This window comes from Thalassospira sp. CH_XMU1458 (genome assembly GCF_037027205.1).
Classification (GTDB): Bacteria; Pseudomonadota; Alphaproteobacteria; order Rhodospirillales; family Thalassospiraceae; genus Thalassospira; species Thalassospira tepidiphila.
Genome location: NZ_JAYMDW010000001.1, coordinates 630,755 through 744,466 on the forward strand (window position 1 = coordinate 630,755; position 113,712 = coordinate 744,466).

The following is a 113,712-nucleotide window of genomic DNA, read 5'->3' on the forward strand; positions in this document are numbered from 1 at the left end:
GGAGATGCTGGTATGGGCATACCAGAGTCTCAATGTTGATCTGATTTCCAATTAAAGTCAAATAAAAAAAGAAATTTATATCAGTTTAACTTGGTGTTTTCAGGACGCGTCCTTGAATTGCTATCGGTAATTATTTTCGTTTTAATAGATTAAATATCTGGATTGTTAGTTTATACTATATTATATATTTAAATGTCGGACACCAAAGGCTTGTGCGCCTAAGCTGGTTATTTGGTTGTTCGGCTCCGATCAGGAGAAAGTAGAGCAACAGTCCCGCCTGCATCCTTTTTCAAAAAGGGGGTCAGCCTTGTTGTGAATTTCTATTGTTAAGGAGCCCGACATGACTTCAAAGAACCATTTCAAATACAGAGACGATGACATTCTGCGTTTCTTCGATGCGGCTCGTCAGATCGGAATGTCTGTGTCTGAATTCTCTGAGCTAATTGATTCTGGATCAATTCCGACCACCGGACGCCATTGCTCAAAAACAAACCTCCCGATGTTTAGGATTGGGGATTTGAGGGTGTGGGAGAGCAAGCAGCGGAGCGCTGCAGACCGCATTTTTCGTAGGTCAGAGAGATATAGCGCTATCACATCTGAAACCGGCATGCAGCGCGATTGGGCGCTATCCGCATCAACCCTCCTTGCGGAGTGCTGAGCATGACTGATCATGATGAAAATTCAGGCGCCAAAATCTACACATTCACAGACGCATGGAAGAAGCAGAGCGAGCAGATCGCAGCTTATGATCTTAGCCGCCGCAGGGTGGTTGCCTGCAATGAGTCTTTGTTGCTGCCTTTTGAGATACCGGGTTTTCTCGGTGTTAGCCCGAACGAGGCGCGCCAAGTGGTAAAGGATGCGCACCCCTATTTGACGGTAGAGCATTTGTATTACTTCAAGGCTTGCCAAGTGTTGGAGCTGCACCGCAGGTGGATGGAGCAGAATGAAAGCACTATTGCGAGAAAAATTGTGCCCATCTTTGAAGGTGCGGAAGAGGAGCAGAGCCATGAGTGAGCGGATATTTGATGTAACCGTACCCTCGCGCACTGTCCCGGAATCTGTCGACGCTCAGGAGGTGGGGCGGAAGCTCAGCCATGCTTCTCTTTATGCGCTTCACCGAGCGCTAGCTCGAGTTGCGCAACAATCTCAACGAAAGAACCCAGAATGCAAATGACGCCAAATCCCAATTATCCAACTCACAGAGTGCTTGATGTAGCGGAAATCGAGCCCGAGTATGTTGGCGAGCGTGCCGCAGCTGGCTTTCTTGGTGTAACGGCCGAGTATCTTAGGCAGTTACGTGCTCGCAAAATGGGGCCCGTGTATTCAAAGCCCAATGCAGGAAGCAACGCAAAGGTGCTCTATGCACTTGCTGACCTTCGGGCATGGGTGGAGGCCGGTCGAGTTCCACCAAAGCAGACGTAACTCGGTTGCGCTTGCTGCGTACAAAAGCCCGCCAGATTTTGGCGGGCTTTATTTGTTTGGTGTGGGTATGAGTATTCAGGGTGTTAATGCGGGCCTTCGACGCGGATCAAAAGCGTTAAGGTCACGTTTGATCAGCCAAGCAGCAACATCGGGTATTACCTTGTGCGCCTCGTCGCTAGCAATCCCGAGTTTATTGGGGGGAAGCCTGTAGGAGATGAAGCGCCTGCTGGATTCATAGCGTTTGAAGGTGTCCGTGTCGTCCAGGATGGCGATATACGCGTGCTGAGGGTGTGGGGATCGCATGTCATTACACATTCGGCCTTTGGTCGGGTTGTAAAGCTTTGACTGGGCGCCTCGGCCTTCTATTAGGGTTAGCGTTGACGTCTTTCGCATGAACGCTCTTTGCTGCCGCGCATAGACGTTCTTTGTGGGGGCGGAACGCGTCGAAAGCAACTGTGTGGGCCTAGCAGGGGTGCTCTCGCCTCCGAAGGCTTGGAGCAGCGGCCCGAACAGAATCTTTCCTTCTTCATGGCTTGCGGCAAGTGCTAGTCCCCAGCTAGGGCGTTCGGACTTTTGTAGGACATTGGCCATCCAATCCAAAAACACTTCTCTGGTGGTTGGGCATTCGATGCGTGACTCTAGATAACCAAGCCAAGGAATGATGTTGAACTCTGTCACAGCATTTGAGCGCTGCTTTGCTTTGTTAATTCCGGGAGGTGTGCACCAAAGGTTGACGCATAGCCGTTTGTTCACTGTGACAAATCTAGCTTTGCCCGGCAGAAAAACGGCATCAGAAACGATCCGTCTATGAGCTGTATCGTTAAAGTAGCTATGTGCGTTGTCGGGCCAATTGATTTGGTCTCTCGCAAGAAGCTTCCCCGAAGACATCTCGAGAAACTTCTTTTCTGTTCCAATCCAAACAAGGTTGCTGAAATCTTGCGGCAGTAAGTGGTCTGCCGGGAACGGTTTGCACTCTTCAATGTTGTCATGGAGTGAAATTTCAAGCATGGCTTTGTTCTCCGTCTTCAGGCTGCCCGTGTGGTTGGGCGCAACGCTCTGTAAAGTAGCGTCGTGCGTCTATTACAGGGGTGTCCTCAGGTGAAGGGCACGGCCATTCAGCTTCATGGTTGACCGAGCCACTAGATGCCGGCCGATGTGTGGCTTGACGGTGCATGATAAAATGGAGCTTTGACTGGTTTGCCTTTAGGTGTCCTGTTGCCCGGGCTGCTTCGGCCTCGTTGTCAGGGATCTGTATTGGCTTTCCTGCTTGGTTCGGCTCAGTGCTCTCCAGATGTGTAGCGCGTGATGGCTGGAAGATTGCGCTCGGGCAATCTTCTTCTTGTGCAAGGTAAGCCGCTTTGAGGTCAGAGGCGCTGAGAGGTTCATAACTATCCTTGTTGCGCAGCAGCCAAACGCGCGACCGCCTCGCACCTCCTGCGTCTGTCATGTCAATGCGGGTTTCTAGCTTCTCAGCGCCGTTGTCCTTTAGGAACCGACCGGCGGCGTGCATTGAAGGGGCTTTTCGGCCGAACTTTTGAGCAAGGAAGTTCTCAACATCTTTTGAAAGCACAATGTCGTTGTTAAATGGGCGCTCTTCCTGCTCTATCGCGTCAGCGATTGCTCGCTCCCAGTCTTCCAGCCCAGCGTTCGTAATCTCGGCCTTTGCAGCGGTATCAGGAGCATTTCCAGTAGCGGAAAAGGCGCCCAGATTTCGATCCATCAGCCATGCGCCGATCTTGGCGATTGCGCCGGGCTGTTGGTACCAGGCGACCAGCTTTTCAAAGTAGTCTTGTGCGAAGGCTGATTTCGAAATTTCCGACCAGAGCGCAAAAAAGCGGCGATCATCTGGTTCGATAGGTAGACCATCTTGGCGATTGGACATTGCAATGAATGCCGCCCGGTTGTCCCTTGAGTTCTCGCCATCCTTTCCTTTGCGAACGATGCGGATATGGTCGCTGGTGATCAGTGTTTTAAGGGTATCTATTCTGTCCTTTGAAATGCTGTTGATTTCCTCAAGGAGGATCACTCGTGCTTTGTCAGCCCAGCCTGTGAAGTTGCTACACAGTTCGTTGTTGGAAACCCGCGTCACGTAGTCAAACTGCCCTTCGCCTTCTCCGTGAAGACGAAGGAAAGGCTCAAACAGCATGTCTTTTCCGATGCCCTGTTTGCCGCCGAGAAATACACCCCAGTTCGGGCGGGTGGCAGGGTGCTGAATGCACCATGCCAGCCAATTAAACAGAAGTTCACGTTCGCGGTTGTCCGGTACGATTTTTTCGCAGTGATCAAGCCAAGGCTTGATATCAGCGTTGGTGACAAGGCCTCTATTCTGTTCTGCTTCGACAGTGATTGGCAGTTTGTGCCACAGATTGATGTGGCGCTCACCGCCAACAATTGGAAAATGACCTTCACCGATACGGAAAGCATAGTCGGCAGCGCGCCTTGCGCCGGGTTCTAGGTGGTAGGCCTGAAGCGGGTTCTTTGGCGACCGTATACCTGCAATGTAGCCAAATCGACTGGCGAAGGCTTTATCCTGAAGTTCGCGTCTTTCAGAAACGCAGTAGAACCGGCAAGTTTCTTCAACAAAGATGTAGTCATCGAAGTGCTTGGGGATATTGCCAGAGGCATCCGGCGGGATGGAGGGTGTCCAAGTATCGTCATCATCATCATCGCCCGCAGCAGGAAGGGTTCCGATAGGGGTAAACCCTACCGCCGCGCCGTATCCGCCCCAGCCCTTAGCCGCAGCGGCCCGGTAAACATGTTCGGCGCCGACCTTGAACGGCGGGTGAACGCTGTCCCACTTAGCCCGTGCTACGGCGGCGTCATTCCCGGGGTACTCAAGGCACCATGCTTCATAGATATCATAGCCCTGCGGGTCATTACCGATAGCCGCTTTAACGGCAGCGGTCATGGTGATCCATTCGTCATAGGAAAGATCGTTGCCGAGAGCGTCCAGGGCTTCCTTGATCTTGTCTACGTCACCCTCAAGGTTTGACTGATTTGCAGTCAATGCTTTGGAGGTAGCACTATTCCGGGTTTCTGACATGAGTGTGCAGCTCATGTTTTCCAGCATTTGTTTTGCTGCTGAGATGAACTGATCAACCTTTTGGGTGTCAACAGGGTCGAGGCCTCCGGGGCCGATCTCCGCAAGTGTTTTATTGTTTTCCCACTGATAGGGATTTTGGCTCTTCGGGTGTGTTCCGTGAATTACATACTGCTGGCCCTGACCAAGCACCTCGATTGCGTGTTTGGTGCCGTTCGGCGCTTCAAAGTCGATGCGGCGTTTTCTGATAGGTGATGATGTTTTATCCAGCCGATAGGGAAGTAGTCGTTTGGGTGCGCGACCGACCCGCTCCGGTGCTTCTCCTAGGATTTGATGAGCTAGGGTTTTTATTGCGTCGGAGATTGTTGCGTCTCTGACATCGATATCGATCGCCGGAAAGCTTCGTGCTTGCAGGCCGATACCGCAATTTTGCTCTCGTTCTAGCTGCTTCCAATATTCGATATGGCTATCGTTCGCACAGATATCCTGCCATTTCGGAAAACCGGACCATTCCGAGCCGTTGGCTAGTCCGGGAACTTTGCCGCGATTAGCATCCGATACTTTTGATTTCTTCGACAAACTCGCGTCGACTGGAATGATGGGAAGTAGTTCAGTCTTGAATTCGTCGTACTTGGAAAGCCCAGCAAAATAGCCCTTGAAGTCTTCTGGCGCGTGTCCCATAATAAATTTCCAATTACTAGAATACTAAGGCCCGGATCGGCTCCCAACCGACCGGGCTTTTGTTTTCCCGGATTTATGGGCCTTAGTATGTGTTTGAGCGTATTCTGGTCTTTCCCCACGAATTGGGTGATTTCCCAATTCATTACCCAAGTTGCTATATGATATTATATTGAGAGAAATATACTGTAAATAGATACAGTATTGTGTTGTGTTAATACCAAGGGACTATTCGTCCCTTTTGTTTTATTCTTATCATGAATACTGTATTGGGGACGCGTCCTGTATTTGTGAGTATAGATATTCAGCCAATAATTGCGTGAAGTTTACATATTCATATTATGATTTCTGGGTGCCAAAGGTTGAGCATTTCGAGGGAATTTTTTTTTGCACTGTACCGGGTTTTTGCCTGTGAGAGCGCTCAGCTCGTGTGCGGGGGCCCGCAATTGGAGGCCGTCCCACTTGTCAGTTTTGGCGTCCCACTTTCCGGATTGCCGAATAAGTGGGACGGAATTGCAATCGTGGTAGTCCCACTTCATTTTGCCACATCCCACTTATGACCCACTTCTTAGAGTAAAGTGGGAAGCGCAATATTTGTTTATTTTTCAGATAGATAGTAAGTGAGTATCCCACTTTCCCACTTTGTATATAAAATAGGATAAAGAACTACGTTTTGGGTCAGTCACTTGCCTAAATACTGCCCAATAAGGCTCATGGGCTAATGAGCCCTATGTATTTTGGCTGGATTTTGACGGAAGTGGGAAAGTGGGAAAGCGGGGCTAGGGTAAGAATTAACCCCGGCAGAGACCATGCCCATGACGCCTAGCGGTCAGTGCTGCCGGGGTGAATGTGTTTAGCGCTTAAGGATGTCGATCAGATCATCTTTGTCTAGCAGCTCGCCTTGTCTCAAATCTTGCTTTTCTTTTGTGCGTTCGACCACCTGTCTATGGCGGTGGAGCGATGGACTGTGCGAATTGCAAGACCTGCCTGCAAATTCATCAAACCGTTTTAAGTCCTGTATCATTACAAGGGCAGCCGAGAAGTGCTCTGTTTCATTGTTCCCATCAAAGCCCTGGAATTCTGGTTCAGAGCCAATGGCATCACGAACGGTAGCTTTGTCTGCGTCATCGAGATGTTTATAGCTAGCTTCTATGTGCCTCCATGCAGACAGTATTGAGGCGGTTTCATAGACGTAGTCTGGTGTAGGGAAGTCCTCGTCCGACACCATGCCGGAAAGTTCCCAAGAAAACGCCCACTCTGCGTTGTTGAAAAGTGCCTTGTGCACAAAGTCCGCGTCTATTTCGCCAGATTTTACCGTCGCTTTATGGATATCGGCAAGGAGACCGAGCATTACCTTTTCTGCGCCGCTCATAGGCATGAGTAATTCCTCCAGTAAGAGAGCATTATTATCTTTCAACAATCTAAGGTAATCACAGTGTGACTGCTGGGTCGATGCCTAAATGCCAAAGTACTGATGTATGATGCGGTTGAGTTGTGGAGGCGCCGGCTTTTCAAAGGTACTTCCGAGCGCCCCCCCTGCTGTACGGGTGGCGCTGCAGCGCGGGCTTTCGCTATAGGTAGAGATTGTTATCCTTAACAAATTCAACTGGATGTGTCGCTGTTGCCGATCCAGCCTTCTCCACAGCAAGGCCTTAACTTCATCGACTTGACAGCTAGCTTAACAGCCGATTAGCAAACGTGTAGATGCATGTAGTGCAACAACTGAAAGTAAATGCTAATGTTCATTCAGTGTTCAACGCAGCTGCTAGGTGGCCGATGGCGAGAGAAATAATACATACAACAGGCAAGCTTAATGATTCTCAGATAGTTAAATTAATGAAAGCACTTGCTGATTCTTTTGAAGACTCAGAAGTTACGTATAATTACGGTGAATTAGAGTTGACGGAGGATCAGGCTAATAGCCATTTCTCGAGATCAAAAGGCTATATCATCAGTCAGTGCTACATGCATACGCCGGGGAATGAGTTTCGAGTATGGTTCAAGCGCGGTGTCTCTGCTCGAAATCAACAAGGGCAGTACGACCATAATCAGCGAGCTCCGTCTCCTTATTATGACGAAGTAATCGTGCTTCCGGGTATGAAGCAAGCTGCTCCGAGCCCTGAGCAGATCAAGGGCCTTGAAGGCCTAATCTCAGCCCACATAATCGAGCGTCAACCTAGGGGCGACGAAAAAGGTGCCGAAACGGCGGTCGATGTTCTTGAGGCCGAGCTGGCCCGTGTGGCGTCAATCCATACTCAAATGCTTGAGGATGCTGCAAAGCTTCGCCATCAGACCGAACAGGATCGCATCGCGCAACTCAAAGAAGTTTCGGACGCGGCGAAAAAGCTGCAAGACGAACACCAGGCTCATGTCGATGCGGAAACCGAAAGGTTGGAAAAGCTCGAGCAGAAGGTTGAAGAAGACCGAAAGTCTCTGGATGACCGGAAACACATGCATGCTCGAAGAGCGCTGAGGGAACACATCAATTCTGACCTACAGCATCGTATGCGCGATTCACTAATTCCGCCCGCCTTGAAGCTCGAAAGCAGTGCTATCATTTTACTATCGCTCATTGGGGTATTTTTCTCTTGTTACATCGCTGTCCAGAGCTTCGAAGGCTTCCAAGGGGTGTTGACCGCTGCAGCAGCCGAAAAGGCGGGGATCACCAGCGTTGGATACCTGATGGGGGCTGAGTTCATCCGGGGTGTTTTAGCGTCATTGGGTGCCGTTGGGTTGTTGCTTTACACAATTAGTTGGATGCGTCGAACATACCTCGATCAGGTTAAGCAAAGGCAGGAGCTACAAAAGTATCTCCTCGATACAAACCGTGCCAGCTGGGCCATTGAGACGATCCTAGAGGTTACCGAGGTTGAAGGGCGTCAGCTACCTGATCCATGGGTTGAAGGCGTTTGCCATGGCCTGTTTCAAACAAGTGAACAAGAAAATGCTGAGATCACTCCTATGGAGGCGTGGACAGCGTTGCTAAGTGGCTCAGCCAAAGTTCAGCACGGGCCAGATGGCACAATGCTTGAAATGTCAGGGAAAGACGCAAAGAAAATGGCGAAGAAGCAGGAAGCAAAATAGTTTTACAGGATGTGTCCTGTATAGAAGGAATTAAATCCTATATTTTCCTTGTTTGTTCTTTGTCGGGGTTGCAGGTTGTAGTATAATCGGCTCTGCTCGCGGATGGCGGCGACCGTTTGAGCTCACCTGTATATCTCGACAAGGAAATGCCATGAGTATCTTCAATAAGATCAAGGCGCGTTTCGGCGGTGACGTCGAACTTGCAGAACGTACTTACCGTAACGCGGGCCAAGACGCGCTAGCGGAGCTTGCTCGTAAGGGAGTGAACCCGAAAGCCGCTCAGGTGCCTACTCTTCCAGCGCAGGCATCACCCTCTTCGTCCGCGTCCGGTGAACTCAATGCTATCGGATCAGCTGCGGCTGATAAATCGGGCTGGGGTGTGGCGTTCAGCAAATCTGGTGGTTCTGATCAGAAAATGAGCCCCTATCAAAGCGGGGCTTCGCAGCGAAACACTGGTCGGTCCCGCTTTCCCGACGGTTCCTATCTTCCAGAGCGCCTTAAAAGCCTGAGCGCGAACTTTGAACAAGTGGAAACTGAGGCCGATGGTTTGGCCACCCGGTTTGAAGAAGCGCGAAAGGCTGTTTCCGAAGCCGAAAGACGGTTGGACCGATCCAGAGATGAATTTTATCGATCTGGTGTTAAGGAGAACGGCGCCTTGGCAAAGATCGAAGCCGAAATTGTCCACCTCAAAGCTAAACGCAATAGCATCGCTGCAGAGCGAAAAAACGTTCTGGCACGCCTAGCCCCAGCACGTGACCTTCATCAACGGGCGCTAGCCTTTGCCAAAGCCAACGGCATTGAAGTGGAGGGCTGAAAACAATGAACGCACTTACCAAAAACATCAGCGAACTTCACCACATTGTCCGCGAGGCCGAGCAGCAGCTTGCCTGTATGCGTGAGAGCCTTGGTGATCTGGTAGTAGAACGTGAGAAAGTCTCAGCATCTCCCATGCCGAAGGCTGACGCAGCGAAGATGATTCGTCAGCAAGTCGAGGGGCTCGCAGAAACCTTCGGCCAGAGCATCGTTGTCCGGACTCCTCAGGACCTTACTTCCGTTAAGCTAGATGTAGCCGAAAAAGGAACAGCAAACCCTTTAGGGCTGCAAGCTTGGCAAAACCCAGAGCAGCTTGTCGCTAACCTCATAGCTTCGTATGAGCGGACTGTCACCGGGCAGGTCCGTTATTCTGAAGCTGACAAAGCGACTGAACTTGCAAGAATTGACGATGCAATTTTCAAGCTTGAAGTCTCCGAAGAGCAGGCCGTTCGCGCATTGGAAATCGCGGGAAGGTCTGTGATACGTCGCCCCGATGTGGCCCCCGATGTGGTGCTTGCATCTGACGAAGCTCTTGGTCGCGCATTGGCCGAGAGTGAATGATCCTTGCCGGGGTGGGTGAGCCTGCCCCGTCTCAAGCTAAGGGGTGCAAACTTTGGTTGAACGTAGCGCGAATATTGTCATCTCAGCTGTAGATCGGTTGACCAAGCCTGTTACTAAGATGCAGGGTCGCCTGGACAAGCTGACCGCACCGGCCAAGCGGGCTAGCCGCGCAGTAGGCGAGCTTGGGCGGGTGTCAGGTGTGAACCGCCTAACGCGGCAAATGCGAAATCTCGGCGGGGCAGTAGGTAATGTAACCAGTAGGGTGTCCGGTCTTACTGCTGGGATCGCTGGATTGACCGGCGTAGGTATCATGGCTGGTACAGGTATGCTGGCGCGAGGAGTTATCGATACAGCCAGCGCCTTCGAGAAGTATCAGACCACTCTCACGACGATTACCGGATCGGCCGATAAAGCCAAGGCATCTATGGCTTGGATTACGGATTTTACGACCCGCACGCCTTACCAACTCGACCAAGTCACCGATAGTTTTGTGAAGCTCCGTGCTTACGGAATTGATCCTACTGACGGAACACTATCAGTGCTCGGTGATGCCTCTAGTGCGCTGGGAAAAGACCTGAACGCAGCTGTCGAGATGCTTGCGGATGCCCAGACTGGTGAGTTCGAACGCCTCAAAGAGTTCAACATCCGGGGGACGACTGACGGCGACATGGCGAACTTCAATTTCACCGACCGAAACGGCGTTCAACGGACCTTCTCTGCGATCAAGGGAAATGCCGCTGATACCCGCGCTGCAATTCTAAACGCCTTTAAGGCAATGGGTTTTGAGGGAGGTATGAAAAACCAGATGAAGACGTGGGGTGGTATGGTTTCCAACCTTGCTGACATCTGGACTAACTTCCAGAAGCGCATCGCCGATGCAGGTGTGTTTGATTTCGCCAAAAGCAAGCTTCAGTCGCTGCTTAATACCATTAACAAGATGGCCGCTGATGGTCGGCTGAGCGAATGGGCGCAGCGGATTTCTGACGGCATGATTGCTGTTTTCAGCAAGATTGAGAGCTTCTTCGATAATATTGATTGGCAGGGGGCGTGGGATGGACTGCAAAGCTTTGTCGCAGGGGTGCAGTCCTTCGTTCAGAAGATCGGAGGATGGGAAAATGCGCTGATTGGCTTTGTTGCTATCATGAATGCGGGGTTGATAGCTTCCATCATTCAGCTTGGCGTTCAGGTTGCCGCTTTGGTGCCGACGATAGCAGCAGTTTTCTCGTCTCTTGGTGCGATCATGGCGGCTAACCCCATTATAGCGGCTATCGCCGCCATCGGTGCCGCAGTTTATGTCCTTTACGATAATTGGGAGAATATAGTCTCCTACTTCACAGCAAAGTTCGATGCTATCAGATCGGCTTTCTCAGACGGTTTATTGTCAGGCATCGTGTCTGTACTCCAAGCGTTTAATCCCGTGGCAATCCTATCTGACGCGTTTTATGGACTCGTTGAGTGGGCGACCGGTGTAGACCTGCGCACTATAGGTGCGAGCTGGATTGATAGCTTGGGAGCAGGCATCAAAGATGCGTGGGCAAGTTTGACGTCTTGGATTTCAGAAGCGTTTACCGGCCTTGTTGATTGGTTGCCAGACTGGGCTCGTGAAAAGCTTGGTATCTCAGGCCCTGATGGAATGTTGGGTGCTCAGTCTACTGTGTCGCGCCCAGCCAGGATTGGTGCTTCCGCAGCAGTTGCCAGTTCAATGCTTGCTGCTCCGGCGATGGCTGCGATGCCGAGTGAAGCAACCCCGCTAAGTCCGACAGCGTCTTCCGATACCATGTCTAAGGCGTTCATGGGACGAGGTTCCGGGGCGAAGGTCGAAATCCACATGCCTGTCACTTTCAACGGTCCTGTTAGCAAAGAAGACGGGCAAGCTGTCGCCCGCGAAATAGAGCTCGCCGTAGAGCGTGCTCTTGAGCTCAGGCGTGACGCTGAAAAGGACGCGGCTGACGCTGCCCTTTACGATTAGGGCGAGTTCTCTCTACTGCCGCGTTGCGGGGAGCTCCCTTAGCTGCGGTTCATTGCAGGCAAAATAAAGGTGCCCGGATGGCAAAGCGTAATCGAATGACCCGAGCGCAACGTGAGGCAAACGCGCGAAAGGCAATCGTTGCAGCGGCGAGCGGCAACTACCCGACGGAAGAACGTTTGCAAAAGGGCTGCATCCAAATGGTTGAGGTGGAAGACCCTGTGGACGAAAACCGAACTACCTATTCGCGCCGAGAGCTCGATGCATGCCCGTTGGATGCCTATTTTCGGCGCGGTAAGATTTCAGAGCGCCAGCATCTCGCAGGAACTAAGCTTTATAGTTTGTGGCGTCGGGTTGTCTGCGGGCGCAAAATAACCATGAACTGGGCTGAACGTGTCCAGGGTGGCCCGTCGGCGGTGTTTGGTGGCGATGGTGCCGGCCAATTGTGGAGAATGCTGGTTGAGTCTGGGCTTGCGTCCCAAGTTAAAGCTGATCAGGTGGTGTTCAGTCTTTCGGGTGGGGAGCAATGCGAGCCTTTGCGCGGGCCTGTGGTGCTGAACCCTATTGGGCGAGTTGCAATCGAAGTGTGCGGCCAGCAAGAGTGGGCAGGTGGGACGCGGAATATATCCAAGCTGCAAGAGGCGCTCGACAGAGTTGCCGATGTGCTTGAGGGGGCTGGCAACAGGGGAGTTTATCGAGCCAGCGTTTATCGTGCGGCTGATGCTGTGCCTGTGTCGCGTTGGTAAGTTGCTAGCGTGATACTGATACGTGGTTCTGGAACGTGGTACCAAGCCATTTTGGCTTTCCCAAAAATTCCAATAATATCAATGTCTTACGATGGGATTTAGTCAGTGGCAGAGAGGAGGGGATTCGAACCCCTGAGGGGCTTACACCCCAACACGCTTTCCAGGCGTGCGCCTTAAACCACTCGGCCACCTCTCCACATGCGATCTTTGATATATCGCGAAAGCGGGCGGACATTAGCCGAGACGCCCGCGCTTGACAAGGCCCAATCAGCCTCTTTTTTCACTTTGCGCAAATCCCACTGATTTGCCTGTAAAATGGCCTGTGTTTCTGACATTTAATCGCCGCAAACCCTTGGTAAACGGGGCGTTGTCGGCATCTTTACTTCTTGTTGATGTCTGATCCGTAAGGTTTGGTGTCAGGTGTTTGCAACTCATGGGTAATGTTTTGTTATACAAATGCATCCCTTTACCCTTTATCTGCAAACCATTAGGCTTGTTGTTGTTTTTCTAATATACCGACCCTGACAGGTCGCTTGGAGCGGATAATGTGGTTTTTCCGGGCGTTGGGATGGTTACTGCTTTTTGCCAGCATTGCTGTGCTGGTCGATGATTCCATTACCGCGCTTCAAACAGGAAGTTTTCGTCTGGTCGCCGCCGGCGAGCTCTGGTATCGCCTTGATACCGGCAGCCTGAACCTGTTGCAATCCGTGATCCAGCGCTACATTTCCGTTTGGGCATGGGACACCATCTTTGTGCCGATCCTGCTGGCACCGGCCCTGGTCGTCTTGTTTGTGCCGTCCGCCATCCTTCTTCTGCTGACCCGCAAGCGCAAGCGTCAGCGCATTTTCTGATCTCCCGTTCGCCAGAGCTCTTCACTTAACTGTTGTCCGGTTTAGTCCTTTGTCGCCTTGTCTGCACGCGGTGCAGGCGGCACACTGCCAGCAATCAACATGGCAGCAGGCAGGAACCGGGATGAAGGCGTGGATTTGCAACGCATTTGGCGAAGTACCGCAATGGGTGGATGCTCCGGACCCGGTCGTCCAACCCGGTCAGGTCCTGATTGATGTTGCCGCCTGCGGAGTCAATTTCGCCGATACCCTGATCCTGCAGGGCAAATATCAAAAACGTCCCGAGGGCCCCTTTTCCCCCGGCTTTGAAGTCAGCGGCACGGTTCGCGCAGTTGGCAATGGTGTCAGTCATGTCAAACCCGGTGATGCCGTCATGGCCATGCCCGATTGGGGCGGTTACGCCGAACAGGTCGTGGCCGACGGTAGCCTTGTAATGCCGCTTCCGAATGGTGTCGATTTCAAAAGCGCGGCAGCCTTTCAGATCGCCTATGGCACAAGCTGGTTTGCGTTGAAGTATCGCGCCGATGTCAAGCCGGGCGAGGTCGTTCTGGTGCATGGGGCGGCTGGCGGGGTTGGCCTGACCGCGGTCGAATGTGCCAAGCTTTTGGGCGCAACCGTCATTGCCACGGCCGGTGGGGAGGATAAATGCCAGATCGCGCGCGACCATGGTGCGGATCATGTCATTGATTATAAATCGGAAAACATCCGCGACCGGGTGCGCGAAATCACCGCAAGCCTTGGGCAGCCAAAGGGCGTCGATGTTGTTTATGATCCAGTTGGCGGTGATGTCTTTGATCAAAGCCTGCGCTGCGTTGCGCCCGGTGCGCGCATGCTTTTGATCGGCTTTGCCAGCGGCACCGTGCCGCAAATCCCGGCCAATATCCTGCTGGTCAAGAATGTCACCGCAATCGGCTTTTATTTTGGCGCCTATCTCGAACAAAATCCCGATATTGCGCAAGCGGGCATGGCAGAGCTTTTGGAGCGCCTGAAATCCGGGGCGATCCGGCCGATGATCTCCGCGGTTTATCGTCTTGAAGATGCAATGGATGCCCTGACGGCCATTCGCGAACGCACGGCGACCGGCAAGCTTGTGATTGATTGCCGCCCAAACAGGTAAATAGGCGGATTTCAATACGCACATTGCTGGTATAGGATGAGCTCGTCCCAACCACTTCTCTGCCGGAAATCGCCGAATGCCCGACGACAAAAACAGGCCCGATCACGTCCAGTCTTCTGCAAAGACCCGTGATCAGTATGAAACCTATCCCTATCCGGCCCGCAATCCCGAGGATGAGGACAAGCGCCTGATCACCGGATCACCGGGCAACTGGGACGAGGTCGTGCATTTTGTCTTTGGCGGGCGCGATCCATCGGCGCAGACCAAAAGTGGCAAAATCAAAATCCTTGTCGCGGGTGGTGGCACCGGCGATGCGCTGGTGATGCTGGCCCAGCAGGCCCGTGACCGCAAGGCCAAGGCCGAGATCGTCTATATCGATCTGTCCGAAAGCTCGCGCGCCATTGCCGAGGCGCGTATCAAGCGCCGCAGTCTGGAAAAGAACGTCACCTTCGTCACCGGATCCTTTGTCGATCTGGCATCTGAGTACGGCCCGTTTGACTATATTGATTGTTGTGGGGTGCTTCATCACCTGCCTGATCCCGATGCCGGGCTCAAGGCACTTGCCGATGCACTGAAACCCAATGGCGGTATGGGCCTGATGGTCTATGGCGAGTTGGGCCGCCAAGGCGTCTATCACATGCAGGAAATGATGGAACGTCTCAATGCCGAGGCCGGCGGGGCCAAGCGCCTGAATTTCGGCAAGGCGCTGTTTAACTCACTGCCCGGGACCAACTGGCTCAAACGCAACCCGTTTGTCGGGGATCACATCCATGGCGGCGATGCCGGGTTCTATGACCTGTTGTTGCATCAACAGGACCGCGCCTATCGCGTCGACGAGGTGTTTGATTTTGTCGAGGCCGCCGGCCTTAGGCTGCAAAACTTTATCGAACCAATGCGCTATGATCCGACCACCTATTGTTCGCGCCATGATGTACTTGATAAGGCGATGCACGTGCCGTTTCGCGAACGCGCGGCCCTGGCCGAACTGATGGCGGGCAACATCACCAAGCATATCTTTTATGTCGTCAAGGCCAAGAACAAGGTCAAACCACCGGTCCCGTCGCCGGAGCTGATCCCGACTTTTACCCGGATCGAGGGGGCGACACTCGCCCGATCCGTCGCCAAGACCGGCAATATCAAGATCACCTTTACCGGCCTTTCAGTGACCCGCACCATGCCCTCGGCATCGCCTGCGATCCTGTCGCGGATTGATGGCAAACGATCGATCGGTGAAATCTACGAACTTTTTGATCCCAAGCCGGAAAAGTTCGAATTCAATGCCCAGTTTGCTGTGATGTATTCGGTACTCAATGCCGCAAACCTGATGTATCTGCGCCACCCCGAAAAGAAATAGCCCAAAGCAAAAAAAATGTCGGTCACAGGGGGTGTGACCGACATTTAAATACGCACTTTCCAGCGGGGGGAGCTGGAATTGCGCTCAGGGATCTTGGGTGCAACGCCTTATTTAAGGCTGATGCCTTTCCACGCGTCCATCAGGGCTTCAATCAGAACCTGAAGCGGGAAGGTAATTGCGCTGTGAAGCGGCGATACATTGTTCTGCATGACAGAATACTCAGTTGGTGCGCTGTTGCGCGGGTTAAGCTTTCCAGAACGGCTTGGCGGCTTCGCGTTTTGCGTCATAGACGGTCCAGCCGATATCGCGCAGCATGTGTGCGTCCATGTCGGCCAGCTTCTGGCGCAGGTCGTGGCGTTTAAGCCAAGTGCGCGCCAAGTCCAGAAGGCTGGTGGCAGTGTGGTTACGGCGGGTGGCGACAAATGCGCCTGCTTCTTTGGTGATAGCAACCATGATTCTAATCCTCTTTAAATCAGGCCTGCTCTCAGCGATTCAGCGGCCCGCGCATCCACGATGCGTTTGTACTAATCTCGTTAAACCCAGAGTTACCCGAAAAAATACTTGCGCTCAAACCACCTTTTGTCATCATTGCATGAGTTTTCATCATGCAAAGTCACTGTCATGAAACGCCGTCCATTGCCGCTAAATGCGCTCCGTGCCTTCGAAGTGGCCGGTCGTCTCGAAAGTTTCACCAAAGCGTCACATGAGCTTAACGTGACCCAAGGGGCGGTCAGTCGGCAGGTGCAGCATCTTGAAGAAGTTCTGGGTCGCCAGCTGTTTGAACGCCACCACAGAAGCCTGCGGTTGACGCGTGCCGGTCGCAATCTTCTTGAAGCGCTTACGCCAGCTTTTGATGCCATCGAAGACGCGGTGGCCAAGGTCGAAGACCGTGCTGATGACACCCACCTTTCTGTTTCGGCACCGCTGACATTTTCCATGCGCTGGATCGTGCCGCGGCTGGGGCGGTTTCAGATGGAATATCCCGATTTTCAGGTCCAGTTGGGCACCTATAACGATGATCTGGCATCGGTTGACTTCAACGAGGTCGATATCGCCATCCGCTTTGCCGATCATGGCAACGAACAGCTGGTGCATGAATTTCTGACCGGTGAGCGGCTATTGCCGGTCTGTCATCCCGATCTGGCCAAGCAACTCAAAACCCCCGAAGACCTGGCGGGTGTGACACTTCTGCACTGCTCCGCCCAACGCGAAGACTGGCGCATCTGGCTTGAAGGAACCGGTATCAAGGGGGTGGACGGCACCAAGGGGCCGGTTTTTGCCACCCTTGATATGGCGATGGAGGCCGCGGCAAGTGGCTTTGGTGTTGTGGTGTCCGATCCAGCCATGATCGGTGAATATGTTGTGACCAATCGCCTGACCGTGCCGTTTGATCTGCCGGTTGACAGTCCTTATGCCTATTCGCTGTGTTATCCGCGCGGGCGTCTGGAACGGCGCAAGGTCAAGGCGTTCCGTGACTGGTTGATGTCCGAGATCAAGCTTGAAACTGCGCGGCGAAAACTGACGCAAAAAGATGCGCGATAAACCAAACTCACGTGATGGTGCCTTGAAATTGAACGATTTAACGGTGACTATCAGGTGGTTCTAGTGTGGCATCATTCACAGACAACGCGGGCAGGGGGCATCGCGAAGTGACCGTCGATTGCGCCGCATGGATTAAGTCCACATAATAGAACAGTGATCAGCTTGCATCAGGGAAAGACGACAATCACATGATTTCGTATGCAGCCAGCATGACAATGCCGGGCAGGAAGCGGCGCGGGGGCGCCATGACATCCATCCTTTTTGCCAGTGCACTGACCCTGCTTTCGGTCGCACTGCCTTCACATAACGCAATTGCCCAAGGTGCTGACAAGCCGGTGATGAACCCGGCTCCGACGGTGGCTGTTGACGAGACCGATCTGGCACCGCTGACCACCCGCTCACACGGTATTTCGCTGTATGGCGATCTTAAATACGGTCCGGATTTCCACCATTTTGATTATGTGAACCCCGATGCGCCGAAGGGCGGCACGCTGGTGCAATCCTCCATCGTTGCCTTTGATACCCTTAATCCCTTTACGCTCAAGGGCAATCCGGCTGCGGGCCTTGGTTTGATCTATGACAGCCTGATGGTTTCCAGCGCGGACGAGCCATACGCCATGTATGGCCTTATTGCCCATTCGATCGAGGTGCCGGACGACCGATCCTATGCCATCTTCCATCTTGATCCGCGTGCGCGTTTCCAGGACGGCAGCGACATCACCGCCGAAGACGTGGTGTTTTCCTATGAGGTGCTGGTCGAAAAGGGAAGTCCCGTCTACCGCCAGTATTTTTCCCAGATCGAAGGGGCCGAGGTGATTGACGAACTGACCGTCAAATTCACCTTCAAGCCGGGCAACAATCGCGAAACACCGATGACTGTGGCGGGCATTTCGATCATGCCGAAAAAGTTCTGGGAAGGTAAGGACTTCGCCAAAACCACCTTTGAAATCCCGGTTGGCAGCGGGGCCTATAAGGTTGCCAGCATCGAAGCCGGCCGACGCATCACCTATGAACGGGTCAAGGATTACTGGGCCGCCGACCTTCCGGTCAATCGCGGGCAGAACAATTTCAATACCATCCGCTATGACACCTATCTTGATATGGAAGTGCAGCGTCAGGCATTTCTGGCTGGTGAATACATGATCCGGTCCGAGCATTCATCACGTGATTGGAACACGGCCTATAACACGCCTGCGGTCCAGCGTGGTGACATCCAGAAGGAATTCATGCCTGATCATTTGCCAACAGGCATGCAGGCCTATGTTCTGAACGCGCGCAATCCGCTGTTTGCCGACAAGCGCGTGCGCCGCGCGCTGCAATACGGGCTCGATTTCCAGTGGCTTAATCGTGCAATGTTCTATGGGGCCTATCACCGCACCGACAGTTTCTTTGCCAACTCCGAACTGGCGGCGACAGGTATTCCGACCGGTGCTGAACTGGCACTGCTTGAACCCTATCGCGATCAATTGCCCGAAAGGTTGTTCACCGAACCCTATAAGTTGCCAAACTTTGATGCCCCGAACGGCCGCCGTGAGGCCCTGCGTGAATCCATGACGCTTCTGAACGAAGCGGGTTGGGAAGTACGCGACAAGGTTCTGGTCAACAAGGAAACCGGGCAGCCCTTCCGGTTCGAGCTGATCATTCGCCAGCCGGGGCTTGAAAAGATCGCGCTGGTGGTCAAATCGCGCCTCAAACAGCTTGGCGTGGAGATGGATATTCGCCTGATTGATACCGGCCAGTGGGTCAATCGTATTCAGGCCTTTGATTTCGAAGTTACCACCCATTGGTGGACGCAATCCCTGACGCCGGGCAACGAACAGCGCGTGTTCTGGAGCTCCGAGGCCGCTGATCAACCCGGTTCTCGTAACTTTGCCGGCATCAAGGATCCGGTGGTCGATGCGATGATCGAAAATGTTGCATCTGCCGACAGCTGGGAAGAACTGGTGGCTGCGACCCGCGCACTGGATCGCGTGCTTCTGTGGGGGAATTACGTCATTCCGCAATGGTATCTGGGTGGGGACCGCATGGTCTGGTGGAACATCTTTGGTCGCCCGGACACGGTGCCGCTTAAGGGAATGTCGATAATGCGTTGGTGGATTGACCCGGAAAAGGCCACCAAACTGCAGATGGGGGGATTCTAGGCCATGCTGAACTATATCATTCGGCGTTTGCTTCTGATTCCGGTCACGCTGTTTGGCATCATGTTGTTGAACTTTGCGATCATTCAGTTTGCCCCCGGCGGCCCGGTTGAACAGGTGATTGCCCAGCTTCAGGGAACGGCTGTTTCTTCAACCGCCCGCATCACCAATCAGGGCGGCGATAGCGGCGGTGGAAGTACTGCTTCATCCTCGGCATCTGGTAACAACTTCTCATCGACATCCAACTATCGCGGGGCACAGGGGCTTGATCCCGAAGTCATCAGACAGCTCGAAGTACAGTTCGGTTTTGACAAGCCGGCCCATGAACGCTTCTGGATGATGATGAAGAACTATCTGACCTTCGATTTCGGCCAAAGCTATTTTCAGGACCGCGACGTGGTCGATCTTGTGATCGACAAGATGCCGGTTTCGATCTCACTGGGCATCTGGTCAACGCTGATCATTTACATCATCTCGATACCGCTTGGCATTACCAAGGCGGTGCGCGATGGCTCGAACTTCGATATCTGGTCATCAGCCGCGATCATTGTCGGCTTTGCCATTCCGGGCTTCCTGTTTGCCGTCATGCTGATCGTGGTGTTTGCCGGTGGGGCCTATCTTGACTGGTTCCCGTTACGCGGGCTGACATCGTCAAACTGGGAACAGTTGTCCCTATGGGGCAAGATCGTTGATTATTTCTGGCATCTGACCCTGCCGATCATAGCCCTGACGATTTCGGGGTTTGCCACGCTGACCATGCTGACCAAGAACTCGTTCCTTGATGAGATTAACAAGCAATATGTCGTGACTGCCCGTGCCAAGGGCCTGACTGAAAAGCGTGTGCTTTATGGTCACGTTTTCCGCAACGCCATGCTTTTGATCATTGCCGGGTTCCCCAGTGCGCTGGTTGGCATGCTGTTTACCGGCTCGGTCCTGATCGAGGTGATCTTCTCGCTTGATGGTCTGGGGCTGCTTGGTTTTAACGCGGTGATGACGCGTGACTATCCGGTGATGTTTGCGACCCTTTATTTCTTCACGCTGTTTGGCCTGATCATGAACCTGATCAGTGACCTTAGTTATCATCTGGTGGATCCACGGATCGACTTCGAAGGGCGGGGGAATTGATCATGTTCAATGCTGTTCTCTCACCGCTCAACCGTCGTCGCCTGTCAAACTTCAAATCCAACAAGCGCGGCTATTGGTCGCTTGTGATCTTTACCATCCTGTTTGTCATTTGCCTCGTGGCCGAACTGGTCGCCAATGACAAACCGATCTTCGTCAAATATGGCGATGACTGGTACGTGCCGATCATCTCCGACCATCCCGAAACGGCCTATGGCGGCGATTTCGATGTCGAGACCGATTTCTATGACCCCTATATTCAGGGCAAGATCGCCGAAAACGGCTTTGCCATCTGGCCTTTGATCCCGTTTTCCTATGACACCATCGATTTTGAAATGCGCGAACCGCAACCGGCCCCGCCCTCAATGCGCCATTTGCTGGGCACGGATGAGCTGGGCCGCGACGTTCTCGCACGCCTGATCTACGGTTTCCGGATTTCCATCCTGTTTGGTCTGGCACTGACCGCAGTCAGTTCCGTGATCGGCATTGCGGCTGGTGCGGTGCAGGGCTATTTCGGCGGCTGGGTCGATCTTGGCTTCCAGCGCGTGATTGAAATCTGGTCAGGCCTGCCGCAACTCTTCATCCTGATCATTCTGGCCAGCCTGTTTGCGCCGGGTTTCTGGACGCTTCTGTTCATTCTGGTGCTGTTTAGCTGGATGAGTTTGACGGGGCTTGTCCGTGCCGAGTTCCTGCGCGCACGTAATTTCGAATATGTCCGGGCTGCGCGCGCCCTTGGCATGACCGACACCCGGATCATGTATCGCCATGTTCTGCCCAATGCGATGGTCGCAACCATTACCTTCCTGCCGTTCGTGTTGAATGGCTCGATTGTCGCACTCACATCCCTCGACTTCCTGTCGCTTGGCATGCCGCCCGGCTCCCCGTCCTTGGGCGAGCTGCTGTCACAGGGCAAGAACAACCTTCAGGCGCCATGGCTTGGCTTTACCGCCTTCTTTGCCATCGCAACCATGCTCAGCCTTCTGATCTTTATCGGCGAAGCGGTGCGTGATGCCTTTGATCCGCGTAAAACGTTTTAAGGAGTAGGACAATGACAGCGCAATCCGCCCATCAGCCGCTCCTTGCCATTCGCGACCTCGCGGTCAAATTCGCCGACGTCACGGCGGTAAAGGATGTGTCCTTTACCCTTGATCGCGGTGAAACCATGGCGCTTGTCGGGGAAAGTGGTTCTGGCAAATCGGTCACGGCCCTGTCGATTTTGCAATTGCTGCCCTATCCGCGCGCCAGCCACCCGTCAGGATCGATCATCTTTGACGGGCAGGAAATGGTCGGGGCCAAGGAACGCACGCTCCGCAAGATCCGCGGTAATCGGATTTCCATGATCTTTCAGGAACCGATGACATCGCTGAACCCGCTGCACAATATCGAAAAGCAGGTGGGCGAGGTGTTGTTGCTCCACAAGGGCCTACGCGGTGCCAAGGCGCGTGCCCGCATCCTTGAATTGCTTGAACTTGTCGGTATTCCCGATCCGGCGTCACGGCTGAAAGCCCTGCCGCATGAACTTTCCGGCGGCCAGCGCCAGCGCGTGATGATCGCCATGGCGCTTGCCAACGAACCGGAACTGCTGATTGCCGACGAACCGACCACGGCCCTTGATGTCACCATTCAGGCGCAAATTCTTGAACTGCTCAAGGATCTGCAAAGCAAGCTTGGCATGGCGCTGCTCTTGATCACACACGATCTGCAGATCGTGCAGAAAATGGCGCAGACCGTTTGTGTCATGAAGGACGGCGAAATTGTCGAGGCCGGGCAGGCGCGCGCGCTGTTTGACGATCCCAAACACGATTACACCAAAAAGCTGCTGTCGGCCGTGCCCAGTGGCGAAGCCCCGGCATTGCCCGAAAACGCCACCGAGCTGCTTGAAACCAGCAATATCCATGTGCAGTTCCCGATTGGCCGCAAGGGTATCCTTGGGCGGCCCGATCATTATTTGCACGCGGTTGATCAGATTTCGCTGACCCTTAAGCAGGGTGAAACACTTGGCATCGTCGGCGAAAGCGGATCGGGTAAAACCACGCTCGCCATGGCGATCCTCAGGCTTCTGAAATCAACCGGTGACATCCGCTTTGCAGGCCAAGACATTCGCGATTTTTCCGGTGCTGATTTGCGCAAGCTCCGCCGCGATATGCAGGTGGTGTTTCAGGATCCGTTCGGCTCGCTCAGCCCGCGCATGTCCATCGCCCAGATCGTTGGCGAGGGCCTTGAGATCCACGCGCCCGAACTTTCCCAGGCCGAACGCGAAGCCCGCATTGCCGAGGCGCTTGACGAAGTCGACCTGCCGCAAAATGCCATGGATCGTTATCCGCATGAATTTTCCGGCGGGCAGCGTCAACGCATTTCGATTGCCCGTGCATTGGTCTTAAAACCCCGCTTTATCGTACTCGATGAGCCGACATCGGCTCTTGATATGTCGGTACAGGCCCAGATCGTCGAACTGCTGCGTGATTTGCAGGCGCGCCATAAGATGGCATACTTGTTCATCAGTCATGACCTGCGCGTTGTACGTGCATTGTCGCACCGCGTCATGGTCATGAAGAACGGTAAACTGGTCGAAAGCGGGGCGGCTGCCGATGTGTTTGATAACCCGCAACAGCCCTATACCAAGGCGCTGCTGGCCGCGGCCCTTGATCTCAAAGCAGCCGGTAAGGAATTTGTCAGAAACTAGGGGCAGCATTCCTGATCGAGATCGGGTACAACATATGAAAAGGCAATAATAACAGGACTATAAAGGCAGGTTTAAGGTTGAATATGTTGTCACGTGCGATCAAAAATCGAACCGGACATCGTCTTTGCGGCCATGTACTGATCATGGCTCTGTGCTTTGCTGTATTTTCAATGGCGATCCCCGCGGCCCGTGCTAGCACGGCCTCTGCGGATAAAGCCAATACCGAAGAACCCAAAGAACCTGCTGTTCCTGAAATACCCGATACGGTTGTTGTGCCTGATCCGGTGTCGCTGACGATTGTCTTGCGCAACAGCGGCACCATTCGTCAGATCGTGTTCAACATCTGGCTGGAAGCCACCAACAGGCAGGCTGTGGACGTCATTGAGCAACGCCTGCCCAAGGTCATCAACGCCTTTCTGGTCGATCTGCAACGCCTGATGTATCGCGATACCGAGCAACGCTTTGAAAACCGCGAACCGGGCAAGCGCGGCTTTAAATACACAGCCCCCGGCCTTTTGCCGCCGCCGCCCCCAAAGACCGAGGAAGAACTCGCCGCCGAGGCCGAAGCCGCCAAACTGGCCGAAGAAAATGGCGAGGAAATTGCCAAGGAACCACCCTTCAGCCCGTTCCAGCCGGTTTCAAACCGCTATTTCGCGGCCCTGCAAAACAAACTTCTGCGCACCGGTCAGGGCGTTCTCCCGCCTGATACCCTGCGTTCGGTTCAGATCCGCATGTTTTATGACTTCTGGCCGGGTGACGCCAAGCCGCGCAAATAACCAAAATCCTCCCGTGATGTGCGTATCGATGCTCATGCGTCGCAGCCTGCGCATGGGCCATTGTCAAACGGGCACTTGTCGATCCTTGCTGCTGTGATATCCGGTGGCCACCATCATCAGAGTTGCCACTAAAGTTGCCCCGCCATGTCGTTTGAAATTTGGCTCAGTTTCACCCTGCTTGTCTTTCTGGTCGTGATGTCGCCCGGACCTAGCATCCTGATCGGCATGTCGCATGCGCTGCGTTATGGTGCGCGCCCGACCTTGATGACGGCCTTGGGTGATGTCACCGCCAACATGATCCAGATGCTGATTGCAGCCCTTGGTTTGGGGGCTGTCCTGGCGACATCGGCAACCGCCTTTACCATCGTCAAATGGTGTGGCGTTGGTTTTCTGCTCGTCATCGGGCTGATGTCATTCCTTCGCAAGCCCAAGGAAATCAGTATCAGGACCGGTATCGAAACGAATAATCAGGTGGTGTTTGAGCCGGCAAACGGGCTGCGCCTGTTCCGCGAAGGCTTTCTGGTCGCGGCTGGAAATCCCAAGGCGATTGCCTTTTTCGGGGCCTTGTTTCCGCAATTTGTGGATCCAGCTCAACCGCTCGCACCGCAATTGCTGATCCTTGGCGTCACCTTCGTGATATTTGATTACAGTTTCGTAATGATTTACGCGATGGGGGCTGCAAAACTGATGCCGTGGCTGGTGCGCCGCGGCGGCAATAACGTCATCGCACGGCTGTCAGGTGGCGTTTTGATCGTTGCTGCGGGGCTTTTGGCGCTGATTGAGGTGCCCGAAACCATGGCGAACACGCATCCGCTCCCGGTACAGGCGATAAACCAGCCATCGGCACCATAACGTCGTTTTGCCCGGTCTTTTGTATTAGAATCTCTGATAAATCATTGATTTAATAATGGAAAATCGCACGCGTATAACGCGCAGATTGGAGCGAATACAAACCAACTGGTCTGTATATAGCAATTTTTTGCCATATCAGATTTGCTGCATTTAAAATGGGGAAGTTTTGCTGCCCTAATTGGCCGATTTTGCGAAACGTGGCCTTGGAAACGGGCTTTGGGCGTCAATTGTGGTCTGGGGTCAGACGCTTGTCGATTTGTTTTTGGTTGTTTTTGGGGTCGGATTATTCGCTCTCGAGACCGGCGCCGACGATGATGTCGCCAAATTCACGCAGGAAGACCGATCCCTTCACGGTACGCTGAACCAGAACCGAGCGGCGATCTTCTTCATCGACCTTGCGTTTGACCATGCCAAGCGAGCTCAGGCGATCAAGCGCACGGGTAATGGCCGGTTTGGAGATATTAAGCGCCTCGGAAAGGCCGCGCACCGTATGCGGCGCCGGGGTCAGGTAAACGCTCAGCAACAAGGCCATCTGTCGGGCCGACAGGTCGGGGGAGTCCCGACGCACACTCTCAACAATCGCGATACGCCAAAGGTCAAGCGCCTGAGACGGTTTGATCTCGATCGACATGTTCGTGCCCAACAATTTATTTGTTACGAATACGTAATCTCTACCTGACCCCCGCCATGATGTCAAAGGCCTAATTACCAAAAAATTGAATTTACGGTTAGTTTACTTACCGTAACGATCCTTGATCAGCTTGAAGGCGGCCCGGATGCCCTGTGCTTCGCCACCGATCGGGCGACCGGGACGGTCAGACGGGTTCCAGGCCATCAGATCGATATGCGCCCAGCTTTTGGCGCCTTCGGCAAAGCGATCGAGGAACAGGGCGGCAATGATCGCCCCGCCAAACGGGCTACCGGAAATGTTGTTCATGTCAGCCGCCTTGCTATCAAGCTGGCTGCGATAATCATCCCACAGCGGCAAACGCCACAGCGGATCGTTTTCGGCCAAGCCCGTTTCCATCAATCCGTTGGCGAGATCATCATCATTGGAAAACAGGGCCGGCAGGCCAAGACCAAGTGCCACACGTGCCGCACCCGTCAGGGTCGCGAAATCAAGCAGCATGTCCGGGTCTTCCGAGGCCGCCTCGGTCAGGGCATCGGAAAGAACGATGCGGCCCTCGGCATCGGTATTGCCGACCTCAACCGTGATACCCTTGCGGGTTTGCAAAATATCACTCGGGCGATAGGCACGACCCGACACCATGTTTTCGACCGCCGGGATCAGAACGCGCAACCGCACCGGAAGGTCGGCCGCCATGATCATGCGTGCCAGGCCAAGAACCTGTGCCGAACCGCCCATGTCCTTTTTCATCAAAAGCATGTTGCTCGATGGTTTAAGGTCATAGCCGCCGGTGTCAAAACACACACCCTTACCGACCAGCGTGATTTTCGGCGCACTTTCATCGCCCCACGTAAGATCGATCAGGCGCGGGTCGCGATCACTGCCATGGCCGACCGTGTGAATGGCCGGATAGTTGTGGGCCAAAAGATCCATGCCGACAATCGCACTGACATTGGCACCAAATTCGGCACCAAGCCCTCTGGCGGCTTCTTCAAGCTCGGCCGGGCCCATGTCATTGGCCGGCACATTGATCAGATCACGCGCAAGGCCGATGCCGCGTGCAATGTTTTCGGCCCGCTTGGCGGCGTCAATGTCATGCAGGGCGATTTTGGCGCGCTTGTCCTTTTTACCGTCATCCTTGCGATAGCGATCAAACCGATAGCCGCCCAGATAAAGTCCAAGGGCGGCCTTTTCATAAAGATCATCCTTGTCCGTCAGATCATCGGAAAGCGCATAGGTCCCGGCCGGAAGGGCATTTGGCAAACCGGCAAAATCCCAGATCGCCTTGGCATCATCAACGTAGCCCACCAGAACGCTGCCAACCGCGCCGTCCGCCCCGGGAAGCAAAAGCTGCGTGCCGCGCTTGCCCTCAAAGCTGTTAGCGGCAATCCACGCCTTGGTGGCGTCCGGCTGCTCGGCTAGCCAGCTTTCAAAACCGCTTTCGGCAATCGGGGTGATCGGGGTCGGATTGGCAGAAGGATCGTTGGCGATGATGTGGTCGTACAATTTAAGGCATCCCTGCTGGTGACGGGTGACGAGTGATTGGTAATACGTGACGGTCGACTGAAAGGGCAGCGGCCAAAGACCAACTGCCCAACCAAGACGCACCGGCAATATGTGTTCACAAGATATGTGACCCGATCTTACGGCTGCCATCCCCCGCGGTCAAAACTCATTCACATAATCGAACACTGCTTTTTGCTTAAGGCCACGCTTGAACGTCTGGCTTGAACACAGCACCCAAAGGCCAGATAGTATTCGCCGCTGTCATCAAATGTGCCCATCGCGCCAATCGCCAAAGGTCCCAGCATGCAAAACCTTCCTGTGCTTTATATCGGCAATAAAAACTATTCCTCCTGGTCGCTGCGCGCCTGGCTTGGCCTGCGCGTTGCCGGCGTGGCGTTCGAGGAAAAACTGGTCCCGCTCCGCTCCGAAGAATGGCATGCCAAGGCGCCGGTCTTTTCGCCCACGGCCAAGGTCCCGGCCTACTTTGATGGCACCAAAACCATCTGGGAGGCGCTCGGCATTCTCGAATACATCGCCGACAGCCAGCCTGACACCATGCTCTGGCCGCTTGATATCGATGTGCGGGCAATCGCGCGCGCCGTCTCGCTTGAAATGCATGGCGGGTTTGGGCCTTTGCGAAGCTCCATGCCGATGAATTGCCGCAAAAGCCTGCCCGGTCTGGGGCGCAATGAAGGCGTGGACAAGGACATCACCCGCATCACTGAAATCTTCAAGATGTGCCGCACCCAATATGGTCAGGGTGGCGATTTCCTGTTTGGGCATTTCTCGATTGCCGATGCCATGTATGCCCCGGTAGTAACGCGGTTCAAAACCTATGGCGTCAGCCTTGATCCGATCGGCAATGCCTATATGGAAACCATCCTTGCCCTGCCGGAAATGAAGGAATGGTACGCCGATGCCGCAACCGAGGAATGGGTGATTGACGACGCTGAGGTGAAATAACCCATGCCGGGTTTGACCGGAAAACTGCCTGAAATTGATCCGATGGGCGGGGACGCCGCCCTTGATCGGTTGCTGTCCGAGGTCCGGGCGTGCCGGATTTGTGCCGAACACTTGCCACTTGGGCCGCGCCCGGTGGTGCGCATGGCGAAATCGGCGCGCATCCTTGTGATCGGGCAGGCACCGGGCACACGCGTGCATGAAACCGGTCTGCCATGGAATGATGCATCCGGGGATCGCTTGCGCGATTGGCTGGGACTTTCGGTCGATGATTTTTATGATCCGGGCAAACTTGCCATCATGCCGATGGGCTTTTGTTATCCTGGCCGGTTTGATCGTGGTGGGGATCTGCCGCCCCGTCCGGAATGCGCGCCGACATGGCATGATGCCCTTATGCGCCATTTACCCGATATCGGCCTGACCCTTTTGATCGGACAATATGCACAAGAACGCTATCTTGGTCCGCGCCGGGCCAAAACCATGACCGAAACCGTGAATCGGTTTGCCGATTTCCTGCCCGACGGCATTCTGCCCATGCCCCATCCAAGCTGGCGCAACACCGCCTGGATGAAAAAGAATCCGTGGTTTGAAGCCGACCTGTTGCCGGTGCTGCAATCACGCGTGCAAGGCTTGCTGACATAGACCGATTTGGGTTGTGCTGGATTTTATGTTCCAATGCGCCCAGAAGACCGCGTCCATAAGACCAGTGGCCAACATAAGGAGGCACAAGATATGAGCAAACTTGAAAAATCCACCATCGAAAAGGCGCTGACCGATCTTTCGGGTTGGGCGCTTGCCGATGACGGGCTTTCGATCAAGCGCGTCTACAAGTTTGGCGATTTCAATGCCGCGTTTGGCTTCATGACGCGGGTGGCACTCATGGCTGAAAAGATGGATCACCATCCCGAATGGTTCAATGTCTATAACAAGGTCGAAATGACGCTGACCACCCACGACGCCGGGGGTGTGACGCAAAAGGACATTGATCTGGCAACCTTCTGCCAAACGGCTTCTGGTCAATAAGCAATAAGCACTGCCAAATGAATTGCGCCCTGCCGCTGGGGGACGGCAGGGCGCATTGGCTGCGGATAAAGAATCGAAATCGTGTGGGACTATTTCGGTTCCAGCCGGACCGCGCCATCAATGCGAATGGTCTCGCCATTGATCATTTCATTTTCACAGATATGCATCGCCAGACGGCCATATTCATACGGATCGCCAAGGCGTTTCGGGAATGGCGTATTGGCAGCCAGGCTTTCCTGAACCTCATCCGGCAGGCCCTTTAACATCGGCGTGCCAAACAGGCCCGGCGCGATTGACACCACCCGAATGCCATGGCGGGCCAACTCACGTGCAGCCGGCAGGGTAAGGGATGCCACCCCGCCCTTGGACGCGGCATAGGCCGCCTGTCCGATCTGGCCTTCAAAGGCCGCGATCGATGCGGTGTTGATAATCACCCCGCGTTCGCCGGCATCATTCGGGTCATTCTGGCTCATCGCATTGGCGGCAACCCGCATCATGTTAAATGTGCCAATCAGATTGACCGTGATCACCTTGGAAAACGCCGCAAGATCGGCTGGGCCATCGCGCCCGACAATCCGTTCGCCATGCACGATCCCGGCACAGTTCACAAGGATCGATGGCGTGCCGATATCCGCCTGCACCTTTGCAACCGCCTGCTCGACACTTTCGGCATTGGAAACATCAACGCCATAGCCAACACCACCCAATTTCTCGGCTGTTGACTTGGCACCATCTTCATTCAGATCAAATGCCGCAATCCGTGCCCCGGCACTCGCCAGTGTCTCGGCGGTTGCCGCACCAAGACCGGACGCAGCCCCGGTAACAATGGCAATCGAACCCTTGATTTGCATGACGTGAAGCCTCCCGACGTGCGCTATTTTGATTAATTTGGTATTTGTATACCAAATTATATCTTTAACGAGCAAGCGTCGATTTCAGGCTGTTGGATGCCCAAGCCCGGGCCATCAGATCGGGGCTAACGGCGCTGCGCGATCTCGCGATAAAGCGCTTCGGGACTGACACCGATTTCAAGGGCAATCACCCGCCAATTACCCTTTTCAGGCAGCACCCCGTCATGCCAGGCGATCCAGGCATCAAGCCGTTCAGCCACTGTCCGAAGCTGCAAAATCTCCGCCCGTTGGCGGGTTGCCTGCACCTCGCGCGCCAGATGGGCGGCAAGCGATAGTGCCATCTGATTGTTATCGGCAAGATGGGCTTCTACATCATGTTTGCGGATCATTTTGACCTGCGCATCCTGATGGCAGACAGCATCGCAATGGTAGTAATGCGAAAACAACGATGCCTCTGCCAAAACACTGTTTGGCCCCGCACGTTGCAAAACAATCTCGTCACCGTTTTCCAGAAACCGCGCCAGTCGCACTTCCCCGCTGAGAATAAGGAAAAGATGCTCGACCGGGTCGCCTTTGCGAAACAGGACCTTGGGCGGGCTGTAATCATACAACCTGCCATGAAAACGGTTGAGAAGATCAAAGATTGATACCGACATGATATCTATCATGTGGGAAATGGCAGGCCTGTTTCAAGCTTGGCGTCCATTCAAACCAAAAGGTGTTGCCATGTTTATTCTCCCCCGCCTGTCGCAAACAGCATTCCGGGTCGCATTTGCCGCGTTGATCCTGCTTGGACTGACCATCCCGTTAACCGCCCACGCACAGGGGAATGCCCATATGCATGGCACCGACAATGCTCAGCACGGGGGTAGCAGGACAGAGGATGAAAACACGCCATCCCCCTATGTCGGCCAACAACATCGCCCGATCAAAAGCCTGTCGGCCGACGATATGGCTGAATTGCAAAAGGGCGGTGGCTGGGGATTGGCCAAGGCCGCCGAACTGAATGGCGTGCCGGGGCCGGCCCATTTACTCGAACTGTCTGATCAGATCCCGTTATCCTCAGACCAGCATGCCGCCGTCACCGCCCTTTATGCCGACATGAAAGAAAACGCGATCATTGCCGGCAACAGATTGATCGAGGCAGAAATCGCCTTGGACGCGGCATTCAGGGCCGGGGGACTGAGCGCAGAAGAACTGGAAGGGCTGATAAACACCATCACCCAAAGTCTCGGCCGGTTGCGCTTTGTCCATCTTTCGACCCACCTCAAGACCCCGGAAATCCTGAGCCCCGATCAAATCGCGCGCTATAACAGTTTGCGGGGTTATGACGGGTGAAGGGTGACGCGCCGTCGACCCTTATCTGGCCTTGGCAAGCTTGCGCTCACGAAGTGCGACATAAAGTGCTGCCCCGATAATCATCACCCCGCCGGGCAATATCCAGATATCGGGCACTTCGCCAAACAGGATCAGCGCCAGCACCGCAATGATCGGCAAACGCAAATAGGAAAACCCGACAAAGAAACTGTAATCGGCCAGTTGCAGGGCTTTGACATTGCAAACCTGCATCACATTCATCATCAACGCGGCAACCGCCATAAGGCCAAGTGCAGACCAGCTTGGCGTCTGCCAGACGAATAATGCCGGGATCAGGGAGACCGGTGTGGTGATGATCATCAGATAAAACAAAAGCGATGTGGTGGACTCGGTTGCCACCAACCGCTTTGTGATCAACCCGGCACTAGCCATGCAGATCGCCGCCGCAATTGGCAAAATGCTGGCCGCTTGCATGGTATCAGTCCCGGGCTGAATGATCAGCGCCACACCGACAAACCCGATGACAATCGCAAGCCAGCGGTGAATGCGCACCTGTTCGCGCAAAATCACCGCGGCCAGAATGGTGCCAAACAGGGGCACCGTGAAATTAAGCGTCGTCGCCTCTGCCAGTGGCAAATACAACACCGCCATAAACCACAAACACATCTCTGCTGCCGACAACACCCCGCGCAAGCCAAACAAAGGCAGGCGCTTGGTGGCAAGGCTGCCAATCCCGCGCTTCATCACCATCGGCAAAATCAGGATCAGGCCAAAGGCAAAGCGTAAAAACACCGCCTGATAGGGATGCAGTTCCTCGGTGGCATAGCGGATCGTCAGGGTAAAACACGCCGCCAGAATGGCCGCAAACAGTGCAAAAAAGCTTGCCCGCATCACATCGGACTGGGTGTTGAACCATGTCCGCATGCCGTCACGACTTCCTGTTGGACGGCGGCGGGTCAAGATCGCTTGCCGTGGCCGAAAGCCCGCGCTTGATCCGGTTGGCTTCGCGGTTCAATTTCGCCTCGCGCCGCGCGATATAAAGTGCGGACCCGATAATCAGGGCGGCACCCGGCACCAGCCAGATTTCCGGAACCTCGCCAAACATCACCAGGGCGATACCGACAACAAAGGGCAGGCGCAGGTAATTAAACCCGATCACAAAGCTATAATCATAAACCCGAAAGGCGTTGGTATTACAAAGCTGGGTGATGTTGGCCATGAACGCGCCCGCCACCATCAGACCAAGCACCTCAAGGCTCGGTGTCTCCCAGACAAACAATGCCGGGATCAGGGTCAGGGGCGTGGTCAGCATCATCATGTAAAGGATGATGGCGGTCGGGTTTTCGGTCCGCGAAAGTGACTTGATCGTCAATCCTGCACTGGCCATGCAAATGGCGGCGGCAATCGGAAACAGGCTTGCCAGTTGCACGGTTTCACTGCCCGGCCGGATGATCACCAGCACCCCGCCAAAACCGACCAGCAAGGCCGCAATCCGGTATTTGCGAACTTTCTCACCCAAAAAAATCGCGGCAAGGATGGTGCCAAACAGCGGCACGGTGAAATTAAGCGCCGTTGCCTCGGCCAGCGGCATATAGGCAATCGCCGAAAACCAGAAACTCATCGCCCCCATCGACAGAACCGCACGCAGGCAGAACATCGGAAAACGCTTGGTCTTAAGCGGTGTTAATCCCGCCCGCAACGCAATCGGTGCGATGAACAAAAGCCCAAAGAAATTGCGCAAAAACACCGCCTGCAACGGATCGATATGCTCGGTCGCAAGGCGGACAAACACTGAAAAGATCGCCGCACTGATCGATGCCATCAGGCCAAAGGCGGTTGCCTGTAAATAGGGCGGAAGTCCGTTAAACCATTCACGCATCGGGCTTGTCCTTTGCGCTGGCATTCCGATCAGCGCGGGTCACCGGGATGGCTTGCGGATCGGCGGGTGCTGTGGTCGGCAGGCTGGCTTCCCTCTTGGCCCGTTTGGCCAGAACCGCCTCACGCCGCGCGATATAAAGTGCTGATCCAATGATCAAGGCTGCCCCGGCCCAGGTCCAGAAATCAACCACCTCGCCAAACATCACATAGGCCAAGGCCGCAACAAATGGCAGGCGCAGGAAATCAAAAATCATGACATAGGACTGGTCCGCCGTGCGATAGGCGCGCACCAGCAATTGCTGCCCCGCCGTTCCGGTCACGGCAATGATCAACAGGATGAACAATTGCCAGATGGTCGGCCCCTGCCAGTATATCAGCGCCGGGATCAGCGACAGCGGCGTCATGATCAGGCCCATCCAGGTCACGATGGCATTGGCACTTTCGGTCCGTGACAGCATCTTGACCGTGGTCATCGCACACGCCATGAAAACCGTCGCGCCAAGTGCCAGGATCGCACCGGTCTCAAAACTTTGGCCAAACGGACGGATCACGATCATCGCCCCGACAAAGCCGATTGCAATCGCGCTCCAGCGGCGCGCGCGTACCGTTTCGCGCACCACCACGGCGGCCAGCACCGTGGTCAGGATCGGCAGGGTAAAGTTGATCGCAATGACCTGTGCCGCGGGTGATAGCGAAAGGGCGGTAAAAATGCACGACATCGCCCCGAAACCAAGCACCCCGCGCAGAAAATGTAACTTGAACCGCTCGGTCTTTAATCCGCTCGCGCCATGGCGCACCATCCACGGCACCATTGGCAGCAATCCGAACAGGTTACGGAAAAACGATGCCTCGAACGGATGCAGGTCGGCTGTGACATAGCGGATAAAAACCGCCATTACCGCAAAACACATTGCAGCACTGATCATAAGAAGGGCGCCCATCAGGGCTGCATTGTCAGAGGCGGGGCGATGTAAAATCATTACAAGTAAAGGTTAGGGTCAAAACCCATGTCCATGATCGTCCCGGTCTCCCGGATTTGTGCGGATATGCGGAGCAAAATCGCCGGAAGATCAATATCTTTCAAGATTTTGCGACAAAATAGCCCGTGCAAATCCGGGTGATCCGAAGGACAACTGATATGGGAGAAAGCCTCTGCGTCAAACCCCTTGACCGGGGTTCACCCCGCTCTGCGGCATTTTCCTAGCTTTTTCTCTCATATCAGTTGCCGGGTCGGTCATGGACATGAGTTTTGACCCTACGCAGCTATCCGGAAAAAATCCAGTCTCGCGAACGGGGTATCGCATGGCAGCGGCGCATGGCAGACCCGGCAAATTTGGCGAACAGTTCGCGCACACCCGTTTTTCGTGTAAGATCAAGGCAATCAGCAAAATCCATTCAGGGGGAAGATAAATGGATGCAATTGATCGCAAACTGATCGACATCCTGCAGGAAGACGCATCACTGTCCTATTCGGTTTTGGGAACAAAGGTCGGGCTGTCTGTTTCTGCGGTGAATGATCGTGTGCGCAAGCTGCGCGAACAGGGGATTATTCAGGCCTATCGCATTTCGGTCGATCCGCACGCCATTGGCCGTGCCTTGACCGCAATGGTCTGGCTGCGTACCGATCCGGCCAAGGGCAACAAGAAACTGGTCAAATCCCTGATCAAGGCCGATGAAGTGCTGGAATGCCATCACATGACCGGGCGCTTTGATTTTCTCGTCAAACTGCGCCTGCGCGATACCGGCCATCTGGAATCGTTTATTTCCGACACGATCAAGGAAATGCCCGGCGTCGTCGAAGTTCTGCCGGAAATTGCCTTGTCGACGGCCAAGGAAACCCTATTTGTTCCGGCGCAGGCCGACCACGAATAGGGTGCCGTGCCTGACTTTACAGTTTCAGGATAATTTTGATCAGTCATCGGGGGGTGATGGCATTGCCGGTCATCATTTCCTAAGTATCACTATGTGATAGTACTGCGCGCGTAACCCGCCAAACCCATTCTGATGTCCCGACATAGGAGCCCCCGAAATGATTGAATCGATGAATCTGGTGATCCTGATTGCATCGATTCTGGTGGTGGTGGCTGTTTTCACCAGTCTGGTCAGCTTCCGGGTTGGCGCCCCGTTGCTTCTGGTGTTTCTGTTTGTCGGTCTGGCGGCGGGCGAGGATGGCATTGGCGGCATCATGTTCGACAATGCGCCGCTCGCCTATTTCATCGGCTCCATCGCGCTCGCCCTGATCCTGTTTGACAGTGGCTTTGAAACCCAGCTCCGAACGTTAAAAATCGCCGCCGGTCCATCGCTTGTTCTGGCCACTTTCGGGGTGTTGATCACCACCGGGGTGATTGGCGGGGTAACCTGGCTGGTGCTCGATGTGCCTTGGCTGGTCGCACTTCTATTTGGTGCGATTGTTAGTTCAACCGATGCGGCGGCGGTGTTTTTCCTGCTGCGTGTGGGCGGCATCAATCTGCGTGATCGTACGCGCAGCACGCTTGAAGTTGAATCGGGTTCGAACGATCCGATGGCGGTGTTTCTGACCATTTCGCTTGTCGAGCTGATCATTCTGGGTGGTGGCGAGAATATCGCGCTTGAACTCCTGCAACGCTTCATCCTTCAGATCGGCCTTGGCGCGATCTTCGGCCTTGCCGGCGGTTATGCGCTGGTCTGGATGATCAACCGGGTCAAACTTGAACCGGGACTGGTGCCGATCATTACCATGGCGCTTGCCCTCAGCCTGTTTGGCGCGACCAGTATTCTCGGCGGCAGTGGCTTTTTGGCGGTCTATGTCGCGGGTCTTTATGCCGGGAACAGCAACATGAAAATGAGCGTCGGCGTCCGGCGTTTTCAGCATGTCACCACCTGGCTTGCCCAGATCGCGATGTTTGTCACCTTGGGCCTGCTGGCCACCCCGTCCGAATTTGGCACGGTTGTCCTTCCGGGCGTCATTCTGGCGCTGGTTCTGGTGTTTGTCGCCCGTCCGGTGGCGGTCTGGCTGTGCCTGATGTTCTTTAACTTCTCGCGCAATGACACTGCCTTTATTTCATGGGTCGGCTTGCGCGGCGCGGTCTCCATCCTGCTGGCCATTGTGCCGATGGTCGAAGGCGTGCCCGAAGGGCAGCTGTTGTTTAACACCGCCTTCATCGTCGTGATCACGTCGCTTTTGTTGCAGGGCTGGACGATCCGGCGGATGGCGCATTGGCTGGGCATCATTGTGCCGGCCCGCCACGGTCCGGTGGACCGTATTGATCTTGAACTGCCCGGCAATGCCAATCAGGAAATCGTTGTCTATCGCGTCCACGAAGCCAGTGCGGTTGCCACCGGCCATCGTATTCCGCGCTGGGCACGGCCAAGCCTGATCCTGCGCGATGGCGCGTCATTGCGCCCGCATTCCGCCGGGCCGGTTCAGGGCGGTGATCAGGTCTATATCATTACCCCGCCCAAGCATGTCGACCTGCTCGATCAGCTCTTTGCCGGCCCGGCCGAGGGGGCCAATGACGTCGAACTGTTTGGCGATTTCAGCTTCCCGGCCGATACCCGAATTGCCGATATTGGTCGTCTGTATGGCTTTGCCGTCGACACTGATGACACCGAACTCACCGTGGCCGAAATCCTCGAACGTGATCTGCCCGGCGATCTCGAACTCGGTGATCGCATGCCCTATGGCACGGTGGAGCTGATCGTGCGCCGCACCGATGATGAGCACGACGTGCTCGAGGTCGGCTTGGCGGTCGAACAACAAAAAGCCAAACCCAAACGCCGTATTCCGATCTTCCAGTCGCGTAGCGAATTGCTGGCAATCTGGAAAGACTGGCAGAAACGCAAACGCGCCGAAAAGAACGCAGCGCTGAGCGATCAGACATCATCAACGGCCAAGCAGATCGAACATGGCACAGACGAGGCCGATGTGACTGAGGCACCCGACGTGCCGGACGCATCCGATGACAATATCGAAGATATGGCTGACGACACGGCTGGTGACACGCCCGAAGATGGTGCTGAAACCCCCGAACCAGAAGAAGACAGCGGCAAAAAGGCCGGCAAAGCAGGCCGGTCGAAAAAATCCTGATTGGCTATGCATTAGATTTCTGGTTTTTGGATTAGTTTGGCTAATGGCAGGATCAAAAAAGCTGGTTTGGCGCCGGTTCTGAACTGCCCTAAATTGTGGCTTCAATTCTTTTGGAGTCCTTGGGCCATGTTCGGTCTTTACGCAGCAGTTGTCTTGATCTGGGGATCGACCTGGATCGCCATTCAGTATCAGCTTTCGGTCGCCCCCGAAGTGGCCGTGGCTTATCGCTTTGCCTTGGCAACGCTGATTTTGATGGCCTGGTGTGGCCTACGCCGCTTGCCGATGCGCTTTACGCTCCGCGATCATTTCTTCATGGCGGTTCTGGGCGTCTGTCTGTTTTCGCTGAACTATGTCCTGATCTATGTCGCCAGTATCCATCTGACGTCCGGGCTTCTGGCGGTGGTGTTTTCAACCATCGTCATCATGAATATGATTAATGGCGTGATCTTTTTCCGCCGCCGTCCCGAAACCCGCACATTGATCGGGGCCGGGATCGGCCTTACCGGCATTGCCATGGTCTTTGCCAATGATCTGGCCGCCTTCGATCTGACCACAGGCGGCAGCATCGGGCTTCTGGTCTCCCTTGCGGGGGCTTACATCGCATCGCTTGGCAATATGGCGTCCGCACGCAACCATGCGCGCGGCGTGCCGGTCATGCAGGCCAATGCGTACGGCATGCTTTATGGCACGGTCTTGCTGTTTGGCTATATCGCCCTTGCCGGAATCCCGGTGACCTTTGATACCAGTGCCAGCTTCTTGGCCGCTTTGGTCTATCTCGCCCTGTTCGGATCGGTTCTGGGCTTTGGCTTCTATCTGACACTTTTGGGCAAGATCGGGCCGGATCGGGCGGCCTATAGTTCGGTGATGTTTCCGATTGTTGCGCTGTTGTTGTCGACCTGGTTTGAGGATTTCCACTGGTCTGGCAATATTATCTGGGGTGTCGCGCTGACATTGGTCGGCAACGTGGTTATTCTGACCAAACGGGTTCCCAAACCGGCGACCAAGGTTCTCGAAAAGGTCGCACCAGTACAACCAACTTGTGCAACAAACCCGACAGCGAAGCCCTGATCGCGATGCCTGAAGACGGAGTAACAAGATGAACGGTGCGGCCTATTTCGAACGCATGGCGCAATATAATCTCTGGGCCAATTCGCGTGCCTACGGGCTTTGCGCGAAATTGCCAGCGGCCGAACTCGATGCCCCGCGCACGGCCTTCTTCCCGTCGATCCTGCGCACGCTCAATCATATCCTGGTGGCTGATCGCATCTGGATGAGCCGCCTGCTTGGCAGTCCCGTGGCCATGCCGCTCAATACGGTGCTTTATGAAAACTTCGATGAACTCCACCACGCCCGCGTGGCCGAAGATCAGGCGATCATTGAGTTCACCAACGGCCTGACCGATGCCGAAGTAACCGCCGATCTTACCTATCACTCGGTCGCGGGCGATGCCTATACCATGCCGCGCGATCTGGTTTTGGCGCATATGTTCAATCATCAGACCCATCACCGTGGACAGCTGTCCAATATGTTGATTGAGGCCGGATTGGGCCCGCTTGAGATTGATCTGGTCTTTTTCGCCCGGGATCAGTTGGGATGATCGAACTTCTCGTTGCCTATACGCCGTTTCTGATCGCCGCCCTGTTGCTCAATATCTCTCCGGGGCCGGACATGGCCTATATTGTCGGGCAAACCGCGGTGCATGGCCGCAAGATCGGCCTGTTTTCGTCACTTGGCGTGATTTCCGGTGCCTTTGTCCATGTTTTGGCGGCAACCTTTGGTCTTTCGGCCATTCTTGCCACCTCGGCGCTGGCCTTTGCCATCGTTAAATGGATTGGCGTTGCCTATCTGGTGTGGCTGGGCATCGGTGCACTGCGCAGCAGCTTTGCCAAATCCGAAAGTGATGCGCAATCGGCTGAACCGGCTGCCCCGATTTCGACCAAACCGATGACCGCCTTTGGCGCCTGGCGTCAGGGGGTGATGATTGATGTGCTCAATCCCAAGGTGGCGATTTTCTTCATGGCCTTCCTGCCGCAATTCATTGATCCAAGCCGTGGCAATGGCGCGGTGCAGTTTCTCGTACTCGGCCTGATGGTGCTTCTGATCGCCTTTGTGGTTGAGGGCATGCTGGTTTTGGCGGTGGCCTCGGCTGCGGGCCGGATCAAGGGCAGCCGCAAGCTCGGCGCCTGGTTGAACCGCGCCCTTGGCGGCATGTTCATCGCCCTTGGCATCCGTCTTGCCATCTCCCAGCAATAGCTTGAAATAATCAGCCTTGCTTAGGATTTCCGCGCCAGATAGGTGACCAACGCACGCGATGCCGGGGCAGCGGTAATGCCATGGGCAACCACGCTGATGCAAACAATCATGGTACCAGCGGCAAACAGCGGTTTGAACGCGCCCGGATCAATCATGGTTGCCATGATCAGCATGTAAATCACCGATGCGATCCCGCGCGGCCCGAACCAGCCGATATAAAGCTTCTCGCCCAGGCTATAGGGGCTGCCGATCATGCAGATCCACACACAAATCGGGCGCAGGACAGCAAGGCTTGCAATCGAAAACACCAGCATCGTCCAGGTCCAGCTTTCATAAAGTGCCGGCACAACGATCAGGCCAAAGACAAAGAATGTCAGCATGGTCAGAAGCTCTGACTCGGCCTCGCCAAAGCTTTCAATCGCGTCCTTGACCTTGTCACTCGAAATATTCAGCGCAAGCCCGCCGGCAAAGGCCGCGACAAAACCATTGCCGCCCAATTCCTCGGCCAGAAGGAATATGAAAAGGGCGGCCAGAACGCCGAGCAACCTCTCAAACCGCGCAACGATGGTCCTGTTCTTGACCGCGTGATTGACCACCTGACCAATGACATAGCCACTGACCACCCCGATCACCGCCCCGATTGAAATCTCAAGCAGCGCCTCGGCGACCCAGCCCTGATGTCCGTTGCTCAGAAGATTGGCTTCCAGCAAAACCGCCGTGGTAAAGACCGGCAGGACCAAGCCGTCATTAAGCCCGCTTTCAATATTGATGCCCTGGCGCACCGGTTCGGGCACGCCCTTGTTTTCAAGGACGGGGCGGCCAAGGGCGGCATCGGTCGGGCTGACAATAAGGGCAAGGATCAGGGCCGGCACCAACCCGATAGAGGCATCAAGCCCGACAATAAACGCCCACGTCACCCCGATGGTCAGCGGCAACCCGATCAACAGCAGCCGGATCGCGATATTGCGCGCCGCACTTTCCTTGCGGTAATCAAGCACCGCCGCATCGAGAAACAGAATGATCGCAAGCGTCATCTCGGCAAAGCCAGTGGCAAAATGAATGCTGCCCGAAAGCGCATCCATCGGTGCGCTGTGCCAGATGCCCAGCGGCAAGGCGACCAGCATCCCGGTCAGGACCATCATCATCGGTGATGAAATATTGCGACGTTGCAGGCGGCGCGATTGCAGGCCGTAAACCAGCCCGGAGCCGAGAAAAAGAATGATCACCCATTCAAACATGGCGCTGCCCAACCTGTTGCCCTGATCCGGGGTAGTCTGCCCCAAAGGTCGCGGATCGCCAAATGTTTAAGGCATCACACGGCCTTACGCGATGGCCTTTTGCAAAACCGCCAACCCTTCGGCATGGGCGCGGCTGTCACCACTGGCAATCACCAGATCGCCACTGTTGATGGTAAGGGCATTGCCTTCCCAATCGGTAATGATCCCGCCCGCACCCTCGATCACCGGCACGGCAGCACAGAAATCATAGGGTTGCAGGTTGGATTCCACCAACACATCGCCAAGCCCCATGGCAATCAGGCCATACCCATATGAATCGATGCCGTAAATCGGCTGCTTGGCCGCGCCAAAGACCGCCTCATATCCGGCAATTGCCTTTGGCTCAACGAAAAGGTCCGGCCCGGTGGTGAAAATGGTGGCATCTTTCAGGTGCGCACATTCGCGTGCCTTGACCACATTACCATTCAATGTCGTTGGTTGCCCTTCGACCCCGATCCAGCGTTCATCCAAAATAGCCTGATCAATCACACCCAGCACCGGCTTGCCATTGCGACACAGCGCAATCAGGGTGTTGAAGCTGGGCTTGCCGGTGATAAACGACTTGGTGCCGTCAATCGGATCAAGGATCCAGACATATTGGGCATCAAGGTTTTCCGGCCCGTATTCCTCGCCCAGAATGCCATGGTCGGGCAGCTCCGCATTGATCAGATCGCGCATGGTGCGCTCGATCGCGCGGTCGGCATCGGTCACAAGGCTGGCATCACCCTTTTCATCGATAGAAAGCGGCTTGCGGTAATAGCTTTGCAGCACCGGGCGCGCCGCATCGGCAAGCTTGTGGGCCATATCGAGAAACGGGGCATTGTTGGTCATCGGATTTCCAGTATTCGGCAAGGTCAGTTTGGTGGCAGCGCGGTCAAACGGTAAATGCGATCAGGCCTTCGCGGCCTTGATCGTCGCCAGAACATCCTGATGGCAACGTGCATCGCCACTGGCAACCACATCACCGGAACTATCGATATGAAGCGGCTTGCCGGCCCAGTCGGTCATCACACCACCAGCCCCTTCGACGACTGGTACCAACGCACAAAAATCATACGCCTGAAGGCCGATCTCAACCACCGTATCGGCCAGACCGAGTGCTGTCAGGCCATAGGCATAGGCATCAACGCCATACATCGGCACCCGGCAGTTTTTCGAAACCGCCTGATAGGCCTTGGCGGCATCGCCCTTGAACAGTTCGGGCGCGGTGGTAAAGAACGTCGCACTCTTCAGGTCTTCGCATTCGCGCGCACTGATCTCAACGCCATTCATCGTGCTGGCCTGTCCCATGACGCCGACCCAGCGTTCATCGGTAATCGCCTGATCGATAATGCCCAGAACCGGGGTGCCCTTGTGGCAAAGTGCAATCAGGGTTGCAAAGCTCGGCTTGCCGGAAATGAACGATTTGGTGCCGTCAATCGGATCGAGCACCCAGACATATTCCGCATCGGTATTTTCCCGGCCATGCTCCTCGCCCAGAATGCCGTGATCGGGCAGTTCGGCATTCAGGATATCGCGCATGGTGCGTTCAACCTCGCGGTCGGCAATCGTCACCGGGCTGTCATCGGCCTTTACATCGACCGCGACCGGGGTGCGGTAATATTTGCGCACGACCGGGCGTGCGGCATCGGCCAGTTTGTGGGCGATTTCCAAAAACGGATCGAGATTTTCCATAAAGGCATTCCTGCAGGCGGTTGATGTCTGGCGGCGGGGTATGGTTATGGCCGGTACTATTTCCGCTTTGGGCCCAGAAGGCAAGGACGCCATATATAAAGTCCCAAACGACAAACCCCCAAACGCAAACAGGGGACAGTTTCCTGTCCCCTGCGAAATCGGTGCTGACCTGAAATATCCGGTCAGACGAAAGCTTTACTGCGCGGTGGCCGCGTCAACAGCCTCGCCGGCTTCCTCGGCAGCGCCTTCAACGGCGGCTGCGGCATCATCAACGGTTTCTTCAACCGCTTCGGCGGCTTCGTCAACGGCTTCTTCTGCGGCCTGGGCGGCTTCAACCGCTGCCGGATCGGGCAGGGCGACCGGGTTGTCAGACTTGGTGTTCAACCAGGCGATAACCGCGGCACGATCTTCGGCCTTTTTCAGACCGCCAAAGCTCATTTTGGTGCCATCGATGTAATCGCGCGGCTTGTACAGGAACTCGTTCAGCTCCTCAAAGCCCCAGGAACCACCATGGTTGGCCATCCCGTCAGAATAGGAGAAGTCATCCTTGTGCGCGAACGCGGCACCAACGATGCCATAAAGGTTCGGGCCGGTTTTGTTCGGGCCGCCTTTTTCGACGTCATGGCAGGATGCGCATTTTTTGAAGACTTTCTCGCCTTCACCCATGTCGGCCGAGGCCAGCATGGCAAGAATCGGTTCCGGGCCTGCCGGTTCTGCCGGTGCAGCAGCAGGGGCATTTGCGCCCGCCATCACATCTTCGGAGAACGGATATACCGGTGCTTCCAGTTCTTCAGGACTGACCAGTGCGCTGCCGACCTTGCCGACAACCACTACCAGAAGCACAGCACAAATAACGCCGGCGACGATCTTGTTGATTTCCATCGTGTTCATGACGGGACCCCGTTACAGCCTAATCACTCTCAGGTTTTATCTTTATGTTCTACCCATGCGTCCCCGGCAATCCTCGATCAAGAGAAACACACGTGTAACCGCAGGCAAAACTGGTCGGTGGGAAACTATACGTTTCAGCGATTTGCATCAACCTTTCTTAAACACCAAGGTGAACAAGCTTGCCTTAGAACTTTCGTCTAGTGTTCCGCAAAACGCGATTCCGTCTTTCGTCGCCGCACCAAAACCGGCTAATGTCGCGCCGATTAAGAACCTGTGTTCTGCCATTGCTTGTTCACACCACGCTTTGCGCAAGATCAAAGAACAGGTGATTTGTGCCCCATAACTTATGCCCGGCCGGAGTGAAGAAATGTCGACCCCGCGCAATCCTGTTGTTGTAATTCCCGCCCGCATGGCGTCCACGCGTTTGCCCAATAAACCGCTGGCCGATATCTGTGGCGAACCCATGATCGTTCAGGTCTGGCGTCGCGCGACGGAGGCCGGAATCGGTCCGGTTCTGGTCGCCTGCGCCGAACAGGAAATTGCCGATGCGGTCACTGCCGCCGGGGGTATTGCCGTTCTGACCGATCCCGACCTGCCCAGCGGATCGGACCGCGTCCATCAGGCGCTCCAGACATTCGACCCCGAAGGCAAGTTTGACGCGGTGGTCAATGTGCAGGGGGATCTGCCGACCATTGATGCCGCCGATATCCGCGCGGTGTTTGATCCGCTTACCGACCCGAATGTTGATATCGCGACTTTGGCCGCTGAAATCAAACGTGATGAAGAACGCACCAACCCCAATGTGGTCAAGGCGGTCGCGGCCTTTGGCACCGGGCGTGTCGCCCGCGCGCTTTATTTCACCCGGGCAACCGCACCTTATGGTGACGGGCCGCTTTATCATCACATCGGTCTTTATACCTATCGCCGTGCCGCCCTTGATCGGTTCGTCTCCCTGCCTCCGGCAGAACTCGAACAACGTGAAAAGCTTGAACAGCTGCGCGCGCTTGAAAACGGCATGGTGATCGCGGTTGCCCTTGTTGATGGCGTGCCTTTGGGTGTCGATACACAAGAAGACCTTGAACGCGCGCGCGAAGTGCTGGGTGCATAGTTGCGGAACCAGCCACCAAGTGCTTTAAGTTCATAATCAAAATACATGACCACTTCAGGAAACAGCCAGATGACTGCGCAACAAAGGATCGCTTTTCAGGGAATGCACGGTGCCTATTCAGATCAGGCAGCCCGTCGCGCCTTTCCGGGTGCAACGACAGTACCGTACAGGACCTTTGAAGGCGCCTTTAGCGCACTCGAGGATGGCGATGTCGATCTGGCCGTGATCCCGATTGATAACACACTGGCCGGGCGTGTCGCCGACGTGCACCACATCCTGCCTGAATCCGGTGTGCATATCATCGGTGAAACCTTCCTGCGCATTAACCATGCGCTGGTTGGCGTACCGGGCACGAAGATCGAAGACATCAAGGAAATCCACAGCCACGTTCACGCGCTTGGCCAATGCCGCAAACTGCGCAAGGAACTCGGTGTGAATGCCGTGGTCGGGCCGGATACCGCGGGCTGTGCCAAGGAAGTCGCTGATCGCGGCGATAAATCGATTGCCGCCATCGCACCGGTTTTGGCCGCCGAGATTTATGGTCTTGATGTGCTCCGGACCGAGGTCGAAGACGCCGAACACAACACCACGCGCTTCATCATTCTGGCGCGTGAACCGCTCGATATTCCCAATGACGGCACTCCGGTGGTGACAAGCTTTGTCTTCCGCGTGCGCAACGTCGCGGCAGCCCTTTATAAGGCACTCGGTGGTTTTGCCACCAACGGGATTAACATGACCAAGCTTGAAAGCTACATGGTCGAAGGCCACTTCACCGCGACCCAGTTCTTTGCCGAGGTCGAAGCCCACCCCGAACAGCTCGGCCTGCGTCATGCGCTTGAAGAACTGCAATTCTTCTCGCACGAAGTCCGCATTCTGGGTGTTTATCCGGCGCACTCCTTCCGCAAGGAAAACAACCTTCCGGCGGAATAAACGGAAAAAAGAATTCGCAAAACAAAAAGGGCCGGACAAATCAATGTCCGGCCCTTTTTTTGAAATCAGGTTCTTACGACCCGGCTTGGTTCTTCAGATCGGTCGAGAAACGATGAATGATCTGGCTCAGTTCAGCCGAGCGATCAGAAAGCTCGGCAGAGGCTGATTTCAGTTCATCGGCATCGTTGGTCGTGCCCTGGGCATTCTTCATGGTTTCGTCAACGCTCTGGGAAATCTGTTTCACGCCATCCGCACTGCGGTTGGCATTGCCCGAGATTTCCTGCGTTGCCGCACCCTGTTCTTCAATGGCCGCCGCAATTGCGGTTGATGCGCTTCGGACCTGTTCGATGGTTTCCGAAACCCGCGAAATGCCGGTCACCGCACGTTCGGTGCCGTCAACAATGTCATTGATCTGGGCGGCGATTTCATCCGTCGCCTTGGCCGTCTGGGTGGCAAGGTTTTTGACCTCGTTTGCCACAACCGCAAAGCCTTTGCCCGCTTCACCCGCACGCGCAGCCTCGATGGTGGCGTTCAGCGCCAGAAGGTTGGTCTGACCGGCAATATCGTTGATCAGGCCAATGATCTCTTTGATCTTCTCAACGGTCTCGGACAGGCCGGCAACGTCATTTGACGCGCTCTGGCTTTCATCGGTTGCCCGTTCCACAGTGTTCGACATCTGCGAAATCTGAACGTTGATTTCGGTGATCGAGGACGAAAGTTCCTCGGTCGCTGCGGCAACCGCATCGACGTTCTGGGAAACTTCACCGGCGGCGGATGCCACCTGCTGGCTCTGGCCCAGAATGCCATCCGCACTCTGTGACATGCTCACCGCAAGATCGGCACTGCGTTGAACCGAACGATCAACGGCCTTGGCGATACCACCGACTTCGCTTTCAAGCTTTTCGGCGATTGCGCGGATATTGCTGCGGCGTTCTTCTTCGGCTTTTTGTTTCTGAACCGCGGCATCGGCTTCAAGCTGCTGGGCCTGTGCCGACTTGTCACGCAGTGCCAGAACACCGGCTGCCATGTCGCCAATTTCAACGAACCGGGATTCGGTTTCGACCGGTGCCTTGTAATCGCCATCGGCAATCGTGCGAATGCTGCTGTTCAGGCCGACGATGCTGCGCGTGATCCGCGTGCCGACAAGCCAGGACAAAACACCGGCAATGATGATCGCGATGACGGAAATGATCGCAATGCGCTGCATGACAGAAATGAATTCTGCCTGAACATCGTCCATATAGACGCCAGCGCCAAGGGCCCAGTTCCATTCCTTGATCGGGCGCACATAGGCGGCCTTCTCGATCAGTTTGTCACCTTCACCCGGCTTCTTGGTTTCATACAGGATCACATCGCCGCCTGCTTTGGCTGCGGCAACAATCATGTTGCGCACCTTGCTGTCGGGATTGCACTTGCCAACATCTTCCGGGCTCAGCGGATCAAGCTGCATGCAGTAATTATAATCGGTGGCATAGATATAGTTCTGCCCGTCAAACCGGTATGCATTAAGCACATCCAGGGCCGCAGCCTTGGCTTCGTCTTCGGTCATCTCGCCGCTTTTGGCTTTGGCGATATAATTATTGACGATCGTGACCGCACCCTCGGTCAAATTCGAAATCTGTTCAAATTTCGCATTTCGAAGACTGGTTTGATAGTTCAGGGCGACTGTGGCGATAATTGCCAGCAGCACCAAAAGGCAGATGGCGGGAATGGAAAATATCCCCGTGACGACCCGAAATCGCATGATTATCCCCTTCCAAGCGATTGTAGTGATCGCACTATATGCACATGATTTGAGAACCAAATGATTAATATTGCGTGCGATATTTGTTACATGGTTATGACGGTCACAAACCCCAATAACCGGGGGAATGCGTTTTTGCATGGCTGATCGGCGCGGGGATTGATTGACTTATGGTCAAATGCCCTGTATCACCCGGCTCATTCCTTCGCTTGCAAAGACAGAATGAGCTGTCAGGAACTGTATGAAAAGGCGAGGGCGGGTTCGGCGTGATGACGTCGATGCCTCACATCATTTGCCTCTCATGCAGGGTCCGACGCAGTGGCTGCTCTTTGCCGCGCACCGGTCATGACTTCGTTTGGGCAGGCACCCACAGGCGTTAACATGGCGCCGACCGGATAAACGAAGGACTTTCCTTTATGACGAATTTTAATGGGCTCAACCTGATCGAGCCCCTGCTGCGCAATGTTGAAGCTGCCGGTTTCTCCGCGCCGACCGAAATTCAGGCCGCGACGATTCCTGCACTTCTCGAAGGCAAGGACCTTATGGGTATTTCCCATACGGGTGGCGGTAAAACCGCTGCATTCTGCCTGCCGTTGCTGCAGCGTCTTGCCGAAAACCCGCAGCGCCCGAAACCGGGTCAGCCGCGTGCGGTTATTCTGGCACCGACCCGCGAACTGGCGACCCAGATCGGCCAGTGCCTGCGTGATTTCAAAAAAGGCATCCGCCTGTTTTCCTCTGTTGTCTTTGGTGGTTCCCCGATGGGCCCGCAGATTCAGGAACTGCGCCGTGGCGTTGATATCCTGGTTGCGACCCCGGGTCGTCTGCTTGACCATATGTCGCGCAATACTGTGCGGTTCGACGATGTCGAAGTCTTCATCCTTGATGAAGCCGACCGTATGCTTGACATGGGCTTCTCCGAAGACGTTCTGACCGTTGCTGAACTGCTTCCGAATGCGCATCAGACCGTGATGTTCTCGGCAACCATGCCGCCGGAAGTCAAACACCTGACCGACCGTCTGCTTAAAGACCCGGTCAAGGTTGAAACCGCACCGCAGTCCAGCGTCACCGAGCGCGTAACCCAGGTTGGCATGTTCGTGAAACGTCACGACAAGACCAAGCTTCTGGTTCAGCTGCTGAAACGTGACGAATCCGAACGCGTTCTGGTGTTTACCAAAACCAAGGCAGATGCCGACGAACTGTCGTTCCAGCTGCGCGATGAAGGCATCGACAGCGATGCCATCCATGGCGACAAACAACAGCGCATCCGTCAGAAAATCCTGCGGAACTTCCGCAATGGCAGTTTCCCGGTCCTGATTGCGACCGATGTTGCTGCACGTGGTATCGACGTTCCGGGTATTACCCACGTTGTGAACTATGATCTGCCGCAAGATGCCGAAAGCTATGTCCACCGTATCGGTCGTACCGGTCGTGGCAGTGCCGAAGGTATTGCGATTTCATTCTGTGAGCCGCGCGACATTCGCCTGCTTCGCAACATCGAACGCCTGATCAAACAGGACGTTAATATCGACGAAGATCACGAATTCCATGCTGCCCCGCCGCCCCGTTCGTTCGGTGCCGGTGCGGGTGCTGGCGGTCGTGGTGGTCGCGGTGGCCGTGACGGTGGTCGTGGCTTTGGCGGCGGCGGTCGCGGTGGTTTCGGCGGTCGCGATGGTGGCCGGGGCCGTGGTGGCTTCGGCGGTGGTCGTGATGGCGGCCGCGATGGTGCTCGTGGAGACAATCGTGACGGTGGTCGCGGTCGTGGTTTCGGCGGCCCGCGTGACGGTGCCCGTGATGGTGCCCGCGATGGCGGTTTCCAGGGTGATCGCGCAGCACGCGGTTTCGGTGGTCGTGATGAGGCACGCGATGGTGGCCGTGATGGCGCACGTCGTGACTTCAATGATCGTCCGCGTCGTGATGGCGGTGATTTCCGCAATGACCGCAAGCCGCGCTTTGATAATGATGACCGTGCACCGCGCGGCGATCGTGAAGAGCGCAGTGGCGGCCGCGGTGGCAACTTCCGCCCCCGTGGTGAAGGCGGCAACCGTGACGAACGTCGCTTTGCGGACAAGCCTCGCGGTGATCGTGGTGGTAACTTCCGCGGTCGCGATGGTGCCCGTGATGGTGCCGGTGCGCGCGACGGTGCCCGTCGTGACTTCAACGACCGTCCGCGTCGTGCCGAAGGTGGTCGCAGCGAAGGTCGCGGCGGCAACCAGGGCATGAAACGCCGTTCGGCATAATTCTGCCCCGCTGTATTGCGGGTACTGTATGGGGGCTGCGCCGGGGAACGGCATAGACGTTTACGTCATGCCGGTGCGCAGCACTTCACAGGGACATTGTTAAAGGGGGACCGGCTGGAAACAGCTGGTCCCTCGCTATTTTGGCCTGTGTTTCGCGCACGGGTTTGGAGCATTAATCTGTTTAGACCTATCCTGAAGTGGGGAATTGGTCTAAATTTACTAAACCTAAGCGTAAGGTATCTGTCCTGTGTGCCTCAGGGCTCCGAAATGCAGGCAGAGGAAGAGTGGTAATGATGAGCATCAGAATTGCATTTCTGGCCGTGCTTTTGGCGACCGTTGTTGGCTCGGGATCTGTGCGTGCACAGTCGGGCAAAAGCGGATCTGTTTCCGATGCCGACGGGCAGCGCGATTGTTCGCGTCTGGTTGCGTCGGGCAATCCGGATTACCCGCCCTATCTCTGGGTGGCCAAGGATGGCCATACCCTGCAAGGTGCTGCTGCCGACTTCATCAAACGGGCCGGTGAACTGGCTGGTGTTGAAGTCGACGTCGTCTATTCGGGCAACTGGGGCCGGGTGCAGCAACATATGCGCGACGGAACGATCGATCTGATCGCCGGTGCCTTCCTGACCCTGCCGCGTCTCGAATATATGGATTACTTCTATCCGGCCTTTCAGGGGACGCGCACCGTGATCTGGACGCATGACAATCTTGATCTGCGCTACAGCCAGTGGTCCGATCTGGTCGGGATCGATGGCCTGACCGTGATCAATAACAGTTTCGGACAGGCGTTTGACACCTATGCCCGCCACAATCTGACCATCAGCGAAGTACCAAGCCTCGAACAAGGCTTGCAGATGCTCTCGCTTGGTCGGGCGGAATACCTGATCTACGAAGAATTCCCCGGCAAGGCCGTGGCCGCCCGCGAAAACATCACCAATATCCGCAGTTACGACACCCCGGTCAGCACCGAAAACCTCTATCTGACCATGTCGCACAAATCGGAATGCAACACCGGCGAACTGCGCGGCCGCCTGTCGCGTGCCGTCTTCGATCTCGTCTCCCGCAATGTGATGACCGAAATGCTCGAAGCCAGCATCCAGGAATGGGGCGACCAGACCAACTGAGCCCAGACCAACTAAGGTCAGACAAGCTAGAGCCAGACCAACTGGGCCAGACTAACTGAGGCCAGACAAGCTAGGTGTCAGGCCAACTGGGGCCAGACCAACCAGGGTCAAACCAACTCGGGTCAGGCAAACTGGGGTCAGACAAACTAGGGTCAGAACAGCCGGAGCTTGTCGCCGCGCCACACGCGGACTGCAATCCAAACCCATTGAATGTCCGCAGTTTGACGCCGATTTGGTCTCGATGCTGCCCGCCGCATCAAAAAACCGGTATAGCTATGCGGATTTAATTTGACGTTAACGTTAACGTCAACTAAAACAGAGTCGCGTCATATCCCGGTGTGCTTGATCCTCATCGCGCCGGTTTCATCACAGGATCGCGACATGGCCTCGTTTGAACCGCAAAATCCCGATTACGTCGCCGAAGTGCGCCGGCGTTTCGCCCAGCAGCCCTACAATCTGTCGATCGGGGCGGAGGTTTCAGATGTCAAACCGGGTCGGGTCGAGGTGATTGTGCCAACGCGGCCCGATTTGTTGCAGCATAACGGCTATTTCCATGGCGGTCTGATCGCGGGGCTTGCCGATATCGCCGGTGGTTTTGCCGGGTGGAGCCTGGTTGAAGCTGATCAGGGAATGCTGACCATCGAATACAAGCTAAACATCGTCGCACCCGGCATGGGCGATCAGTTGCGCGCGGTCGGCGAGGTGGTTTCACGCGGTCGGTCGATCATTGTCACCCGCATCGATGTCTTTGGTATGAGGAATACAGAAACGGTCCTCTGTGCGACATCGCTTCAGACGCTCAAGGTGATGAAGCTTCCGCCGGAATTACTCACCAGCGCCGCATAATCGGGCTGATTATTCACTTTTATCAAATAACCAAATTGCGCAGGGCAGGAACAGTAACATGGCATTTTTCGACTTCCCCGGACTGAAATTCGATCTTGGCGAAACTGCGGAGGCAATCCGTGAAACCGTCTCGTCTTTTGCCGAGGCCGAAATCGCCCCTCGCGCGGCCGAGATTGATGCCAGTAACCAGTTCCCCAATGATCTGTGGCGCAAATTCGGTGATCTTGGCCTGCTTGGCATGACCGTGTCCGAAGAAGACGGCGGCACCGGTCTTGGATACCTTGAGCACGTGATCGCCATGGAAGAAATCAGCCGTGCTTCGGCCTCGGTCGCGCTGTCCTATGGCGCGCATTCCAACCTGTGCGTCAACCAGATCAAGCGCAACGCTACGCCCGAGCAAAAGGCCAAATACCTGCCAAAACTGATCAGTGGCGAGCATATCGGGGCGCTGGCGATGAGCGAGCCGGGTGCAGGATCAGACGTTGTATCGATGAAGCTTAAGGCCGAGAAAAAGGGGGATCGTTACATCCTCAATGGCAACAAGATGTGGATCACCAACGGCCCGGATGCCCATACGCTGGTCGTCTATGCCAAAACCGATCCCGATGCCGGGCCCAAGGGCATTACCGCCTTTATCATTGAAAAGACGTTCAAGGGGTTCTCGACGGCCCAAAAGCTCGACAAACTGGGGATGCGCGGGTCGAACACCTGCGAACTCGTATTCCAGGATTGCGAAGTGCCCGAGGAAAACATTCTGGGCCAGCTGAATGGCGGTGTTCGCGTTTTGATGAGCGGCCTTGATTACGAACGCGCGGTTCTGGCCGCGGGTCCCACCGGGATCATGCGCGCCTGCATGGATGTGGTCGTGCCCTATATTCATGAACGCAAACAATTCGGTAAGGCGATTGGCGAGTTCCAGCTGATGCAGGGCAAGATCGCGGATATGTACACCACGATGAATGCCTGCCGTGCCTATGTTTACGAAGTCGCCAAGGCGTGCGATCGCGGGGAAACCTCGCGCAAGGATGCGGCGGGTGTGATCCTGTATGCTGCCGAAAAGGCAACCTGGATGGCGCTTGAAGCCATTCAGGCGCTTGGCGGAAATGGCTATATCAATGAATACCCAACCGGCCGGTTGCTGCGCGATGCCAAGCTGTATGAAATTGGTGCCGGCACCAGTGAAATCCGCCGCATGCTGATTGGCCGCGAACTGTTTGGCGAAACCGCCTGAATTCTGAGCTGAAACCCGAAACTTCGTCCCACGAACAAACGGACCCATATCATGAGCACTTCTGATCCGATCGTCATTGTTTCCTGCGCCCGCACCGCGATGGGCGGATTGCAGGGGGATTTCGCCAGCGTGACTGCCGCCGAGCTGGGCGGTGTTGCCATCAAGGCAGCGCTTGAACGTGGTGGTATGAGCGCCGATGATATTGATGAAGTCATCATGGGCAATGTCCTGCCCGCCGGTCAGGGGCAGGCACCGGCCCGTCAGGCTGCCTGGCATGCAGGCATCCCGCGTGCGGCGGGGGCGACCACGATCAACAAGATGTGCGGATCAGGCATGAAGGCCGTGATGTTTGCCCATGATACGCTGGTCGCCGGTGGCGCCAATGTCATGGTGGTGGGCGGCATGGAAAGCATGACCAATGCGCCGTTCCTGCTTCCGAAAATGCGGTCGGGCCACAAATACGGTCATGACATGGTCTATGACCACATGGCGCTTGATGGTCTGGAAGATGCCTATGACAAGGGACGTTCGATGGGCACCTTTGCCGAGGCGACCGCCGAGAAATACGGCTTCACCCGCAAAGAACAGGATGACTACGCTATCACATCCCTGACGCGGGCGCAAAACGCCGCCACGTCCGGCCATTTTGCCGATGAAATTACCCCGGTGACCTTTAACACCCGCAAGGGCGAAGTCACGATTGATGCCGACGAACAGCCGCCCAAGGCCAAACCAGAAAAAATCCCCACCCTGCGCCCGGCCTTTGCCAAGGATGGCACGGTCACTGCCGCCCATTCGGCATCGATTTCTGATGGCGCCGCGGCCCTTGTGATGATGCGCGCGTCGGAAGCCGAAAAGCGCGGGCTTAAGCCGCTTGCCAAGATCGTTGGTCAATCGACCCACGCCCAGGAACCCTGCTGGTTCACGACGGCCCCGATTGATGCGATCAAAAAGGTGCTGGGCAAAACCGGTTGGTCCAAGGACGATGTTGATCTTTGGGAAATCAACGAAGCCTTTGCCGTGGTGGCGATGGCCGCGATCCGTGATCTGGAACTTGATCACGGCAAGGTCAATGTCCATGGCGGGGCCTGTGCACTCGGCCATCCGATTGGTGCCACAGGTGCGCGGTTGCTGGTCACCCTGATCCATGCGCTTAAGACCCATGGCGGGCATAAGGGCGTGGCGTCGCTTTGCATTGGTGGCGGTGAGGCCACGGCGGTTGCCATCGAGCTGCTTTAAGTTTTTGGTAAATTATGTGAACGAAGTTACGCCCCTGTGATCTGAGGGTTCGGCTTTCTGATGACAGAAAACCGCGATCCTGTTATCGGAATTGCGGTTTTGGCGCAGGGGCGAGGCTGCTTGCGCGACACCAACACCGGGGTATCATAGTCAAGGGACAGCCATGCAAGATGTGTTGAGCCTGGCGGCGCAAAATCTTCTGTCGCCCATCGTTCTTTTCTTTGTTCTGGGGGTGGGGGCTGCCCTAGCGCGATCGGATCTGACGATCCCGGAAGCCGTCGCCAAAGGCATTTCGCTTTATCTTCTGTTTGCCATTGGCTTCAAGGGCGGGGTGGCGGTCTCAAATAACGGGATCGACCTGACACTTGGCATGACATTGATGGCCGGTGTGATCCTGTCATTCGTGTTGCCGTTCATTGCCTTTGCGCTGTTGCGCGCAATATCGCAACTGAGCCGCACCGACGCCGCCGCAGTCGCGGGGCATTATGGCTCGATCTCGATCGTGACATTTGTCGCGGCCACCTCGGTCCTGCAAAGTTCGGGTATCGCGGCAGAAGGCTATATGGTGGCGGTTGCCGCCGCGATGGAGGCACCGGCGATTTTTGCTGCCTTGTTGTTGGTTTCGACTGGCGGCAAGGGGCGGCTCGATGGGGCGCTGATCCGTGAAATCCTGCTCAATGGTTCTATCGTGCTTTTGGTCGGCAGTTTCTTTATCGGCTGGATCACCGGGGCCGAGGGCATGGCCAAGATCGAGGCCCTGATTGTGTCGCCCTTCCAGGGGGTTCTGTGCCTGTTCCTGCTTGATATGGGGCTGGTGGCGGGACGTGGCCTCAAACAGGGGCGGGCGGTGCTGCGCCCGGGGCCGCTGGTGTTTGGCATGCTGATGCCGGTGATCGGGTCCTGTCTTGGTCTGGCCTGTGCAATGGTGATCGGATTGTCGCTTGGCGGGGCGGTGTTGCTGATGGTGCTGGCGGCCTCGGCAAGTTATATCGCGGTGCCGGCCGCGATGCGTGTCGCACTGCCAGAGGCCAATCCGTCGGTCTATCTTACGCTGTCGCTTGGCGTGACCTTCCCCTTTAACCTGACGCTTGGTATTCCGCTTTATCTGGCGATGGCCAACGCCCTTCACGGAGGTTAACCCATGGAAAAACATGATGCCAAACGGGTCGCGATCATCATTGAAGCCGTTATGGAAGGCCGCCTGCGCAAGGCGCTTGAGGGGGCAGGGGTAACCGGGTTTTCGGTCTTGCCAGTTCTTGGCGGGTCGGGCCGTTCCGGAAGCTGGAGCCGCGATGACACCTTTACCCGTGGCGGGGGCATGGTGCAGGTGATCTGCATCATTCGCCCGTCAAAACTTGATGCGATGCTTGAAGCCGCCTTTGAGGTGGTTGATCGCCATATCGGTGTGGTGACAATCAGTGACTGTCAGGTGCTGCGCGCGGATCGTTTCTAGCCTGCCCGCAGGTGCGGTTCTTTGCTGTTGAGGAGGGTCGTAGTTCAGAGTGATTCCAAGGGTTTGAATGAGGGCTATCAACGCGCGCGGTTTGGTCCTATTTTGTCGGCAGACTTGTTGATTGAATAAGGAACTTCGCGAGATGCCAAAGCCAACCGTTGATCGGATGCTGGCCGGATTCAAAAGCTTCAAGGCGATGTATTACGATCAGCGCCCGGAACGCGTTCAGGATCTGGTCAATATGGGTCAGAGGCCGGAAGTTCTTCTGATTGCCTGTTCTGATTCGCGTGTTGATCCCGCCATTCTGACCAATGCCGAACCGGGCGAGATGTTTGTTATTCGCAACGTGGCGAACCTTGTGCCGCCCTATGAGCCGGATGAAAATTATCACGGCACGTCGGCGGCCATCGAGTTCGCGGTCAGGGATCTGAACGTCAAGGATATCGTCATTCTGGGACATTCGGCGTGCGGCGGCATTCAGGCCCTGGTCGAGCATGGCGAAACCGGCAAAGTGCCGGATCGTGATTTTATCGGCGAATGGGTCAGCATTGCGAAATGCTGCCTTGAACATGGCACGGATGCCGACAAGGTGTCGCGCCATTCGGTCCGAAATTCGTTGAAAAACCTGATGACGTTTCCGTTCATCAGCGAACGGGTCGAGGCCGGAAGCCTTGCGCTGCATGGCTGGTGGTACGGCATGAAAGAAGGGATCCTGTGGCGCTTTGACGCCGGGCAGGACAAATTTGTTCAGGGCGAAGAGTAAGCCCGGTCTGATGACAACGATCTTCTGATCGCAGGACCGGACATCGCCCATGAAACGTAACGTGGGAGGGTGGCCGTCATGCGGTTGGAAGAACATCAGATCATGGTGCGCGATACCGCGCGCGAGTTTGCCGAAAACGAACTCAAACCCAATGCCGCAAAATGGGACATCCACCATACCTTCCCGGCCGAGGCGATTGCAGGCCTGGGCGAGCTCGGCTTTTTGGGCATGCTGGTGCCCGATGAATATGGCGGGGCGGGCATGGATCATGTCGCCTATGCCCTCGCACTCGAAGAAATTGCCGCTGGTGACGGGGCGACCTCGACCATCATGTCGGTGCATAACTCTGTTGGTTGCATGCCGATCCTGAAATTCGGGACAGAGGCCCAAAAGCAGGAATTTCTGATCCCGATGGCGCGCGGCGAAAAGATCGGGGCGTTCTGCCTGACCGAACCGCAGGCGGGATCAGATGCCAGTGCGCTGCGCACCCGGGCGGTCCGCGATGGCGATCACTGGGTTCTGAATGGCGCCAAGCAATTCATCACATCAGGGTCCGAGGGCGATGTTGCCATCGTCTTTGCCGTGACCGACCCGGAAGCGAGTAAACGTGGCATTTCGGCCTTTATCGTGCCGACCGACACGCCGGGATATGTCGTATCCCGGGTTGAGGAAAAGCTTGGTCAGAATGCCTCGGACACCTGCCAGATCACGTTTGTTGAATGCCGGGTGCCAGCCGAGAACATGCTGGGCGAGGAAGGGCAGGGCTACAAAATCGCGCTTGCCAACCTTGAAGGCGGTCGCATCGGCATTGCCGCCCAATCGGTCGGCATGGCGCGCGCGGCGTTCGAGGCGGCCCGCGATTACGCCAACGAACGCGAAACCTTTGGCAGAAAGATCATTGAACATCAGGCGGTGGCGTTCCGGCTGGCCGATATGGCGACCAAGATCGATGCCGCCCGGTTGCTGGTGCATCGCGCCGCTGTCTTGCGCGATGATCACAAACCGTGTCTGACCGAGGCCTGCATGGCGAAAATGTACGCCTCTGAAATTGCCGAAGAAGTGTGTTCAAGCGCCATTCAGATCCATGGCGGATACGGCTACCTCAAGGACTTCCCGGTCGAGCGGATTTATCGCGATGTCCGGGTTTGCCAGATCTATGAGGGTACGTCTGATATCCAGCGGATGGTGATTGCCCGGGCGCTGGCGGATTAACCCTCTGCGTCCTCTGAAATGCGGTGGCGGGGCATCATGGCCTCGCCTTGCATCAGGTGTCGCGCGGTGCGAAACACCGTGACGGCGTTGACGGTGAAATCATCGATCATGCTGCCGCTGATATCGGCATCCAGGGCCAGCGTCCCGGACGGGTGGGCGATGGTAAGCGGTTTATTGGCATTCGTGTTGGGACCTGCCAGTTCATGGGCGACGGGGCCTGACAATTCCATGGTCGTGGCCAGACGCATGCCGCCGGTGATTGAGCTTGATATGTCATTGCCACCGCCATCTACCCCAGAAATTAAACGTTTGCACAAATCCATTGAAGTAGCATGCGGCATATAGGCTGATCTCCTTGCGCAGCTTCTCTGATACGTCAGAAATAACCCATCAAAATCCAGAGTAGTTTTTGGTCTGAAGCATGAATATCCATGGTGATTGACTTCGGAGAAATTGCGATGCTACATTTATCAACCAATAGTAGTTTTGTTTTGTGGGTAAATTATTTAAAATTTATCACGGAGTGTGGAATGACAGATATTATTGAGGATAATACGGCTTCTGGCGAGCTGCCCAAGGATTATAAAGAAGCATATGCTGAGCGTGACTTTTGGGGTAAATTGTCCAACCACGCTAAGTCTGCTGGTCAGGAAATCGTAGAGAAAGCTCTGCTTCTTTACTATGTTATGACTGATGAAAATACTTCGGTTAAGAATAAGATGATTGCGCTGGCTGCTTTGGGGTATTTCATCAGCCCAGTGGATGCTATTCCTGATATTATTGTCGGTGTAGGCTACGCAGATGATCTGGGGGTTTTAGTTGCGGCTCTGTCGGCTTTGTCGAGTTCTGTCACTACTGAAATCAGTGCAAAGGCCAAGGCTAAGGCGCAAGAGTGGTTTAATTAATTCTCCAGGTAAGGCCAAGACCTGTCTGTGATTTTGGTCTTGAGTTCCGTAACGACTTCTCAATCGAATCAGGTCAAGTCTCTAGGTCTTGAGTGCTGTAATGTTTTGCTGGTGATTGGGCGCACCTGTGCTCTACTGGTGTGAGGGCACGGAAAAGGCGGCCGTTGCCGCAAACAGTACTGAGCGGGATTTGGGGCACATGGGTGGCGGGCGCTTTGCGTTCTTCGGTGGGGCGGTTACTTCGCGGGTAGTAAGTCATGCTTCTCAAGCAATCTTCTGAACTGGTGATAGTTCAGGTGAAGTGCCTTTGCAGCCTCGGTCTGATTGTTGGCGTTTTGGCGCAGGGCCTGTTCAAGCAGTTTGATTTCGAAATTCGCGACCTGTGATTTGAAGTCGATATTTGTGTCTAGTTCAGGGGTGTCGACTTCTGGCGCAGGTGCCGGCGTGTCACGGTCGGTCTCGGACCAGATGTCCTCGAACGGATCGATGGTGATATTGGCCAGCGGGGTTTCGTCGTCCTCGGACAGGTAAATGCTGCGTTCAACCGCGTTGCGCAGTTCGCGGATGTTGCCGGGCCAAGGGTAGCGAAGCAATTGTTCGGCGGCATTGCGTGAGAAGCCCGGAAAGACGCTGCGGCCCAGACGTTTTGTCATCTCAAGCGCGAACTGTTCGGCGAGTAACAGGATATCATCAGACCTTTGGCGGAGCGGCGGTACGGCGATGACGTCAAAGGCGAGGCGGTCCAGCAGATCGGCGCGGAACCTGTTGGTTTTGGCCAGTTCGCGCAGATTTTCATTTGTCACACCAATGACGCGGGTGTCGACTTCAATGACTTCGGAGCCACCGACACGCTCGATCTCGCCATACTCCACAACACGCAGAAGCTTTTCCTGCACCACCGGGCTGGCGGTGGCGATTTCATCCAGGATGATGGTGCCACCGTGCGCGCGTTCGAACCGCCCGATATGGCGTTTGGTCGCCCCGGTAAACGCCCCGGCCTCGTGCCCGAAAAGTTCGGTATCAAGCAGGGTTTCAGACAGGGCGGCGCAGTTGACCTTGACCAGTGGACCGCCCCAGCGGCGCGAAAGATAGTGCAGGCGGGCGGCAATCAGTTCCTTGCCCGAACCGCGTTCGCCAATCACCAGACACGGGCGCTCAATCGGCGCCAGACGTGAAACATGCTCAAGGGCGGCCAGAAAAACGGGGTCTTCGCCCAATATCGGTTGCAAGCTATCCATTTCGCGAAAAACGTTATCGAAAAACGCCATTATTGTCGCGATAAAAGTTAAATAAAAAGTCTGATGATTAATTAAGTTATTGATTTTATGGGATTTCAAAACTGGCACGGCATTTGAAATACAGAGTGCAGAATTTGTAGCGTCCCCGATTAATTAAGGAGATCAGACAATGGGCGTGTTTTCGCGTTTGTCCGATATCGTAAATGCCAACATCAACTCGCTTCTGGATCGTGCCGAAGATCCGGAGAAAATGGTGCGGTTGATGATCCAGGAAATGGAAGACACCCTGGTTGAGGTGCGTTCCGCCGCCGTCAAAGCGATTGCCGACAAGAAGGAAGTCGAGCGCAAGCTTAAGAAACTTCATGACGGTCAGGTCGAATGGGACACCAAGGCAGAGTTTGCTGTTTCCAAGGGCCGCGATGATCTGGCCAAGGGCGCACTGATGGCGCGCCGTCGTCTGGCCGATCAGAGCCTTGTGCTGGAGCGTGAACTGGAAGTGATCGAGGAAACCCTTGGCAAGTATGACGAGGACCTCAATAAGCTTCAGAACAAGCTGAACGAAGCCAAGGCGAAACAGCGTACGGTTGAAATCCGCATGCAGACGGCTGAAAAGCGTGTCAAAATGAAAGAAAAGCTGCATTCCGGTCAGATCGACGAAGCGCTTCTGCGTTATGAGCAGATGGAACGCCGGATTGACGAACTTGAAGCGAGTGCGGACTCCTGGGACCTTGGTCGCGGACAGAGCCTTGAGGAACAGTTCGAAGACCTTGAGGCCGAGCTCGGGATCGAGGATGATCTTAAGGAACTGAAAGCACGCGTAAAAAGCGACGCGAAAAAAGACAAATAAGTAACGGGCTTGTGTGTTTCTGACGACAGGTCTGTTTGAAAGAACGAGATGTCGAATATGTGGGCGATTGCCGTACCTCTTATCGTTTTGATCGCCGTTGTTGGCCCGGTCTGGGTGGTGTTTCATTACATCACGGTGTGGAAACGCCTGAAGGCAGAACAACGCCCGCAAAGCCCGGAACAGACGGCCCGCGAAAAAGAGATGGTGGCGGGCCTGAAAAAACGGGCAGAGCGACTCGAAAGCCGTGTCGAAACACTTGAACGCCTGTTAGATGCCGAGGTTGCCGAATGGAGGAACAGGATATGACTGCTCAGCAAGCTACTGCCGGAGACGGTTTTGGGCGCAGTCACAAAAGACGCTCGCGCTGTGGATGTGGCTCACGGCACAACCCGGACGGATCCAGGCGTCATGGTGTGATCGGCCGTACCACGCGCGGCATTTCAGAAGCCTTTGGCATTCCGCGCAAAGGGGTGCTGATTGCCTTCATTCTGGTTCTGATCTTCAGCTTCCCGGTCGGCTTGATGCTGTTTGGTCTGGCATGGGCCTATGTCCATCATCCGCAGTGGTTTGATGCTTTGCGCGGTAAAGTGCGCGGTGCCGGCCAAAGCACATCGGCCGGACGTGCCGCCCGCCAGAACAACAGCACGGCGGATGCCGCAAACGAGCGCCCGACGGTTGGTGTTGATTATGAAGAAAGCTGGATGGAAGACCTGCGCGAGCAGTTTGACGATCTGGAACGGCGCACCGGTTCGATGGAAGGCTTTGTCGCATCTGGCGATTACCGTATGGCATCCGAATTCAAAAAGATGAAAGAGGATGACGAAGCCGGTAAAGCCGATGAAGGCAGCAAGTCGGACGATACCAAAACGGATGGGCCGAAGGCCTAAGCACGAGCAGAGCATTTTGACGAGATTGACGGCGGTTTTACCAGCTACCCCAAATCCCCCCTCGCGTTAGCACGGGTCTTGACCCGAAGAACCGTCGTCAAACAGTTAAACCGGACTTCTCAGGAGGTCCGGTTTTTCTTTTGTTTGCAGGTTCTTGCGGCAAAACCCCCAAATAGCGTTTATCACTATACCTAATTTAAAGGTTTTTCCGGCAAAGTCGGAAAAATTGCCCATATAGTGCGCTATAGGGCAGGCAGCTTTTGGGGAGCACCATATGACGACCATGATCGAGCATCCCGGCGAACAGGATTTTCTGCATCGTTTGATGCTTGATAACCCGTGGTGGGATGGTGTTACCGATGATCAGGTGCAGGGCCTGCCGCAGCGGGCGTTTTTCAAGCGGTTCTGGGCGGCGATTGAAAAGAATGATGGCCAAAAGGCGGTTGTTCTGACCGGCTCGCGCGGGGTGGGCAAGACCGTGATGATGCGTCAGGCCGTGGCAGAGCTTTTGAATGCCGAAACGCCGCGGCGCCATGTTTGCTATATCTCGCTTGAACATCCGCTGTTTCTTGAGGTCGACCTGCCGCGTTTGCCGAAGCTGCTGCGCTCCATGCGCGGTATTTCGGCCGATCATCCGCTTTGGCTGTTTATCGACGAGGTATCCTATCAGCGCGACTGGGAGGCCAGCCTGGTCAAACTGCTGGCGGCTGATCCAATGTTGCGCGTGGTGGCGGTCAGTGCATTGGCGCCAGCCGGGGATAATGCGGAATATATCCAGAGCCTGTTTTTACCGCCTTTCAGCTTTGCCGAATATCTTGAGCAAAAGGGCATCGCACCCAGTGATGTCTTGCCCGAAACGCCAAATGTCGGGCGCTATACGGCGGATGTGCCAGACGGCTTGGTGGCACTCAACGACCTGTTTGAAGACTATATCAATGAAGGCGGTTTTCATGCCGCCAATGGCGAGGCCGGGGCCATTCACCGATCACTTCATTCGGATTTGCCGGGCCTGCATGGCATTTCAAGCCCGTCGGATTTGCATCGGTTGTTTGCGCTTTTGGCCTACAACACCGGTTCGGAATTTTCGATCGAGGGGCTGGCGCGCGAGCTTGATATCGCCAAGAATACGCTGCGGCGGTATCTTGAATATCTTGAAAGTGCCTGGCTGGTGCGCCGTCTTGAACGTGTCGATCAGGATGCCAAACCGTTTCAGCGCGCGGTGGCGTTCAAGGTGCACCTTATTCATCCGGGCTTGCGCACTGGTTTGATTGGCGTTCGGGCGTCTGATAGTGCCACCATCACACGGTTGGCGGAAACCGCGATCCAGACCCAGTTCCTGACGTCAAGTGTCGGGATGGAAAGCCTGTATTACGCGCGTTGGGGGCAATATGAGGTGCCGTTTGTGTTCCTTGATCGTCGGTCGGGTACGCCGCTTTTTGCCTATCACTGCCTGTGGCGCGATGAGGCGATCCGCAAGCCAAAGGAAATCCGCGCCCTGGTCAATTTCCGGGGCAGTCATGCCCTGCCGCTCGGCGCGTTTGTCCTGACCAAGGCACAATGGCATGGCGGGAAGCTTGGCGGGGTGCCGATGCGCTTTGAGCCGGCCAGTGTGCTGGCCCTTCGCATCGGACTTGAATTTTCGCAGCTTTGATGTGTGGCGCGTGGGGAAGGAGGTCTCTGATGACTGGGCTTTTAAGGTTTTGCCTCTGCTTTTTTGCCGGGATGGTGTTGCCCGCAATTGCGTTTGCGCAGGCACAGGTTGCCTGCCCCGCCAATCCGCATTGGAGTAACACCACACCGCCGATCAATATCGAACATGTCTTTTGCGGCGAGGTCGATGGCAATCGGGCCAAGGGTTTCCATTCCCGCCCGGACGGTATCAATCCGGCAAGCGTTGCGGATGTAAAAATCACGCAAGAACCAAATGCCAGTGGCGTTTACGGCGCGACCATCACACTGGTGAACCCCGCTGGACCCAACCCATCGAAGTTTTCGACCATGTACCCGGACAGTTGCAGTCAGGCAGAGATCGAGAAATCCATTATCTATGCCTATGACCATCAGGTGGCGTGTCCGACCGGCGCGCCGCGTTGGGCATCTTGCGGGTTTAACCGACCCGAAGGCGGATCGGTGGCGGGGGCGGGATATTGCGTTGGCCCATCGGAGGACGTTCGGTTTTACATCGCCTTTGCCACACTCAGTCACGGGGCGAATGCAGGCAATATCAACACGGCCTTTCCGCTGTATTGATCAAGGGTGGCAAACGGCAGGTGATGAAAGACTTTTATAATGACAACCGGTGATTTCCCGCTGCCCGATTGGCCGGGCAAGGTTGACGATGATCCGGGGCATGAGCGGATCGCGGCTTGTCTTGTGATGGATATCGGGCGTGCTGCACAATGGGCGGGTGAGGTGCTTTTGCAGGTTGGCAAGGTGCGCCAAGGTCTTGAACCCTCTTGGGAAATGGCGATGAATGCCTACATCTTGAATGTCGGGTCGGACACGACCGAGATCGCGCCGGTTTATGATGAAGCGGGTGAAAGCCCGGTGACGGTCCGCACCGATGACCTTGAGGCGGCGCTGAGGGCATGGATATCAAAGCTCTCGGAAAGTCCGGATTAACCGGGCGGAAAGCAATTTGCCCGAAGCTGGGCGTGGTTGGACAGGATGAGTAAAGCGATTTGAACCCGGCATTCTGGCGTATTCCCGCATGTGCGATGGTGATATTGGCGGTGGCATTTGTCATGTCCGCGAGCCATCCCGCATTGGCGCAAAGCGGCGGTGGCAAGGACGCGCCGTCTGATCCGTTGGAAAAATTCCTGCATCAATATGTCGAACATGCCGGACTTCCCGGCGCCGTGGTGGCGATTGGGTATGGCGGGGGCAATGTGCGCTATGCCGCGACCGGTTATGCCAGTGTCCGACCCGAAACCGGCATGACGCGGGATCGGCAGTTTTATATCGGATCGCTGACCAAAATGATGACAGCGGTTGTGACCTTGCAACTGGCATCCGAAAAGCGGATTGATCTGGCCGATCCGATTGGCAAATACCTGCCTGAAGCCTTCCGTGATCGCATTGCCAACGCGGATCGTGCGACCATTCGTGATTTGCTGCGCAACAGTTCGGGTATTCCCGATTATCTGGATGGCGAGTTCTTTTTCGAGCTGGTGGGGCGTGACCCGCAGCATGGCTGGCGCAATGTCGAGCTGTTGCCGCTGATTGCCGATCGGGAAGCCTATTTTGCGCCGGGAACAAACTATGCGCCGTCCAACAGCAATTTCATCCTGCTTGGCGTGATGATCGAGGCGGTCGAGGGTGACCATATCGAGGCAGTGTTCAATCGCCGGATTTTCGAACCGGCCGAGATGATCAACACATCCTTTGGTCGGGTTCCCCGGCCCGCATCACTGGCGCGCGGCTTTGATGATGCCAATGGCGACGGGCAACTTGAAGACGTCACCGATTATGATGTGGGTGATCAGCTGGCCGATGGCGGGGTGATTTCAACGACCGAGGACTTGGTCAAATTTGCCCGTGCGCTTTTTGTCGAGGGAGTGCTTCTGGGCCCGAACGCGATTGAGCGGGCAACGACCGATACCGTTTTTGCCGGTGACGGGTCTTATGGCTATGGGCTTATGATCGGTTCAAGCGACTGGGGACCGGTCTGGGGGCATGACGGGATCTATTTTGGCTATTCCGCGGAGTTTTCCTGGTTCCCGGAACAGGACACGGTGGTGGTGTTTCTCGCCAATGGCCGGGCGCTCAATGAAGTGCCGTCCGTGACCAGCATGCTGATGACCGGTTTGTTCGGCAAGCCGGAATAGGGCCACCTCGCTGCGTTGCTAATGATTCCCTGCCTGCGGCGGGCTCACTATGCCGCACCGCAAAAAAGTGGCTTGCAGTGAAAAGCGAGTTTGGGTAATTTTCGTAAAAATAAATATCAAATATTGTACGAATATTATCAAACGGGAGATTCCTGATGGCTGCTGCCCCACGTCCGCGCCGTTCTGTTTTGTATATGCCGGGATCGAACGCCCGCGCCCTTGAGAAGGGCAAAAGCCTTCCGGCCGACGGGCTTATTCTGGATCTTGAGGATGCGGTGGCACCCGATGCCAAGGATACGGCGCGCGATCAGATTGTGAGTGCGCTTTCCGAGGGCGGCTATGGCAAACGCGAAATCCAGATCAGGACCAATGGCCTGAACACGCCGTGGGGGTATGCAGATATTGTTGCGGCCGCCAAAACATCGGCCGATGCCATCCTGCTGCCCAAGGTCGAAAGTGCCGATACGGTGCGACAGGTCGCCAATATCATGGAGGCCGAAGGCGCGCATGCGGGCATGACCATCTGGTGCATGATGGAAACGCCGCTTGCGATGCTCAATGCCAAGGAAATAGCCGGGGCGCATCCGCGTTTGGGCGGGTTTGTCATGGGGACGTCGGATCTTGCCAAGGATCTGAACTGTGCGCATACGCCGGATCGTCTGCCGATGGTGACCAGCCTTGGTCTTTGCCTGTTGGCGGCACGCGCCTATGGGCTTGCGATCCTTGATGGTGTGCATCTTGATCTGTCGGACGATGCCGGGTTTGCCGCATCCTGCAAGCAGGGGCGCGAGTTTGGCTTTGACGGCAAGACGCTTATTCATCCCAAAACCATTGCAGCGGCCAACGAAGCCTTTGCCCCGGCAGAGGCCGAGATCGAATGGGCGCGTAAAATCATAGCTGCGCACGAAGAAGCCAGTGCGGCGGGCAAGGGTGTGGTTGTGGTCGATGGCAAACTGATTGAAAATCTGCATGTGGTGTCGGCCAAGAAACTGGTCGCGATGGCCGATTTGATCGCGGAAATGGACGCCGCCTAAGCGCAGCATCAGCATCAGACAAAACGGGTCGCGCCGAATAATGAAAATGGCTGCATTCAAGACAGCCAAACTGGCGCGCACCGGTGTTTTACAGAAAATCCGGCCTTTCAGGGAGGCAATCGAATGTCAAAGACCAACCCGGGCAATTATTTTGAGGATTTCCAGATCGGACAGGAAATCCGCCATGCCACCCCGCGTACGATCACAAGCGGGGATGTGGCACTTTATACCGGGCTTTATGGCCCGCGCTTTGCCGTGCAGTCGTCTGACGAGTTTGCCCAAAGCATCGGCTATAAGGCCGCACCCGTCGATGACCTGTTGGCGTTTCACATGGTGTTCGGCAAAACGGTACCCGATGTGTCGCTCAATGCCGTGGCCAATCTTGGGTATGCCGGGGGGGTGTTTGGCGTTCCGGTCTATCCCGGCGATACGGTCAGTTCGGTTTCCACCGTCACCGGGATCAAGGAAAATTCCAACGGCAAGACCGGTGTGGTTTATGTCAATTCCGTCGGGCGCAATCAGCGCGGCGAGATGGTGCTTGATTACAATCGCTGGGTCATGGTGCGCAAACGCGATGAAAGTGCCCCGGCCCCGGAAACGGTCCTGCCGGAATTGCCCGGCGTCGTCGCGCCCGAGGCATTTCAGATCCCGGTCGGCCTTGATGTATCGGGCTACTCGACCGAGCTTTCCGGATCACCGCATCGTTGGGATGATTATTATGTCGGCGAGAAGATCGATCATGTCGATGGCATGACCCTGGAAGAAGCCGAACATCAGATCGCAACAAGGCTTTATCAAAACACCGCCAAGGTTCATTTCGATCAGGTCGCGGCCAATGGCGGGCGATTTGGCAAGCGGTTGATTTATGGCGGGCATATCATTTCGCTGTGCCGGGCCCTTTCATTCAACGGGCTTGGCAATGCGTTCCGGATTGCCGCGATCAATGCCGGGGCACACGCCAATCCGGCCTTTGCCGGGGATACGATTTTTGCCTGGTCGGAAGTTCTGGGCAAGTTCGAGATGCCCGGTCGTCGTGATCTTGGCGCGCTTCGCCTGCGTCTTGTCGCGGTCCGCGATCGTCAGGCCAGTGACTTCCCGCTGAAAGACGCGGATGGCAAATACCAGTCTGATGTGTTGCTTGATTTCGACTACACGGTGCTGATCGCGCGCTGACTCGTCATAAATCCTGGGGTGGCTTAACTTTTCGTTTGGCTGCGCCAGGGTAATTTCGCCGCGCGCCTGGGCCCGGTCTTGATCGGGTGCGGGCGCATTCATATGTGTTTGCAATAAATAAGACCCGATCCGCTGGCAGTTTCCTTGCGTAAGAAGGTCTAATTGTGCGATTGCTAAAAGCACGTTACGCCGTAAGTGAATGACCCGTGTCCTTCGCAGCACCCTTCCCGCAGGGTGTTTACGGTGTCTGAGAGGTCAACCTACGTAGTTTAACGGAGGCAGTTGAGGCGTTTTGTCACTGATTTCTTTGGTTTACAAAGGGGTTCAGATTGACTCAAACCCGCTGCATGGGTAAATAAACCCTGCTTTCCCGCCAGCTACTTTGAGAAGAGGCAATTCCGCTATGAGCAAAGCCAATCGGCCGCTGTCTCCGCACTTGCAGGTGTACCGGCTTCCGATGACGGCAAAGATGTCCATCTCCTTCCGCGTGATGGGTGTCGGCCTTGCCATTGGTTTCGTATTTTTGGCGTCCTGGCTGATTGGTGCCGGCGCTGGTCGTGAAGCCTTTAACGGCTATCACGGATTTTTCACCTCGTGGTTTGGTCTGCTGCTGCTGTTCGGTTGGACGGCGGCGTTTTATTACCACGCCTGCAACGGGATCCGTCACCTTGTCTGGGATACCGGTCGCGGCCTGACGAATGAGGGTGCTGCCAAAGGCAACCCGATCGTCCTTGGCGCGGCAGTCGTGCTGACCATTCTCACCTGGATCATCGGTCTGGCCTAAGGCCGGGCAAGAGGGGACAACTTGTCATGAAGATGCAATCCGATCTGGGCCGTGTCCGCGGTCTCGGTTCTGCCAAAAGTGGCTCTTCGCACTGGTGGACCCAGCGCGTTACGGCTGCTGCAAACCTTCCGCTCGGCATCTGGTTCATTGTTTCTATACTTGCCGGGCACACGGCGAATTACGATGCCGTTCACGCTTGGTTGAGCTCGTATTTCCATTCAACCATGATGATCTTGATGATCGTCAGCGTTGCCGTGCATTTCACGCACGGCCTGCAGGTTGTGATCGAAGATTATGTGCATAACCGTAAAGCAGAAGTGATCTCGCTGATGCTGATCAAGGCGGTCGCAGCGTTCTTGTCTGTGGCGGCCATCGTATCAGTCCTGCGTATCGTTTTTGCCGGAGCCTGAGCCAATGAGTGAATCTTATAAAATTATCGACCATAACTACGACGTCGTTGTTATGGGTGCGGGTGGCGCGGGTTTGCGCGCGACACTGGGTACGGTTGAAGCCGGCCTGAAAACCGCATGTATCACCAAGGTCTTCCCGACCCGTTCGCACACCGTTGCTGCCCAGGGCGGTATCGGTGCATCGCTTGGCAACATGTCCGAGGATCACTGGCAGTGGCATATGTATGACACCGTCAAGGGTTCGGACTGGCTCGGTGACCAGGACGCGATCGAATATATGTGCCGTAACGCCGTTCCGGCGGTTCATGAACTTGAACATTACGGCATGCCGTTCTCGCGGACCGAAGATGGCAAAATCTATCAGCGTCCGTTCGGTGGTCACACCCGTGACCACGGCAAGGCGCCGGTTGAACGTGCCTGTGCCGCAGCTGACCGTACCGGTCATGCCATGCTGCACACCCTCTATCAGCAGTGCCTGAAGCACAAAGCAGAATTCTTTGTCGAATATATCGCCCTTGATCTGATCATGGACGAAGACGGTTCGTGTAAAGGTCTGGTCGCCTGGGATCTCGATACCGGTGAGCTGCATCGCTTCAACGCCAAGATGGTCATTCTGGCATCTGGCGGTTATGGCCGTGCGTTCTTTAGCTGCACCTCGGCCCATACCTGTACCGGTGACGGTCATGGCATGGTGGCCCGTGCAGGTCTTGGTTTGCAGGATATGGAATTCGTTCAGTTCCACCCGACCGGCATTTACGGTTCAGGCTGCCTGATTACCGAAGGTGCCCGTGGTGAAGGTGGTTATCTGACCAACTCCGAAGGCGAGCGTTTCATGGAACGTTATGCGCCGACCGTTAAGGACCTTGCATCGCGTGACGTTGTTTCGCGCGGTATGGCACAGGAAATCCGTGATGGTCGTGGTGTTGGCGAACACGGCGAATACATCCACCTGCATCTTGAACATCTTGGTTCGGAAGTGCTGTGGGAACGTCTGCCGGGTATTACCGAAACCGCGAAAATCTTTGCCGGTGTTGATGCGACCAAGGAACCGATCCCGGTCCTGCCGACGGTCCATTACAACATGGGCGGTATTCCGACCAACTATAAGGGCGAGGTTCTGCGCCCGACCGCCAAAGACCCGAACGCGATTGTTCCGGGCCTGATGGCGGCTGGTGAAGCAGCCTGCGTTTCGGTCCACGGTGCAAACCGTCTGGGTACGAACTCGCTGCTTGATCTTGTTGTGTTTGGCCGTGCGTGCGGTATGCACGCCGCTGAAGTGGTCGATTCCAAGGCATCCTTCAAGGAGCTTAAAACCACCGATGGCGACGAGGCGATTGCACGCTTTGACCGTCTGCGTTGGGCAAAAGGTTCGCGTCCGACGGCTGATATCCGTTTGGAAATGCAGCGCGTCATGCAGGGTAACTGCGGCGTGTTCCGGACCTCGGAAATCCTTAAAGAAGGCAAGGACAAGCTTTCTGAAACCGCCAAGACGCTTCCCGACGTCGGTGTTTCGGATCGATCCCTTATCTGGAACTCGGACCTGGTCGAGACCCTCGAGCTTGAGAACCTGATGACCTGTGCCGCTGCAACCATGAATTCGGCAGAAGCGCGTCATGAATCGCGTGGTGCACATGCCCACGAAGATTTCCCGAAGCGTGATGACGAAGTCTGGATGAAGCACACGATTGCGACGGTTGACACCGAGAAGGGCTATGGCGTTGATCTGACCTATCGTCCGGTCAACAACTTCACGCTCACCGATGAAGTGTCGTATATCGAGCCGAAAGAGCGCGTCTATTAAGGCGCGGCAAGAGAGGATTTGAGAGATGGTAGAATTCAATCTTCCCGCCAATTCGGTCGTCAAAGAGGGCAAAACGTTCTCTGCGCCGGCTGACGCGAAGAATGTCCGTGCGTTCAAGATTTACCGTTTTGACCCGGACAGTGGCGATAACCCGCGTACCGACACCTATGACATCGACCTCGACAAATGCGGGCCGATGGTTTTGGACGCGCTGATCAAGATCAAGAACGAGATCGACGCGACCCTGACTTTCCGCCGTTCTTGCCGTGAAGGCATTTGCGGTTCGTGCGCGATGAACATCGATGGCCGTAACACGCTTGCGTGTCTCAAGCCGATCGAAGACATCAAGGGCGAAGTAAAGATCTATCCGCTGCCGCATATGCCGGTGGTCAAGGATCTGGTGCCGGATCTGTCCCAGCCTTATGCGCAGCTCGCATCCATCGAGCCGTGGCTTAAGGCCGACAGCCCGACCCCGCCGGATGGCGAACGTCTGCAGTCGCGTGAAGAGCGTGCCAAGCTTGATGGTCTGTGGGAATGCATTTTGTGCTTCTCCTGCTCGACCGCGTGCCCGTCTTATTGGTGGAACTCCGACCGTTACCTCGGCCCGGCTGTTCTGTTGCAGGCATATCGCTGGTTGGCTGACTCGCGTGACGAATATACCGGTGAACGTCTCGATGCGCTCGAAGATCCGTTCCGCCTGTATCGTTGCCACACGATCATGAACTGCACCAACACCTGCCCGAAAGGCCTGAACCCGGCCCTTGCGATCACCGAAATCAAAAAGATGATCGCGGAACGCCGCGCGTAAAGCCGCAGGCTTGTTGCCCTGATATTGGCGTTTAGCGCCAGCTTGTTAAAGCCGCCGAGGATCAATGATCCCGGCGGCTTTTTCTTTTGGTCGCATGATGTTAACCCCACAATTACCCAAATGCGCTATGATGGCGTCTGGCTTTCTGCACCAGTATGGGAATGACAACCTTGATTGACCGCCACCCGTTTCATTTCAGATCAACGCGTTTCGCAATGGTTGCCGGCATGATGCTTGGCCTTGCCGCCTGCGGGGAAACTGCCCCGAAGTGGGAAGCGCAGGATATGTTTGCTGCGCCCACCGAGCAAAAGGTTGATGACCGCTATCGGGCGATGATTGATTTCAAGGCCATGGCGCGCGATGCGGCGGGCAAGGAATATGCCGCTGGTCCGAACGCCACCGTGATTGGCGCGGTCGAGGAAGCGGTTGCCATGTGCCAACAGGCCAATGCACAAGGCTGCAAGGCGGTGCGGGTCGGGCTGACCTGGGTGGATGGACTTGATCAAAGTGCGATTGAAAGCGTGATCACATCTTACCGCGATACCATGACGGCCGAGGCCTATCAGGCGGCAGGGCAGGGCAATATGGGGGCGGCGAACTGGCTGGCCTATCATTATGCGGTGCGCGGCGAAAACCTGCAGGAGGCCGAACGCCTGTCAAAGCAGGCCTTGCAGGTGGCCCCGGATGATCCCGGTGCGCTTGATACCTATGGGTTGATCCTGTATCGCCAAGGGCGATATCAGGAAGCCGAAGAAGTGTTTATCCGTGCCAACAAGGCAATGCCAACGGCCGAGCATATCGCGCATTTCGCCGATAATGCGCTGGCGATGGGCAAGACTGAAATGGCACGCGCGGCCTATCAGCGCGCGTTGGAGGCGGGGGCTGGTCCGGTACTGTCCCAGACAATTCAGAAGCGCTTGTTGGCATTGGACCTGAATGGCGGGGCGGCGGCCCCGGCGCAGTAAGAAGTATCTGCAACAGGAAAAGAAAAAGGCCGGGAATTCCCGGCCTTTGTTATTTCGTCACTTTGCTGCGTTATGCCCAATCAAGCGTGATGACTTCGCCGTCTACCAGTGGCAGGTCGACTTCATTGAGGTTGTTGCCCGGACCTGTGCGATCCACGATCAAAAAGTCGCTGTCTTCTTCAAGCACGAGCAACGGGTGATGCCAGACGTTTTTGGCGTAGGTAACACCTTGGGTGCCATCAGAAAGAAACGCGCGCAGGTCTTCGGGTTTTGGCGTTTCAGTGCCCGACGCGACGACAATCAGGAACTTCTGACCTGCAAGCGGGATGAAGGCCTGCGATCCCAGCGGATGGCGTTCCATCATCTTGATTTCAATCGGCTTGGGACGCGGCGTGCCGCGAAAGATGCTGATGATCGGGGCGCCACCTTCGTCACCGACATCGACGCGCGAGATATCATGGAACCGGGTCGTGGTGCCCTGATTGATCTTGTAGGTGTCACGTGCGGTGGTAGTCGAAATCACCTCGCCAAATGGCGCAAAGGCATCCGGGGTCAGATATTCGATGGGAAGCTGCATGACCCTGCCCCGTTACTTGGTCGGTTTGCCAAGAATGCGCAAACGGCTGATGCCGCCATCGGGGATCGAGTTGACCCGAAGATGGGTGACCGGACCATTGACGGTAAGTGCGGATACATCGAATTCGTGGATGTGGTCCGCCTGCATTTTGCTTTCCGGCAGGATGGTCGACCAGAACATCGAACGTGCACGCAGTGACTTGTCCTTTTCACCGTCGACAAACGCGCCCTGAATCGAAACACGGTCGGGATAGTTGCCCTTGAAGTGGCAGGTATCGACGATGATTTTTTCGATCTCTCCGGGATTGCCGAGCTCAACAATCAGCCATTCATTGCCCGGTTCGCGACGGCGGCGGGTTTCCCAGCCATCGCCCATATTGGCCCCGCGACCCGGGGCCAGAATGGCATTGGGATTACCGTAATGGGCATCCGACCAGCCAACAACCACACCGCCATTGATCATCGCGGCGAGATCGACCTGTTCGCCCTTGGCGGCCATTTCCGTCCAGTCGCGGTTCGGGCGACCATAAACGCGCAGGCGCGCGACACCGCCATCGGGATAGATGTGCAGGCGCACATGGGTATAGATCGCCTCGGACGTGACATCGGCATAGTGATGCGCACTGGCGCCAAGGCCCAGTGGGGCAACGATTTCATGCCATTTGGTGTCTTCGGTCGGATCGCCACTTGGGCAATAGCAGCCTTCAAGCGATGCGGCCGGCGGGAAGTTGCCGGTGAAGTGGCTGGTATCGATATCGACACCGTAAATTCGGCCCGATGTCGCCAGACGGACGACACAGTAATCATGGCCTTCGACGCGTTTGCGGCGGCTTTCCCAGCCATCCATCCATTTGCCGTGATCGTCATAGCGGTCAGGGTAAAACACCGCGTCGGCGGTTTGCAGCATGCGCTGCTTGTCGGCGAAGAAATCGTCGGTCGCAAAGATTGCTTCTGCGCCCAGACGTTCGTCGGCCAGATTGACAAAGCGCCGTGCAAATTCCGGCGCGTCGGTGTTTTCCTGATGGCTCATGGTCTTTTTATCCTGAAATGGTCGTTTATTATCTGGCGGTCACAGGTGCTTGCTGCTCGTGGTGCTGTGGTTAACCCTACAGCGCTTCGAGCCGCAATTTGGCAATGCGGTGAACCTGTGCAATCGCCTCATTGAATTCGGTTTCCGGGTCGTTTTTCACGCGCCGCTCGAACGCTTCGAGGATATCGGTGCGATGGAAACCCTTGACCGCAAAGATGAACGGAAAGCCGAACTTCTGTTTATAGAGATCATTAAGTTCGGTAAAGCGGGCAAGTTCACCCGGTGTGCATTGATCAAGCCCGGCGCCCTTTTGTTCGCTTTGTGATGACTCGGTCAAATCAGCTAGCGCAAGCTTACCGGCCAGATCCGGGTGGGCGCGCAGAAGCGAGAGTTTATCATCATCAACCGCGCCATTGACGATGGCCGCCATGGCATCGGCAAGGGCCGCAGGGTTATCGAGGTTTTTCGTGATGCCGCGTTCATAAAGCTGATGGGCAACCCACGGTGAATGTTCGTAAACCCAGCCATAAAGCGACACGAACGCGCTTTCGGCGAGTGTGCTGGGCGGGCGGGTTTCAAACAGGGATTGGGTGGTTTCTGTCATTGGGACCTTGTGTTTCCTTATTCGCCGCCAAACGGGTGATGTTCGCGCCAGTGACGGGCGATATCAATCCGGCGGGCAAACCAGACATTGTCGTGGCTCTGGACATAATCGACAAAGCGCTTGAGGGCCGCGAACCGGCCCGGACGTCCGACCAGACGGCAATGCAGACCGATCGACATCATGCGCGGGGTTTCGGTCCCTTCTTCGTAAAGGGTGTCGAAGCTGTCCTTGAGATACTGGAAATATTGTTCACCGGAATTAAAGCCCTGCATGGCGGCAAAGCGCATGTCGTTGGCATCAAGGGTGTAGGGCACGATCAGGTGCGGGGTGTCGGTCTGGGTGCTCCAGAACGGGAGTTCGTCACTGTAATCATCGGCGTCATAGAGGAAGCCACCTTCCTCAGCCACCAGGCGCCGGGTATTGGGGCTGGTGCGGCCAGTATACCAACCCAGCGGACGTTCGCCGGTGACGTTCTTGATGATCTCGATCGCCTTGTGAAGATGTTCGCGTTCCTGATCTTCTGGCATGTATTGATAATCAATCCAGCGATAGCCGTGCGAGCAGATCTCGTGACCATCCTTCATGGCGACTTCGCCGACTTTGGGGTGGCGGGCCAGCGCCATGGCGACGGCAAAGATGGTGATCGGGATCTGGCGTTCGCGAAACAGGTTCAGAATACGCCAGACGCCAACGCGCGAGCCATATTCATAGATCGACTCCATGCTCATGTGGCGGACGCCTTCGCGCATGTCAGCACCGATGATTTCAGACAAGAAGGCTTCGGATGCGCGATCGCCATGCAGGATGCAGTTTTCACCGCCTTCTTCGTAATTCAGCACGAACTGAACAGCAACGCGCGCCTTGTTCGGCCAGTTGGCCTTGGGCGGGTTTTCACCATAACCAATCAAATCACGCGCATATGTCTGGTCGTTCATGCGAACCTTCTCCTGAATTCTGTGGGATTGATCCCGTACGCCCGGCTTTGTTGTCGGGCCTGTTTGGTGTAGCATTAACCATCGGCCGCAGCGCAGCAAGAAAGAAACCTGCGGATGCGAAGCCAACGACGTGCCGCACTATCAAGGCTGTTTTGATAATGTTCCTGGACGGGATCAGATCGGGGCCACGTTTTTCGCGGTCTTTCACAGCGTTTTGCCTGTGTTTCCGTTCATAATGCCTGAAACGGTTCTATTCGTTTTTCAAAGATTTGTTGATATAGTTTCACGTTATCGCCTCTTTCCCCCGGACGGGGTGTAATGCGACGATTTTAGATCGCTTAAAAATGGTTCGGCACAAAACTTCATAAACAGAATGCCGTTCCCGGGGAGAAGCGACCGCTCATAAAATTAAAGAACGAGAGAGGAGGCCCGGCATGGGACGACTGACCACCCATGTACTGGATACGGCAAAAGGCTGCCCGGCCGCCGGAATCCGCATTGAGCTGCATCGCTTTGGCAACGGCCATGATGACTTGGTTGCCGAAGCCGTGACCAATGCCGATGGCCGCACCGAAGGCCCGATGCTTGAGGGTGCCTCTTTCAAACCCGGCCAGTATCAGCTTGTTTTCCATGCCGGTGATTACTTTGATGCCAGCGGGACAGAGCTTCCCGATCCGAAATTCCTCGATCAGGTCGTGATCCGGTTTGGCATTTCTGATGGGCAGGCGCATTACCATGTGCCGCTGTTACTGTCGCCGTTCGGCTATTCCACCTATCGCGGTAGCTGAGGACAGACATGGCAAGTGCGACCGGATCCTTCCGTTCTGATATCCGTTTTTTGCTCGGCGACGAGGAACGCAGCCTGCGCGATATTGATCCGCAGATGACGGTTCTTGAATATCTGCGCCTTTCCGAGCGCAAATCAGGCACCAAGGAAGGCTGTGCCGAGGGCGATTGCGGGGCCTGCACGGTTGTGCTGGGCGAACCCGATGGCAAGGGTGGCATGGCGTATCGCACGGTGAATGCCTGTATCCAGTTTGTCCCGACCCTTGATGGCAAGCAGCTTTTAACTGTCGAGCATCTTAAATCGACGGACGGTACCCTGCATCCGGTTCAGCAGGCGATGGTCGATACCCACGGATCGCAATGCGGTTTCTGTACGCCGGGCTTTGTCATGAGCCTGTATCAGCTTTGGCTGGATGGTGGCGAAGATGACCGCGGTGCGATCAATGATGCGCTGGCCGGGAACCTTTGCCGTTGCACGGGCTATGGCCCGATTATCGAGGCTGCGCGAAAGGCCGGTGGTGTGGCAGCCAACGACAGTGCGGAGCAAAAACGCCGTGCGGATATTGCCGCCAAACTGACCGCGATGGTCGAAGGCGAAGGCACGCTTGCGCTTGAACATCCGGCAGGGCGTTATTTTGCGCCGCGCACGTCTGATGAATTAGCGGCCCTTTTGGTGGCGCACCCGGATGCCACGGTTCTGGCCGGGGGGACGGATGTTGGTCTTTGGGTGACCAAGATGCTCAAGCGTCTGGATCCGATCATTTACATTGGCGATGTCGCCGATATCCAATCGGTTTATGAAACCGAAGATGCGCTGATTATCGGGGCCGGTGTCACCTATAGCCGGGCGCATGAGGCGCTGGGGCGGGTGGCTGCCGATATTGGCGAGCTGGTCCGCCGGATTGGCTCAAGACAAATCCGCAATGCCGGGACCGTGGGCGGCAATATCGCCAACGGATCACCAATTGGCGATACGCCGCCGGCCTTGATTGCCCTGGGGGCGAAGATCGTTCTGCGCATGGGCGATGTGCGTCGTGAAGTGCCGCTCGAAGAATTCTTTATCAGCTATGGCAAGCAGGACCGGGTTGCGGGCGAATTTGTTGAAAGCGTGATTGTGTCCAAACCGCACAGCGGACTGGTGTTCAAGGCCTATAAAATCTCCAAACGATTTGATCAGGATATCACGGCCGTTCTCGGGGCCTTTGCCATCAAGGTTGATGATAACGGCAAGGTTTCCGAATTCCGTGCGGCCTTTGGCGGTATGGCAGGCACCCCGATGCGGGCGAAAAAATGCGAAGCGGCCCTGATCGGCAAGGATTGGAATGAAGCCAATCTCAATGCGGCGCAAATGGCACTGGCCAGCGAGTTTGAACCGATGACCGACATGCGGGCATCGAAGGAATATCGCATGCTGGTCGCACAGAACCTTTTGACCAAGCTGTTTATCGAAACCAATGCGCCGGATATTGCCACCCGCCTTGTCGGCAAGGAGGCGGCCCATGTCTGATCAGGGTTTGAAAGCCGATATGGACGAGGTTGTTGCACCGACCGCGGGACTGAGCGGTGGGGTGCGATCAAGTTCCAAACATGATAGCGGCCCGAAACATGTGGCGGGCGAGGCGGTCTATATTGATGACATCAATGAGCCGTTTGGAACGCTTCATCTGGCACCGGGCGCGTCAAACATTGCACATGGCAAGATTACCAAACTGGACCTGTCGAAGGTCCGCTCGGCCCCCGGCGTGGTTTGCGTTCTGACCGCCGATGATATTCCCGGCGTGAATGATGTTTCGCCTGCCCACACCCATGACGAGCCGGTTCTGCCCGATGGCATCGTGCAGTTTTATGGCCAGCCGGTCTTTTGTGTCGCCGCCGAAACGCGTGCGCAGGCCCGTGCCGCGGCCCAACTGGCCGAGATCGAATATGAAGAACTGCCAGCGGTTCTTGATGTGACCGAGGCACTGGAAAAGCAGCATTTTGTTGCGCCCCCGCATGTGATGAAGCAGGGCGATGCCAAATCGGCATTGGCCCGCGCCAAGCATCGCCAAACTGGTCGGATGGAGATTGGCGGGCAGGACCATTTTTACCTGGAAGGCCATATCAGCTTTGCCATTCCGGGCGAGGATGGCGATGTGTTGCTGCATTGCTCCACGCAGCATCCGTCCGAGGTGCAGCACAATATTGCCAATGTGCTGGGCCGTCCGGCCAATGCGGTGACGGTCGAGGTGCGCCGCATGGGTGGCGGGTTTGGCGGCAAGGAAACGCAGGCGATGCAATGGGCGGCGCTGGCGGCCATCGTTGCAACCAAAACCGGACGTCCGGCCAAGTTCCGTCTGGATCGTGATGATGACATGGTCATGACCGGCAAGCGTCATGATTTCATTGTCGATTATGATGTCGGCTTTGATGATGACGGGCGGATTTGCGGCCTTGATCTTCAATACGCGGCCAATTGCGGTTTTTCGGCCGATTTGTCAGCCGCAATTGCCGACCGGGCGATGTTCCATACCGACAATGCCTATTACCTTGGCGATGTTGAAATCCGGTCGTATCGCTGCAAAACCAATCTTGTGTCCAACACCGCGTTTCGTGGATTTGGCGGGCCTCAGGGGATGGTTGCGATTGAGCGCATCATTGATGAAATCGCGATGACCGTCGGGCGTGATCCATTGGATGTGCGCATTGCCAACTATTACGACACCAAGGATCGCAATACGACGCCATACCACATGGTGGTCGAAGACAATGTCCTTTCGGAATTGACCGACGATATCCTGAAAGCCAGCGACTATCGCAAGCGCCGCGAAGAGATTACGGCGTTCAATGCCGAAAGCCCGGTTTTGAAAAAGGGCCTTTCCCTGACGCCCGTGAAATTCGGGATTTCCTTTACCACGACCTTCCTGAACCAGGCGGGCGCGCTGATCCATGTCTATCAGGATGGGTCGGTGCATCTGAACCATGGTGGGACGGAAATGGGCCAGGGCCTGTTTATCAAGGTCGCCCAAGTTGTGGCCGAGGAATTCCAGATCGATCTCGATCAGATCAAGATCACGCCCACCAATACCGGCAAGGTTCCCAACACATCGGCAACCGCGGCCTCAAGCGGGGCAGACATGAACGGCATGGCCGCACGTGATGCGGCGATGACGATCAAGAACCGCCTGATTGCCTTTGCCGCCGAGAAATATGGTGTGGCGGAAAGTACTGTGCGCTTTGTGCCGGGCAAGGTCATTGTCGGTGACAAGGAAAAGCTCGCCTTTGCCGATCTGATCAAGCAGGCCTATCTGGCGCGTGTGTCGCTGTCGGCCACCGGCTATTACGCCACGCCGAAAATCCATTATGACCGCGAAAGCGCATCGGGCCGTCCATTTTATTACTTTGCCTATGGCATGGCGTGCTCCGAAGTTTTGATTGATACCCTGACTGGCGAATACAAGGTGACGCGGGTTGATATCATTCATGATGTTGGCCGGTCGTTGAACCCGGCGATTGACCTTGGCCAGATTGAAGGTGGCTTCATTCAGGGGATGGGCTGGCTGACATCCGAGGAACTTTGGTGGGATGATAAAGGCAGCCTGCGCACCCATGCGCCGTCGACCTATAAAATCCCGGCATGTTCGGATCGACCGGAAGATTTCCGTATGGAGCTGTGGTCGTCCGGACGAAACGTTGAAAAAACCATTCACCGATCCAAGGCGGTTGGCGAGCCGCCCTTGATGCTGGCGATTTCCGTGCATCGGGCGATTGCCGATGCGGTGGCCTCGGTCGCCAATCACAAGGTTGTCCCGGCCCTTGATACCCCGGCAACGCCCGAGGCGGTCTTGCATGCCGTGGCCGATTGCGCCAAGCACATGATCGAAAAGGTTCATTCAGCACAATCGATGGCGGGGGAATAGGACATGACCCTGTCGCGGCGCGATCATATCAGGCTGTTGTCTGAACCCGGTCTGGTGATGCTGGTCAGTGTTGCGGCCATTCGCGGATCAACCCCGCGGGAAGTTGGGGCCTTCATGCTGATAACGCCGGATTCGATTTCGGGCACGATTGGTGGTGGCAACCTTGAACATCAGGTCACACGCCGGGTGCGCGAAGGTTTTGACGCGGGTGCCGACGAGATGGCCGTTGCCGAGATCGCCCGGTTCCCGCTTGGTCCCGGTCTTGGGCAATGTTGTGGTGGATCGGTCGAGGTTGGTTTTCATCTGTTGCGCGGGGTCGCCAAAGAAACGCTGCGCACGGTTTTGCACGAAATCGAAACCGCACCGATCCGTGCCGATGGCCATTGGGTGACGGTTCCGACCGATTGCAGCGACATCGGGCGCGTAAGTGGCGCGCATGCCAAGATGCTCTCGGGCAGTTTTGGTGCGGCCCGCGGCGGGATTGTTACGTTAAACGGGGTGGAAACGCTTTGTTTGCGCCTTGATGACGCGCGCACGCCAATGTGGATTTTTGGTGCCGGGCATGTTGGCAAGGCGGTTGTGCAGGCCCTGGCGCCTTTGCCGTTTGATATTCACCTGATCGATTCGCGTGATGAGTTTCTGGCGGGTGTTGAAGGTGAAAATGTTCAGGTTTGTCAAAGTGATAAGCCTGAGTCTGAGGTCGCCGATATCCCGGCCGGGGCGCATGTTTTGATCTTAACGCACAACCATGCGCTTGATTTCGAGATCTGCCGGGCGGCTTTGGTGCGCGATGATCTTGGATTTGTTGGCATGATCGGCAGCCAAACCAAGCGCGCACGCTTTATCCGACGTCTTGCTGATCGGGGGTTGAGCCCGGTTGAAATCGGTCGTCTGACCACTCCGATTGGAATTCAAGGCATTACCGGCAAACAGCCGGTGGTGATTGCGGCATCGGTTGCCGCACAGGTGCTATCGGTGCGTGAAGCACAGATGACGCAAACGCAAATGCCGAAATCCGCATCAGACGGGTTGGGCGACGCTTAAGGCCTTCTTTGAGGGCAATATTAATGATAAAGGGCCGCGCAATGACGGCCTGTCAGGTGGTTCGGGCAACCGGACCAGAGGTTTCGTAGAGGAGAGTTTGGCTGTGTGTGACGCCAAGGGCCATATGCGCCATGCCGTGGATTTGTCGCGGCAAAAGATGGATGAGGGATGCGGTGGTCCGTTCGGGGCAATCATTGTTCGCAATGGCGAAGTGATTGCAGAAGGATGGAACAATGTAACATCCCAGAACGACCCGACCGCCCATGCCGAGGTCAGTGCCATTCGCGCGGCCTGTGCCAAGCTTGGCACGTTCAATCTGTCAGGCTGTGAAATCTATACCAGTTGCGAACCTTGCCCGATGTGCCTGTCTGCGATTTATTGGGCCCGTCTTGACAAGATCTATTACGCCAATGGCCGCGAAGATGCTGCTGCCATCGGATTTGATGATCAGTTTCTGTATGATGAGGTGGCAAAGCCGATCGAAGATCGTTCATTGCCAATTGTGCATGTCGATTTGCCCGAAGCGCGCGAAGTGTTTGCCGCCTGGGATGCCAAAGCCGACAAGATCGAATATTGAGACCGTTTGACTGCAATGCGTTATGCGGTAAAACCGCGTGCTGGATGCAAGACATATCGCTAAATGGGGGTGGCAACAGTGACGTCAACGACCGGTGAAGCCGGGGCAAATACCGTGAAGGGGGCTGGTGGGCCTGCGCAATTGGAAGTGCGCGGCGTGACCAAGGCCTTTCCGGGCTGTCTGGCCAATGACGATATCAGTTTCCGTATTGAGCCAGGTGAAATCCATGCGCTGTTGGGGGAAAACGGTGCTGGCAAAAGTACGCTTGTCAAAATCATCTATGGCGTGCTGCAGGCCGATGAGGGCGAGCTGATCTGGGAAGGCAAGCCGGTCACGATCGCGAGCCCGCATGATGCGCGCGAAATGGGGATCGGTCTGGTGTTCCAGCATTTCTCGCTGTTTGAAACCATGACGGTGCTTGAAAACATTGCGCTGGCGATGAATGACGTGCGCGATATGGACGCGCTGCGCAAGCAGGTGCTTGAGGTCGAAAAGACCTATGGTCTGCCGCTTGATCCGGATCGTCATGTTTACACGCTGTCGGTTGGGGAGCGTCAGCGCATCGAGATTGTGCGTTGCCTGTTGCAGAATCCCAAACTTCTGATCCTGGACGAGCCGACCTCGGTCCTGACGCCGCAAGAAGTCGAAAAGCTGTTTGAGACGTTGCGTCGTTTGGCCGATGAAGGCTGTGCGATCCTTTATATCAGCCACAAGCTGCATGAAGTGAAGGCCCTGTGCCAGAAGGCAACTGTGCTGCGCGGCGGCAAGGTTGTTGGCGGCTGTGACCCGCGCGAAGAAACCGCAAAATCGATGGCCGAAATGATGATCGGCCAGAAACTGACCGCGCCGGATCGGGGTAAATCCCGCGAATTTGGCGATGTGCGGCTTGCGGTTTCCAACCTGTCGCTTGAAAGTGATGAACAGTTCGGTACCGACCTTAAGGGGATTAATCTTGAGGTGCGCGGTGGTGAAATCATGGGCGTTGCCGGGGTTGCTGGCAACGGTCAGAACGAATTGTTCCGCGCCCTTGCCGGAGAAACCGAACAGCAAGCCGCCCCGGATAGCATCAAGATTGATGGCAAGTCGGTTGCGCATTTCGGCCCGCGCCGTCGTCGTCGTCTGGGCGCAACGTTCGTTCCCGAAGAACGCAACGGCCATGGGGCTGTGCCGGACATGAGCCTTTCGGAAAACGGGTTCTTGACCGCATTCCGGCGCATGGCGCTTTCGGCCCGTGGTCTAATCCGCGAAGTCCCGACCAAGTCATTTGCCGATAACATCATCAAGACTTTTGATGTGCGCACCACCGGTTCGGGGGCCGAGGCCGGATCGCTTTCGGGCGGCAACCTTCAGAAATTTATCGTCGGGCGCGAGATTTTGCAGGACCCGGGTGTTCTGGTGATTTCCCAGCCGACCTGGGGCGTTGATGCCGGGGCGGCCAGTGCCATTCATCAGGCATTGCTGGATCTGGCCGCCAAGGGCACGGCGGTTCTGGTGATTTCGCAGGATCTCGACGAGATTTATGCCATCTGTGACTCGGTGGTCGTGATGGCGGAGGGCAAAATGTCCAAGCCGCGTCCGATGGCCGATGTCAGCATCGAGGAAATTGGTCTGTTGATGGGGGGACTTCATGATCTTGAAGGCAACGCGACCCCGGCGAACAACACGCAAGTAGAGGGAGGTCGCGTTGGTCAGGCTTGAACCCCGTCGCCAGCATTCACAGGCGATGGTTTATCTGTCGCCGGTTCTGGCAATCCTTATGACGCTTGTCGTCGGCGGGATCATCTTTGCCTTTATGGGCAAGAACCCGTTTGACGCGCTTTATACGTTCTTCATTTTGCCGATCAATAACAGCTATGGCATTTCCGAGCTGTTCGTGAAGGCGACCCCGCTTGTCATCATTGCGGTCGGTCTTGCCATGGGGTTCCGGGCCAATGTCTGGAACATCGGGGCTGAAGGCCAGTTGACCATGGGGGCGATCTTTGGCGGGGGGCTGGCGCTTTATTTCCATGACAGCGACAGCGTGCTTTTGCTGCCGGCCATGTTTGTGCTGGGCGCGCTGGGCGGTGCGTTTTGGGGGGCGATCCCGGCATTGCTGCGCACGCGCTTTAACGCCAATGAAATCCTGACCAGTCTGATGCTGACCTATGTCGCGACGCTGTTTCTAAGCTTTCTGGTGCATGGTCCTTGGCGTAACCCGGAAGGGTTCAACTTCCCGGAATCACGTCCGTTCCCGGATGCCGGTTTGCTTCCGATCATCTTTGAAGGATCGCGTGTGCATCTTGGTACGGCCGTTGCCGTGTTTGTCGTAATCGCCGGTTGGTTGTTGCTGTCGAAATCGGTGATCGGGTTCCAGTTGCGCGTTGTCGGCAAGGCCCCGCAGGCCGCCCGCCATGTCGGGTTCCGTCAGAAACGCATGGTCTGGTTTACCCTTCTTCTGGGCGGTGCGCTGGCCGGTTTGGCCGGTTTGTTTGAGGTGTCCGGCCCCATCGGGCAGCTTCAGCCATCGATCTCGCCCGGTTATGGCTTTACCGCGATTATCGTGGCCTTCCTTGGGCGTTTGCATCCGGTTGGTATTTTGTTTGGTGGTTTGATTATGGCGCTGACCTATTTGGGTGGCGAACTGGCGCAGATTACACTCGGCCTGCCGAATGCTGTGACTGGGCTTTTCCAGGGGATCTTGTTGTTCTTCCTGCTGGCCAGTGATGTCTTGACCAAATACCGCATTCGTTTCGGCTCCATCGCGGCAAAAGGGAGAACCGCATAATGGAATGGATTGTTCCCTTTATCTTGACCGTGATCACCGCCTCGACCCCGCTTTTGCTGGCGGCATCGGGTGAGCTGATTACCGAGAAATCTGGTGTGCTTAACCTTGGTGTTGAAGGCATGATGCTGGTCGGCGCGATTGCCGGTTTTGCGGTGACGGCATCAAGCGGCTCGGCCTCTCTGGGTATTCTGGCCGCTGTTGTGGCGGGCACATTGATGTCGCTGATCTTTGCATTTTTGACCCTGACTCTGATGGCCAATCAGGTGGCGACGGGTCTTGCGCTGACGATCTTCGGGGTTGGTTTTTCAGCCCTTGTCGGATCGGGCTTTGTCGGCTTTGCGATTGATCCGCTGCCAGCCCTTTCGATCCCGGGCATCAGTGCCATTCCGATCATCGGTCCTATCCTGTTTGGGCAGGATTTCCTGGTTTATCTGTCAATCGCGGCTGTGATCGGGATTGCTTGGTTCCTGTCCAAATCGCGCGCGGGTCTCATTCTTAAGGCCGTTGGGGATTCCCATCATTCGGCGCATGCGATTGGCTATTCGGTGATCAAGATCCGCTATCTTGCCACCATGTTTGGCGGGGCGATGGCGGGCCTTGGTGGCGCGTATCTGTCGCTTTCATATACGCCGATGTGGGCAGAAAACATGACGGCCGGTCGTGGCTGGATCGCGCTGGCGCTGGTGGTGTTTGCCACGTGGCGTCCGGGGCGTCTGGTTGCCGGGGCCTATATGTTTGGCCTGATCTCGGTGATGCAGCTGCATGCGCAGGGGGCCGGCATTCATGTGCCCAGCCAGTTCATGTCGATGTTGCCGTATCTGGCGACCGTGATCGTGCTGGTGATTATTTCAAGCGACCGTGCGAAAATCAGACTGAACGCGCCGGCCTGTATCGGTCAGGCGTTCAGGGCCGCCCAATAGGGTTTCGGTGGCCTTAACAGCGGGACCGGAACACGTTAAATGATGTTTCGGCCCGACGACGGGAGGAAGACTGTACTTGCCAAACCTCACACAAGCCGGTCACGGCTTGGCCGGTTTGTCTGAGATTTGGTTTGTGCAGGAACGCGTCATTGATTGCGATCAGGAATTACGTATAAATCCTGATTGAGTGTCTAACAGGGAGACTGAAACTATGAATGCAAGCCTCGTGAAGCGCACACTTGCCGCCGTTGCGGCTGTTGGTGCCCTCGCAACCGGCATGGGTGCAGCCCAGGCCGAAGACGTTAAGGCCGGTTTTATCTATGTCGGCCCGATTGGTGACCATGGCTGGTCTTACCGTCATGACATTGGCCGTCAGGCCATTGAAGCTGAACTCGGCGATGCTGCTTCGACCAGCTATGTCGAAAGCGTGCCGGAAGGTGCAGATGCTGAACGCGTGATCCGTCAGATGGCCCAGACCGGCCACAACCTGATCTTCACCACCTCGTTCGGTTTCATGAACCCGACCGAAAAAGTTGCCAAGCAGTTCCCGAATGTCAAATTCGAACATGCAACCGGTTACAAGCGTGCTGACAACCTTTCGACCTATGCCGCACGTTTCTATGAAGGCCGTTATGTTGCTGGTGTGATCGCCGGTAAAATGACCAAGTCGAACATCGTTGGGTATGTCGGCTCCTTCCCGATCCCGGAAGTTGTCCGTGGTATCAACTCCTTCATGATGGGCGCATGGTCGGTTAACCCGGACGTGCAGGTCAAAATCGTTTGGGCCAACACCTGGTATGATCCGGGCAAGGAAGGCGATGCTGCCAAGGCCCTGATTGACCAGGGTGCAGACATCATGGTTCAGCACACCGACAGCCCGGCACCGCTTCAGGTTGCTGAAAACCGTGGCGTGCTTGGTTTTGGTCAGGCATCTGACATGATCAAGTTCGCACCGAAGGCACAGCTGACCGCGATCGTTGATAACTGGGACAGCTACTATGTTGCCCGCGCCAAGGCCGTTGCCGATGGTACCTGGGAATCCAAAGACACCTGGGGTGGCATTGATACCGGTATGGTCGAAATGGCACCGTACACCAACATGCCTGACGACGTGAAAGCCTTGGCAGAAGAAACCGCTGCCAAGATTGCTTCGGGTGAATTCCACCCGTTCACCGGCCCGATCTATGATCAGGCAGGCGAACTGCGCGTTGCAGAAGGCGAAGTTGCTGATGACGGCATGCTGCTTGGCATGGACTGGTACATCAAAGGCATCGATGCCGAACTGCCGAAATAAGTCGGATTTCCGATCCATCCGGATCGGTTAAATGACGAAGCCCCGTGCATTAGCTTGCGCGGGGCTTTTCTTATGACGGTTTGTCAGGATGGCTTCTTGGAATTGGGCCGACTTGGTTCATCTGACTTTTCATAGGCGATCATTTCGGTTTTTGGATGCCGTAGGGCATAGAGTGCTGCGCGCCAGCCATGCAGCTTGACCTTGTGTTCGCGGGTTTTACCGGCCCACTTGTCGCGGAAGCGTTCCATATCTTCACGGCGACTGAAATAGATCACCATATCGACAATCGGGGCATTCTGGTCGCCACGCGGGAGTTCGATATTCCGAATACCCATCGTCCAGTTCTTGCTCATGACATTGATGTCGAGCCAGTCCAGCACAGCTTGGGCGGAATGTTTCTCGTGAATAACGACACGATATGGAAAATTCCGAAGATCTTTCGACATCGGTGTGTCCCTGACGGTTCCCGTTTGCAGCGATGATACATGAAATCGTTACAAAGTTGCTTAATTCATGAAGGGGGTTGTGTCCGGTTTCGCGCATGTCGCGTGGATTACCGATAGTGGAAATCCGTGATTGGCGCAGAAAGAAAAATGGTAAGCGCAGGTTGAATATCTACTAATCGGATAATACTTTATCCAATAATAATTCCAGATTACTGTGTTAGGTATTGAGAATGAAACGTGTGGAAAAATAATATTTAGCTTCGCACGACCATTTTCACATGATAATCGAGTAATTCATCCTGCCCGCAGCCCGAAATTGCGGGCATGTTTGGAAATAAAAATAAAGTATCGGGGTCTTAAAGGTGAGTGAAAAGCCTTCAGGCATTCAGCCTTCTGGGCGGGAGCGTCATTTCAAACCGGACGAGTTGATCGTCAGCAAGACGGATCTCAAAGGGCATATTACCTACGCCAATGAGGTGTTTTTGCGCCTTTCTGATTATTCGGAAGGTGAGGTTTTGGGGAAGCCGCATGCGCTGATCCGACATCCGGATATGCCGCGCAGCGTTTTCAAGCTTATGTGGGACCGGATTTCATCCGGTCACGAGATTTTTGCCTATGTCGTGAATATGGCCAGCAACGGGGATCATTATTGGGTCTATGCCCATGTGACGCCGACCTTTGATGCCAGTCACAAGGTGATTGGATACCATTCCAACCGCCGGGTGCCCGATCCAAAGGTTCTGAGCGAAACGATCATTCCTCTCTATGCGGAACTCCGCAAGATCGAGGACAGTCTGCCCAATCGCAAGGATGGCATGAATGCCGCATCCGAGGCCTTGTCACAGAAGCTTTCTGATATGGGCATGTCGTACGACGAGTTTATTCAAAGTCTCTAGAGGATCGCAAAGCGGTTCCCGGAAACACAAGGTTTGAGGTTCTAATGTCGCTGTTTGGTAGTTCAAAATCAGGTATCAAAAAGGCACTGGACGTGGTCCTGGCCGCAGCCGATGGTGATTACGAAGCCCGTATTACCAATGTCGACAGTCATCCTGACATGCGCGAACTGTTTATTGCGATCAACCGGCTGATTGACCGCAATGATGCGTTCCTGCGCGAAAGTGCGGCATCCATGGGGGCGGTTTCCGAAAACCGTTATTACCGACGCATTGTCGAAACCGGGCTGGTCGGGGATTACCTTTCTTCGGCCCAGCGGATTAATGCGGCCAGCGCCTCGATTGAACAGAAACTTTCCGGCTTTGCTGAAATTCTTGGTGAATTCAAAAGCGGTTCCTTTGCCGCGGTTGATGACATTGCCAATGCCGCATCCGCCCTTTCCGAGGCATCCGGCGACGCCAATTCCATCGCCCATGAAACCAGTTCACGTTCAACCAACGTTGCCGCGGCAGCCCGCCAGACGGCGGCCAATGTCAGCGAACTTTCGGCCGCATCCGAGGAGCTGAACGAGGCAATCCGCAATGTGTCCGAACAGGCACGTGAATCGGTTGAGATCGCCAATCGTGCCAACGGCCTTGCCCAGGAAACCGATGGTCGTATCGGACAGCTGGAAGCGGCGGCTGGCGAGATCGTTGAAGTGGTCAGCTTTATCCGTGACATTGCGGCTCAGACCAACTTGCTTGCGCTGAATGCGACGATCGAGGCTGCGCGCGCCGGTGAAGCCGGCAAGGGCTTTGCCGTGGTTGCCAACGAGGTCAAGGGACTTGCCAACCAGACCAGCAAGGCAACTGAAAGCATCGAAGAAAAGGTTCAGGACATTCAGACGGCGATTGAGCAGTCGGTTGGCTCGATCCGCGAAATCGCAGGTGTGATCGATGATCTGGCGGCACGTTCGGACACGATTTCGGGCAATGTCGAAACCCAGGCGAACTTGTCGACCAACATCACGCGCAATGTCGAACAGGCATCAAGCGGCGCACAGGAAGTCACCGACAATATCACCGTGGTTTCCGATATGGCCGGGCGTACCGGGGAAGCTGCCGATACCACACGCGACATGGCCAGTCGTCTTGCCGATCAGTCGGAAAGCCTGCGCAATCAGTTGGGTGTCTTCCTCGATACCATCGAAAAGCTGCTTTATACCGCCAAGAAATAGCCGCTTTCTGCGTGCAACAGGATGCGTCGGGCATCATGATGGTACCCGGTCAGGATTTTCAGTCAGGAGAGCGGTGCCATGCGGGTTTTCTTCAATTCGCGCCACGATGCCCATGACGGGGCAGGCGAAATGCATCACGGACGCATGGTGCCATGTTTCGAGAATGCCCGGCGTATTCCGATCATTCGCGATGCCGTCGCGCACGCGATCAAGGCGCAGCTGGTTGATCCGACCGATCACGGCATCGGCCCGATCCGCGCGATCCATGAGCCGGACTATATTGATTTTCTCGAAAACGCCTGGAGCGAATGGACCAAGGCGGGGAAAAGCGGTGACGCCTTCCCCTATGTCTGGCCGACGGGCGGTTTTTCAGGCGGCAAGCCCGAACATATCAGCGCGCGTCTGGGTCAGTACGCCATTTCATCTGATACACCGATCACGCAAGGGACCTGGAAGGCGGCCTATTGGGGGGCGCAGACCGTCATATCGGCAGCCGAGGCAACCTGGAGCGAAGGCGAAGCATCCTTTGCTCTGACCCGTCCGCCGGGGCATCATGCCCATGCCAACCGCTATGGTGGGTATTGTTTCTTGAACAATGCCGCCATCGCCGCCCAGCACATGATTGCCAAGGGGGCGAAAAAGGTCGCCATCCTTGATATCGACTACCATCATGGCAATGGCGCGCAGGACATTTTCTATGAGCGTGGTGATGTTCTGACGATTTCGATCCATGCCGACCCAACCCATCAGTTCCCGTTCTTCATGGGCTATGCCAATGAAACCGGGCGCAATGACGGGCAGGGTGCGAACCTTAATATTCCGCTTCCAGCGGGCAGTGATTTCGCGGGCTGGGGGCAGGGCTTTGCCAAGGCAATGCAGAAACTTGTGACCTGGCAGGCCGATGCGCTGATCGTGCCCCTTGGTGTTGATGCCCACGAGGCCGAGCCGATCTGTGACTTTAAACTCCAGACCGATGATTTTAATCGCATCGGTCAGATGATCGGGCGAATGGGGCTTAAGACCATGTTTACCATGGAAGGCGGTTATGCCCATGATGTGATAGGTCAAAACGTCGCCGCGGTTCTGAGCGGATATCTGGCGCTTGCCAAAAACTAGGTCACCCCAAGTCGAATACAAAAACGCCCCGGCATCTGTTCGGGGCGTTTTTTTGTTTGGCGTTCTATTTGTTTAACGTTCCCAGGGCGGCGTACCGCCAAATTCCGCCACCAGAAAATCGACAAAGGCGCGGACGCGCGTCGGCAGATAACGGTTTTCCGGATAGAGCGTATAGACCGCATGCGACGGTGGCTGGTAATCGGGCAGGACGCGTTGAAGGCGTCCGTCGCGCAGATATTCGTCGACTTCCCAGTTCGATTTCAGCGAGATGCCATGCCCGTCAAGGCACCAGCGGGTCAGGACTTCGCTGTTATCGGAATCCATCGAACCGGCGATGGCCAGGGTTACTGGCGGTTCATCATTTGGCCCCTGCAGGGTCCATTGATATTGCTGTGATCCCGGGAAGCGCAGCAGCAGGCAATTGTGGTTCAAAAGGTCGGCGGGCACCTTGGGTGCGCCGTTCTTTTTAAGATAATCCGGGCTTGCGACCAGCATGCGTTTATTGGTGGCCAGCTTGCGGACAATCAGCGAGCTTTCCTTAAGCTCGGCAATGCGGATGGCAAGATCGACCTTGTCTTGCAACAGATCGAGCAACCGGTCAGACAGATGCAGGCGGATTTGCACATCCGGGTTCTGTTCAACGAATTTCGGAATGATCGGGGCAACGAATTTGTTGCCGAATGCCACCGGGCAGGTCAGCGTGACCGGGCCGCGGGTGGTATTTTTCTGATTGGCGATGGCGTTTTCGGCTTCCTGCATTTCCGAAAGAATGCGCAGGCAGTGACGGTAATAGACATCTCCCTCGGTCGTCAGATTGACCCGGCGCGTTGTGCGGTTCAGCAAACGCACCCCAAGCCGTTCTTCAAGGCGGGCAATCCGGTTTGACACCACAGCCGCCGAATGGCGCAATTCACGCCCGGCAGCAGAAAGGTTGCCAAGTTCGGCAACACGGACAAAAATCTGGATGTCCTCAAAGTCGGACATGGCGCGGGAAGCTCCTGATGTCTGAGGGCTGTTTCTTGATTTCTGGTGGGCGCTTTAAATCATTATATGTGCAGATTAGCGGCCACACTCTGCCATTTTAAAGATTATTTTGAAAGTCATTTCGATTATGCTCAACCCCTAAATAATAGAGGCGGTCGGGTGACTGTGATAGGACAGGAAACAGATCGACTGAATTAAACCCGGGCAAAATGCTGCCATCAGAGCCATTCATGCGTCCCGGGGCATCATCAAGGCAGGGCTGCCAGCGCGCCGGAAACCGCGCACAGGCGAGACGGAGGTTTCAAGCACCGTGGATATTCTGTTTCAGGACTGGATCAATCTGATCCTGCGCTGGGCGCATTTGATTACGGGCATCGCCTGGATCGGGTCTTCGTTCTATTTCGTCTGGCTTGACCTGAGTTTGCGCAAACGCCCGGACATGGATGAGGGTGTCTATGGCGAAGCCTGGATGGTTCATGGTGGCGGGTTCTATCATGTGAACAAATGGATGGTGGCACCCAGTTCCATGCCGCCGGAACTGCACTGGTTCAAATACGAGGCCTATTTCACCTGGATTACCGGCTTTGCGCTTTTGGTCACCATGTATTACTGGAGTGCCGAAAGCTATCTGATCGATCCCAGCGTTCTGGCGCTGACCAAGATGGATGCGATCCTGATTGGGCTTGGCAGCCTGTTTGCCGGGTGGGTGATCTATGACATCATCTGCAAAAGTGCGATTGGCAAACGCACCGATACGCTGGCGTTCGCGCTGTTTATCCTGATCATGGCGGCGAGTTATCTGTTTACCCATGTGTTCAGCGGGCGCGGTGCGTTTATCCATGTCGGTGCGATGATTGGTACGATCATGGCCGCCAATGTGTTTCGCATCATCATTCCGAACCAGAAAAAGGTCGTCGCCAGCCTGATGGCTGGGGAAAAGCCCGATCCGAAACTGGGACTGCAGGCCAAGCAGCGTTCAACGCACAACAACTACCTGACGCTTCCGGTGTTGCTGATGATGATCAGCAACCACTATTCGATGCTGTTTTCCCATGATCAGTCCTGGCTGATTGTCGGTCTGATTCTGATCATCGGCGGGTTAGTGCGCCATTTCTTTAACACACGAAATGCTGGCGGTACCGGCAAGGCAATTGCCTGGCAGCTTCCGTCGGCTGCGGTTGGGATGGCGATCCTTGCGATGTTTGCATCCTATGATCCGAATGCGGTCAAGCGTGCCGATGAAGACGTGATTACTGCCAACCATGCCTTGGCCATCGTTCAGACCCGTTGTTCGACCTGCCATTCGGCGAACCCGAGTGACGAGGGCTTTGACGAAGCCCCGGCAGGCGTGATGTTTGATGATCTGGCCCAGATCGAAGCCAATGCGCAGCGTGTTTTGGCACAGGCGGTTATTGGCCGGGCCATGCCGCTTGGCAATATGACGGAAATGACCGACGAGGAACGCGAGCAGCTTGGTCAGTGGATCCGCGCAGGCATGCCGGAATAAGCAGACAGGAACGAAATACAAAGGAAAGAGCGGTCGTATTGCACGACCGCTCTTTTGCGTTGACGGATTGTTTTAAGGTCGGCGGGGATGGGGGATCAAATCCAACCTAAATGTCAGCGCGATAGTTCATCGGTACCCAGTCATACATGGTGGCATCTTCGCGCACATGACCAAATCCCGGGAAGGCGACGTGGCAACCGGCAACCAGGTATTTTTCCTGTACCGCTTCGGCAAAGGCCGCTTCGCGTGATTTGATTGCCATGTCGGTGTCGCCGTCAAAGGCGATGGCAATATTCGGATCGTCAAACTGCACGACATCGCCATGGGTAATGTCGCCCCAGTAAACAAACTTCTCGCCCTTGCTTTCGATCCAAAGCGCGCTGTGGCCCGGCGTGTGTCCGGGGCGGAAAGTGGTGTTGACCATGCCTTCGATGGCCGGGGCATCGGGTGCATATTTCACAAGCTTGCCACTATCGATATAGGGGGTCAGGGCCGCAACCGCCTGATCAAAGAACGCCTTGGCGTCTTCGGGTGCGGTCGCCTTGTTTTCAGCACTGAGCCAGAACGCGGCGTCTGCGTCTGGAACATGCACGGTGGCATTGGCAAAGACCTTGTTGCCAGCCAGTGTCAGGCCACCGGTATGGTCGGGATGAATGTGGGTAATCACAACATCATCGACCTGATCAGGGTGGTAGCCCGAGGCAATCATATTGGCCGGAAGTTTGCCAAGTGCCGGTCCCATCAGATCGCTCGTACCCGCATCAAGCAATACAAGACGATCCCCGAAATTCAGCAAATAGGCATTGACCGAAAGATAGGTTGGGGTTCCCTGAAACGCATTGGCAAGGGCCAGGCGGGCCTGTTCGGGCGTGGTGTTCACGTAAAGATCGGCGATCGGGAACTGGGCCGCACCATCCGAAAGGGCGGTGACTTCGACATCGCCGACCATGACCCGGTAATAGCCCGGTGCCTGTGTGCCAACCAGCGGTGCCTTTGCCTTTGCGGCCAGTGGCACAAAGACGGTGCTGCCAATCGCGCCAACGGCACCGGCGGCAAGCGTGCTTTTGAGCAAATCACGACGTGATAGCATTTTTCTTTTCCCTCAAATCATGCCGGTGTGAACCGGCGGGTTGTAAGCTGATGGGGAAAGGCTATAGTGCGATCAGTCAGTAATCAAATCGATACCAGTCATGGATAATATTGATCATTTCAATTTACGGTCATTTGACCTCAACCTGATGATTGCGTTTGACGCCATGATGCAGGAAATGAGCGTGACCAAGGCGGCCGAGAAACTGCGCATCGGGCAGTCGGCAATGAGCCACAATCTCAATACCTTGCGGATGTTGCTGGCTGATGACCTGTTTGTGCGTGTGGGTCAGAAAATGCAGCCGACAGCAAAAGCCCGTGCGCTGGCCGGGCCGGTGCGCACCGCCCTTTCCCAGGCACAGAACGCCCTTCATGCGACGGATTCTTTTGATCCGCAAACCGCCCAGCGTGTTTTTCGGTTGGGCGTGACGGGTGAAATGGACATGATTTTGTTGCCGGTTCTGATGCAGCATTTGCAGCAGCAGGCACCGGGTATCAAGATTTTGAGCCGTACCATCACATCTGAAACCGTTGATGGAATGATCAATGGCGGCGAGATCGATCTGGCGATTGGCTGCAAAAGCCAACTCAACACAGGCCATTTCGGCGAGGTTCTGTTCAACTCGGAAGTCGCCTGTTGTTTTAATCCTGATATTCTCGATTTGCCGCTGCCGATGTCGCGTGCGCAATATCTGGCATCGCGGCATGCGGTTCTGTCCCAGACGGAGAATGTCGCCGGGTGTGTTGGTGTCGCGCTTCAGGGGATGGGGATTGAACTTGATGTTGTTCTGGCGGCACCTGATTTCATGCCACTTTTGGCAGCGGCCCGAAACAGTGCCGTGATTGCCACTGTGCCGTGTCGCATTGCCAACCAGTATGCGCCGTTATTCGGGTTGTCTTATTGCCCGATGCCGATTGATGTGGCGTTTCCGCCGGTGAGGATGAACTGGGCTGTGTGGACGGACAAGGATGTTGGTCTGATCTGGTTGCGTGATCAAATCCGCACAGCAATTAACGCGATCGCGCCGGACCGCGAATTGCAGGCGGCCGAGTGATTCCGGACAAATACAGCCAGAAATCAAAGCGCCCCGCCGGTCTCCCGACGGGGCGGGAAGCCGGCCGACACAAGGCAGATTGTGGTGCAATAAGCTCAGCGCAGGCGAAACTTCCGCGCTCCAGATAGGCTGTGAAAACCCTGACGTCAACATGATCAAAAATTAATCAAAATGTAATCAATGATTGAAAAATAATCATTCAAAACACGGCTTGCGCAAATATTTTCCCCGAAATAGCTGTAAAATAGTTTCTTATTGCGTGAGAATCCCTCGATTCGCGATTTTATTCGATATGGCCTCTGAGTCTGGCACGGTTTTAGCAAGTGCAACGGCGGTGCAATAAAAACTCAGTGGAGGCTATAAATGAATAAGAAGCTTCAGGCGCTCATTGGCGCCGGGGCCATGGCAGTGTCTGCAATGGCAATGTCAGCCGCACAAGCAGCAGAAACCATCAAAGTTGGTGTGCTGCACTCTCTTTCCGGGACGATGGCGATTTCCGAAACCACGCTGAAGGACACTGTCCTGATGCTGGTTGATGACCTGAACAAGAACGGTGGTCTGCTTGGCAAACAAGTCGAAGCCGTTGTTGTTGACCCGGCTTCTGACTGGCCGCTGTTTGCTGAAAAGGCACGCGAACTGATCGAACAGGAACAGGTTGCTGTCGTCTTCGGTTGCTGGACGTCGGTTTCGCGTAAATCGGTTCTGCCGGTCTTCGAAGAACTCAACAGCATGCTGTTCTATCCGGTTCAGTACGAAGGTGAGGAAAGCTCGCGCAACGTGTTTTACACCGGTGCAGCCCCGAACCAGCAGGCCATTCCGGCTGTTGATTACCTGATGAGCGAAGATGGCGGCTCTGCCGAGCGTATCGTTCTTCTGGGTACCGACTATGTTTATCCGCGTACCACCAACAAGATCCTGCGTTCTTACCTGAACGGCAAGGGTATCTCCGATGAAGACATCATGGAGAACTACACCCCGTTCGGTCATTCTGACTGGCAGTCGATCGTTGCTGACGTGAAAGCATTCGCATCCGCTGGCAAGAAAACTGCCGTGGTTTCGACCATTAACGGTGACGCGAACGTTCCGTTCTACAAAGAACTGGCAAACCAGGGCATCAAAGCTGAAGACATTCCGGTTGTTGCCTTCTCGGTTGGTGAAGAAGAACTGGCTGGTATCGATACAGCGCCGCTGGTTGGTCACCTTGCTGCCTGGAACTACTTCCAGTCGGTTGAGTCCGATGCCAACACGGCCTTCATCGAAAAGTGGCACGCCTTCATCGGTGATGAGTCGCGCGTAACCAACGACCCGATGGAAGCAACCTATATCGGCTTTAACATGTGGAAACAGGCTGTTGAGCAGGCTGGCACCACCGATGTTGATGCGGTTCGTCAGGCAATGTATGGCCAGGAAGTTGCAAACCTGACTGGCGGTACCGCTGTCATGAACACCAACCACCACCTGTCCAAGCCGGTTCTGATCGGCGAAGTTCAGGATGATGGCCAGTTTGACATCGTTTGGGAAACCGAAGGCACCGTCGTTGGCGATGCATGGTCGGACTTCCTGCCGGAAAGCGCAAAGCTGACCGCCGACTGGACCTATCCGTGGGTCTGCGGCAACTGTGAAAAACCGATGTACTAATTGGTTTCGGATGGGCCGGTCGTGGCAACGCGACCGGCCTGTTCATTTTCAACGCAACCGGCATCCGTCTGCTGTCCGCGTTTTCTTTATCCAATTTTCCATATTGAATTCAAAGGTTTGGTGATCATGCGCAATGACATGTTTTCAGTGCTGCGCCGTTCTCCGTTCTCATTGGCCAAAACGCGTGACGTCGCCCTTCGACTGGGTGCCTTGATCGCGTGTCTGGCTTTGCTTGTGATCGCAACACCCAATAGCGCACAGGCATTTAGCGACGAAGAACTGCGAAACATCGCCGAACAGTTAAATGATAAAAGTGCGACCAAGAAGGTCGCGGTAATCGAGGAAATGGCGGCGGATGGTGATCCGCGTGTCGCCCCGATCCTTAAGGCCATGCTTGATGGTGACCTATATGTTCGCGACAGCGACGAGCATGTCGTTATCGCAACCAAAAAGGGCAAGGTCTTTACCCATATCGACATCGTCAGCGGCGAAGAAGTCGGTGAAAGTTCATCCAAGGAACTCTCCAAGATCAAGATCAACAACCGTCTGCGGGGTGCGCTGCGCGATGCGTTGGCGACGCTGAACCTGTTCAGCCCGGATCTTAATATCCGAAGTGCTGCGGTCGAACAGATCATGGATGCCCGTGATCCGGCGATGTTGCCGTTGCTTCTGCGCGCGATTGACCGCGAAGAGGATGAAACACTTCTGGCACGCATGGAACTGGCGCAGGCCACCATGGCACTGGCGGCTGGTGAAACCACCGAAGAACGCCTGAGCGCGATTGATGTTCTGGCCAGCGAAACCACGCCGCAAATCCGTGCGGTGCTGTCGCAATTTGTCGCCAGTGCCGAGGCAGAAGGTTACGAGCCCGAAGTGGTTGCCGCCGCCGAGGATGCGCTTGCCTCCGTCGAGGGTCGCCTGTCGACCTGGCAAACGATCGGGGATGTCTATCGCGGTATCAGTCTGGGGTCGGTTTTGTTGCTGGCGGCGGTCGGTCTTGCCATCACCTTTGGCGTGATGGGCGTGATCAACATGGCGCATGGCGAAATGATCATGATCGGTGCCTATACCACCTTTATGGTGCAGCAGGCGCTTGGGTCTATCCTGCCATCCGGGTCGGCATGGTCATTGGTGATATCAGTGCCAGCTGCCTTTTTGGTCGCGGGCGCCGTCGGGGTTGTGATCGAACGATCTGTCATCCGTTTCCTCTATGGTCGGCCGCTTGAAACCTTGCTTGCGACATGGGGGGTCAGCCTTGTCTTGCAGCAAGCCATCCGCACGATTTTCGGGGCAACCAACCAGCAGGTCACGGCACCTGATTTCATGAGTGGTGCGATTGAATTTTCGACCGGTCTGGTGCTGACCTATAACCGGCTGTGGATCATTTTGTTTAGCATCATCGTGGTGGCCGGTATTGCCGCCGTGCTGCGCTATACCGCGTTTGGTTTGCAGATGCGCGCCGTTACCCAGAACCGGCGTATGGCCGGATCGGTTGGTATTCGCACCGGTTATGTTGATGCGCTGACCTTTGGTTTGGGGTCGGGGATTGCAGGCGTCGCCGGTGTGGCACTCAGCCAGATTTCAAACGTCAGCCCGAACCTTGGCCAGACTTACATTATCGACAGTTTCATGGTCGTCGTGTTTGGCGGGGTCGGGAACCTTTGGGGCACGGTACTGGGCGCATTCAGCCTTGGCATTGTGAACAAGTTCCTTGAGCCGATGGCAGGTGCGGTTCTCGCCAAGATCTTTGTCCTGATTGCGCTGATCCTGTTTATCCAGAAACGACCCAAGGGGCTGTTTGCCCTTAAGGGTCGCGCGGTGGAGGCCTGATCCATGACCGATTATCGTCAAAAATACCAAATGACGCCGGTTATTGGCTGGCTGTTGAAAGACCGCGGCGGGATGATCCTTTTGGGTATTTTGATTGCGGCCGCCATTCTGGTGCCGGCAAGCAATTTGTTGTTGCCCGAAAGCTCCGCTTTTCATGTGCCAACCTGGATGGTCAGCCTGCTTGGCAAGTATCTTTGCTATGCGCTGCTCGCACTCAGTGTCGATCTGATCTGGGGGTTCTGCGGGATTTTGTCACTTGGCCACGGGGCGTTCTTTGCGCTCGGCGGGTATGCCATGGGCATGTATCTGATGCGTCAGATCGGCGATCGTGGCGTTTATGGTGATCCGATCCTGCCGGACTTCATGGTCTTCCTGAACTGGCAGGAATTGCCATGGTACTGGTATGGCTTTGACATGTTCTGGTTTGCCATTGTCATGGCGATGTTTGTGCCGGGGCTTTTGGCCTTTGTGTTTGGCTTCCTTGCCTTCCGGTCGCGTGTGACGGGGGTTTATCTTTCGATCATCACGCAGGCCATGACCTACGCGCTGTTGCTGGCTTTCTTCCGCAACGATATGGGCTTTGGCGGCAATAATGGCCTGACCGATTTCAAGGATCTGCTGGGGTATTCGTTGCAATCGGATGGTACGCGGGCTGGTTTGTTTGTCGCGTCCTGTGTGTTTCTTGGCATTTGCTATACGGTGGCGCGCGGCATTACCCAGTCGCGTCTGGGCAAAGTCTTGATTGCCATTCGCGATGCCGAAAGCCGGGTGCGTTTCACCGGCTACCGGGTTGAATATTACAAGCTGTTTGTCTTTACCGTTTCAGCCGTTATGGCCGGCATCGCCGGTGCGCTTTATGTGCCGCAAGTCGGGATCATCAATCCGGGCGAATTTGCCCCGGCCCTTTCGATTGAAATCGTGATCTGGGTCGCGGTTGGCGGGCGTGGCACGCTTTATGGGGCGGTGCTTGGCGCGTTTATCGTCAACTATGCCAAGACCTTCTTTACCGGGGCGATGCCGGATTTCTGGCTGTTCTTCCTGGGCGGGTTGTTCATTGCCGTCACCCTGTTCCTGCCAAAAGGTGTGATCGGGGCGGTGCCGGCATTCGGATCGGCAGATCGGCAATCATTGTTCACGACCTGGCGTAAACGACGCGCAAATGAAGGAGGCAAGGCATGAGCGAAGCAGTCGCCATTCAAAAGAATGCCTCGGACGAGGAGCAGGTCAAATCCGCGCGGTCGGAAACCATCCTTTATGTCGATGGCGTGTCGGTGACCTTTGACGGGTTCCGCGCACTCAATAACCTGTCATTTTATGTCGAGCCGGGTGAACTTCGCGCCATCATCGGCCCAAACGGGGCGGGTAAGACGACGATGATGGATATCATTACCGGCAAAACGCGGCCTGATACCGGTGACGTGCTTTTTAAAAGCGAGATCGATCTGACCAAGCTGGATGAGGCCGAGATCGCCAATCTGGGCATTGGCCGCAAGTTCCAGAAGCCGACGGTGTTTGAAAGCCATACGGTTTTTGACAACTTGCTTCTGGCGTGTTCGGGCGGGCGCGGCGTGTTTCAGGCCCTGTTCCATCGCCTTTCTGATGCGGAAAAGATCAAGATCGAAAAGACGCTGGTCACCATTATGCTGGAAGACAAGCGTGATGAGATGGCAGCCAATCTTTCGCACGGGCAGAAACAATGGCTGGAAATCGGCATGCTGTTGATGCAGGAGCCCGAACTTCTTCTGGTCGATGAACCGGTTGCCGGGATGACCGATTCCGAGACCGAGGAAACGGCGAAACTTTTACGGTCGATTTCCAAGGAATACTCGGTCGTGGTGGTTGAACACGACATGGAATTTGTCCGCGACCTTGATTGCAAGGTGACTGTTCTGCACGAAGGATCGGTTCTGGCCGAAGGGCGCCTTGATCACGTGCAGAAAGACCCGCGGGTCATTGAAGTCTATCTGGGACGCTAGGGGAAAACTGTCATGCTTGATGTCAGCAATATTGATCTGTTTTACGGGGCGTCCCATGCGTTGCGCAAGGTGTCGCTGAGTGCTGAAACCGGTAAGGTCACTGCGGTTCTGGGCCGTAACGGGGTTGGCAAAACGTCGTTGATGCGCGCCGTGGTTGGTCAGCACCCGATAACGGAAGGCAACATCAAATGGGAAGGCAAGGATATCTCGCGCGATCCGTCTTATCGTCGTTCGGCCAATGGGATCGCGATTGTCCCGCAGGGGCGCGAGATTTTTCCGCTTTTGACGGTGAAGGAAAATCTTGAGACCGGCTTTGCCGCCTTGCCACGTGCCCTGCGCCATATCCCGGATGAGATTTTCGAACTGTTCCCGGTGCTGCGCGACATGCTGGGTCGTCGCGGTGGTGACCTTTCGGGTGGGCAGCAACAGCAGTTGGCCATCGGGCGCGCGCTTGTCACCCGACCACGGTTGCTGGTGCTTGATGAACCAACCGAGGGCATTCAGCCATCGATCATCAAGGATATTCAGCGCGTCATCAAACAGCTGGCCGATCGCGGTGATATGGCGATCCTGCTCGTCGAGCAATATTTTGAATTCGCCCATGAACTGGCCGACGAGATTGTCGTGCTTGAACGTGGCGAGGTTGTTTTGTCGGGTGCGAAAGAAACGCTCGACCGTGAAAAAGTCCGAGCCTATCTGACTGTTTGATCGGCATTTGCCAAAATTTTGCGCAAACGGTGTGCCGCCAATCGGGCCAAATACCGCCAAACTCCCTGTATCGGCAGGGTATTGGCGGTTGGCCCGCATCTTGCTGTGAGGACCCTTGGTATTAAGGCTCCATAAGTGGGCCGTTACATTCAGGTGACTTTGTGCAGCTTCGCAAACTTGAACCGACAACATCCGCAATTCCGAATGCGGAGATGGAAACGTCAGTAATGCCCGCCCGCATCATCACCGATGGCCGGGCAGAGGTGACGTTTCGTCAGGGCACGGGTGCAGCGCATCAGGGCGGGCATGCAGCCCTTGATCATCTTTATTACCGTGACCCGATGAAAATCCTGTTCCCGCGCCCGGTTGCGGGGGATCTGGCGACGGCCGTTCTGGTCACGACATCGGGCGGCATGGTTGGCGGCGACAAGCTGGCCTTTGCTGGCAAGGTCGAAGAAGGTGCATCCGCCCTGTTTACTGCCCAGGCGGCAGAAAAGATTTACCGGTCGGTCGGACCGGATTGCGAAATGTCGGTTGATCTGGATGTCGCCGATGGTGGCTGGCTTGAATGGTTGCCCCATGAAAGCATCCTGTTTGATCAGGCCCGCCTGAAACGCAAAACCACCGTGCGTGCATCTGGTAGCGGCATGGTCATGGCCGGCGAGATGATGGTGTTTGGCCGCCTTGCGCGCGGCGAGGTGTTTACCACGGGCCTGGCGCGCGATGCGTGGGATGTGTCGATTGATGGACGTCCGATCTGGCGCGATGCGCTGCATCTGGAAGGCGATGTGTTGCGCATGCTTGATCACGCGGCGGCCTTTGACGGTGCACGCGCCAATGCGACCGCCATTTTGGTCGGACAGGGCGCGGAACAAAACCTTGAAGCCGCGCGCGACTGTCTTGCGCAGGCGACCGAGGGGCTTGAGGCGCGCGATGTGTTGTGTGCCGCGACCGCGATGAACGGCATTGTGATTGCCCGTTTCATGGCGCGCGATCCGATGAAATTGCGCCGGGTCTATGGCGCATGGTGGAAATCATTCCGCCATCAAACAAGGGGGCTTCCCGCACGCTTGCCGCGTTTGTGGGAGATTTAAAAAATGAAGCCAAGGAGTAGGCAGGCATGAATCTGACGCCACGCGAAAAGGACAAACTGCTGGTCTCGGTCGCCGCCATGGTGGCGCGCAATCGCCTTGCACGGGGGGTGAAGTTGAACCATCCCGAAGCGATCGCGATCATCACCGACTATGTCGTTGAAGGGGCGCGCGATGGCAAATCTGTTGCCGATCTGATGCGCGACGGGGCAACCGTGATCACGCGCGATCAGGTAATGGATGGCATTGCCGAAATGATCCACGAAATTCAGGTCGAAGCGACCTTCCCGGACGGGACGAAGCTTGTGACCGTTCATGAACCAATTCGCTAAGGGGGCTACTGATATGATTCCAGGTGAAATCATTACCAAGGAAGGCAGCCTCATCCTGAACGAGGGGCGTGAAACCAAAACCATCACCGTTGCCAATACCGGGGACCGTCCGGTGCAGGTGGGGTCGCACTATCATTTCTATGAAACCAATCCGGGCCTTGATTTTGACCGCGAAGCCGCCCGTGGCTTTCGCCTTGATATCCCGGCTGGGACCGCTGTTCGTTTCGAGCCGGGCCAGTCGCGCGAAGTCAATCTGGTGAAATATGCCGGTACCGGCACGGTCTATGGCTTTAACGCCAAAATCAACGGCAAGCTCTAAGCGGGGGGATGGAATAAATGGCTTATGAAATTGATCGTCCGTCCTATGCGGCCATGTTTGGCCCGACCGTCGGTGACAAGGTCCGACTGGCCGATACCGACCTGATTATCGAGGTCGAAAAAGACTTCACCACCCTTGGCGAGGAAGTCAAATTCGGCGGCGGCAAGGTGATCCGTGATGGCATGGGCCAGTCACAGGCAACGCGTGCTGATGGTGCGGTTGATACCGTGATCACCAATGCGCTGATCCTTGATTACACCGGCATCATCAAGGCCGATATTGGCATCCGCGATGGCCGCATTGCCGGGATCGGCAAGGCCGGAAACCCGGATGTGCAGCCCGGTGTCGATATCATCATCGGTCCGGGTACCGAGATTATTGCAGGTGAAGGTAACATCATCACCGCTGGCGGTATTGATGCCCACATTCACTGGATCTGCCCGCAGCAGGTTGAAGACGCGCTTTATTCCGGTGTGACCAGTATGCTGGGCGGTGGTACCGGCCCGGCGGCGGGCACGAACGCCACAACCTGTACGCCAGGTCCGTGGCACATTGCCCGGATGCTGCAGGCAGCCGATGGCATTCCGATGAATATCGGCTTCTTTGGCAAGGGTAACGCGACCCTGCCCGGATCGCTGATCGAACAGGTCAAGGCAGGTGCGTGCGGCCTGAAGCTTCATGAAGACTGGGGTACGACCCCGGCGGCGATTGATACCTGCCTGTCGGTGGCTGATGACCTTGATGTGCAGGTCATGATCCATACCGATACCCTGAATGAAAGCGGCTTTGTCGAGCACACCCGTGCATCGTTCAAGGGCCGAACCATTCACACCTTCCACACCGAAGGTGCCGGTGGTGGCCATGCGCCAGACATCATCAAGCTGTGCGGTGAAGCCAACGTCTTGCCAAGCTCGACCAATCCGACGCGTCCGTTCACGGTCAATACGATTGACGAGCATCTGGACATGCTGATGGTTTGCCATCACCTTGATCCGAAGATCCCCGAAGACGTCGCCTTTGCCGAAAGCCGTATCCGCCGTGAAACCATCGCGGCCGAGGATATCCTGCATGATCTTGGCGCGTTTTCGATCATCTCGTCAGACAGTCAGGCCATGGGCCGCGTTGGTGAAGTCATCACCCGCACTTGGCAGACAGCAGACAAGATGAAAAAGCAGCGCGGTGCGTTGCCCGAGGATTCTGGCAAGGGCAACGATAACTTCCGTGCCAAGCGCTACGTTGCGAAATACACCATAAACCCGGCGATTGCGCAGGGGATTGGCGCGCATGTTGGTTCCATCGAAGTTGGCAAGATTGCCGACCTTGTGGTTTGGAAACCTATGTTCTTTGGCACCAAGCCCGACATGGTGATCAAGGCCGGCATGATTGCCGCCGCCGCCATGGGCGATCCGAACGCATCGATCCCGACCCCGCAGCCGGTCCATTACCGCCCGATGTTTGGCGCCTATGGCAATGCGCTTGCGAAATCGAGCTTCTCGTTCGTATCTCAAGCGGGCATTGATGCGGGTATTGCCGCCGAATTCGGCCTGTCAAAAGAACTTCTGGCGGTGTCGAACACGCGTAATATCGGCAAGAAGGACATGAAGCTGAATGATGCGTTGCCGGTAATGGAAGTTGATCCGGAAACCTATCAGGTGACGGCGGATGGTGAACTTCTGAGCTGTCAGCCGGTTGATGTTGTGCCGATGGCGCAGCGTTACTTCCTGTTCTGATCGGTGGCTGAGAACCCCATGCGTCACGCCATTGAACATATCCCGGTCGACCGTGCCGACACGTCTGAAGTGCGTGGCACGGTGACCCTGGCCTTTTCCGACCGGCATCGCCGCCGCATTCGTCTGCATGATGATGCGGGGGAGCCGTTCCTGCTGGATCTGCCGCATGCGGTGCGTCTGGCGGATAGGGATCGATTGCGCCTTGCTGATGGCGGGGTGATTGTCGTGCGCGCGGCAGAGGAGCCGGTTCTGACCATTACCGCCGCCGGGCCGATTGCAACCGCCAAACTGGCCTGGCATATCGGCAACCGGCATACTCCGGTTCAGGTTCTGAATGACGGGCGTCTGCGCATCATTGATGACCACGTAATGCGCGACATGATCACGGGCCTTGGCGGTGTGGTGGAAAACGAAATCGCACCGTTTGATCCACTGAACGGGGCCTATCACGGGCTGGGCGGCGCGCATGGTCACAGCCATGGGCATGATCATTTCGACCATGACGATCATGAACATGATCCCGGGCATGATCACAAGCACAGCCATCACCACGGGCATTCCCATGACCACGGATGATCTGACCCTTAACCCGGCTGGCCTGATGCGGTTGATGACGTGGCTAAGCCCGTCATTCCCGGTCGGTGCCTATACCTATTCGCATGGCGTGGAATATGCCGTCGAAGACGGCCGGGTGACGTCGGCGGATAGCCTGATCAACTGGGTTGAAGGGGTTCTGGAGTTCGGGGCCGGGCGGATTGATGCGGTGCTGTTTTGTGCCGCATGGCGGGCTGCGCGCGCCGGTGATGAAGCGGCCCTGTTTGACATCGGGGTCGAGGCCGATTGCTGGCGCGGCACATCCGAGATGGCGTTGGAGGCAACCGCACAGGGACGTGCCTTTGTCTCGACCATGCAAAAGGTCTGGGGTGATGGGATGATCACCCGCTGGGCCAATGCCATGCGCGAAGATGATCGTTTGCCATCCTATCCGGTGGCGGTGGGCATCGCGGCTGCCCATTTTGAGGTACCGCTGCGTGATGCGCTGACGGCGTATTTGCATGCGATGGCGGCAAACCTTGTGTCCAGTGCGGTGCGTCTGGTGCCGCTGGGGCAGACCGATGGTGTCAGATCCCTGTCGTCGCTTGATGGTGCGGTATCGGTTGCGGTTGATCACGCCATGCAGGCTGAACTTTCCGATCTTGGTGCTGCGGCACCGATGGTCGACTGGACGTCGATGAAACACGAAACCCAATATACGAGGCTATTTAGATCATGAGCTCTCCCCTTCGTATCGGAATTGGTGGCCCGGTTGGTTCGGGCAAGACCGCCCTTCTGGAACGCCTGTGCAAGGCGATGTGCGATGAGTTCAACATCGCTGCCATCACAAACGACATCTATACCCGCGAAGATGCCGAATTCATGACCCGTTCGGGCGCACTGGCCGCAGACCGCATTGCCGGTGTTGAAACCGGTGGCTGCCCGCATACGGCCATTCGCGAAGATGCCTCGATCAATCTGGCGGCGGTCGAAGACATGGCCGCCAAGCATGCCGGGCTTGAGGCGATCTTTATTGAATCGGGCGGCGACAACCTGTCAGCCACCTTTTCACCAGAACTCGCCGACATCACGATTTACGTCATCGACGTTTCGGCAGGCGACAAAATCCCGCGCAAAGGCGGGCCGGGCATTACCCGATCCGATTTGCTGGTGATCAACAAGACCGATCTGGCACCGCTGGTGGGGGCCGATCTGGGCGTGATGGACCGTGATGCCAAGAAAATGCGCGGTGATCGTCCATTCCTGTTCACCAATCTCAAGGCGATGGATGGCCTTGAAGACGTGAAGAACTTCATCATCGAGACAGGGGGGCTCCGCCAATCCGCAGCATCCTGATATGGGGATATAAGGAAAGCTGCACGGGCTTTGCGGGTTACATTAACGCGGCATTGACCCAAGGATGACGGGAGCACGCACCGCCCGGCTGGCAACAGCCGGGCGTTTGTGTTTTGAGGCTCAAATCAAATGCGCAACTTTTTAGTTGCATAATGGGAAAGTTTCTGGCAGGTTAAATGCAACAAAGAGGTTGCATTATGTCAAATACCATTGAGAAGTCGATTGAAATCAAAGCATCCCGTTCCCGCGTGTGGAAGGCCCTGACCGATTCAAAGGAATTCGGCATCTGGTTCGGGATCAATATCGAAGGCCCGTTTGTGGTTGGTGAAGTTTCCAAGGGCATGTTCACCATTGATGGTTTCACCCATGTGCCGTGGAATTCAACGATCAAGGCGATGGAGGAACCAGCCTACTTCGCCTATACATGGCACCCCTATGCGGTTGACCCCGAAGTCGATTACAGTGGGGAACCCGAAACCCTCGTCGAATTCTGGCTGGAAGAAACGTCCGGCACGACATCGGTAAAGGTGCGCGAAACCGGATTCGATAACCTACCATCCCATCGCATTGCTGAGGCGCTGCGGGCCAATACAAACGGCTGGGAATTCCAGCTCGAAAACATCAAGAAATATGCAGAAACCTGAAAATAATTCGGACATTGGCAAACATGATAAGGATTTCTCCGTCATGTTTGCCGCCTTGGGCGATCCTACACGGTTGGCGATCTTTGATCGTCTGGCCGATGGCAAGCCGCGCTCAATCTCGGTGCTCTCTGATGATGCCGATATGACCCGACAGGCCGTGACCAAGCATCTGCGCGTGCTTGAGGCGGCAGGGCTTGTGCAGAACCATCGGGTCGGGCGCGAAAGCCAGTATGCCTTTTGTCCGGAACAACTGGCCGAGGCGCGCGCCTATCTTGATCAGGTGGCGGGCCGTTGGGAATCTGCCCTGATGCGGCTTAAGTCCTTTGTCGAAGATGACGACGCCTAAGGTTTTGAAAAATATCGGATATTGCGTTCCTCTTAATTGAGCTACGCAGTATCCGGTGTCATTTTGCTTGGCGTCGATGATATTTGCGGTTATCCCATATCGCGTTGAGCCGGTCGGGCGGACCGGTTAACGAAAGGCAGTCCTGCGCAAGGGGTTGATTTTGGGGCTGTCTTATAACGGGAATGGGAAACCGTTACATGAAGACCAAAGATATTGTCTACGTCGCCCTGTTTGCAGCCCTGACCGCCGTTCTTGGGCTGTTTCCGCCAATTACCCTTCCAGTCACCGGTGTGCCGGTCACAGCACAGTCACTTGGTCCAATGTTGGCCGGGGCCATTCTGGGTGCCCGTCGTGGCGGACTTTCGATTGTTCTGTTCCTTGTTCTGGTTGCTGTTGGTTTGCCGCTTTTGTCCGGCGGGCGCGGTGGCTTTGGCGTGATGATGGGTGTCACGGGCGGGTTCATTTTTGGCTGGGCCATTTCGGCCTTTGTCATCGGCCTTCTGATCGAGAAGTTCTGGAACCGTTTGAACGTGATCAATGCAGCACTTTCCATCGCCTTTGGCGGGATCGTGGTGCTGTACGCCATAGGCAATGCCTGGGTCGCGGTTGCGGCCGACATCAGCTATTGGCAGGCAACCGTCGGTGCCGCGCCGTTCCTGATCGGGGATGCCATCAAGGTGGGCATTGCAACAGCCGCATGCCTTGCGGTGCGTCGTTCCTATCCCTTGATTTCCAGAGCATCCTGACTTCTTATGGGCACAAGCACATGGTTGCTTGTGCCCATTCCAGTTTCCCCGACAACGCCGGACTGGCCGCATGATCCGAATTGAAAATGTCTCTGTGCAGTTTGAGCAGCGACATGCGCTTGCTGATATTGACCTGACGCTTGGCGAAAAGCGCATCGGGATTGTTGGCGCGAACGGGTCGGGCAAAAGCACCTTTGTCAGGTTGCTGAATGGTCTGCAAACCGCGACATCGGGGCGGGTCCTTGTCGATGATCTGGACGCGGCAAAGGATGGCCGCAAGCTGCGTCGTCATGTCGGATTTGTGTTTCAGAACCCGGATAATCAGATCGTTTATCCGGTGGTCGAGGAAGACATTGCCTTTGGCTTGAAACCGCTCAAGCTTCCCAAGGAAGAGGTCAATCGCCGGATTGATGACGTGCTTGCGCGCTATGACCTTCAGGATTTCAAAACCCATCCCAGTCATTTGCTAAGTGGCGGGCAAAAGCAGTTGCTAGCCATCTCCGGCGTGCTGGTGATGGAGCCGCGTTATATCGTTTTTGATGAGCCGACCACGCTTTTGGACTTACGCAATCGCAACCGGGTACAGCGCGCCATTACCGAGCTTGATCAGACGGTGATTACTGTTTCGCATGATCTTGATCTGATTGCCGATTACGACCGGGTGCTGGCGTTTGAGGATGGCAAGGTCGTGCTTGATGGCACCCCGGCAGACGTCCTTCCGAAATATCGGGAGATGATGGCGTGATCGCGGGGCTGTATATTGACGGGCAGTCTGCCCTGCATCGGGCAGCGGCCGGGGCCAAGATCCTTGCCATGGTCGCCCTTGGTACGGGCGTGTTCCTGATCCCCGATTGGCCAGTGGTCGGGTTTGTTCTGGCGACTGTCTTGCTGCTTTATCCTGTATCCGGTTTTGGCCCACGCATTATGTGGGCGCAGATCAAGCCGATCTTGTGGCTGCTGGTGATCTTTTTTGCCGTTCAGCTTTGGCTGAATGACTGGCAGGCGGGATTGCTGGTCATCATCCGGATTGCGGCAATTGTGATGTTTGCATCGCTTGTGACCCTGACCACCAAAACGTCCGACCTTTTGGCATCACTTGAACGGGCCATGCAGCCGCTACGCCCGATTGGCGTAGACCCGGAAAAGGTCAGTCTGGCAATTTCGATGGTGCTGCGCTTTATTCCGGTGATCTCCACCGTGGCATCGGAAATCCGCGATGCCCAACGCGCACGCGGCCTTGATCGATCCATCATTGCGATGGTGGTGCCACTGATTATCCGCACGCTCAAAATGGCCGACGATGTCGCCGATGCGATAGACGCACGAAGCTTTGACTAGGCACCATCGCAAGGTTTTCAAATTTCCCCGAAAAGAAAAGCCCCGACACGCCATTGGGGGGAAGGTACGGCGGCGTGCCGGGGAAGTCGAAGATCGTTGGTGCAATCAGCTCAGTCCAAGATGCTTGGCGTGGAAGCGGATATGATCTTCGATAAAGGTCGAGATGAAATAGTAGCTGTGGTCATAGCCATCCTGAATGCGGATGGTGACCGGGTAGTTTGATGTCTTGGCCGCGGCTTCAAGCACTTCGGGTTTAAGCTGTTCGGCCAAAAAGCCATCGGCACCGCCCTGATCGACAAGGGCAGGGGTCTGAACATCGGGCGCACTTGCGGCCTTCATCAGTTCCGAGCTGTCCCAGTCTTTCCAGGCTGATTTGTCATCACCGAGATAATTGCCAAGCGCCTTCTGGCCCCACGGGCAATTGATCGGGTTGGAAATCGGTGCAAAGGCGGTGACGGACTTGAACGTGCCCGGATTGCGCAGTGCAATCATCAGTGCGCCATGACCGCCCATGGAATGACCGGAAATCACCGCATTGTCATTGACCGGGAAGTGATCCTTGATGAGAGCTGGCAGTTCCTTGGTCACGTAATCATACATGCGATAATTGCGCGCCCACGGTTCCTGGGTGGCGTTGACGTAAAAGCCTGCCCCCTTGCCGAAATCATAAGCCTCTTTCTCGTCATCGGGGACATGATCGCCGCGCGGGCTGGTGTCCGGGGCGACGATGGCGATGCCCAGTTCTGCGGCAATGCGAAATGCACCGGCCTTCTGCATGAAGTTTTCATCCGTGCAGGTCAGCCCCGACAGCCAGTACATGACCGGCACCTTGGTGCCGTTGCTGGCCTGTGGTGGCAGAAAGATCGCAAAGCGCATGTCGCAGCCAAGGGTGGTTGACGGGTGGGTATATTGCTTTTGCCAGCCGCCAAAGACCTTGTTGCTTGAAGAATTCTCGATACCCATACCGGGGCCTCCTTCTGATCGGCCACCGCCGGATGGCTTCCGGCAGTGGCACAATTATTCAAACGTTCATGTTTCGATCAGTAATGGATAACCGAACGGATGCTTTCGCCTTCATGCATCAGATCGAACGCTTCGTTGATGTCTTCAAGCTTCATGGTGTGGGTGATGAAGTCCGAGAGCTTGAACTCACCGGCAAGGTAGCGTTCAACATAATCGGGCAGCTGCGAGCGGCCTTTGACGCCACCAAATGCCGTGCCGCGCCAGACGCGACCGGTGACCAGCTGGAACGGACGGGTGGAGATTTCCTGACCGGCACCGGCAACACCGATGATGACCGACTCACCCCAGCCCTTGTGGCAGCACTCAAGGGCTGAACGCATGACATTGACATTGCCGATGCACTCGAACGACCAGTCAACACCACCATCGGTCAGCTCGACAATGACTTCCTGGATCGGCTTGTCATAGCTTTTCGGGTTAATGCAATCGGTCGCGCCCAGCTTCTTGGCGAGATCGAATTTCTTCTCGTTGAGGTCAATGGCAACGATGCGACCGGCACCGGCCATCTGTGCGCCGATGATGGCCGAAAGACCGATACCGCCAAGGCCAAAGACGGCCACAGAGTCACCCTTTTGCACCTTGGCCGCGTTAACCGTGGCCCCCATGCCGGTGGTGACCCCACAACCCAGCAGGCAAACTTCTTCAAGCGGGGCGGATTTGTTGATTTTGGCAAGCGAGATTTCCGGAAGCACCGTGTATTCCGAGAAGGTCGAGCACCCCATGTAATGATAGATCGGCTTGCCATTCTGCGAGAAGCGCGTGGTGCCGTCCGGCATCAGGCCCTTGCCCTGGGTTTCGCGGATTTTCTGACACAGGTTGGTTTTGCCCGATTTGCAGAATTTGCACTCGCCGCATTCCGGGGTGTAAAGCGGGATCACGTGATCGCCAACCGAAACGCTGGTCACACCTTCGCCGATGGATTCAACAATGCCGCCGCCCTCATGGCCAAGGATCGCCGGGAAGATGCCCTCGGGATCGTCGCCCGACAGGGTAAAGGCATCGGTGTGGCAAACGCCGGTCGCAACGATCTTGACGCGCACTTCGCCGGCTTTCGGCGGGGCGACCTGAACTTCTTCGATCGACAGCGGTTTGCCTGCTTCCCAGGCGATGGCGGCTTTGCAGGTAATGGTCTCGGCGCTCATGACGCTACTCCGATGGTTTGATGTGGAATGCCAACAGTCTATTTATTTCCCTTGATGTGATAATCCGCTATTTTGGTAATTCACTTTTACGTATGTGTAATAATCAAGACGGGGTCGGGTAATGAATGCCTGGGACGGGATCAGCGAATTTATCGCCGTGGCCGAGCGGCAAAACTTTACCCATGCCGCCAGGCAGCTTGGCATTTCAGTCGCCCAGGTCAGCCGACAGGTCACAGCGCTTGAAGAAAAGCTCGGCACGCAATTGTTTTACCGCACCACGCGCAAGGTCAGCGTGACCGAGGCGGGGCAGATTTACTATCAGCATTGCCGGCAATTGCTCGACGGGTTGGACGAGGCGGAGCGTGCGATTGGTAACCTGACGGAAGTGCCGCGCGGCAAGCTGAAACTCACCGCGCCGACGACTTATGGCGAAACCGTTATTGCGCCGCTGGTCAATGATTTCGTCACCCGCTATCCCGATCTGGAAGTGCAATGCCGCTTTACCAACCAGAAGCTAGATCTGGTGCTGGAAGGCTACGACATGGCCATCCGTCTGGGCCGCTTGGAAGGCACAACCGGCAGTCTGATGACCCAGCAACTTTCAACCAGGCGCCTGTATGCCTGTGCCGCACCCAGCTACATCGCCAAACGTGGTGAGCCCTATTCTCTGTCCGAACTGCACCACCATAATTGTCTGGTTGGCACACTCGATTACTGGCGGTTTGAAGAGGATGGTCGCGAACGCACCGTGCGCATTCATGGCTCCATCCACGCCAATAGCGGGCAGGCGCTTCTCGATGCCGCACGCAAGGGCATCGGCATCGTGCAATTGCCCGACTATTACGTCGATCCTTGGATTGCCAGTGGCGACCTCGTCCCGGTGCTTACCAAATACCAGCCATCCGATGAGGGCATCTGGGCAATTTACCCGACCAACCGGCATCTGAGCCCCAAGATCAGGATGCTGGTGGAGCATTTGGGTAGGTATTTGGGGTAGGGTGCGACCGATAAAAATAAACCAAATACGATAGTATTTTGCGTTGTATTTATCTCAAAAGGTGTAATTCTTGACGCAAGACCGGTTGAATTTCGTGTTCTGTGGAAGCTGTGTCAGGGGGAATTTCCATGATAAATCGTCGTTGTGTTGTCGTTTCGGGAATATTGTTTTCTCTTTTTGCCATGACGGGGTGCCAGACATGGCAAACGGTGTACGAAGACGATTACAGTTACCCCGCCGCAAAGCCTTTTAATGCGAAGTTCAATACTTGGTTCTGGCGTGAGGATGCGACAGGAACCCATTTTTTCAATTACATCGACACGCCCGGGAATGCAGGTCCTGACAAGAAAGGGTGTTTTGCTGATGCGCCTTGCGTCAAGCTAACCGCGCCCGTGTACGTGCAATCCGGTAATACCAAACCGCCCTATATCAATGCGGAGATGTATAACAATTCATGTGCGCGACAAGGGCCGGGGCATCCAGATAAGCAGCCATATGATCGATTGCTTGATCCAGTAAATCCGCTTTTGCAGTCGATAACGTTTATTCAGCCGGCCGAAATGCATGCCAATATCAAGAAATATTGTGATCTGCCATATCCTTACCGCCCGGTTGAAGGTGTAGCGAAACAGGGGCCTTTTGCCGAGGACTCGTGGAACACAACAACCAAAACCAATATCGCGCACAACTATCTGGCATTGATCGCAGATAAAGAGGCTCTTTGGAAATGGTATCGCGACATCGGATTCAACAACATTTATCTGGCGAATGATGCGGTCTCAAGCCGGATTGTTGCAAATGTTCGTGCAGATGGCACGGGTGGTGGCAGCAGAGGTTGGGGCTATTGGAATACCACGATGAATCCATTGGTGATGCAATTCGCATGGTTCATGGAGGTCACCACAGAGAAAAAACCACCCAGCTCCGGATTTGACAACAACGTTTGGATGATGACTGTGCGCGGCGGTTCGAGCTTGGATTTTTGCCTGACACCACTTAGCCCCGAAAAATACAGCATCTACGATTGGCATCAGTACAGTATCGAATGGACAAGCAAGTCTGTGCAGTATTTTGTCGATGATGTGCTGGTGGCAGATCACCGGAAATACATTCCCGATATTGGGCTTGCGTTTCATAACTGGGTGGATAATCGCAACTACGGAAAATATGGACCGCCAAACTACGCACTTAAAACACCCAAGACCAACCTGATCAATCAGTTTGCCGTCTATGAGCAGAAGCCAACCGGCCAACAAAGCTTATCGCCGGTAAGTGTCAACGGGACCACATGTGGCAGTGTTCCCTTTGATAAAGACATCAATGAAATCGAAAAGCTGATTAAAATGATCATAGAAGCCTATGAGTAGAAGGGCTTCTACCGAGGCCTAAATATCTGGTCTTTCTCCATCACAAATGCTGATCAAGTGCGTCATATAAGGCCGCAAAAGTTTTCAGGATTTGATGAGGTAAGAAATGTCACAATGCACAGGATCAAACGGCGATCTTTGGGAAGTCTATGAAGCAAAGGATGGCTGGCGTTGGCGGCGTACGGCCAAGAATGGAGAGATTGTTGGTGCGTCGACGCAAGGCTATTCGA

General features: G+C 55.5%; 112 protein-coding genes and 1 tRNA gene (1 of these 113 running past the window's edge). 85 read left to right on the forward strand and 28 right to left on the reverse strand.

All coding sequences use genetic code 11. The annotated features are described in order from the left end of the window. Positions 1-660: 660 nt before the first annotated feature. Positions 661-1,014, forward strand: coding sequence for a hypothetical protein (locus WBY09_RS02930; protein ID WP_336231916.1), 354 nt, complete (start codon positions 661-663; stop codon positions 1,012-1,014). Between the two features lie 483 nt (positions 1,015-1,497). Here WBY09_RS02930 and WBY09_RS02935 read toward each other — a convergent pair whose 3' ends face one another. The 3 genes from WBY09_RS02935 to WBY09_RS02945 form a co-directional block, all read right to left on the reverse strand. Continuing rightward, a complete protein-coding gene (locus WBY09_RS02935; protein WP_336231917.1) occupies positions 1,498-2,430 on the reverse strand; it encodes a hypothetical protein in 933 nt (310 codons plus the stop codon). Continuing rightward, positions 2,423-5,143, reverse strand: a complete 2,721-nt coding sequence (locus WBY09_RS02940; RefSeq protein ID WP_336231918.1) for a DUF5906 domain-containing protein — start codon at positions 5,141-5,143, stop codon at positions 2,423-2,425. The genes WBY09_RS02935 and WBY09_RS02940 overlap by 8 nt, the downstream gene beginning before the upstream one ends. Before the next feature lie 850 nt (positions 5,144-5,993). Beyond that, complete coding sequence (locus WBY09_RS02945; RefSeq protein WP_336231919.1) at positions 5,994-6,512, reverse strand: YfbU family protein; 519 nt, start codon at positions 6,510-6,512, stop codon at positions 5,994-5,996. Between the two features lie 341 nt (positions 6,513-6,853). On the opposite strand from WBY09_RS02945, the gene WBY09_RS02950 reads away from it, so the two are divergent. The 5 genes from WBY09_RS02950 to WBY09_RS02970 all read left to right on the forward strand — a co-directional run bounded on the left by WBY09_RS02950 (position 6,854) and on the right by WBY09_RS02970 (position 12,310). Continuing rightward, positions 6,854-8,224 (forward strand): hypothetical protein, encoded by a 1,371-nt coding sequence (locus WBY09_RS02950; RefSeq protein ID WP_336231920.1) that lies wholly within the window; start codon positions 6,854-6,856, stop codon positions 8,222-8,224. A 151-nt stretch (positions 8,225-8,375) separates the two neighbouring features. Then, positions 8,376-9,038, forward strand: a complete 663-nt coding sequence (locus WBY09_RS02955; protein WP_336231921.1) for a hypothetical protein — start codon at positions 8,376-8,378, stop codon at positions 9,036-9,038. A gap of 5 nt (positions 9,039-9,043) precedes the next feature. Further along, positions 9,044-9,598, forward strand: coding sequence for a hypothetical protein (locus WBY09_RS02960; RefSeq protein WP_336231922.1), 555 nt, complete (start codon positions 9,044-9,046; stop codon positions 9,596-9,598). 292 nt (positions 9,599-9,890) lie between these two features. Then, a complete protein-coding gene (locus tag WBY09_RS02965; protein ID WP_336231923.1) occupies positions 9,891-11,567 on the forward strand; it encodes a tape measure protein in 1,677 nt (558 codons plus the stop codon). Between the two features lie 77 nt (positions 11,568-11,644). Further along, a complete protein-coding gene (locus tag WBY09_RS02970) occupies positions 11,645-12,310 on the forward strand; it encodes a hypothetical protein (protein WP_336231924.1) in 666 nt (221 codons plus the stop codon). 106 nt (positions 12,311-12,416) lie between these two features. Here WBY09_RS02970 and WBY09_RS02975 read toward each other — a convergent pair. Next, positions 12,417-12,506 (reverse strand) — tRNA-Ser (locus WBY09_RS02975). Positions 12,507-12,855: 349 nt separating this feature from the next. Between WBY09_RS02975 and WBY09_RS02980 the strand changes: the two genes are divergently transcribed. The 3 genes from WBY09_RS02980 to WBY09_RS02990 all read left to right on the forward strand — a co-directional run bounded on the left by WBY09_RS02980 (position 12,856) and on the right by WBY09_RS02990 (position 15,629). Beyond that, positions 12,856-13,161, forward strand: coding sequence for a hypothetical protein (locus WBY09_RS02980; RefSeq protein ID WP_008888520.1), 306 nt, complete (start codon positions 12,856-12,858; stop codon positions 13,159-13,161). Between the two features lie 121 nt (positions 13,162-13,282). Continuing rightward, a complete protein-coding gene (locus tag WBY09_RS02985; RefSeq protein WP_336231925.1) occupies positions 13,283-14,275 on the forward strand; it encodes an NADPH:quinone oxidoreductase family protein in 993 nt (330 codons plus the stop codon). Between the two features lie 76 nt (positions 14,276-14,351). After that, positions 14,352-15,629 (forward strand): class I SAM-dependent methyltransferase, encoded by a 1,278-nt coding sequence (locus WBY09_RS02990; RefSeq protein WP_336231926.1) that lies wholly within the window; start codon positions 14,352-14,354, stop codon positions 15,627-15,629. A 243-nt stretch (positions 15,630-15,872) separates the two neighbouring features. Here WBY09_RS02990 and WBY09_RS02995 read toward each other — a convergent pair whose 3' ends face one another. Continuing rightward, complete coding sequence (locus WBY09_RS02995) at positions 15,873-16,082, reverse strand: DUF1127 domain-containing protein (RefSeq protein WP_008888517.1); 210 nt, start codon at positions 16,080-16,082, stop codon at positions 15,873-15,875. A 168-nt stretch (positions 16,083-16,250) separates the two neighbouring features. On the opposite strand from WBY09_RS02995, the gene WBY09_RS03000 reads away from it, so the two are divergent. The 7 genes from WBY09_RS03000 (at position 16,251) to WBY09_RS03030 (ending at position 24,742) form a co-directional block, all read left to right on the forward strand. After that, positions 16,251-17,171: a LysR substrate-binding domain-containing protein gene (locus WBY09_RS03000; protein ID WP_008888516.1), complete on the forward strand. Its 921-nt coding sequence runs from the start codon at positions 16,251-16,253 to the stop codon at positions 17,169-17,171. A 245-nt stretch (positions 17,172-17,416) separates the two neighbouring features. Beyond that, entirely contained in the window at positions 17,417-19,312 is a 1,896-nt protein-coding gene (locus tag WBY09_RS03005; protein WP_336231927.1) for an extracellular solute-binding protein, read from the forward strand. A gap of 3 nt (positions 19,313-19,315) precedes the next feature. Next, positions 19,316-20,434 carry a microcin C ABC transporter permease YejB gene (locus WBY09_RS03010; protein ID WP_008888514.1) on the forward strand — a complete coding sequence of 373 codons (1,119 nt, stop codon included), beginning with the start codon at positions 19,316-19,318 and terminating at the stop codon, positions 20,432-20,434. Positions 20,435-20,436: 2 nt separating this feature from the next. Next, a complete protein-coding gene (locus WBY09_RS03015; RefSeq protein ID WP_120224056.1) occupies positions 20,437-21,468 on the forward strand; it encodes an ABC transporter permease in 1,032 nt (343 codons plus the stop codon). 11 nt (positions 21,469-21,479) lie between these two features. Next, positions 21,480-23,114: an ABC transporter ATP-binding protein gene (locus WBY09_RS03020; RefSeq protein ID WP_336231928.1), complete on the forward strand. Its 1,635-nt coding sequence runs from the start codon at positions 21,480-21,482 to the stop codon at positions 23,112-23,114. Between the two features lie 170 nt (positions 23,115-23,284). Then, a complete protein-coding gene (locus tag WBY09_RS03025) occupies positions 23,285-23,890 on the forward strand; it encodes a hypothetical protein (RefSeq protein ID WP_336231929.1) in 606 nt (201 codons plus the stop codon). 144 nt (positions 23,891-24,034) lie between these two features. Continuing rightward, positions 24,035-24,742 carry a LysE family translocator gene (locus WBY09_RS03030; RefSeq protein WP_336231930.1) on the forward strand — a complete coding sequence of 236 codons (708 nt, stop codon included), beginning with the start codon at positions 24,035-24,037 and terminating at the stop codon, positions 24,740-24,742. A 283-nt stretch (positions 24,743-25,025) separates the two neighbouring features. Here WBY09_RS03030 and WBY09_RS03035 read toward each other — a convergent pair whose 3' ends face one another. Then, complete coding sequence (locus WBY09_RS03035) at positions 25,026-25,373, reverse strand: MarR family transcriptional regulator (RefSeq protein WP_064787729.1); 348 nt, start codon at positions 25,371-25,373, stop codon at positions 25,026-25,028. Positions 25,374-25,475: 102 nt separating this feature from the next. Further along, positions 25,476-26,876 (reverse strand): leucyl aminopeptidase family protein, encoded by a 1,401-nt coding sequence (locus tag WBY09_RS03040; RefSeq protein ID WP_336231931.1) that lies wholly within the window; start codon positions 26,874-26,876, stop codon positions 25,476-25,478. 303 nt (positions 26,877-27,179) lie between these two features. Between WBY09_RS03040 and WBY09_RS03045 the strand changes: the two genes are divergently transcribed. The 3 genes from WBY09_RS03045 to WBY09_RS03055 all read left to right on the forward strand — a co-directional run bounded on the left by WBY09_RS03045 (position 27,180) and on the right by WBY09_RS03055 (position 28,859). Beyond that, the gene (locus WBY09_RS03045; protein ID WP_336231932.1) at positions 27,180-27,839 is read left to right on the forward strand and encodes a glutathione S-transferase family protein; all 660 of its coding nucleotides are present in this window, start codon (positions 27,180-27,182) and stop codon (positions 27,837-27,839) included. 3 nt (positions 27,840-27,842) lie between these two features. After that, a complete protein-coding gene (locus tag WBY09_RS03050; protein WP_336231933.1) occupies positions 27,843-28,478 on the forward strand; it encodes a uracil-DNA glycosylase family protein in 636 nt (211 codons plus the stop codon). A gap of 90 nt (positions 28,479-28,568) precedes the next feature. Beyond that, a complete protein-coding gene (locus WBY09_RS03055; RefSeq protein ID WP_336231934.1) occupies positions 28,569-28,859 on the forward strand; it encodes a 4a-hydroxytetrahydrobiopterin dehydratase in 291 nt (96 codons plus the stop codon). 89 nt (positions 28,860-28,948) lie between these two features. Here WBY09_RS03055 and WBY09_RS03060 read toward each other — a convergent pair whose 3' ends face one another. Together WBY09_RS03060 and WBY09_RS03065 are read right to left on the reverse strand one after the other, a co-directional pair. After that, entirely contained in the window at positions 28,949-29,710 is a 762-nt protein-coding gene (locus WBY09_RS03060; RefSeq protein ID WP_336231935.1) for an SDR family NAD(P)-dependent oxidoreductase, read from the reverse strand. Between the two features lie 125 nt (positions 29,711-29,835). Next, complete coding sequence (locus WBY09_RS03065) at positions 29,836-30,366, reverse strand: Crp/Fnr family transcriptional regulator (RefSeq protein ID WP_336231936.1); 531 nt, start codon at positions 30,364-30,366, stop codon at positions 29,836-29,838. 70 nt (positions 30,367-30,436) lie between these two features. On the opposite strand from WBY09_RS03065, the gene WBY09_RS03070 reads away from it, so the two are divergent. Continuing rightward, positions 30,437-31,048 (forward strand): hypothetical protein, encoded by a 612-nt coding sequence (locus tag WBY09_RS03070; protein ID WP_336231937.1) that lies wholly within the window; start codon positions 30,437-30,439, stop codon positions 31,046-31,048. A gap of 21 nt (positions 31,049-31,069) precedes the next feature. Here WBY09_RS03070 and WBY09_RS03075 read toward each other — a convergent pair whose 3' ends face one another. From WBY09_RS03075 to WBY09_RS03085, 3 genes are read right to left on the reverse strand one after another with little or no spacing between them, the layout of a single operon-like run. Continuing rightward, the gene (locus WBY09_RS03075; RefSeq protein WP_336231938.1) at positions 31,070-31,951 is read right to left on the reverse strand and encodes a DMT family transporter; all 882 of its coding nucleotides are present in this window, start codon (positions 31,949-31,951) and stop codon (positions 31,070-31,072) included. 4 nt (positions 31,952-31,955) lie between these two features. Continuing rightward, positions 31,956-32,906, reverse strand: a complete 951-nt coding sequence (locus tag WBY09_RS03080; RefSeq protein WP_063086684.1) for a DMT family transporter — start codon at positions 32,904-32,906, stop codon at positions 31,956-31,958. Then, positions 32,899-33,846 (reverse strand): DMT family transporter, encoded by a 948-nt coding sequence (locus tag WBY09_RS03085; protein WP_336231939.1) that lies wholly within the window; start codon positions 33,844-33,846, stop codon positions 32,899-32,901. Before WBY09_RS03085 ends, WBY09_RS03080 begins: the two co-directional genes overlap by 8 nt. Before the next feature lie 469 nt (positions 33,847-34,315). Here WBY09_RS03085 and WBY09_RS03090 point away from each other — a divergent pair, with 469 nt between their 5' ends. From WBY09_RS03090 to WBY09_RS03110, 5 genes are all read left to right on the forward strand, one after another. Further along, on the forward strand, positions 34,316-34,777 hold the full coding sequence (locus WBY09_RS03090) for an Lrp/AsnC family transcriptional regulator (RefSeq protein WP_008888499.1): 462 nt from the start codon (positions 34,316-34,318) through the stop codon (positions 34,775-34,777). Positions 34,778-34,934: 157 nt separating this feature from the next. Then, entirely contained in the window at positions 34,935-36,971 is a 2,037-nt protein-coding gene (locus tag WBY09_RS03095) for a potassium/proton antiporter (protein WP_336231940.1), read from the forward strand. Positions 36,972-37,097: 126 nt separating this feature from the next. Continuing rightward, the gene (locus tag WBY09_RS03100) at positions 37,098-38,039 is read left to right on the forward strand and encodes a DMT family transporter (protein WP_336231941.1); all 942 of its coding nucleotides are present in this window, start codon (positions 37,098-37,100) and stop codon (positions 38,037-38,039) included. Between the two features lie 28 nt (positions 38,040-38,067). Then, a complete protein-coding gene (locus tag WBY09_RS03105) occupies positions 38,068-38,568 on the forward strand; it encodes a DinB family protein (protein ID WP_336231942.1) in 501 nt (166 codons plus the stop codon). Beyond that, positions 38,565-39,224 carry a LysE family translocator gene (locus tag WBY09_RS03110; RefSeq protein WP_008888495.1) on the forward strand — a complete coding sequence of 220 codons (660 nt, stop codon included), beginning with the start codon at positions 38,565-38,567 and terminating at the stop codon, positions 39,222-39,224. Before WBY09_RS03105 ends, WBY09_RS03110 begins: the two co-directional genes overlap by 4 nt. 20 nt (positions 39,225-39,244) lie before the next feature. On the opposite strand, the gene WBY09_RS03115 is transcribed toward WBY09_RS03110, so the two are convergent. The 4 genes from WBY09_RS03115 to WBY09_RS03130 all read right to left on the reverse strand — a co-directional run bounded on the left by WBY09_RS03115 (position 39,245) and on the right by WBY09_RS03130 (position 43,066). Beyond that, positions 39,245-40,462: a cation:proton antiporter gene (locus tag WBY09_RS03115; RefSeq protein WP_063086851.1), complete on the reverse strand. Its 1,218-nt coding sequence runs from the start codon at positions 40,460-40,462 to the stop codon at positions 39,245-39,247. Positions 40,463-40,546: 84 nt separating this feature from the next. Continuing rightward, a complete protein-coding gene (locus WBY09_RS03120) occupies positions 40,547-41,332 on the reverse strand; it encodes an inositol monophosphatase family protein (RefSeq protein ID WP_336231943.1) in 786 nt (261 codons plus the stop codon). Positions 41,333-41,392: 60 nt separating this feature from the next. Continuing rightward, positions 41,393-42,175, reverse strand: coding sequence for a histidinol-phosphatase (hisN, locus tag WBY09_RS03125; protein WP_336231944.1), 783 nt, complete (start codon positions 42,173-42,175; stop codon positions 41,393-41,395). A gap of 195 nt (positions 42,176-42,370) precedes the next feature. Further along, a complete protein-coding gene (locus tag WBY09_RS03130; RefSeq protein ID WP_336231945.1) occupies positions 42,371-43,066 on the reverse strand; it encodes a c-type cytochrome in 696 nt (231 codons plus the stop codon). 367 nt (positions 43,067-43,433) lie between these two features. Between WBY09_RS03130 and WBY09_RS03135 the strand changes: the two genes are divergently transcribed. Next, positions 43,434-44,174, forward strand: coding sequence for a 3-deoxy-manno-octulosonate cytidylyltransferase (locus tag WBY09_RS03135; RefSeq protein WP_120224675.1), 741 nt, complete (start codon positions 43,434-43,436; stop codon positions 44,172-44,174). A gap of 69 nt (positions 44,175-44,243) precedes the next feature. Next, positions 44,244-45,104 carry a prephenate dehydratase gene (locus tag WBY09_RS03140; protein WP_040822211.1) on the forward strand — a complete coding sequence of 287 codons (861 nt, stop codon included), beginning with the start codon at positions 44,244-44,246 and terminating at the stop codon, positions 45,102-45,104. Between the two features lie 73 nt (positions 45,105-45,177). Here WBY09_RS03140 and WBY09_RS03145 read toward each other — a convergent pair whose 3' ends face one another. Continuing rightward, positions 45,178-46,848, reverse strand: coding sequence for a methyl-accepting chemotaxis protein (locus WBY09_RS03145; RefSeq protein WP_063086704.1), 1,671 nt, complete (start codon positions 46,846-46,848; stop codon positions 45,178-45,180). A gap of 416 nt (positions 46,849-47,264) precedes the next feature. Between WBY09_RS03145 and WBY09_RS03150 the strand changes: the two genes are divergently transcribed. From WBY09_RS03150 to WBY09_RS03190, 9 genes are all read left to right on the forward strand, one after another. Further along, complete coding sequence (locus WBY09_RS03150; RefSeq protein WP_336231946.1) at positions 47,265-49,085, forward strand: DEAD/DEAH box helicase; 1,821 nt, start codon at positions 47,265-47,267, stop codon at positions 49,083-49,085. Positions 49,086-49,378: 293 nt separating this feature from the next. Beyond that, positions 49,379-50,209 carry a substrate-binding periplasmic protein gene (locus tag WBY09_RS03155; RefSeq protein ID WP_336231947.1) on the forward strand — a complete coding sequence of 277 codons (831 nt, stop codon included), beginning with the start codon at positions 49,379-49,381 and terminating at the stop codon, positions 50,207-50,209. A 381-nt stretch (positions 50,210-50,590) separates the two neighbouring features. After that, a complete protein-coding gene (locus WBY09_RS03160) occupies positions 50,591-51,055 on the forward strand; it encodes a PaaI family thioesterase (protein WP_008888483.1) in 465 nt (154 codons plus the stop codon). A gap of 58 nt (positions 51,056-51,113) precedes the next feature. Beyond that, a complete protein-coding gene (locus tag WBY09_RS03165) occupies positions 51,114-52,286 on the forward strand; it encodes an isovaleryl-CoA dehydrogenase (RefSeq protein ID WP_336231948.1) in 1,173 nt (390 codons plus the stop codon). Positions 52,287-52,337: 51 nt separating this feature from the next. After that, positions 52,338-53,525, forward strand: a complete 1,188-nt coding sequence (locus tag WBY09_RS03170; protein WP_336231949.1) for an acetyl-CoA C-acyltransferase — start codon at positions 52,338-52,340, stop codon at positions 53,523-53,525. 163 nt (positions 53,526-53,688) lie between these two features. After that, positions 53,689-54,663 carry a sodium-dependent bicarbonate transport family permease gene (locus WBY09_RS03175; protein ID WP_120224079.1) on the forward strand — a complete coding sequence of 325 codons (975 nt, stop codon included), beginning with the start codon at positions 53,689-53,691 and terminating at the stop codon, positions 54,661-54,663. 3 nt (positions 54,664-54,666) lie between these two features. Continuing rightward, positions 54,667-54,978: a P-II family nitrogen regulator gene (locus WBY09_RS03180; protein ID WP_120224080.1), complete on the forward strand. Its 312-nt coding sequence runs from the start codon at positions 54,667-54,669 to the stop codon at positions 54,976-54,978. Between the two features lie 142 nt (positions 54,979-55,120). Continuing rightward, on the forward strand, positions 55,121-55,741 hold the full coding sequence (locus tag WBY09_RS03185; RefSeq protein ID WP_336231950.1) for a carbonic anhydrase: 621 nt from the start codon (positions 55,121-55,123) through the stop codon (positions 55,739-55,741). 78 nt (positions 55,742-55,819) lie between these two features. Further along, on the forward strand, positions 55,820-56,953 hold the full coding sequence (locus WBY09_RS03190) for an acyl-CoA dehydrogenase (protein ID WP_336231951.1): 1,134 nt from the start codon (positions 55,820-55,822) through the stop codon (positions 56,951-56,953). On the opposite strand, the gene WBY09_RS03195 is transcribed toward WBY09_RS03190, so the two are convergent. Beyond that, the gene (locus tag WBY09_RS03195) at positions 56,950-57,294 is read right to left on the reverse strand and encodes a PrpF domain-containing protein (RefSeq protein ID WP_336231952.1); all 345 of its coding nucleotides are present in this window, start codon (positions 57,292-57,294) and stop codon (positions 56,950-56,952) included. The genes WBY09_RS03190 and WBY09_RS03195 overlap by 4 nt on opposite strands. Before the next feature lie 90 nt (positions 57,295-57,384). On the opposite strand from WBY09_RS03195, the gene WBY09_RS03200 reads away from it, so the two are divergent. Then, positions 57,385-57,858, forward strand: a complete 474-nt coding sequence (locus WBY09_RS03200; protein ID WP_336231953.1) for a YkvA family protein — start codon at positions 57,385-57,387, stop codon at positions 57,856-57,858. A gap of 236 nt (positions 57,859-58,094) precedes the next feature. Here the strand turns inward: WBY09_RS03200 and pspF are convergent, their stop codons facing one another. Continuing rightward, complete coding sequence (pspF, locus tag WBY09_RS03205) at positions 58,095-59,096, reverse strand: phage shock protein operon transcriptional activator (RefSeq protein WP_336231954.1); 1,002 nt, start codon at positions 59,094-59,096, stop codon at positions 58,095-58,097. A 169-nt stretch (positions 59,097-59,265) separates the two neighbouring features. Between pspF and pspA the strand changes: the two genes are divergently transcribed. From pspA to WBY09_RS03275, 14 genes are all read left to right on the forward strand, one after another. Then, positions 59,266-59,943, forward strand: a complete 678-nt coding sequence (gene pspA / locus WBY09_RS03210; protein WP_008888471.1) for a phage shock protein PspA — start codon at positions 59,266-59,268, stop codon at positions 59,941-59,943. A gap of 48 nt (positions 59,944-59,991) precedes the next feature. Further along, on the forward strand, positions 59,992-60,249 hold the full coding sequence (gene pspB / locus WBY09_RS03215) for an envelope stress response membrane protein PspB (protein ID WP_336231955.1): 258 nt from the start codon (positions 59,992-59,994) through the stop codon (positions 60,247-60,249). 107 nt (positions 60,250-60,356) lie between these two features. Then, positions 60,357-60,830: a hypothetical protein gene (locus WBY09_RS03220; RefSeq protein WP_336231956.1), complete on the forward strand. Its 474-nt coding sequence runs from the start codon at positions 60,357-60,359 to the stop codon at positions 60,828-60,830. A gap of 274 nt (positions 60,831-61,104) precedes the next feature. After that, the gene (locus WBY09_RS03225; protein ID WP_336231957.1) at positions 61,105-62,481 is read left to right on the forward strand and encodes an ATP-binding protein; all 1,377 of its coding nucleotides are present in this window, start codon (positions 61,105-61,107) and stop codon (positions 62,479-62,481) included. A 29-nt stretch (positions 62,482-62,510) separates the two neighbouring features. Next, positions 62,511-63,080 carry an EndoU domain-containing protein gene (locus tag WBY09_RS03230; RefSeq protein WP_336231958.1) on the forward strand — a complete coding sequence of 190 codons (570 nt, stop codon included), beginning with the start codon at positions 62,511-62,513 and terminating at the stop codon, positions 63,078-63,080. A 39-nt stretch (positions 63,081-63,119) separates the two neighbouring features. Then, entirely contained in the window at positions 63,120-63,452 is a 333-nt protein-coding gene (locus WBY09_RS03235) for a hypothetical protein (RefSeq protein ID WP_336231959.1), read from the forward strand. Positions 63,453-63,574: 122 nt separating this feature from the next. Then, the gene (locus tag WBY09_RS03240; RefSeq protein WP_336231960.1) at positions 63,575-64,657 is read left to right on the forward strand and encodes a serine hydrolase domain-containing protein; all 1,083 of its coding nucleotides are present in this window, start codon (positions 63,575-63,577) and stop codon (positions 64,655-64,657) included. Positions 64,658-64,812: 155 nt separating this feature from the next. Continuing rightward, on the forward strand, positions 64,813-65,691 hold the full coding sequence (locus tag WBY09_RS03245) for an HpcH/HpaI aldolase/citrate lyase family protein (RefSeq protein WP_336231961.1): 879 nt from the start codon (positions 64,813-64,815) through the stop codon (positions 65,689-65,691). 123 nt (positions 65,692-65,814) lie between these two features. Further along, the gene (locus WBY09_RS03250; RefSeq protein WP_336231962.1) at positions 65,815-66,864 is read left to right on the forward strand and encodes a MaoC family dehydratase; all 1,050 of its coding nucleotides are present in this window, start codon (positions 65,815-65,817) and stop codon (positions 66,862-66,864) included. 403 nt (positions 66,865-67,267) lie between these two features. Continuing rightward, on the forward strand, positions 67,268-67,648 hold the full coding sequence (sdhC, locus tag WBY09_RS03255) for a succinate dehydrogenase, cytochrome b556 subunit (protein WP_008888453.1): 381 nt from the start codon (positions 67,268-67,270) through the stop codon (positions 67,646-67,648). A gap of 26 nt (positions 67,649-67,674) precedes the next feature. Then, positions 67,675-68,058 (forward strand): succinate dehydrogenase, hydrophobic membrane anchor protein, encoded by a 384-nt coding sequence (gene sdhD / locus WBY09_RS03260; protein WP_008888452.1) that lies wholly within the window; start codon positions 67,675-67,677, stop codon positions 68,056-68,058. 4 nt (positions 68,059-68,062) lie between these two features. Further along, a complete protein-coding gene (gene sdhA / locus WBY09_RS03265) occupies positions 68,063-69,859 on the forward strand; it encodes a succinate dehydrogenase flavoprotein subunit (protein WP_197146138.1) in 1,797 nt (598 codons plus the stop codon). A 25-nt stretch (positions 69,860-69,884) separates the two neighbouring features. Next, entirely contained in the window at positions 69,885-70,667 is a 783-nt protein-coding gene (locus WBY09_RS03270) for a succinate dehydrogenase iron-sulfur subunit (RefSeq protein WP_008888450.1), read from the forward strand. Between the two features lie 170 nt (positions 70,668-70,837). Then, positions 70,838-71,632, forward strand: coding sequence for a tetratricopeptide repeat protein (locus tag WBY09_RS03275; RefSeq protein ID WP_336231964.1), 795 nt, complete (start codon positions 70,838-70,840; stop codon positions 71,630-71,632). 70 nt (positions 71,633-71,702) lie between these two features. Here the strand turns inward: WBY09_RS03275 and WBY09_RS03280 are convergent, their stop codons facing one another. The 4 genes from WBY09_RS03280 to puuE all read right to left on the reverse strand — a co-directional run bounded on the left by WBY09_RS03280 (position 71,703) and on the right by puuE (position 74,777). After that, positions 71,703-72,209, reverse strand: a complete 507-nt coding sequence (locus WBY09_RS03280) for an ureidoglycolate lyase (protein WP_336231966.1) — start codon at positions 72,207-72,209, stop codon at positions 71,703-71,705. A 12-nt stretch (positions 72,210-72,221) separates the two neighbouring features. After that, positions 72,222-73,238, reverse strand: coding sequence for an allantoicase (alc, locus tag WBY09_RS03285; protein ID WP_336231967.1), 1,017 nt, complete (start codon positions 73,236-73,238; stop codon positions 72,222-72,224). Between the two features lie 76 nt (positions 73,239-73,314). Continuing rightward, on the reverse strand, positions 73,315-73,842 hold the full coding sequence (uraD, locus tag WBY09_RS03290; RefSeq protein WP_336231968.1) for a 2-oxo-4-hydroxy-4-carboxy-5-ureidoimidazoline decarboxylase: 528 nt from the start codon (positions 73,840-73,842) through the stop codon (positions 73,315-73,317). Positions 73,843-73,859: 17 nt separating this feature from the next. Beyond that, entirely contained in the window at positions 73,860-74,777 is a 918-nt protein-coding gene (puuE, locus tag WBY09_RS03295; protein WP_336231969.1) for an allantoinase PuuE, read from the reverse strand. Between the two features lie 434 nt (positions 74,778-75,211). Here puuE and uraH point away from each other — a divergent pair, with 434 nt between their 5' ends. The 9 genes from uraH (at position 75,212) to WBY09_RS03340 (ending at position 86,058) form a co-directional block, all read left to right on the forward strand. Continuing rightward, entirely contained in the window at positions 75,212-75,565 is a 354-nt protein-coding gene (uraH, locus tag WBY09_RS03300; protein ID WP_063086743.1) for a hydroxyisourate hydrolase, read from the forward strand. Positions 75,566-75,573: 8 nt separating this feature from the next. Then, positions 75,574-77,070 (forward strand): xanthine dehydrogenase small subunit, encoded by a 1,497-nt coding sequence (gene xdhA, locus WBY09_RS03305; RefSeq protein WP_336231970.1) that lies wholly within the window; start codon positions 75,574-75,576, stop codon positions 77,068-77,070. Then, complete coding sequence (gene xdhB / locus WBY09_RS03310; RefSeq protein ID WP_336231971.1) at positions 77,063-79,459, forward strand: xanthine dehydrogenase molybdopterin binding subunit; 2,397 nt, start codon at positions 77,063-77,065, stop codon at positions 79,457-79,459. Before xdhA ends, xdhB begins: the two co-directional genes overlap by 8 nt. A gap of 3 nt (positions 79,460-79,462) precedes the next feature. Continuing rightward, on the forward strand, positions 79,463-80,503 hold the full coding sequence (gene xdhC / locus WBY09_RS03315) for a xanthine dehydrogenase accessory protein XdhC (RefSeq protein ID WP_336231972.1): 1,041 nt from the start codon (positions 79,463-79,465) through the stop codon (positions 80,501-80,503). Positions 80,504-80,606: 103 nt separating this feature from the next. Beyond that, positions 80,607-81,080 (forward strand): nucleoside deaminase, encoded by a 474-nt coding sequence (locus WBY09_RS03320; protein ID WP_008888438.1) that lies wholly within the window; start codon positions 80,607-80,609, stop codon positions 81,078-81,080. A gap of 63 nt (positions 81,081-81,143) precedes the next feature. Continuing rightward, positions 81,144-82,778, forward strand: a complete 1,635-nt coding sequence (locus WBY09_RS03325) for an ABC transporter ATP-binding protein (protein WP_064779943.1) — start codon at positions 81,144-81,146, stop codon at positions 82,776-82,778. Then, positions 82,765-83,844 (forward strand): ABC transporter permease, encoded by a 1,080-nt coding sequence (locus tag WBY09_RS03330; protein ID WP_287444068.1) that lies wholly within the window; start codon positions 82,765-82,767, stop codon positions 83,842-83,844. Before WBY09_RS03325 ends, WBY09_RS03330 begins: the two co-directional genes overlap by 14 nt. Further along, the gene (locus tag WBY09_RS03335) at positions 83,844-84,764 is read left to right on the forward strand and encodes an ABC transporter permease (RefSeq protein WP_063086754.1); all 921 of its coding nucleotides are present in this window, start codon (positions 83,844-83,846) and stop codon (positions 84,762-84,764) included. The genes WBY09_RS03330 and WBY09_RS03335 overlap by 1 nt, the downstream gene beginning before the upstream one ends. Before the next feature lie 226 nt (positions 84,765-84,990). Further along, the gene (locus WBY09_RS03340; protein ID WP_083952729.1) at positions 84,991-86,058 is read left to right on the forward strand and encodes a BMP family ABC transporter substrate-binding protein; all 1,068 of its coding nucleotides are present in this window, start codon (positions 84,991-84,993) and stop codon (positions 86,056-86,058) included. Between the two features lie 83 nt (positions 86,059-86,141). Here WBY09_RS03340 and WBY09_RS03345 read toward each other — a convergent pair whose 3' ends face one another. Beyond that, a complete protein-coding gene (locus WBY09_RS03345; RefSeq protein ID WP_197146127.1) occupies positions 86,142-86,504 on the reverse strand; it encodes a hypothetical protein in 363 nt (120 codons plus the stop codon). A gap of 362 nt (positions 86,505-86,866) precedes the next feature. Between WBY09_RS03345 and WBY09_RS03350 the strand changes: the two genes are divergently transcribed. The 3 genes from WBY09_RS03350 to WBY09_RS03360 all read left to right on the forward strand — a co-directional run bounded on the left by WBY09_RS03350 (position 86,867) and on the right by WBY09_RS03360 (position 89,730). Further along, positions 86,867-87,400 carry a PAS domain-containing protein gene (locus WBY09_RS03350; RefSeq protein ID WP_008888432.1) on the forward strand — a complete coding sequence of 178 codons (534 nt, stop codon included), beginning with the start codon at positions 86,867-86,869 and terminating at the stop codon, positions 87,398-87,400. Between the two features lie 44 nt (positions 87,401-87,444). Continuing rightward, a complete protein-coding gene (locus WBY09_RS03355) occupies positions 87,445-88,614 on the forward strand; it encodes a methyl-accepting chemotaxis protein (RefSeq protein WP_063086759.1) in 1,170 nt (389 codons plus the stop codon). A 78-nt stretch (positions 88,615-88,692) separates the two neighbouring features. Further along, positions 88,693-89,730, forward strand: coding sequence for a histone deacetylase family protein (locus WBY09_RS03360; RefSeq protein ID WP_336231974.1), 1,038 nt, complete (start codon positions 88,693-88,695; stop codon positions 89,728-89,730). Positions 89,731-89,802: 72 nt separating this feature from the next. Here the strand turns inward: WBY09_RS03360 and WBY09_RS03365 are convergent, their stop codons facing one another. Beyond that, positions 89,803-90,714, reverse strand: coding sequence for a LysR family transcriptional regulator (locus WBY09_RS03365; RefSeq protein ID WP_336231975.1), 912 nt, complete (start codon positions 90,712-90,714; stop codon positions 89,803-89,805). 310 nt (positions 90,715-91,024) lie between these two features. On the opposite strand from WBY09_RS03365, the gene WBY09_RS03370 reads away from it, so the two are divergent. After that, on the forward strand, positions 91,025-92,221 hold the full coding sequence (locus WBY09_RS03370; protein WP_336231976.1) for a urate hydroxylase PuuD: 1,197 nt from the start codon (positions 91,025-91,027) through the stop codon (positions 92,219-92,221). 106 nt (positions 92,222-92,327) lie between these two features. Here WBY09_RS03370 and WBY09_RS03375 read toward each other — a convergent pair whose 3' ends face one another. Next, positions 92,328-93,311, reverse strand: a complete 984-nt coding sequence (locus WBY09_RS03375; protein WP_336231978.1) for an MBL fold metallo-hydrolase — start codon at positions 93,309-93,311, stop codon at positions 92,328-92,330. A 100-nt stretch (positions 93,312-93,411) separates the two neighbouring features. Here WBY09_RS03375 and WBY09_RS03380 point away from each other — a divergent pair, with 100 nt between their 5' ends. The 18 genes from WBY09_RS03380 to WBY09_RS03465 all read left to right on the forward strand — a co-directional run bounded on the left by WBY09_RS03380 (position 93,412) and on the right by WBY09_RS03465 (position 108,953). Then, complete coding sequence (locus WBY09_RS03380; protein ID WP_286792797.1) at positions 93,412-94,365, forward strand: LysR family transcriptional regulator; 954 nt, start codon at positions 93,412-93,414, stop codon at positions 94,363-94,365. Positions 94,366-94,728: 363 nt separating this feature from the next. Further along, complete coding sequence (urtA, locus tag WBY09_RS03385; protein ID WP_008888426.1) at positions 94,729-96,003, forward strand: urea ABC transporter substrate-binding protein; 1,275 nt, start codon at positions 94,729-94,731, stop codon at positions 96,001-96,003. A gap of 126 nt (positions 96,004-96,129) precedes the next feature. Continuing rightward, a complete protein-coding gene (urtB, locus tag WBY09_RS03390; protein WP_336231981.1) occupies positions 96,130-97,833 on the forward strand; it encodes an urea ABC transporter permease subunit UrtB in 1,704 nt (567 codons plus the stop codon). A gap of 3 nt (positions 97,834-97,836) precedes the next feature. Continuing rightward, positions 97,837-99,012 carry an urea ABC transporter permease subunit UrtC gene (gene urtC, locus WBY09_RS03395; RefSeq protein WP_064787639.1) on the forward strand — a complete coding sequence of 392 codons (1,176 nt, stop codon included), beginning with the start codon at positions 97,837-97,839 and terminating at the stop codon, positions 99,010-99,012. Further along, complete coding sequence (urtD, locus tag WBY09_RS03400) at positions 99,009-99,809, forward strand: urea ABC transporter ATP-binding protein UrtD (protein ID WP_336231983.1); 801 nt, start codon at positions 99,009-99,011, stop codon at positions 99,807-99,809. Before urtC ends, urtD begins: the two co-directional genes overlap by 4 nt. Before the next feature lie 12 nt (positions 99,810-99,821). Further along, positions 99,822-100,517 (forward strand): urea ABC transporter ATP-binding subunit UrtE, encoded by a 696-nt coding sequence (gene urtE, locus WBY09_RS03405; RefSeq protein ID WP_008888422.1) that lies wholly within the window; start codon positions 99,822-99,824, stop codon positions 100,515-100,517. Between the two features lie 212 nt (positions 100,518-100,729). Next, complete coding sequence (locus WBY09_RS03410) at positions 100,730-101,611, forward strand: urease accessory protein UreD (RefSeq protein WP_336231984.1); 882 nt, start codon at positions 100,730-100,732, stop codon at positions 101,609-101,611. A gap of 26 nt (positions 101,612-101,637) precedes the next feature. After that, complete coding sequence (locus tag WBY09_RS03415) at positions 101,638-101,940, forward strand: urease subunit gamma (RefSeq protein ID WP_062956784.1); 303 nt, start codon at positions 101,638-101,640, stop codon at positions 101,938-101,940. 13 nt (positions 101,941-101,953) lie between these two features. After that, positions 101,954-102,259, forward strand: coding sequence for an urease subunit beta (locus tag WBY09_RS03420; protein ID WP_008888419.1), 306 nt, complete (start codon positions 101,954-101,956; stop codon positions 102,257-102,259). Between the two features lie 17 nt (positions 102,260-102,276). Then, on the forward strand, positions 102,277-103,989 hold the full coding sequence (gene ureC / locus WBY09_RS03425; protein WP_336231987.1) for an urease subunit alpha: 1,713 nt from the start codon (positions 102,277-102,279) through the stop codon (positions 103,987-103,989). A gap of 18 nt (positions 103,990-104,007) precedes the next feature. Further along, positions 104,008-104,565 carry an urease accessory protein UreE gene (locus WBY09_RS03430; protein WP_336231988.1) on the forward strand — a complete coding sequence of 186 codons (558 nt, stop codon included), beginning with the start codon at positions 104,008-104,010 and terminating at the stop codon, positions 104,563-104,565. After that, the gene (locus tag WBY09_RS03435; RefSeq protein WP_336231990.1) at positions 104,456-105,262 is read left to right on the forward strand and encodes an urease accessory protein UreF; all 807 of its coding nucleotides are present in this window, start codon (positions 104,456-104,458) and stop codon (positions 105,260-105,262) included. Before WBY09_RS03430 ends, WBY09_RS03435 begins: the two co-directional genes overlap by 110 nt. Further along, on the forward strand, positions 105,259-105,879 hold the full coding sequence (gene ureG / locus WBY09_RS03440) for an urease accessory protein UreG (RefSeq protein ID WP_336231992.1): 621 nt from the start codon (positions 105,259-105,261) through the stop codon (positions 105,877-105,879). Before WBY09_RS03435 ends, ureG begins: the two co-directional genes overlap by 4 nt. 197 nt (positions 105,880-106,076) lie before the next feature. Then, positions 106,077-106,523 carry an SRPBCC family protein gene (locus WBY09_RS03445; protein WP_336231993.1) on the forward strand — a complete coding sequence of 149 codons (447 nt, stop codon included), beginning with the start codon at positions 106,077-106,079 and terminating at the stop codon, positions 106,521-106,523. Positions 106,524-106,566: 43 nt separating this feature from the next. Beyond that, positions 106,567-106,869, forward strand: a complete 303-nt coding sequence (locus tag WBY09_RS03450) for an ArsR/SmtB family transcription factor (RefSeq protein WP_336231994.1) — start codon at positions 106,567-106,569, stop codon at positions 106,867-106,869. A 197-nt stretch (positions 106,870-107,066) separates the two neighbouring features. Beyond that, positions 107,067-107,615 (forward strand): biotin transporter BioY, encoded by a 549-nt coding sequence (locus tag WBY09_RS03455; protein WP_336231995.1) that lies wholly within the window; start codon positions 107,067-107,069, stop codon positions 107,613-107,615. 70 nt (positions 107,616-107,685) lie between these two features. Continuing rightward, the gene (locus WBY09_RS03460; protein ID WP_336231996.1) at positions 107,686-108,360 is read left to right on the forward strand and encodes an energy-coupling factor ABC transporter ATP-binding protein; all 675 of its coding nucleotides are present in this window, start codon (positions 107,686-107,688) and stop codon (positions 108,358-108,360) included. After that, positions 108,357-108,953 (forward strand): energy-coupling factor transporter transmembrane component T family protein, encoded by a 597-nt coding sequence (locus WBY09_RS03465; protein ID WP_336231997.1) that lies wholly within the window; start codon positions 108,357-108,359, stop codon positions 108,951-108,953. The genes WBY09_RS03460 and WBY09_RS03465 overlap by 4 nt, the downstream gene beginning before the upstream one ends. Positions 108,954-109,058: 105 nt before the next feature. On the opposite strand, the gene fghA is transcribed toward WBY09_RS03465, so the two are convergent. Together fghA and WBY09_RS03475 are read right to left on the reverse strand one after the other, a co-directional pair. Then, positions 109,059-109,916, reverse strand: coding sequence for an S-formylglutathione hydrolase (gene fghA, locus WBY09_RS03470; protein ID WP_336231998.1), 858 nt, complete (start codon positions 109,914-109,916; stop codon positions 109,059-109,061). Positions 109,917-109,993: 77 nt separating this feature from the next. Beyond that, positions 109,994-111,118 (reverse strand): S-(hydroxymethyl)glutathione dehydrogenase/class III alcohol dehydrogenase, encoded by a 1,125-nt coding sequence (locus WBY09_RS03475; RefSeq protein ID WP_064787616.1) that lies wholly within the window; start codon positions 111,116-111,118, stop codon positions 109,994-109,996. A 121-nt stretch (positions 111,119-111,239) separates the two neighbouring features. Here WBY09_RS03475 and WBY09_RS03480 point away from each other — a divergent pair, with 121 nt between their 5' ends. The 3 genes from WBY09_RS03480 to WBY09_RS03490 form a co-directional block, all read left to right on the forward strand. Then, on the forward strand, positions 111,240-112,115 hold the full coding sequence (locus WBY09_RS03480; RefSeq protein WP_063086779.1) for a LysR substrate-binding domain-containing protein: 876 nt from the start codon (positions 111,240-111,242) through the stop codon (positions 112,113-112,115). Positions 112,116-112,243: 128 nt separating this feature from the next. Further along, on the forward strand, positions 112,244-113,482 hold the full coding sequence (locus WBY09_RS03485) for a family 16 glycosylhydrolase (RefSeq protein ID WP_336231999.1): 1,239 nt from the start codon (positions 112,244-112,246) through the stop codon (positions 113,480-113,482). Between the two features lie 106 nt (positions 113,483-113,588). Continuing rightward, positions 113,589-113,712, forward strand: the 5' portion of a protein-coding gene (locus WBY09_RS03490) for a YegP family protein (protein WP_008888404.1). Its footprint extends 59 nt past the window's final position; only the first 124 of its 183 coding nucleotides appear in the window; the start codon lies at positions 113,589-113,591; the stop codon falls past the right edge of the window.

Excerpts from the sequence above, each read along its gene's own strand:
- WBY09_RS02930 (WP_336231916.1), top strand. The coding sequence starts at position 661 with ATGACTGATCATGATGAAAATTCAGGCGCCAAAATCTACACATTCACA.
- WBY09_RS02935 (WP_336231917.1), bottom strand. The coding sequence starts at position 2,430 with ATGCTTGAAATTTCACTCCATGACAACATTGAAGAGTGCAAACCGTTC.
- WBY09_RS02940 (WP_336231918.1), bottom strand. The coding sequence starts at position 5,143 with ATGGGACACGCGCCAGAAGACTTCAAGGGCTATTTTGCTGGGCTTTCC.
- WBY09_RS02945 (WP_336231919.1), bottom strand. The coding sequence starts at position 6,512 with ATGAGCGGCGCAGAAAAGGTAATGCTCGGTCTCCTTGCCGATATCCAT.
- WBY09_RS02955 (WP_336231921.1), top strand. The coding sequence starts at position 8,376 with ATGAGTATCTTCAATAAGATCAAGGCGCGTTTCGGCGGTGACGTCGAA.
- WBY09_RS02960 (WP_336231922.1), top strand. The coding sequence starts at position 9,044 with ATGAACGCACTTACCAAAAACATCAGCGAACTTCACCACATTGTCCGC.
- WBY09_RS02970 (WP_336231924.1), top strand. The coding sequence starts at position 11,645 with ATGGCAAAGCGTAATCGAATGACCCGAGCGCAACGTGAGGCAAACGCG.
- WBY09_RS02980 (WP_008888520.1), top strand. The coding sequence starts at position 12,856 with ATGTGGTTTTTCCGGGCGTTGGGATGGTTACTGCTTTTTGCCAGCATT.
- WBY09_RS02985 (WP_336231925.1), top strand. The coding sequence starts at position 13,283 with ATGAAGGCGTGGATTTGCAACGCATTTGGCGAAGTACCGCAATGGGTG.
- WBY09_RS02990 (WP_336231926.1), top strand. The coding sequence starts at position 14,352 with ATGCCCGACGACAAAAACAGGCCCGATCACGTCCAGTCTTCTGCAAAG.
- WBY09_RS02995 (WP_008888517.1), bottom strand. The coding sequence starts at position 16,082 with ATGGTTGCTATCACCAAAGAAGCAGGCGCATTTGTCGCCACCCGCCGT.
- WBY09_RS03000 (WP_008888516.1), top strand. The coding sequence starts at position 16,251 with ATGAAACGCCGTCCATTGCCGCTAAATGCGCTCCGTGCCTTCGAAGTG.
- WBY09_RS03005 (WP_336231927.1), top strand. The coding sequence starts at position 17,417 with ATGACATCCATCCTTTTTGCCAGTGCACTGACCCTGCTTTCGGTCGCA.
- WBY09_RS03010 (WP_008888514.1), top strand. The coding sequence starts at position 19,316 with ATGCTGAACTATATCATTCGGCGTTTGCTTCTGATTCCGGTCACGCTG.
- WBY09_RS03015 (WP_120224056.1), top strand. The coding sequence starts at position 20,437 with ATGTTCAATGCTGTTCTCTCACCGCTCAACCGTCGTCGCCTGTCAAAC.
- WBY09_RS03020 (WP_336231928.1), top strand. The coding sequence starts at position 21,480 with ATGACAGCGCAATCCGCCCATCAGCCGCTCCTTGCCATTCGCGACCTC.
- WBY09_RS03025 (WP_336231929.1), top strand. The coding sequence starts at position 23,285 with ATGGCGATCCCCGCGGCCCGTGCTAGCACGGCCTCTGCGGATAAAGCC.
- WBY09_RS03030 (WP_336231930.1), top strand. The coding sequence starts at position 24,035 with ATGTCGTTTGAAATTTGGCTCAGTTTCACCCTGCTTGTCTTTCTGGTC.
- WBY09_RS03035 (WP_064787729.1), bottom strand. The coding sequence starts at position 25,373 with ATGTCGATCGAGATCAAACCGTCTCAGGCGCTTGACCTTTGGCGTATC.
- WBY09_RS03045 (WP_336231932.1), top strand. The coding sequence starts at position 27,180 with ATGCAAAACCTTCCTGTGCTTTATATCGGCAATAAAAACTATTCCTCC.
- WBY09_RS03050 (WP_336231933.1), top strand. The coding sequence starts at position 27,843 with ATGCCGGGTTTGACCGGAAAACTGCCTGAAATTGATCCGATGGGCGGG.
- WBY09_RS03055 (WP_336231934.1), top strand. The coding sequence starts at position 28,569 with ATGAGCAAACTTGAAAAATCCACCATCGAAAAGGCGCTGACCGATCTT.
- WBY09_RS03060 (WP_336231935.1), bottom strand. The coding sequence starts at position 29,710 with ATGCAAATCAAGGGTTCGATTGCCATTGTTACCGGGGCTGCGTCCGGT.
- WBY09_RS03065 (WP_336231936.1), bottom strand. The coding sequence starts at position 30,366 with ATGTCGGTATCAATCTTTGATCTTCTCAACCGTTTTCATGGCAGGTTG.
- WBY09_RS03070 (WP_336231937.1), top strand. The coding sequence starts at position 30,437 with ATGTTTATTCTCCCCCGCCTGTCGCAAACAGCATTCCGGGTCGCATTT.
- WBY09_RS03075 (WP_336231938.1), bottom strand. The coding sequence starts at position 31,951 with ATGCGGACATGGTTCAACACCCAGTCCGATGTGATGCGGGCAAGCTTT.
- WBY09_RS03080 (WP_063086684.1), bottom strand. The coding sequence starts at position 32,906 with ATGCGTGAATGGTTTAACGGACTTCCGCCCTATTTACAGGCAACCGCC.
- WBY09_RS03085 (WP_336231939.1), bottom strand. The coding sequence starts at position 33,846 with ATGGGCGCCCTTCTTATGATCAGTGCTGCAATGTGTTTTGCGGTAATG.
- WBY09_RS03090 (WP_008888499.1), top strand. The coding sequence starts at position 34,316 with ATGGATGCAATTGATCGCAAACTGATCGACATCCTGCAGGAAGACGCA.
- WBY09_RS03095 (WP_336231940.1), top strand. The coding sequence starts at position 34,935 with ATGATTGAATCGATGAATCTGGTGATCCTGATTGCATCGATTCTGGTG.
- WBY09_RS03100 (WP_336231941.1), top strand. The coding sequence starts at position 37,098 with ATGTTCGGTCTTTACGCAGCAGTTGTCTTGATCTGGGGATCGACCTGG.
- WBY09_RS03105 (WP_336231942.1), top strand. The coding sequence starts at position 38,068 with ATGAACGGTGCGGCCTATTTCGAACGCATGGCGCAATATAATCTCTGG.
- WBY09_RS03110 (WP_008888495.1), top strand. The coding sequence starts at position 38,565 with ATGATCGAACTTCTCGTTGCCTATACGCCGTTTCTGATCGCCGCCCTG.
- WBY09_RS03115 (WP_063086851.1), bottom strand. The coding sequence starts at position 40,462 with ATGTTTGAATGGGTGATCATTCTTTTTCTCGGCTCCGGGCTGGTTTAC.
- WBY09_RS03120 (WP_336231943.1), bottom strand. The coding sequence starts at position 41,332 with ATGACCAACAATGCCCCGTTTCTCGATATGGCCCACAAGCTTGCCGAT.
- hisN (WP_336231944.1), bottom strand. The coding sequence starts at position 42,175 with ATGGAAAATCTCGATCCGTTTTTGGAAATCGCCCACAAACTGGCCGAT.
- WBY09_RS03130 (WP_336231945.1), bottom strand. The coding sequence starts at position 43,066 with ATGAACACGATGGAAATCAACAAGATCGTCGCCGGCGTTATTTGTGCT.
- WBY09_RS03135 (WP_120224675.1), top strand. The coding sequence starts at position 43,434 with ATGTCGACCCCGCGCAATCCTGTTGTTGTAATTCCCGCCCGCATGGCG.
- WBY09_RS03140 (WP_040822211.1), top strand. The coding sequence starts at position 44,244 with ATGACTGCGCAACAAAGGATCGCTTTTCAGGGAATGCACGGTGCCTAT.
- WBY09_RS03145 (WP_063086704.1), bottom strand. The coding sequence starts at position 46,848 with ATGCGATTTCGGGTCGTCACGGGGATATTTTCCATTCCCGCCATCTGC.
- WBY09_RS03150 (WP_336231946.1), top strand. The coding sequence starts at position 47,265 with ATGACGAATTTTAATGGGCTCAACCTGATCGAGCCCCTGCTGCGCAAT.
- WBY09_RS03155 (WP_336231947.1), top strand. The coding sequence starts at position 49,379 with ATGAGCATCAGAATTGCATTTCTGGCCGTGCTTTTGGCGACCGTTGTT.
- WBY09_RS03160 (WP_008888483.1), top strand. The coding sequence starts at position 50,591 with ATGGCCTCGTTTGAACCGCAAAATCCCGATTACGTCGCCGAAGTGCGC.
- WBY09_RS03165 (WP_336231948.1), top strand. The coding sequence starts at position 51,114 with ATGGCATTTTTCGACTTCCCCGGACTGAAATTCGATCTTGGCGAAACT.
- WBY09_RS03170 (WP_336231949.1), top strand. The coding sequence starts at position 52,338 with ATGAGCACTTCTGATCCGATCGTCATTGTTTCCTGCGCCCGCACCGCG.
- WBY09_RS03175 (WP_120224079.1), top strand. The coding sequence starts at position 53,689 with ATGCAAGATGTGTTGAGCCTGGCGGCGCAAAATCTTCTGTCGCCCATC.
- WBY09_RS03180 (WP_120224080.1), top strand. The coding sequence starts at position 54,667 with ATGGAAAAACATGATGCCAAACGGGTCGCGATCATCATTGAAGCCGTT.
- WBY09_RS03185 (WP_336231950.1), top strand. The coding sequence starts at position 55,121 with ATGCCAAAGCCAACCGTTGATCGGATGCTGGCCGGATTCAAAAGCTTC.
- WBY09_RS03190 (WP_336231951.1), top strand. The coding sequence starts at position 55,820 with ATGCGGTTGGAAGAACATCAGATCATGGTGCGCGATACCGCGCGCGAG.
- WBY09_RS03195 (WP_336231952.1), bottom strand. The coding sequence starts at position 57,294 with ATGCCGCATGCTACTTCAATGGATTTGTGCAAACGTTTAATTTCTGGG.
- WBY09_RS03200 (WP_336231953.1), top strand. The coding sequence starts at position 57,385 with ATGGTGATTGACTTCGGAGAAATTGCGATGCTACATTTATCAACCAAT.
- pspF (WP_336231954.1), bottom strand. The coding sequence starts at position 59,096 with ATGGATAGCTTGCAACCGATATTGGGCGAAGACCCCGTTTTTCTGGCC.
- pspA (WP_008888471.1), top strand. The coding sequence starts at position 59,266 with ATGGGCGTGTTTTCGCGTTTGTCCGATATCGTAAATGCCAACATCAAC.
- pspB (WP_336231955.1), top strand. The coding sequence starts at position 59,992 with ATGTCGAATATGTGGGCGATTGCCGTACCTCTTATCGTTTTGATCGCC.
- WBY09_RS03225 (WP_336231957.1), top strand. The coding sequence starts at position 61,105 with ATGACGACCATGATCGAGCATCCCGGCGAACAGGATTTTCTGCATCGT.
- WBY09_RS03230 (WP_336231958.1), top strand. The coding sequence starts at position 62,511 with ATGACTGGGCTTTTAAGGTTTTGCCTCTGCTTTTTTGCCGGGATGGTG.
- WBY09_RS03235 (WP_336231959.1), top strand. The coding sequence starts at position 63,120 with ATGACAACCGGTGATTTCCCGCTGCCCGATTGGCCGGGCAAGGTTGAC.
- WBY09_RS03240 (WP_336231960.1), top strand. The coding sequence starts at position 63,575 with ATGTCCGCGAGCCATCCCGCATTGGCGCAAAGCGGCGGTGGCAAGGAC.
- WBY09_RS03245 (WP_336231961.1), top strand. The coding sequence starts at position 64,813 with ATGGCTGCTGCCCCACGTCCGCGCCGTTCTGTTTTGTATATGCCGGGA.
- WBY09_RS03250 (WP_336231962.1), top strand. The coding sequence starts at position 65,815 with ATGTCAAAGACCAACCCGGGCAATTATTTTGAGGATTTCCAGATCGGA.
- sdhC (WP_008888453.1), top strand. The coding sequence starts at position 67,268 with ATGAGCAAAGCCAATCGGCCGCTGTCTCCGCACTTGCAGGTGTACCGG.
- sdhD (WP_008888452.1), top strand. The coding sequence starts at position 67,675 with ATGAAGATGCAATCCGATCTGGGCCGTGTCCGCGGTCTCGGTTCTGCC.
- sdhA (WP_197146138.1), top strand. The coding sequence starts at position 68,063 with ATGAGTGAATCTTATAAAATTATCGACCATAACTACGACGTCGTTGTT.
- WBY09_RS03270 (WP_008888450.1), top strand. The coding sequence starts at position 69,885 with ATGGTAGAATTCAATCTTCCCGCCAATTCGGTCGTCAAAGAGGGCAAA.
- WBY09_RS03280 (WP_336231966.1), bottom strand. The coding sequence starts at position 72,209 with ATGCAGCTTCCCATCGAATATCTGACCCCGGATGCCTTTGCGCCATTT.
- alc (WP_336231967.1), bottom strand. The coding sequence starts at position 73,238 with ATGAGCCATCAGGAAAACACCGACGCGCCGGAATTTGCACGGCGCTTT.
- uraD (WP_336231968.1), bottom strand. The coding sequence starts at position 73,842 with ATGACAGAAACCACCCAATCCCTGTTTGAAACCCGCCCGCCCAGCACA.
- puuE (WP_336231969.1), bottom strand. The coding sequence starts at position 74,777 with ATGAACGACCAGACATATGCGCGTGATTTGATTGGTTATGGTGAAAAC.
- uraH (WP_063086743.1), top strand. The coding sequence starts at position 75,212 with ATGGGACGACTGACCACCCATGTACTGGATACGGCAAAAGGCTGCCCG.
- xdhA (WP_336231970.1), top strand. The coding sequence starts at position 75,574 with ATGGCAAGTGCGACCGGATCCTTCCGTTCTGATATCCGTTTTTTGCTC.
- xdhB (WP_336231971.1), top strand. The coding sequence starts at position 77,063 with ATGTCTGATCAGGGTTTGAAAGCCGATATGGACGAGGTTGTTGCACCG.
- xdhC (WP_336231972.1), top strand. The coding sequence starts at position 79,463 with ATGACCCTGTCGCGGCGCGATCATATCAGGCTGTTGTCTGAACCCGGT.
- WBY09_RS03325 (WP_064779943.1), top strand. The coding sequence starts at position 81,144 with ATGGGGGTGGCAACAGTGACGTCAACGACCGGTGAAGCCGGGGCAAAT.
- WBY09_RS03335 (WP_063086754.1), top strand. The coding sequence starts at position 83,844 with ATGGAATGGATTGTTCCCTTTATCTTGACCGTGATCACCGCCTCGACC.
- WBY09_RS03345 (WP_197146127.1), bottom strand. The coding sequence starts at position 86,504 with ATGTCGAAAGATCTTCGGAATTTTCCATATCGTGTCGTTATTCACGAG.
- WBY09_RS03355 (WP_063086759.1), top strand. The coding sequence starts at position 87,445 with ATGTCGCTGTTTGGTAGTTCAAAATCAGGTATCAAAAAGGCACTGGAC.
- WBY09_RS03360 (WP_336231974.1), top strand. The coding sequence starts at position 88,693 with ATGCGGGTTTTCTTCAATTCGCGCCACGATGCCCATGACGGGGCAGGC.
- WBY09_RS03365 (WP_336231975.1), bottom strand. The coding sequence starts at position 90,714 with ATGTCCGACTTTGAGGACATCCAGATTTTTGTCCGTGTTGCCGAACTT.
- WBY09_RS03375 (WP_336231978.1), bottom strand. The coding sequence starts at position 93,311 with ATGCTATCACGTCGTGATTTGCTCAAAAGCACGCTTGCCGCCGGTGCC.
- WBY09_RS03380 (WP_286792797.1), top strand. The coding sequence starts at position 93,412 with ATGGATAATATTGATCATTTCAATTTACGGTCATTTGACCTCAACCTG.
- urtA (WP_008888426.1), top strand. The coding sequence starts at position 94,729 with ATGAATAAGAAGCTTCAGGCGCTCATTGGCGCCGGGGCCATGGCAGTG.
- urtB (WP_336231981.1), top strand. The coding sequence starts at position 96,130 with ATGCGCAATGACATGTTTTCAGTGCTGCGCCGTTCTCCGTTCTCATTG.
- urtC (WP_064787639.1), top strand. The coding sequence starts at position 97,837 with ATGACCGATTATCGTCAAAAATACCAAATGACGCCGGTTATTGGCTGG.
- urtD (WP_336231983.1), top strand. The coding sequence starts at position 99,009 with ATGAGCGAAGCAGTCGCCATTCAAAAGAATGCCTCGGACGAGGAGCAG.
- urtE (WP_008888422.1), top strand. The coding sequence starts at position 99,822 with ATGCTTGATGTCAGCAATATTGATCTGTTTTACGGGGCGTCCCATGCG.
- WBY09_RS03410 (WP_336231984.1), top strand. The coding sequence starts at position 100,730 with ATGGAAACGTCAGTAATGCCCGCCCGCATCATCACCGATGGCCGGGCA.
- WBY09_RS03415 (WP_062956784.1), top strand. The coding sequence starts at position 101,638 with ATGAATCTGACGCCACGCGAAAAGGACAAACTGCTGGTCTCGGTCGCC.
- WBY09_RS03420 (WP_008888419.1), top strand. The coding sequence starts at position 101,954 with ATGATTCCAGGTGAAATCATTACCAAGGAAGGCAGCCTCATCCTGAAC.
- ureC (WP_336231987.1), top strand. The coding sequence starts at position 102,277 with ATGGCTTATGAAATTGATCGTCCGTCCTATGCGGCCATGTTTGGCCCG.
- WBY09_RS03430 (WP_336231988.1), top strand. The coding sequence starts at position 104,008 with ATGCGTCACGCCATTGAACATATCCCGGTCGACCGTGCCGACACGTCT.
- WBY09_RS03435 (WP_336231990.1), top strand. The coding sequence starts at position 104,456 with ATGGTCACAGCCATGGGCATGATCATTTCGACCATGACGATCATGAAC.
- ureG (WP_336231992.1), top strand. The coding sequence starts at position 105,259 with ATGAGCTCTCCCCTTCGTATCGGAATTGGTGGCCCGGTTGGTTCGGGC.
- WBY09_RS03445 (WP_336231993.1), top strand. The coding sequence starts at position 106,077 with ATGTCAAATACCATTGAGAAGTCGATTGAAATCAAAGCATCCCGTTCC.
- WBY09_RS03450 (WP_336231994.1), top strand. The coding sequence starts at position 106,567 with ATGTTTGCCGCCTTGGGCGATCCTACACGGTTGGCGATCTTTGATCGT.
- WBY09_RS03455 (WP_336231995.1), top strand. The coding sequence starts at position 107,067 with ATGAAGACCAAAGATATTGTCTACGTCGCCCTGTTTGCAGCCCTGACC.
- WBY09_RS03460 (WP_336231996.1), top strand. The coding sequence starts at position 107,686 with ATGATCCGAATTGAAAATGTCTCTGTGCAGTTTGAGCAGCGACATGCG.
- fghA (WP_336231998.1), bottom strand. The coding sequence starts at position 109,916 with ATGGGTATCGAGAATTCTTCAAGCAACAAGGTCTTTGGCGGCTGGCAA.
- WBY09_RS03475 (WP_064787616.1), bottom strand. The coding sequence starts at position 111,118 with ATGAGCGCCGAGACCATTACCTGCAAAGCCGCCATCGCCTGGGAAGCA.
- WBY09_RS03480 (WP_063086779.1), top strand. The coding sequence starts at position 111,240 with ATGAATGCCTGGGACGGGATCAGCGAATTTATCGCCGTGGCCGAGCGG.
- WBY09_RS03485 (WP_336231999.1), top strand. The coding sequence starts at position 112,244 with ATGATAAATCGTCGTTGTGTTGTCGTTTCGGGAATATTGTTTTCTCTT.